Source organism: Moritella dasanensis ArB 0140 (assembly GCF_000276805.1).
Lineage (GTDB): Bacteria > Pseudomonadota > Gammaproteobacteria > Enterobacterales > Moritellaceae > Moritella > Moritella dasanensis.
The window spans coordinates 57,672-173,014 of sequence record NZ_AKXQ01000003.1 but is presented as its reverse complement, the minus strand read 5'-3'; the positions used below and the strand labels follow the sequence as shown (position 1 = coordinate 173,014).

Sequence of the window (115,343 nt, the reverse complement as noted above, 5' to 3'; positions counted from 1 at the left end):
CGCCTTTTAATGATGAAGCTGGCATATAATTGCCGCCATCATTTGATAGCTGTTTAACAATGACATCCGCTAACCCCAGACTGCCGGTCTGGCTCATATCTGCGGCCATCTGTTTATCTTGCATGTCACGATAAAACTGGGTGTAGTTATTGTTCATCGGGCTATCGGTTTCAAATGCAGCATTGGCTTCACGCATACTTTTCATCAGCATGTTGGTAAACAAAGATTCGAATTGCTTTGCGACTTCTTTCAATGCACCTTCATCATTGCCTTGCGCACGCTTACGCAAAGAATCCAGATTATGCGTATCTAAGACGTTACTGTTCACATTTGATTTAAATGAATTATCCATACCCAGCCCGTTACTCTTTTCGGTTGTATTATTTAGATCGTTATTTCAGGTGATTAGTTTAGATCGTTATTTTTCAGTCAGTTATTCTGTTATAAAATGAATAAGTAAATATCACTGCCATTTATCCGGCGCTCATCAAAACAATAAAATCAATAACTTAAGATATAAAAAATGGATTAACGCTAATCGCTATAGATAACAAAGCAATTCTTAGACCAACTAACGGATTAATAAAAAATAGATACAAAAAAAGCGCTAAACCACATTACGGGTTATAGCGCTTTTAAATAGCTAAACATTGAGCTGGCTTGTCTTGAGTTGCATGAAGCTGAACTGAATGAAGCTTAGTTCCGTTGCATTAAATAATAATGAGCTGGCCGTCTAATGCACCCGCATCTTTCAGGGCTTCTAAAATTGACATTAAATCACCCGGCGCAATACCAACCTGATTGACAGCACGGATCAAATCATCGAGTGTCGCCCCAGCATCCAACTTAAACATACGCGCATCTTCCTGCGTGACATTAATGGTCGATTTGTTGGTGACCACGGTTTCGCCATTCGCAAACGCATTCGGCTGCGAGACTTCTTGGGTTTCATTGATGGTGACGGTCAAGCCACCATGGGTGATTGCCGCGGGTTTGAGCTGGACGTTTTGACCAATAACAATGGTACCGGTACGTGAATTAACGATGATTTTTGCGGATTCATCCGCCATTTTTAATTCGAGGTTTTCTAATGTCGCTAAATAAGCCACTCGCTGCGAAATATCACGCGGCGCAAGCACACGCACTGACGTTGCATCCATAGGATAAGCGGTATTAGGGCCAACAAGATTGTTAATTGAGTCCGATAAACGTTTGGCGTTAGAAAAGTCACCACGATGTAAGTTGAATGTCAGATAATCACCATCACCAAACGGGGTCGGGACTTCTTTCTCAACAATAGCACCACTACTAATACGACCAACCGTCGGCGTGTTAATAATTACCTTGGAGCCATCTCGTCCTTCAACGCCAAGACCACCCACAACCAAGCTGCCTTGTGCTAACGCATACACTTGACCATCCGCACCTTTCAGGAAGGTTTGCAGTAGTAGACCACCACGTAAGCTCTTTGCTTCACCAATCGCAGCAACTGTCACGTCGATGGTTTGACCCGGTTTGGTAAATGCGGGCAATATAGCACTCACCGCAACCGGTGCCACATTTTTAATTTTAACTTTCGCGCCTTCTGGCATAGTAATACCAAAATTATTCAACATGGTTTTAAAACTTTGTTCAGAAAAAGCGTTACTCTTTTCACCCGTTCCCGGTAAACCAACAACGAGACCATAACCGATTAGTTGGTTATCTCGGACCCCTTGTACAGAGCTAATATCTTTAATACGCGCAGCATGTGCAGAATTAATCGTGAGCACAAAAAAGCTTAACAAAACAATGCTTATGCCCAGTAATACATTTTGCGGTAACTTAATACGATGTGATAGCTTGATCTGAGTTGATAGTTTCATCTAGATAACCTGTGTTATAAGAATTGTCATTATTTTGGTTGGTAATATTTCACTGCCAAAATTATGACAACCGCTAAATAATGTGCGTTATATAGCTAAAAGCAATTGTCATACCAAGATGTAATTTATACACAGGGTCTGGGCATATCATACCCAGAGGCCATTTAAATGCGCCTTGTTAGAAAGGCCATTTACTGCCGTTAAGGAATTTGGTTGCCCAGCCTTGTACCTGCGCGTCACCTAAATCATCAACAGCACCATATTGAATACGTGCGTTGGCGATCAACGATGAATCGACTTTATTCTCAGCATCCACATCCTGTGGACGTAATAACCCAGTAAGACGGATAAATTCATTACCGTTGTTCAGCATTAACCACTTTTCACCACGAATAACTAAGTTATTATTCGGTAACACCCGCACCACTGTGACGGAAATATTACCCTCAAGGCTGTTACTTTGATCGGCCGAACCATTACCCGAAAAAGAGCTACTTTGTTTTAAGCTACCTTCAATTGTATAACCGCCGATAACGACATCCTCGCCACCGAGATTAACGGGGTCTAGCTCAAATGAGTTGTCTTTCCCTAGGTTAGAACTGGCGTTCTTTTTAGCACTGGTTGACTCTGTTAACGTCACGGTAATAATGTCACCGACGCGACGTGCTTTAATGTCAGAGAAAATATTATTATTGTATTGCGGATTAAATAACGATCCCGTTACTTTCGCCTGAACTGGGTTGTCATCAGGTACAATCGGTGCATAATCCGGCGAATCTTGTTGTGGTTTTTCATCCACATCAGCTGGCTCTTTCGCATCTTCGGTTTTGGTGGCGTCTTCATTTTTAGCGACCACATTTTCTTTTACTTTAGTTAAAGATGAGCAACCAACAAGTTGCATAAAAACAAAAAGAACAAAGATAAAATTACGCATGACAATTCTCGATCATAAGAGTTAACAGTTAAATTAAAGCTGTTGATTGGTGTAACTTAACATTTCATCAACGGCTGATATTACTTTTGAGTTCATTTCGTATACACGCTGACTTTCAATCAGGTTAACTAATTCTTCAGTCACGTTTACGTTCGATGTTTCAATCGCACCCTGCACCAGTTTACCTAGACCTTCGTTACTTGGTAAACCTTGTACCGGATCGCCACTGGCTCCCGTTTGAATATACATGTTTTGTCCAATAGGCTGGAGACCACCTGGATTAACAAAATCTGAAATATTAATCTGACCAACCGTTTGATTGTTGGTTTGACCCGGTAAACTGACCGAGATCTCGCCGTCTTCCGATACCGTCACCGTTTGTGCATCCGCTGGAATTTGGATCTGCGGTTGTAATGGGTAACCCGTACCCGGAGTCACAATAATACCTTCATCGTTTAAGGTAAATTGACCATTACGCGTATATGACGTTGTGCCATCGGGCATTTCAATTTCGAAAAAACCACGACCGCTGACCATTAAATCGAGCGAGTTATCAGTGGTTAACATATTACCTTGCGAGTGATCTTTTTGGGTTGCCACAACACGTGCACCCGAACCAATCATCAAACCTGATGGTAACTTGGTATTTTGTGTTGACTGACCACCCGGTTGATTCACCGCTTGATACAGTAAATCTTCAAAAATGGCGCGTTCTTTCTTAAAACCAACAGTACTGGCATTGGCCAAGTTATTGGAGATGGTTGAGATATTAGTTTGTTGTGCTTCTAAGCCGGTTTTACTTATCCATAATGCAGGATTCATAACGCTTTCCTCGTCAAATTTATGCTAATTGGGACTCATCAATGAAAATTAACTGATCTGTAATAGAGAGTCAGATGCTTTGTCATTTTCTTCTGCTGTTTTCATCATTTTTATCTGCATTTCAAATTGACGTTGCAGATTAATCATTCCGGTGAGTTCACCAACAGCACTTACATTACTTGTTTCTAGCGCGCCACCTGCGACTTGGACATTTAAATCAACCGCAGCTGGTGTGCCATCGGCTTGTCGAAACATACCATCATGGCCTTTCACTAAATTTCGAACATCCGGGTTAACCAGCTTTAATTGGTCCACTTCTTCCAATGCATTTGCGGGCGCGCCTTGTGGACGAACTTCAATACGACCATCAGCGTGGATTTTAATTTGTTCAACGGGTGTAGGAATAACGATAGGACCATTTTCACCAATGACAGGACGACCAGATGACGTCAATAATTCGCCAGTCGGACCCATATGTAAACTCCCGGCTCGAGTGTAACTTTCATTGTTCTGATCATCGAGAACACTTAACCAACCATTACCTTGGATCGCAACATCCAATGCATTACCGGTTTGTTGCAATGCGCCAGGTGTAAAGTCTTGTCCTGGACTTTCGGTAATAGCAAATACGCGTGTTGGTAGACCTTCACCAAAAGCTTGCATTGAACGTGCTTGTTCAAAGTCAGATTTAAAGCCATGTGTATTTACATTGGCAATATTATTGGCACGAACAGCCAATGCATTCATATTTTCTTTGGCACCCGACATCGAGATATAAAGCATATTGTCCATTCGTCAATCCTCTGTCACTTTTCGTTAAAATCGTTAATTACCCGTCTAATACCAGTAATAAAGCAATTTAAGTGCCAAAATGAAAAAGCCACCCTAGATAGGATGGCTTTTTATCAAAAAAGAATTCACTGCGATGGCTTAAAATACGGTTAAGCCCGCTTGTTAGATGGCTTAACAGCCTATTAGATTAACGGATCTGTAATACCGTATCTTGCAGTTTAGAATTCACTTCTAATGTTCTTGAGTTAGCTTGGTAGTTACGCTGTGCCGTAATTAAGTCAACTAGCTCACTGGTCAAGTTTACATTTGATTGCTCGAGTGCCGATGAGTTAATTTTACCAAAGGTACCTGAGTTTGGTTCACCAGCAATCGCACTACCTGACAGTTGAGATGCGCGCCACCCCGTATCACCGGCCTGGCTTAAACCTTGTTCATTGGCAAATTTAGCCATCGCAACCATGCCTAACTTATCATTTCGCCCATTAGTATAACTCGCAGATACCATACCATCCGGACCGATATCGATGCCTGTTAAGCGCCCTACTGTCGCACCATCTTGTTCTAATTTTGTAACTTCAAAAGCTGATGCAAACTGAGTCGGGTTATTAATGTTAACTTTAAGCGTCTGAGTGGTATCAGCACCGTTGGTTAAAATAGCGCCCAATGGCACTGTCTCAGCGATCGCAGGTAGTTGCTGCTGTAATAAACCTGAAGAATCAAACGTCAGACGCAATGCTGCAGGTTTCACAGGTGAGCCCGGCGCTGCGGCAACAGCCTGCCCGCCAACAATATCAAGTGGCTTATCATCAACATAGTTAAGCTCTAACCAGGAATTCGCAGGCGCACCAGCTGAACCATCTTTAATATAATAAGTTGATAAGGTATGCGATTCACCGAGTGAATCATAAATAGAGACTGAAGTCGCAGAAGTAAACGTGCTGCTATCTTGAGGATCAAATTTGGTTGGGTCTAAAACCGGTGACGTAGCTGGTAAATTCATGGTCATATCAACATCACGGGTTGATTCCGGTACACCTGCGGTATCGGGGATTTGCAGTGGTTTGGTTGACGCCATACTCACTGCTTTTGGTGAACCATCGTCATTGACATCATAAACTTGCAGGTAATTACCCGCCGAATTTGTCACAAAACTATTGGCATCAAGCTTAAAAGCGCCGGCACGGGTATAGTTACGGTCCATTGATTCAAGATCATCAGACATAACAAAGAAACCGTTACCGTTAATCGCTAAATCCAGTGAGTTCTCAGTGAAATTCAAACTCCCCTGTTGGAACTGCTGGGCAACATGCGCTGTTGCCACACCGTTACCAACTGATGTTTTAGCATTTGAGAAAATCGATGTAGCATACACATCACCAAACTCAGCGCGAGACTCTTTAAAACCTGTAGTATTAACGTTGGCAATGTTATTCGCCGTTGTATTAAGGTCTTTCTGAGCAGCGTTGATCCCACTCAAGGCGATGTTAAATGACATAAATCTTCCTTTTTATTCAATAAATTTAGTAAGTTTTCGAGGCAACTTCAGTTGCTTGGCTCAGTGGTAAGCTACCCATACCTTTTAAGTTCAGCATAATACCGTTACCGGTATTACCAATGTTAACGCTTTCAACATGCTGGAAACTTGAGATCTTAAGGTCTTGAGCATTACCTTCTATCGACGCAGACGCTTTCAAGCGGTAACTTCCTTCCGCCACTTTATTGCCGTTCATGTCAGTACCATCCCAATCGAAAGGGATCGCACCGCTCTTTTGCTCACCCAGGTCGATAACTTTAACAACTTCACCGACTTGATTAGCAATTTGTAAGCGCATATTCGGCGCACTCTGCGGCAAATCAATACGACCAGATACATTTTCACCATCAGATAAAAATGCTGATGATGCTGGTGCTAGCACCTTGCTACCCACTAAGCTAGACGCTTGCAGTGCTTGGTTCGAGCTCATGATCGTATTTAGCTGTTCAAACTTACTGTCCATATTAGAAATACCATCGGCTGTGGTAAACGACGCCATTTGCGCCACCATTTCCGAGTTTTCTACTGGTTTGAACGGGTCTTGATAAGCCAGCTCTTGTGTTAGTAACGAGAAAAAATCTTCTTGGCCAAGCTCTTTGCGGGTAGTTTCTGCCGCCTGCTCTGCCGCGTCCTTTTTTTCCGTTTTAAACTGACTGCTAAAGTCAGCTATATTATTGCTATTGTTAATTGTCGTCACAACCGGATACCCTCTATTAACCTTGACCTAACGTTAATGTTTTATTTAACATTTTCTTAGCTGAATCAGCTATTTGCACGTTAGTCTGGTATGATCGAGATGCACTAATCATGTTAGCCATCTCTTCCATTACGTTTACATTCGGGCGATATACATAACCATCTTCGTCTGCTAATGGGTGGTTTGGATTAAACTCATTAACTAATGGTGCATCACTCTCTACAATCCCTGCAACATTCACGCCAACTGCATCATTTTGTGCTGCATTAGCTTGATCTAATTGTGCTTGGAAGATTGGATAGCGCGCTTTATAGGTTTCACCAGCACTACTACTCACTGTATTTGCGTTAGCAAGATTACTCGCAGTGGTATTTAAACGCACCGACTGTGCACTCATTGCCGACCCGGCAACGTCAAAGACTCGAAATAAACTCATAATTATTGTCCTTTAATTGCCTTGCGCATAGTTTGAATTTTGCTACTTAGAAATGACAGCGACGCCTGATATTCCATGCTGTTTTGCATAAAACTCGCACGTTCAGTTTGTACGTCAACGGTGTTTCCGTCACCAGTATCGGGTTGGTTCGGCACTCTAAATTGTAAATCAGACGATATACCTCTACCGCCTGATATATGACGTCCACTGGTTTTTGATAAATTAAAACTCGTGCCTTGAGTAGCACTTGCCAGGGCATCTTTAAAGCTTAAATCTTTTGCTTTAAAACCCGGCGTATCCGCATTGGCAATATTACTCGCCAATACTTCTGCACGGCGCTCTCTTACGCCGACTGAATATTGGTGTATACCTAATGCATTATCAAAATTAATAGCCATGAACGCCTCCTAAATATTTATATCGTAATCAATCGCATGATAATTACGATGATATAAATGATAAAGCAACATACATGCCATAATAAAAGTTCATGAGGGTGAATCATTTAGAAATAAAAATACATTCTAAAATAGCAAATAAAAACAAGTAGATATAGTCACTTTAGACGATTGATGAAATCTATAAAAAAGAGATTTAAAAAAAATGAGAAGAGAGGATTGGGAAGGAACGTTGAAAAAACAGTTTTTTGACGCTGTACGAGGTGCTGTCAGCGCCAATAAATGAACATCCATGTTCACACACTAACTCGCCGTAAGATAGACTATTTTAGCTTATATACGATACCAGGATTACAACGGACCATTTCGAACTTATCCGTTAATCCAGTCAGGGATTCTGATGCGCCTAAAAACAAATAACCACCCGGTTTTAATGAGGCGGCAAATTGATTCAGGATCTGACTTTTGATCTTTGGTGAAAAGTAAATAAGGACATTACGGCAAAAAATGATGTCGAACTTACCCAACAACGCATAACTTTCTAACAAGTTAATTTCACGAAATGAAGTTAATTGCTGAACTTCACGATTCACCTTCATTTTTTCATCAGGTAATGTCGTAAAGAACTGACGTTTACGTTCTGGAGATAAGCCACGACCAAGCGCTAAACGATCATAAATCCCATCTTTACAGTGCTTGATCATGGTCGGAGAAATATCCGTACCAACAATTTGCACATTAGGTTTCACTAAACGTTTTAGTCTCTCTTGTGTTTCAATCGCTGACATCGCAATTGAAAACGGTTCTTGGCCAGACGACGATGCCGCTGACCATATTTTAACAGGCTGACCTTTATTGATGAATTCAGGTAAGATCTTAGCTTGTAAATACTCATACGGATACACATCACGAAACCATAACGTTTCATTGGTCGTCATCGCATCAATAACATCATTACGTAAATCACGCGCTAACATGGTCATCGATTTTTGTACTAGCTCAGTTAAACTGGTCATTTTATGTTTTGCCAATAGCGGCAATAAACGACTTTTAACTAAATATTGTTTATTTTGCCCTAATACAATACCGCACTGAATCTCAAGAAATTCACTAAAACGGGTATATACTTCATTTGACAATGTTTGCACTATTTTTACTCAACTTTCTATCTAAAGATATATATTCAATATTACAGCTCACCTAGCTAGGATCCGCTGCTTTTAACGCTTTTAATACTGCACCGGCAAGTTCATCAGGGTTAAATTTAGCAATAAAGTCATTCGCCCCCACTTTAGTCACCATCGCTTGGTTAAACACACCACTTAATGAGGTATGCAAAATAATGTATAAATCATTTAATGATTTATCATTTCTTACTTCAGCAGTCAGAGTATAACCATCCATTTCTGGCATCTCAATATCTGAAATCATTAACGCAACTTGGTCACTAATAGGTCCATTAAGAGCCATTTCACGTAATTGATTTAAACCATCACGACCATCTTTGGCTAATACAATCTTAAAGCCAAGATCTGATACCGCTTTTTTTATCTGATTACGCGCAACACTTGAATCGTCGACAACCAGAATAATTTTTTCGATGGCTTTTTTATCGATATGGACTGCAGTATCGAGTACTTCCTTACTAATTTCCATGCTAACAGGGGCAACTTCATGCAGAATTTTTTCTACATCAAGCACTTCCACTAATTCGTTATCAACTTCAGTCACTGCGGTTAAATAGCTAAAGCGACCAGTGCCTTTTGGCGGTGGTAAAATCGATTCCCAGTTAATATTAATAATACGCTCAACGCTGGATACTAAGAAACCCTGCACAGAACGGTTATATTCAGAAATAATAATAAATGCTTTACTCAGGTCCTCAATCGGACGACCGCCCGTTGCTAAGCTTAAATCAATCACCGAAATAGTCTTGCCACGAATATGTGCAACACCACGTACAACACGATTCAGCTTAGGTAAAATTGTTAATGGCGGGCATTGCAGTACTTCTTTAACTTTAAATACATTGATGCCAAAACGCTGACGCCCGTTCAAGCGGAACATAAGTAGTTCTAGACGGTTTTGACCAACGAGTTGGGTGCGTTGATTGACCGTATCAAGTAATCCTGCCATTATTCATCCTCAGCTAAAGTAGCTATTATTATCAAAGTGGCTTGAATATTGCCTACCACTGTATTATCCATTTATATGGTCATTTACGCTATAGAGTAGTCAAAAACTTGGCTCTTAAATCACTTTATACGTAACCTTTAATCTTATATCGGCTTAGATACCTAAATGCTTAAATATATTTTCTCATTATTACTTTTATTTTGCTTCAGTTTAGTAAGCTATTTGCCACTTGCACACGCAACAGCAGATAAACATCAGGTTATTGAAGAGTTTGCGGAATCTTTTGTCAAAGCGCAACTGTTTAGCACTGAGAATGAAAGAGTAAGCATAGAAGTAACAAAGATTGACCGCAGAATAGCAGTAACTCAGTGTGAAGGTAATATGTCAGCGGAGTTAGTCGGTAATAAAAGTTTACAACGCTCAGCTACAGTGCGGATCCGTTGTGATAATGCTAAAAACTGGCAACTTCACATACCGATAAAGATTATTCGGCTAGTGCCGGTCGTCGTCAGTAATCGACCATTATCAAAAGGTAGCCTATTAACTAAAAACAATACTAAAATAGTATATATGAACCGGGTATTATTACGCTCTGGTTATATTTCTGATTTAACCTTTGTAAATAGGGCTCGCCTAAAAAGACAACTCTCGAGAGAGCAAATGGTCTCAACACGGGATATTTGTCTTGTGTGTAAAGGTGAAAGCGTTACAATTACCAGTTCGGTGGGAAATTTGACCGTAAAAACAGGTGGTGTTGCGTTGTCTAACGGCATTCTGGGTGAAAAAATCAATGTGCGTAACAGTAAATCGAAACGAATCGTTTCAGGCATTGTCCAAGCAGCAGGCGTAATTCAAATAAACTATTAAAATATGCTAAAGTTTTATTATCAAAGGTCGATAATATTTTAGTACACCTGTTTACTATTCAATAGGTAGAGAAATGGCCATAAACTTAACCAATTTAAATAATCGTAGTCTCCAGCTGGATCAAGCGAGAAGTACGCAGCAGAAAACCAACGTCAGTGCTGGTAATTCTACTCAAGCTTCGCCGCAACGTATCGCGCAAGGTGACTCGGTTAACATAACATCACAAGCCAAAAATTTGACCGCTATGGAACATGATTTAGCTCAAGGTACACCCGTTAACGAGTCGAAAGTAGAAAGTTTGAAAAAAGCTATTGCTGATGGAAGCTATCAAGTTGATGCGGCTAAATTAGCAAAGAGCATGTCTAACTTCGAATCTTTACTCGCATAACCAGCGTATTGTAGATAAAGATGACAATAAAAACATTACCTGAATTACTTGGTTTACAAGTATCTTATGTAGAACAGTTATTGGCTCTATTAACAGCTGAAAAATCAGCGTTAGAGTCACGCGATGTCACGGCTTTAGAAAAGCTAAGCCAAGAAAAGCAGCAGAGAATAACGCAAATTGCCGAACTTGATGTCAAGATCAGTCAGCATGCCGATGCCGCCGCGTTACAGTCGACTTATTTATCCGAAAAACAACAAATTGAAACCGAACTCACCCAATGCCAAGAATTAAATGATGTGAATGGCAAGCTGATTGAGCTCAATTTACGTAATACCAAACGACTCACCGATACCATCATCCGCAGTCGCTCACGCAATAATATTACCTATGACAAGTTAGGCCGTACTCGCGGTTCATTCTCAACACTTGGCATGACGTTTAAATCATAACCGCGCCTCGGTCTATGAATACCCCTTAACGAACTCCATCTATACTATCTATTATCTATCACACTCTTGATTAACAGACTGTCACATTAATAGCCAAACCACCTTTCGATGTTTCTTTGTATTTATTCTTCATATCATCGCCAGTGGCTTTCATGGTCTTAATGACTTGATCGAGTGATACTTTATGATCTCCCGTACCCATACGTGCCATACGCGATGCATTAATCGCTTTCACTGCACCAATGGCATTACGTTCAATACACGGGATCTGTACTAATCCTCCTACAGGGTCGCACGTTAAGCCCAAGTTATGCTCCATACCAATCTCGGCAGCATGTTCAACTTGTTCTAGTGTCCCGCCTCTTATCGCGGTCAAACCGGCCGCAGCCATAGAACAAGCAACACCGACCTCACCCTGACAACCCACTTCAGCCCCCGATATAGAGGCATTTTTCTTATATAAGGTACCAATTGCGGCACAGGTAAGCAGGTAAGTTTTAATTTTACTTTCCGTTAACGGGCTGACAAACTGATCATAAAAATACATCACCGCAGGAATAATACCTGCCGCGCCATTAGTTGGCGCAGTTACAACTCGGCCACCCGCGGCATTTTCTTCATTTACTGCCATCGCATACATGTTAACGAAGTCCATGCCATGGAAAGTATCATCCTTGGCATCCGGCGCTTGCAATTTTTCAAACAGATCTGGCGCACGGCGATGGACATTTAAACCACCTGGTAAAATCCCCTTATTGCGGCAACCTCGATGAATACAATCAATCATAATACCGTGGAGTTCTAATAATTTTTCATCAATAACAGCGTCGGTATTTAACTGGCGTTCATTTTCATACATCAATTTTGCGATTGATAATCCCTGTAAACGACACGTAGCAAGCAGTTCATCAGCACTATCAAATTTGTATTTAGCCGGCACAACGGCATTCGCCTCCATCGCGACATCAATATGATCATGATCGAGAATGAAACCGCCACCAATGGAATAATAGGTCTTGCTTAATAGCACATCGTCTTGGCTTAATGCCGTTATCGTCATGCCGTTACTGTGATAAGACAAGGTTTTACGCTGATGCAGTACAATATTCTCTGCACGGGTAAAAGGCACAAAACCAATATCAGCTAAGTTAATACCTTGCTGTGCCTCTATGTTCGTTAAGATAGCGGGGACTTGTTCAGAATCTATTTTATCGGGTTCGTAACCTGCTAACCCGAGAATCACGGCAATATCACTGCCATGACCAACCCCCGTTTGGCCTAACGAGCCAAAGAGTGCGGCGTTAATACTAAGCGTAGAACCTCGATTATCGAGCGCTTTGAGGTGCTGTAAAAAATCAAACGCGGCACGCATAGGGCCAACGGTATGTGAGCTCGATGGTCCAATTCCAATACTAAACATATCAAAGGTACTGATCATAAAATCCTTCCTTACTATCTCGCCAACTTAACCCGTCGCATCATGCAAACACGTAGCGTTGAGTCTCATAATAAAAACAATTTTGTCTACTTTAGGTATAGCATATGATTGTTGATGCAATTTTATTACCATTTCGGAAAAAAATTACAACTATAATTAGTTATAAACCTACATACAGTCTGCCAACAAAGTGGTATTTAACATTGTGTTTGTGCTACTGAAGCCATTTTAAGCGTAATAAAATCACAAAAAGTGGTTAAACCATGCTAAAGATAGGTAAAAAATGTAATAATAGTTCGACTTAGTTCATATTTTTTACATAATTGACGTAATAAATATCCAGTAAGGTTTATAATGCTGCCATAGATTCGCATTTATCTTAATCACTTTCATCATGCGCCCATTGCGGAGCTTGCCAGGAAAATATCATGAGTATGCTCGAAAAAATTATCCAAAATTTAGAAATATTCAGTAAGTCTGAAAAAAAGGTTGCTGATGTTATTCTAGAATCTCCGCAATCTGCTATTCATTCAAGTATTGCGACACTGGCTAAAGTGGCTGATGTAAGTGAACCGACTGTAAACCGTTTTTGTCGTCGTTTAGATACTAAAGGTTACCCTGATTTTAAATTGCATCTAGCACAAAGCTTAGCGAACGGTACGCCGTACGTAAACAGAAATGTAGAAGCGAACGACGGCCCAGAAGTGTATACACAAAAGATCTTTGAAACGACAATCGCTCACTTAGATTCAGCAAAAAATAGCTTAGACCCAGAAGTCATTAATAAAGCGGTTGATCTACTTATTCAATCAAAACAAATTTCGTTCTTTGGTTTAGGTGCTTCCGCATCCGTTGCCCGTGACGCTGAAAATAAATTTTTCCGTTTTAACGTACCGGTTATTTGTTTTGATGACATTATGATGCAGCGCATGAGTGTGATAAACAGCACTGAAGATTCAGTCGTGGTCTTGTTCTCACATACAGGCCGTACTAAGAGTATGGTAGACGTAGCGAAACTAGCCCGTGAAAATGATGCAATCGTTATCGGCATCACGGCTCAAGATTCTCCGTTAGCAGAATATTCGAATTTAGTTATTTCACTGGATGTACTCGAAGATACTGATGTGTACATGCCAATGGCATCACGTGTTGCGCAATTAGTACTGGTCGATGTACTCGCCACCGGTTTCACATTACGCCGCGGTGAAAAATTCCGTGAAAACTTGAAAAAAGTGAAGTCAGCGATTAAAGATTCGCGCTTTAACAAAATAGATTAATCTAACAATGGCCACTTATATGTGGCCATTTTTATATCCCGCTATCAATAAATAAATAAATCATCTCATCATTCATATGGAGTCATTATGTTACGTCGTACTAAAATTGTAACCACTTTAGGTCCAGCAACAGATCGTGATAATAACCTAGAAAAAATTATTCTTGCTGGTGCCAATATGGTACGTATGAACTTTTCTCACGGCAACGCCGAAGACCATATCAAACGTGCAGAAGACGTACGTGCGATTGCCAAAAAACATAACAAGCACGTGGCGATCTTAGGAGACTTACAAGGTCCTAAAATCCGTGTATCTAAATTCGCTGAAGGTAAAATTCATTTAAACATTGGTGATAAATTCTGCCTAGATGCAACATTTGATAAAACAGCTGGTACTAACCAGTGTGTGAGTATCGATTACCCTGAACTAGCAAGCGATGTATTCGCTGGCGATGTACTGCTACTTGACGATGGTCGCGTACAATTAAAAGTAATCGAAATTAAAGGTCAACAGATCCACACTGAAGTAACAGTGGCAGGCCCATTATCAAATAATAAAGGCATTAATAAGCAAGGTGGTGGTTTATCTGCTGAAGCGCTGACAGATAAAGATAAAGCCGACATTATTACGGCGGCAAAAATTGACGTTGATTTTGTTGCGGTCTCTTTCCCACGTAACGGCAGCGATATCAATTATGCCCGTGAACTTGTACGTGCAGCAGGTTCAAATGCAAAGATCTGTGCCAAAGTAGAACGTGCAGAAACAGTAGCAACAAAAGAAACAATGAAAGAAATCATCTTAGCCTCTGATGCAATCATGGTTGCGCGTGGTGACTTAGGTGTTGAGATTGGTGATGCTGCACTTGTGGGTGTTCAGAAATCGCTGATCAACTTATCACGTAAATATAACCGTGTAGTCATTACAGCAACACAGATGATGGAATCCATGATTACCAGCCCAATGCCAACGCGTGCCGAAGTAATGGACGTAGCGAATGCGGTACTTGATGGTACAGATGCGGTAATGCTGTCTGCAGAGACTGCTGCCGGTGAATTCCCTGTCGAGACAGTTAAGGCCATGGCTGAAGTTTGTCTAGGCGCAGAAACGCACCCAAGCGTTAATGTATCAAATCACCGTATTGATTACACATTCGATTCAATTGAAGAAACAATTGCGATGTCGACTATGTATGCAGCGAACCATTTAACAGGCGTTAAAGCGATTGTGGCATTGAGTGAATCAGGTACAACACCATTATTGATGTCTCGCATCAGTTCAGGTTTACCTATCTTCTCACTGTCTCCACATCAGAAGACCCTAAACGCAACGGCATTATACCGTGGTGTAACACCATTACAGTTTAATACTGAAGGGTTAAGCCAAGAAGAAATCGTTGAAGGTACTTACGCGGTACTGAAAGAAACGGGCCAAGTTAAAGCGGGTGACATCATCTTGCTAACACTCGGTGACAAAATGGATACTGTTGGCTCAACCAATACCAGCAAGATCCTAACAGTTAAATAAGTCGTTTTATCTACAAGTTAACGACTTAACTTTTTAAATTGAGTTCATACCGTTAATTTGTATAAAATGAACAGACATAAAAAAACCGAGTCTATTTTAAATAGCCTCGGTTTTTTATGCTTTACGCTTTATTCAAAATCTAACCCGTAAGCTAGATTTTAACGTTGTTGTTAATTGTTAAATTAAGCAACTTTTTCGTTTTTTGTTACTTTTGAAATACCCGCAAACTCTTCTGGTGTGAATGAGTCAACGTTAATCGCAGCAAAACGTAATGCATCAGCAGCTAATAGCTCGTCTGCTTCAACTTGCGTAATGATACCTTTTTCAACAGCAAGTGGCGCAGCAACTTTTGCAGCTAGCTTACGTGGCAATGTACCTTTAGATGCAGCAATCGCGATTTTCTTCTCGATAGGCTGTACTTTATACATAGCTTGGAAGGCAGATTCCATGTCGTAGATAGCTGTGTTGGCATCTTTCTCATCACCGATATAACAAAGGTGCGTTAGACGATCACGCGCTTCACTTGGTTTAAGCAATACTTCACAGATTTCTTTTGAAATATCATCAGCAGGCATTTTGTAGTTAACACCTAATGGGAATACAACCGCTTTCAATGTACCAGCGATAGCTTTGTTACCGAAGTTTTGGAAGAAACCAGTAAATGCTTTACCAATTTCAAACAAGTTACGTTCGATAGCCCAAGATAACATAGGTAGATCTTCAGCTTGACGACCTTGCTCTTCAAAATGTTTCAACGTTGCAGATGCAAGATACAAGTTACTTAGTACATCACCTAAACGTGCAGAAATCATTTCACGACGTTTCAAGTCACCACCAAGTACCAACATAGATACGTCAGCACATAATGCCAGCGCTTTACTCATACGTGTAAGTTGCTTGTAGTATTTCTTCGTTGGACCCGATACTGGTGCAGAGTTTAATACACCGCCAGTAAGACCTTGGCCTAATGCACCAAAGAAGTTTTTAGTACCAAAGCCGATGTGTTTGAATAACAACTCATCAAATTGCGCTAGGCCTTCTTTCTCATCTGGATTTGCAGCAGCTTGTAACTCACCCAGTACATATGGGTGACAACGTGTCGCGCCTTGACCAAAGATCATTAGGTTACGTGTAAGGATGTTTGCACCCTCAACTGTAATCGCAACTGGGATACCCCAATAAGCGTGTGCTAGGTAGTTTTTAGGACCACATTGGATACCACTACCCGCTTGAATATCAAGAGCATCATCAACAACAGTACGTGCCATTTCAGTCATATGATATTTAGAGATAGCCGTTACAATCGCAGGGCTTTGACCTAAATCTAGAGCACCCGTTGTAAATTTACGAGCAGCTTCAAGTTGGTAAGTTAAACCACCGATACGTGCTAGCGACTCTTGAACACCTTCGAATTTACCAATTGATAAACCGAACTGTTTACGTACGAACGAGTAAGCACCCGTCATACGTGCAGTTAAATGACCACATGCTGTACCTAGTGCAGGTAAAGAAATACCACGACCAGCAGATAAACATTCAACCAGCATGCGCCAGCCTTTACCTACTTGATCAACACCACCGATAACCCAATCCATAGGAATGAATACGTCATCACCATAAGTCGTACCATTCATGAATGCTAGACCCATAGGGAAGTGACGGTCACCAATTTCAACACCTTCGTGTGACGTTGGGATCAAGGCACAAGTAATACCGATATCAACTTTATCACCAAGTAGGCCATCAGGATCTTGCAGTTTAAATGCTAGACCAAGTACAGTCGCAACTGGTGCTAACGTAATATAACGCTTGCTCCACGATACGCGGATACCCAGTGTTTCTTTACCTTCGAATTGTTCTTTAACAACGCGACCCATATCTGGAATACCACCAGCATCAGAACCCGCTTCAGGACCAGTCAGTGCGAAACAAGGTACTTCAGTACCGTTTGCTAGACCTGGTAACCAGCGATCTTTCTCTGCTTGTGTACCGTAATGTGCAAGTAACTCGCCAGGTCCTAATGAGTTAGGTACCATAACTGTTACAGCCGTAGATAAACTACGCGTTGCAATCGTTGTTACAATTGTTGAGTTAGCGTAAGCAGAGAATGCTTTGCCGCCGTACTCAGTTGGAATGATAAGCGCAAAGAAACCGTTTGATTTAATGAAATCCCAAACTGGTTTTGGTAAATCACGGTCTTCATGAACGATTTTATAATCATCTAGCATCGACATTAATGTTTTAAGTTCGTTATCAATAAAGCTCTGTTCTGATTTACTTAACTTAGGTGTTGGGTAGCTAAGCATTTTATTCCAATCAGGGCTACCTGCGAATAAATCACCATCCCACCAAACACTACCAGATTCCATTGCTTCCTGCTCTGTTTGCGAAAGCGGTGGCAAGATCTTCTTAAACACTTTAAATAATGGTGCTGTGATGTTATTTTTTCTAAATTCACTCATTGCGCTCATAACGATTTCCTTTTGTTTCACTATTTTGGTGCTGTATTGATTACCTTTAAAGGTATTTAACTGCATCCAAATAGCTGAATTGCATCTACATGCTTGTAGTTTCAGTTGAGGTATTCATTCCCGATGCCAGATAAGGGATCACTTTACGAATTAGTCCCTCGACATCAATATCCTGATTAAAATCTGCTTTAGCAATATCCATCAATGCGCCACTTGAACCCATCGTAAATACAGCCGTACCCAAGGTGAAATGTAATCGCCAGAATAATTCTTGCGATGACAACGCTGGGTTCGCTTTCAATAAAGCCTTAGTTATGTTGGCTAAGACTTCACCGTAATGCGTTGTAATGTACCAACGTAAATGTCCTTGTTGATCGGTATAGCTTCGACCAAGCAGTTGCATAAAGATCACGGTACCATTTTTACTTTGTTGTTCTAACGCTAATAGCGGATCAACAAAACTGTTAAACACATCTAATACCGACGGTTTTTCAGCTTGTGCACATAAGGCTGTTAACTTCTCATTCAGTAGGGGCATGAAGAGTTCGAGATGTCGGGCGATAACGGCCTGAATCAATTCTTTCTTAGAACCAAAATGATAATTAACTGATGCCAAATTCACACTTGCTCGTGTAGTAATCAAGCGTAAAGAAGTATCTGAAAACCCGTGTTCTGCGAACAAGCTTTCGGCTGCATCTAGAATGCGAGTTTTTGTATCCAACTTACTAACCATAATTAACCCTTTTTAAACGAACGTTTTAAAATTACGTTCTGACGGACTAAATGTCAACACAATGTAAACAAATGTTTGAAACAAATGTATTGAACTTGCCCTAGTTCGCATTTTTGTACGATTTCAAAATTAAAAATACCCACTAGTAAGTAGCCAAGATAAGGGCTAAAAGACAAATACGAGCGCCGACATTTATCCTCTACTCCCTTAAATATAGCACTGTTAAAAATGAATAAAGCGCCAACCTAAGTTGCCGCTTTATTTATATTCAAACAGTTTTTAAAACACTAATGAGTCACCGTGTTTATTTATTTAGTTCTATTTATTTAGCTTTATTCATTCAGTTTTATTTTCCAAATCGCTGGACCTTCAACATGCGCAGAGACACCGTTGGTATCAACCGCAACCGTCATTGGCATATCAACAACGTCAAATTCGTAAATCGCTTCCATACCTAAGTCTGCAAATGCAACGACACGAGATTTCTTAATTGCTTTTGATACCAGATAAGCAGCGCCACCAACAGCCATTAAATACACTGCTTTATGCTTCTTAATACTTGCAACCGTTGCAGGTCCACGTTCCGATTTACCGATCATGCCTAATAAACCAGTCTGTTCTAACATAGTATCGGTAAACTTATCCATACGTGTTGCAGTTGTTGGACCAGCAGGGCCTACAACTTCGTCACCCACAGCATCAACAGGACCAACGTAATAAATGAAACGGTTAGTGAAATCAACACCTTCAGGTAAACCTTCACCTTTATCTAACATATCTTTAATACGTTTATGCGCCGCATCACGACCGGTTAAAATTTTACCAGACAAGAGCACAGTTTCGCCTGTTTTCCATTCAAGGATAGATTCTGGTTTGATACCATCAACATTAACACGGCGAACACTATCACTGACTTCCCACGTTACTTCTGGCCAATCTTCTAATTTCGGCACATGCAGTTCTGCAGGACCTGAACCATCAAGGATAAAGTGGGTATGACGTGTTGCAGCGCAGTTCGGGATCATCACTACAGGTTTTGATGCTGCGTGTGTTGGACAAGATTTGATCTTGATATCCAATACAGTTGCCATACCGCCAAGGCCTTGTGCACCAATACCGAGTTTGTTCACTTTATCGAAAATGTCTAAACGCATTTTCTCATCAGTCGTTTCCGCGCCGCGTTCCATCAGCTCGTGGATATCAACGGGTTCCATCAAGGATTCTTTTGCCATGATAGCCGCTTTTTCAGCAGTACCACCAATGCCTATACCGAGCATACCCGGTGGACACCAACCAGCGCCCATCGTCGGGACTGTTTTCTCAACCCAAGCGGCAACATCATCAGATGGGTTTAACATCACCATCTTACTTTTGTTTTCAGAACCGCCGCCCTTAGCTGCGATCATCACTTCCACTTTTGCACCCGGCACCATTTCTACATGCACGACACCCGGGGTATTATCTTTGGTATTTTTACGCGCGCCAGCTGGATCAGCGACTATTGAAGCACGCAGTGGATTACCGGCAAAAGCGTAACCACGACGAATACCTTCATCAACCATTTCTTGTACAGTTTGATCGGTTTCCCACTGCACATTCATCCCAATCTTAACGAAACAAGTCACAATACCAGTATCTTGACAGATTGGACGTTTACCTTCCGCAGACATGCGAGAGTTAATTAGAATTTGCGCAATCGCATCTTTAGCGGCTTGGCTTTTTTCAGCGTTGTAGGCTTTTTCCATCGCTTGGATAAAATCGAGCGGATGGTAATATGAAATGTATTGTAGTGAATCTGCAATACTGTCGATAAAGTCCGCTTTACGGATAACTGTACTCATGGTCAACTCCCTTTTGCTTACTCACTGTGTTAACTGATTATTATATTTATCATGATTAAGACCTTGTAACGGTCTCAAACTAGTTAACAATAGGATATATGGTTCTAAATCTGCCTCTATCATACCTTTGCTGATAACTTCTCTCCACTAAAAACTGTACTTAATCGATACGAAATAACAACAGCAACACAACGTTATAGCAACACAAGTTTCATTTTATATACCATTACAGCCAAGATTAATCCGCTGATTTATGCTAATCTGCGCGCATCAAAATTGAGAGATATGCTGCCGTAATGAAAACACTTGTCATAAAACCAATTGCCTTTCCTAGCAATGGTATCCACCCATTCTTTGCCCCGCTAAGTCAGGCACCTTGGTCCATTTTACTCGAGTCAGGATCGGCCGATCACATTGATAGTCGCTTCCACATTATCGTTGCAGACCCTATCGCCACTATCGTTACAGAAGATAAGCAAACCACCATCCATCAAGCCAGTGGTAAAACAGTGACGAGTGAAGATTCATTCGCCGTGTTGCAACGTCTTAATCAACAGCTCATTGGCGAAGTCTCGGCGCATACAGTGGATATTGAATTACCTTTCATCGCTGGTGCACTGGGGTATTTTGGTTATGACCTTGGCCGTAACATTGAAACGATTGCCAACACAGCCAATAACGATCTGCACTTCCCTGATATGGCTGTCGGTTTATACGATTGGGCGATTGTGGTGGATATTAAATGTCAGCAAGCATGGCAAATACAATTTAGCGACAACGCCGAGCAAGCTTGGCAACAACGTCACGATTGGTTAGCTGAATGTGGCCTTGGCCAAACAGCAGCAAACCCAACGTCCACGTCTACCTTTGAGCTCCAGAGCACTTGGCAGTCGAATATGTCCGAGCAGGCATATCATCAAAAATTTGCCCAGATCCAGCGCTATTTACGCTCTGGTGATTGCTATCAAATTAATTTAGCTCAACGCTTTAACAATCAATACCAAGGTGATGAATGGCAAGCTTACACCACCTTAAGTCAGCATAATAAAACGCCCTTCTCAGCGTTTATGCGCCTTGAAAATAAAGCGGTATTATCTATTTCACCCGAACGTTTTATCCAAGTTAAAGACAGTAATATTGAAACCAAGCCAATTAAAGGCACCCGCCCACGTAGCCAAGATCCGCAAATTGATCTGGCCAACGCACAAGCATTACAAATAGCCGAGAAAGACCGTGCTGAAAACGTCATGATTGTCGATTTGCTGCGAAATGATATTGGTAAAATAGCGGTGCCGGGTTCGGTCAATGTACCGAAACTATTTGACGTCGAAAGTTTCCCCGCAGTACATCATCTTGTCAGTACGATCACGGGTAAGTTACCTGCAGATAAACAACCGAGTGAATTACTACGCGCCTGTTTCCCTGGTGGCTCAATCACGGGAGCACCCAAAATCCGCGCAATGCAAATCATTGAAGAATTAGAACCACATCGTCGCTCGTTATACTGCGGTAGCATTGGCTACTTATCAGCGCATGGGCATATGGACACCAGCATTACTATCCGCACGTTATTGTGTGATCGCGGTGCAATCTACTGCTGGGCTGGCGGCGGTATTGTGGCAGACTCAGTGGTCGAAGAGGAATATCAGGAAACATTTGATAAATTAGCGAAAATATTACCTATACTTTAAATTAGTCATCCAGTACTTTAGTTAATAGGCATAATAACCCAGTGATTAATCAAAAGTACGCTGGATCAACATCATAAGTTGCAGGGACGCATATGGATATTAATTCGTTAACTTCACGTTTTGTACTATCACCTCGTGATCAGTCAATCAGTAAACTAACCAAAGTATTTACCCCTGCAGCCGTGCTCTTTCCGATTGTCGAACGCGATAAAGAGTTAAATCTCATTCTCACGCGCCGCGCATCACATTTACGTCACCACAGTGGTCAAATAGCCTTACCGGGTGGTAAAACAGAAAAAACAGATAGTTCGTCCATTGCCACTGCATTACGTGAAACCCATGAAGAGATTGGCATTCCCGCCAATAAAATTACCGTATTAGGCACACTACCGAGCCGTCCGACGATTAGCCGTTATTATGTCACCCCAGTAGTGGCTTTGGTCGACAGTGATTACCAAGCTAAAATTGATCCAAATGAAGTAGACGAAATTTTTGAAGTTCCGCTGTCTTTTTTACTCGACGACGATAACCATATTATTGAGAAGAGTTTATTTAAAGGTAAATACCGTGAAGTGATGTTCATGCCTTGGGGTAAGTATCCGATATGGGGAACGACGGCAGCCATTATTAAAGATTTTTCAAAACATATTAGATCGCATGAAGCCCAGACCTAAAGACACACCGAAAACATACTCGGTACTATCGGTGTGATGACTAAATGTCTATCTTACGGTACCTATTTTCGACCCCTATCAACCCCCTATCTACTAACCCTATTTCAGCACTAACCAAAGTGCATGCACCATGCCAGGGATAACAAACAGAAAGCAAAGTAAGATATTAATCAGCAAGTCTTTACCTGCGCCATTGTTAAGAAATACAGCGACAGGTGGTAAGAATATAGCCAAGATTATTAACACTATTTTATTCATCTGATTTTCTCCAACGGCCGTGAATCATCACATCAAGTCATTTCATTATAGAAGTCTTATCACCGCCAGTCCAAATTAAGACCGACGGCAATCATTAAATCTAATCTTAACCTAACAATTATTCAGCTGGTTTTTCTACCATATGCAGATGCACGTCTTGTTGTGGGAACGGGATAGACAAACCTTCTTTATCAAAGCGGATCTTCACTTCACGTGTGATATCCCAGTACACATCCCAATAATCTTCTGTTTTCACCCAAGGGCGGACAATAAAATCAACCGAAGAAGTATTGAGTGTATGCAGCTTGATTATCGCTTCTGGGTTCTTCAATACCAGTTCATGAGATTGCACAATATCAGCTAATACCGTTTCAGCTAGGGCGATATCATCGCTATAACCAATACCAAAAACCATATCAACACGACGAACACGTTCATGGGTAATATTTTTAATAATATCGCCCCATATTTTGCTGTTCGGTACGATAATAACTTGGTTATCAAAGGTCTTAATCGTGGTATTCACTAGGCTCATATGGGCAACTTTACCTGATACACCACCCGCTTCAACAAAATCACCTTCATCAAATGGACGGTAAATCAGTAGCATCATGCCAGACGCAAAGTTAGACAAGGTATCTTGCAATGCAAAACCAATCACTAAACCTGCCACACCAAAACCAGTTAAGATTGGCGTTAAATCAACACCTACTTGCGACAATGCAATCAATAAACCAATCGCAAAAATTACATTACCCGACATCGAGATAAAGAAATCTTGTATCAAGCGAGATAATTTCAGGTTAGGCGATGCTACGGCTTTTTTAACCATAGTGCGGGTTAGTTTTTTCAACCAACGAAACCCTAAAATAATAGCAATAAAGATCAGTATTTTGAATAATAATTCAGGCGCATTATTGGCTAACCAATCACCTGCACCCTCACCCCAAGTAGAGATAATCGACAAGATTAAATCCACATTAAGTAATTCGTCAGTCAATGTACCGGTGGCTTGAAACAGCTGTTGTTTATATTGCGTCGTGTCTAAAGACATTTTATCCGCAAGCGTCACCAAAAACTGTAACGTCGTAATATCATTATTTACCTTACGCTGAGCAAGGATATGTTCGATCTGTACTGTGGTTTTCTCACCTTCGGTAGCCGACTTAAGCTGTTTACTTAACAAGGCTTCTTGTTGATTATCAAAAGTCAAAGACGCTGACATGAATCCAAGTCGACGTTCAATATCACCAATTAAGGCTTTTTCTTTTGCTGGTGCAGATTGATCGAGTAACTTCAACCATTGATAATTGGTCCACTGGTCGGCTAATAATCGCGTTGAAAAACGACGCGACTCATCCAATGATTTCTGCGCTAATAATTTACCTTCATTAGTTTCTTCTTCTAATGCTTTTTCAGTTGTTGCGATCTTATTTAATAGATACTTTGACGCATCTGCAATAAACGTCACCTGCTGATTAACTTGCTTTAACAAGATGCCGTGAGTCTCATCGGTACGCTCATCAATAAGCTCTTGAATCACTTCTCGCAGTGCATCATTTTTATTTAATAATTGTAAACGCACGACATCTCTGGCTGTACCAGTCATGTCTTTTGATTCGTTATATAACACCGAGATGTCATTATCGAGCTTATTTAGCTTTTCTATTTGTGGTGAGGTTATTTGTGGGGTCGCTATTTGTGATGAAACAGCTTGTGGCGAAGATACTTGGGCAAAAGAAAGGCTAGGCACCAATAACATCAACAATAAAACTATAATTCTCATTATTACTTCAACTTTATCATTAGGGTTTAACAAGAATAGCAAAGCAAACAGCATTTGCTAGAATGGAAGGCATTAAAAAACCACGCGATTAAGCGTGGTTTGAATCAAATACTATACCCACGCTTGTGGTTGTGAGACCACATCGACTAGCGCTTGCTGCGCAGCGTTCTGCGGTTCTAAATCATCATAGTGCCAACTAGCAAGTGGTGGCATCGACATCAAGATTGATTTTGTGCGGCCTTTACTTTGCAAACCAAAAATAGTGCCACGGTCAACAATCAAATTAAACTCGACATAACGCGTACGACGGAACAATTGGAACTGACGTTCTTGTTCAGTATATGGCTGATTTTTACGTTTAGCGATAATCGGTGCATACGCTTGGGTATACCCGTTAGCAACAGACTCAATAAAGCTTAAGCTTTTCTCGATATCCCATTCATTCAGATCATCATAAATTATACCGCCGATACCACGATATTCTTCACGATGTGGCATATAGAAGTATTCATCTGCGTCTTGTTTGAATTGTTCATACAAGTCTTCACCAAATGGGCTAACCGCATCACGGGCTGCCGTATGGAAGTGACAAGCATCATCGGCATATAAATGAATAGGCGTTAAATCGAATCCACCGCCTAACCACCAATGTTGTTGCCCATCATTATCTGTCACCATGAACATACGCACGTTAGCATGACTTGTTGGTGCATGTGGATTACGTGGGTGCACAACCACTGACACGCCCATCGCTTGATATGACATACCGGTAAATTGTGGACGCTTAGCCGATGCAGCAGCCGGTAATTTATCACCGCTCACCATCGAAAAGTTCACACCCGCACTTTCATATACTTCGCCATCACGTAATACACAACTCGTCCCCTGACCTAAATGGCTAGTCCAATTATCGGCAATAAACTCGCCTTTGGTTTCTTCCGCTTGAAAAGCCGTGATAATCGTTTTTTGGATATTACGAAAAAATGATTCTAAATCATTGATTCTGACAGTCATAAACACCTTACTTACAACTTAAGTGACACCGCCTATACACGGACACCTAAAAAGATTATGAATAAAAAAACCCCATACTGAGTATTAAAGTATAGGGATCTAAAAATAGTTTATTTCGTATTATGCAGAGATCTCAGCGTACAGATCGCAAAATTGCTGCGTCACTTTATGCTTCGGCGCGCAATTGATCAAGGGTTGGGAGATATTATGTGATTCTTTTATTTTCACTGAACTGTGGATCAGGGTATTTAAAATCGGTAGATTTTCAGCCCTTAGTTCTGCAACCAGTTTTCGAGGTAAGCTGGCTTGCCCTTGGTACTGATTCACTACAATCCCTTCGACACGTAATTTATCATTGTGATCTTGTCGTGTTTCTTCAATGTTGGCTAACAAACTGTATAAACCACGACGTGAAAAGTCGTCACAATCAAAAGGAATCAAACAAGTATCCGCGGCGATTAAGGCTGACAAGCTATAAAAGTTAAACGCTGGCGGCGTATCGATATACACTTCATCATAGTCACGCTTTAACTTCACCATCGCATCACGCAATTTATAGATCTTATGGCGTTGCTCTAATTTAACAATCAAGTCACCCAGTAATTCAGATGCGGGCATAATAGATAAATTCGGAAATGCAGTTGGGGTAATAAAATCATGATAAGGCCGGCCTTTCATGATGATATTGAGTGTCTGCTCAAAAAACTCAGCAACACTAAATTCAACCTTATAATCATTACCTAATAAATAAGCGCTGGTATTACATTGGCTATCTAAATCGATAATCAACGTACGCTTACCTTCTGATGCAGCAATGGCCGCTAAATTACTGCAGATCGTAGATTTACCTACGCCACCTTTTTGATTAAACACTACACGGATCACGAGATACTCCCTTCTCTTAATGATTTAATTCGTTAATTTGCTAACTGGCTATTTGATCATGCTTAACTGTCTGAACTTGCTTCGCAGACGATCGATTCCACTTGGTGTAGCTGTAATAATTTCGCTAACTCTTCTGGTGGTTCTTTGTCGGTAAATAATTTATTCACCTGATTTACATTACCAATATTGACCATAGCATTACGACCAAACTTAGTATGATCAAGCGGTAAGAAAACCTCTTGTGAACACTCGATTATCGCTTGCGTTACGCGCACTTCTTGATAATCGAAATCCAGTAATGAACCATCCATATCCAAGCCACTAATAGTGACGATGCCAAAATCCATTCTAAACTGCTTAATAAAATCAACCGTCGCTTCACCAACCACTCCGGCATCTTTATTACGCACTTCACCACCAGCAACAATGACTCTGAAGTCCGGTTTTTGCATCAAAATAGTGGCTACATTAAGGTTGTTGGTAACAACACGTAAATTGGTATGATTAAGTAATGCGCGCGCCAATGCTTCAGACGTGGTACCAATATCAATAAACAGTGATGAACCATCTGGAATTAACTCAGCCATCGCCTGTGCGATTTTCATTTTTTCTTTGGCTGTCTTCTGCTTACGGTTAACGTATGAATCGTTAACAACACTGCTTTCTAATAGTGATGCGCCACCATGATGACGGCGTACTAAATTATTTTCTGCTAATTCATTTAAATCTCGGCGGATAGTTTGCGGGCTTACTGAAAAGTGTTCAACCAACACTTCAGTACTGACAAAGCCTTCTTCTTTAACCAACGAAATTATTTTTTGGTGACGTGTATTTTGTCTCACATCTTTCTCCCTGTTTTCCCTAATGTCATTATTGAAAGGGAGTTAATATTACCCCTTAGTTTATATCATATTTACACCTGTAAACCTGATAAATAGCGTCAATAAACAAAGTTTAACGTTATTTTGAGATATACTCATGCCTGTTCATTCATATACTCATACCTGTTAATCAATAATATCACGCAGTGAACACCAGCTTAATAATGGCAAATAACGACCATTTCAAATAACAGCAACACGACGAGACAATAACAAATGGCTTCAGATCCCGATAAACTCCTCAAAAAGCATCCTGGATTAACCCATTCGGAACACCAAAAGGTGACTTCTCACGTACAGCGAGAAAAAGACGAGTGGTTTCTCAATACCGTGATGATAAAAGGCTACACAGTGCCGTTTAAATTTAAACGTAAAAAAGCCTATAAACCGTTAACCGGTGCAAGTGTTAACATCACCTACTATCCAGAGGTCGAAACGGTTGCGGGATTCAAAATAGAGATCATGCATGTGGTCAGAATTAAAAAATCATAGCCTATTTTATGTGGCCTTGAGCCTGGCTTTTTTTATATAGTGATTAAGCTTGTTGCAAACATTTCAGCGAGTTACACTAGAGTAAATATTACTAACTTAACGATGATTCGAGGGAACGACTAGATGAGTAAATCTAAAATAATTACCGGTATTGCTGCGATCAGCATTATCTTTTATGCCACTTCAGTTTATTGGAGTGTTGAACCAGACAATTTTAGTCCAACACAAGTTACGGAAGAACTGACTAAAAATAATGCCGATATTGCGGTTGGTTCTTACATGACTGCAACGCTAATTAAATCGATTCAAACGTTAGATGGAAAAAATGGCGGTTACCTAAGTAATTCAGTATTACCACCCGCAATTTTGATGGACAACATGCCATCATGGGAATATGGGTTATTAGAACAGTCTCGTGACCTTATGTTGGTATTACGTCGTGATTTAAGCCGTTCACAAACGCAATCAACTGAAAATAAAGACTTACAAAAAGCACACGGTTCATTAAATGTTGAACACACGCGTTTATTCCCAACCAATGCTAACTCTGAATACAAAAAGACAATTGCTGAACTGCAAACATACCTCGACAAATTAAACGATTCGCAATCTAAAAACGCACAATTTTATGCGCGTGCAGATAACCTAGCAGAATGGTTTAAACAAGTTGAGAAACGTCTTGGTTCATTGTCACAACGTTTAAGTGCGTCTGTTGGCCAATACCGTATCAACACGGATTTATCTGGTGATCTTGGTGCTGAGCAATCAACATTCACAGAGTCTGGTTCTAACGTTAAAACACCGTGGTTAGAAATCGATAATGTATTCTGGGAAGCGCGAGGTTCTTCTTGGGCACTGTATCATTACCTAAAAGCAGCTCGTATTGATTTTAAAGGCGTATTACAGAAGAAAAATGCACTAGCAAGTGTTGACCAAATCATCCTTGAATTAGAAGCATCACTTCAGCCTGTCGGCAGCCCGATCATTCTTAATGGTGCTGGTTTTGGTTTTTTTGCTAACCACTCGCTGGTAATGGCAAACTACCTGTCTCGTGCAAACGCGGCTGTTATTGACCTACGTAGATTACTAGAACAAGGTTAATCAACACAGACTTCAAATCTTAAAACCCGTAATGCAATTACGGGTTTCATTATCTCCCTTCTTCATATTACAATCTTCAAGCAACCGCGATCATCTTTCGATATTGTCGAGGTGTCATCTGCATTTGTCTTTTAAAAGCGCGCGTAAAATGTGCCGAATCAGAATAGCCCATTTTACTCGCAATAAGTGTAATCGATAAATCGAATTCGGAGAGCAGCTCTAAAATTTGATCCAAAATAATACCTTCCACCAACTTACTGTAAGTAATCCCTTCCTTATCAAGGCGGCGTTGAATTGTCCTGACGTTAATATTCAATACCTCGGCAGCAAGTTTTATGGGTAATTTACCCATAGATAAATAAGGTTTGATCGCGAGCTTAAACGTTGACGAAAATGTTTTATCTAATACCGAACTAAGGTCTAACGCATTTAGTTTCGGCGCTGTTGGCAGCATAACAGCTGAATGGATTAAATCATCCGAAATTGAAAATGCAGTGACAGGCCGAGCTATATAGAATTGTGCTTGGGATAATTCTGGTAACGCTTGGTAATCTTTAGCATCATGATATTGAATGCCAACATTAACTGGTTGCCACTTGCCTCCGGTTAATGACTTCAACAACTCATTAATAAAAATGACTGAAAACAACTCTGTATATTTGAACCATCGCTCATCGGTAGATGATTTCTCTCTCACTAACCACCATTGTCCATTTGTATATTGTGTACTTAAATTAGCACCACTCGATGCATCCTGTAATTGTTGACAAAATTCATCGAGTGCCGATTTCAACGTGTCTGTTTGCGTTAATTTTGCTACAAACTTGGGGATATAAACTTCTTTACAAGCACTCCATAGGAGTAGCCCAAAGTCTTCTTTCGTGGTTCGGGTTCCGAGGATTTTAACTAGGTTATTTATTGTCGTCTCAGGTAGGTATTGATATTCATTTTTGTGATTATAAATATCCCCTGGAATATTTGCTTCACGTAATAATGTAAACATATTATCATTCATCATTTCAAATATGCCAATAAAAAACTGCACATCTTCCCTTTTTACGACAGCGATAGTATCGGTTTTTTCTGTCATACAAATCCTTTTAAATACTAAATAACCACCCTTGCCCGAATACCAAATACCCAACTACTACTTTCTGTAGAGAATGCAGGGTCTTTAATATACTCAATATCAGGGGTGATCTGAATGAATTCGTTTACCTGCACATTATAGTAGATCTCTGTGGTGAATTGGCTGGAGTCCCCAACCAGATAAGCACCTTCAAGATTGTCATTAACATTACTCCAGTTAACGGCAAAGCCAAGATTATTACCCTCCCCCGCAAGACCAAAATAACCGAATCCAGCAGAAATAGATTGATCATAAAGTGCTATATCGCCTTCAGAAAAACCACCTCTAATAAATGGCATTAACTGAGGTGTGGCAAAATAACTGGCAGAAAAATTAATGCCTTGCCCCCCCTCCGAACTTGTCAGATTATGCTGAGTACCACCGTCAAGATGCCAAGCGGTAAGGTGGAGATTATCGGTATAAATTTGCTCTTGCGATGCTGTCCAACCAAATTCAAACGTCGAGAACAGCTTATGATCATTAAACAATGTATCAAAACCAGCAAGTGGGTCATCCGACTTCCCCTTGCCATCAGCCACTCCGCCAACCATATATAGGTTGTTAGTTAGCATATGAGCAACCGCCAGTCCTAAAATGCCGTCATCAGGCAAGCCCATAGCACCACTTCCGGTACTAAATGCCAAGTTACTAAAACCAGTCCAAGGGCTTGCAAGCGCGTAAGTATCGACATAATCAGTGGTATCAAGATAACCAGCTACAAAAGACGTATTCCCACCGTTAAGTTTTTGCTTCCAGTATAAATTAGTTAGTCGTGCCCCTTGGTCACTGTATGCAGGACCAATCATGCCAGCATAACCCAAGCCACTGCCAATAAAAGTAAATTCCTTAGGGGATAGGTCACTAAAAGCGTGGCGGTGCTCAACCTTCCAAACAATGCCCCCCCGATTACCGGACTCGAGTCCAATAAGGTTCCAAGCACCGTAGAATCGAGCAACACCTGCAGATGCTTGGTCATCACCGCCAGCGGTCGGGTCACTAGCCGAAAGGCCCAGCACTTGATAATCGAGTCCGAAGGTTAAATCCTGTTTTGACGCTAGACTTTCTCGCCAAGATTGCTTTACCCGATTATTATCATTGAGGGTATTATCAACCGTATCAGGACCGCCAAAATTAGTATCGGCCATAACATTGAATGTGATACACGATAACCCTAATAAAACTAAGGAAGTCAATTTATGAAAAATATACATTTTTTCACCAAATATTAATTTGTCTAATAGCGCTATATCGAGAGTAGGGAAGCCCCACCCTCCGGTGTTTCTTATAAGGTATTTTTATAAATCTTGCCATCTTTCATAATCAACTGGAACTTCTCTTCATATTGGTTCAACACTTCGATATCTTCCAACGGGTTACCTTCAATTAAAATCAAGTCTGCATATGCTCCAGCTTCAATTTTACCTAAAGAGCCATACTTATACGGATTCATACCACCACTCCAGCTGAGCACCTCAGCCGCATTGGAAGTGCCCATTTTCATAATTTCAAATGGTGTAAAACCTGCTTTTTGCATATACGTCATGTTCTCAGCTTGGGTTGTATTATAAGCTGGTCCAAACATGTCACCACCAGTCACGATTAAAAGCTCGTGCTTCTTGGCCCATTTGAACATTTGTAACGCGCCTTCATAAACTTTAGAAGCTTTGTCCTGTTGATCAGGGCTAAAGAAAGTAATGGATTCAGGATTAGCAAACGCTTTAAGTGACATGGCGGCTTGAGCAGATAGAGCGACACCTTCTTTTTTCATTCTTTTAATCGTATCTTCTGAGACAAGAAAATTATGCTCAATACTTCGGACTCCGGCATCAATAGCTCTATTCACTGAACGATCATGATAAGCATGCACCGTGACATAAGTACCATAATCTTTAGCAACTTCAACTGCAGCTTCTAATTCTTCAACTGACATTTGGGTCATATGAACGGGATCAAACTCGCTAGCGACACCACCACCTGCCATGACTTTGATTTGTGTCGCACCAGCTCGAAGGTTTTGACGCGCAGCACGGCGAACCTCAGTCTTACCATCCACAATGTAGCCAAAACCATGACGCTCTAAATCGTCAACGCGTCCAGGTTGGTCGTTAAAACTGCCGGTATCTGCATGACCACCCGTTTGACTTAAAAAACCACCAGAAGGATAGATTCTTGGACCATCCATCAACCCCTTATTTATTGCTTTCGCAATACCTAACACATTACACCCCGCATCACGGGCCGTAGTAAAACCTTGATCTAAATATTGCTGTAACGAAACGTAAGTTCTTGCGCCCATCGCCATTTGGTCATAATCATCTCTGCCAACTAACATTCCCTCTTGAAGACACAGGTGAGAATGCATATCAATGAGCCCTGGAATCATCGTCTTACCTTGACCATCAATAACAGTTGCATCAGCTGATTTAATCTCATCCTTAGAAATCTTTGTAATTTTATTATCCACAACTAAAACGTGGTGATCTTCGTAGAGTTTATCTTCTGTACCATTAAAAATATCAACATTAGTGAACAAAGTTGTCGCAGCGTTTGCAGACAAAGCTAATGAGCATGCAAGCGCAAGAGCCGAAAGTTTAATACCTGAGTTTTTCATGATTACACCTATATTTATAAAAATATGGAATCCACTTCCCTTCATAATTCCCTATAAGTTTTCGCTATAAGCATTGAAGCGACGGCATCCAACAAAAATGTCAAACAAACAAAGCTGCAATGATTTAGAGGCAATAATAGTCAAATTAAATAATTTAAAATGGCCATTTGATGACACGTTATATTATGCGAGCAATATCTGTTTTTAATATTATCGAAGTATAGTTGTTATTTTCATTTGTAATTTAGAGTCTTAGAATAAAAAAATAGCGCCAGCACAATGTTGTAAATGAGGCTTTTTTGTCGCTGTAATTCATGACAAACTGCTTAACTCGCAATTTATAAGCAATTATTACGCTTAAAATTATTAACTTAAAAGTGTGCAAAGGAACGACTGAATGAAAACAGTATTAATCACAGGCGCCTCAACAGGGATAGGCTATCACGCTGCAGTGACACTTAAAGCCGCAGGTTATCGTGTCTTTGCAACAGCAAGAAAGTCCGCAGACGTAAGCGCTTTAATTGGCCAAGGTTTTGAAAGTGTACAGCTGGATTTAAGCTCGACAGAATCAATCACTGCGGCAGTTACGCATATATCTAAGCTCACCGAGGGTAAGATTGATGTACTGTTTAATAACGGTGCTTATGGTCAACCCGGTGCGGTCGAAGACTTACCGACTGATGCATTGCGTAAACAGTTTGAAGCGAATGTATTTGGTTGGCACGAATTAACCACCCAAATCATTCCGTTAATGCGCGCCAATGGTCGTGGTCGCATCATCCAAAACAGTTCAGTATTGGGCTTGGTGGCAATGAAATATCGCGGCGCCTATAACGCCAGTAAATTCGCGATAGAAGGTCTCACTGACACGCTACGCTTAGAGCTGCGAGATTCGCCAATCAAGGTATCATTAATTGAACCAGGACCTATTGTGAGTCAGTTCAGAGCCAATGCATTAGCTGCCTTTCAGGAAAACATTGATATCGAAAACAGCGTGCATGCCAAAGACTACCAACAACAAATCAGCCGCTTGGGCAAAAAAGATGTCAGCAATAAATTGACGCTAGGACCTGAAGCCGTCACCAAAGCGCTGATTCATGCGATTGAAAGTAACAGACCCAAGGTGCGTTATTACGTGACCTTTCCGACCTATTTATTTGCCTTGTTAAAACGTATTTTACCCTTTAGAGTATTAGACAACATTTTAGCCAAATCTGGTTAGTATTCTCCCTTCCTCTTATCCTACTTTGGAATGAACATGACAAAAAAATCAGCTTATGATCAGCTATCTAAACATTTTAAAAAGATCCATAACCTAAGCCATTTATCGTCTATCTGTGGTTGGGATCAAGCGGCGATGATGCCTGCGGGCGGTAACGAAGCACGCTCAGAAGCGATGGCTGAACTTGCAGTCATGATCCACCAGCAAAGCACAGCACCACAACTTGCCGATTTAATTAAACAAGCGCAGTCAGACCAATTATCGACAGAACAACAAGCGAGCCTAGCGGAAATAGATCGCAGCTGGCAGCAAGCTAACATCGTGCCTGAAGAATTAGTTTCAGCTCAATCGTTAGCAGGTTCTAAATGTGAACACGCTTGGCGTACCCAACGTAAAGAAAACGACTGGGCTGGTTTTGCTAAAAACTTAAAAACAGTCGTTGAGTTATCACGTGAAGAAGCCAGCATTCGCGCACAAGCTAACAACTGCAGTAATTACGATGCCTTGATGGATTTATACGAACCAGGCATGACGAGCGCACAGCTTGATCCGATCTTTGATGACGTTAAATCATGGTTACCAGAACTAACGCTAGCTGCACAAGAAAAACAAAAATCAGACAAGGTTATTATGCCAACCGGTCACTTTCCGATTGCCGCACAGCAACAGTTAGGTTTGAAAACGATGGGCATTTTAGGCTTTGATTTTAACCACGGCCGTCTTGATGTATCAGCGCACCCATTCTGTGGTGGCGTATCTTCAGACGTACGTATTACTACGCGTTACGAAGAAGATGACTTTACTCAAAGCTTAATGGGCGTTGTCCATGAAACCGGTCATGCACGTTATGAACAAGGCTTACCTACAGCATTGAACCACTTACCTGTTGGCCAAGCGCGTTCAATGGGTATTCATGAAAGCCAAAGTCTGTTATTTGAAATGCAATTGGGTCGTAGTGAAGAGTTTTTAACTTTGCTAACGCCAGAAATTAAACAAGCATTCGGTGGCACAGATACAGCTATTTATAACCCATTAAACTTAAGCCAGTGTTATACCCGCGTAAAACCTGATTTCATCCGTGTTGATGCCGATGAAGTGACTTACCCTGCGCACGTCATGCTACGTTATGAAATTGAACAAGCATTAATGAATGGTGATATCGAAGTAGATGATATTCCAGAGTTATGGGCACTGAAAATGCAGCAATATTTAGGTGTGAATACCAAAGGTAATTACCGAAACGGTTGTATGCAAGACGTGCATTGGACCGACGGTAGCTTTGGTTACTTCCCGTCTTATACATTAGGCGCTATGTATGCAGCGCAGTTTATGACAACGATTAAACAAGAAATGGATGTATCTGCCATTATTACTAGCGGCGACCTATCACCTATCTTCACTTGGCTTAAAACCAATATTTGGCAAAATGCGTCACTACTGAGTACTAACGACTTAGTGAAGCAAGCCACTGGGGAAACATTAAATCCAGCGCACTTTAAAGCGCATTTGCAGGCACGTTATTTATAATTTATTTACAAACGTCGGTTTATAAATATCGGCATATGAATATCTGTATATAAATATTTGTATATAAATAGTATCGTTTAAACGAATAAGCGTAACAACCGACTAATGCAATCCGTCTGTTGTTACCGCCTCTCATTATTTTAGATAATAGCCTTAAGCAACTTTCATCGCAGTTTAGCCAGTTACTTTTTATGATATAAAGCTTGATCCGTTTTATCCTTATCAGACCAAAAATTAATATTGAACTGCGCATCAGGGCTTAATTCAATACGGTGCCAATATTGCGGAGGACTCGTTGCAAATTGTCCCGCTTCAATCACTACTTTTATTTCAGGTTCTGTTGCTTCACTATCGGCAAAACCAAAATAAGTCACCACCCCTTCCATCACACATAACTGCCCGAAAACATCTTCAGCTGTATTGTGATGACTGAGTAACGCCTTCGGTACATTTTCATTAGTGAAAAATGGGGTTGAACGTTGAATTTTCCAGTTTGCTGGAATACGTTGATGGGACATAATATTCTCCTAATCATACAAGTTTTAAGGCCTTATAGACAAAGACCTACTTTGTTTTTTATTAAGTATTTGCAGGCAATGCTCTAAGCAGCGGAAAGGCATTTTTCATATGATCTTGCGTCACCACAAAACCAATTAATTGCTCTGCGCTATCATAAGCCTTTGCCGTCATGCCTGATGCTGTCATATCGATCTGCCAATTTGTATCAGCTGCCGTCGTGCTACCACTTAACTGCATCGGGTATAACGGTGTTTTCACTTTGACTAACATCGCCGGAAACATGACTTCAGTAGCAGTGCCGTTGAGCGTTTTCGCTAACGCGTTAGCACTGAGAATGATTGGTTGTAAAAAGGCTAAATGTTTACCATCAATCTCAGCGCAATCTCCTAGGGCAAAGATTGACGGGTCGTTAGTTTTTAATTGCTTATCAACCACGATACCGCGATTTACTGCTAAACCAGCTTGGCTTGCTAACGCCGTATTGGGTTTCAAACCTGCTGCGCACAACACACTATCCACATTGGCGGTATGGCCGTTCTTAAAGCTAACCGCAACGCCGGTGTCTGTTTTAGTCATACTACTGAGCTCATTACCCAGTTGTAATTCCACCCCTTGTCTTCTCATGGTTTGGTAAAGCTGAGATGACACAAATTCAGGCAGTAAACTCGGTAGTAATGCATCAGCACGGTCGCTTAATATCACCTTATAATCCGCAATGGCTAAGTCCATCGCGATTTCAGTACCCACTAACCCCGCGCCAACAACTAATACAGATTTAGCCTGCGCCAATTTATCTTGTGACAGCTGATACTCATCCAAGCTGTTCAACGTAATAATGTCTTTCGCTGCATCACCCTCTACAAATGGCACAAACGATTGCGCCCCCGTGGCTAGTACCAAATTTTCGTAGGCAATGTCGATACCCTGACAACTCACCGTCTTCTCTAAACGATTAATTTCATCAACACGGGTATGGTTCATCAGGGTAATATTATATTCCGCGGCGAAGTCAGAGCCGCTTTGCTTAACCATATCTTGCGCCGTCAACTTCTTGCTAAACACATGGCTTAATTCTGGTTTGACATAATCATCACCACTACCTGCGGTGATGATAATAATTGCTTGATCTGCACTTGTGCGACGAATTGATTTAACTAATTGATAGGCAGCAAAGCCACTACCTATAATGACAATACATTTTTCATTAGCATCAATCATGCTACCGCCTTCTTGGTTTTTATTTCTTCAAATACATCCTTACCTAAACCACATTCAGGGCAAAGGAAATAATCAGGTACTTCTGACCATGCTGTACCGGGTGCGACATCTTGATTCGGCTCACCTTGGGCAGGATCGTATACCCATTGGCAAACTGTACATAACATCGAAGTATCTGGACTAAACTGCACGACAGCGCCGTCTTGCATTGGCTTTACGACTTCAACGGCTTGCGGCTCTTGTTCTGGTACTGCTTGTTCTAAGACGGCTTGATTTGCAGCAGGTGCAGATACATCAGTAGCAGGGGCGCTTGTTAGTGCCCACTCTCTGGCGATCATGCGTCCATACTCACGGCATTCTAATATTGCTTTACCGTCTGGTCGCCACTTCGTTTTAAGACTCTCGAAGCGTTCAAAACCAGCGTCTTCTAAGCGGCTTTCAATGCGGTCAATAGCACCACCATTCCAACCATAACTGCCAAATGCAGCCGCTTTTTTATTTTTAAAACGTAAACCAGTGATCTCTTCAAGCATGCCAGCGACTTTCGGCATCATCACGTTGTTCATCGTTGACGAACCCACTAACACCCCTTTAGAAATAAAGGCATTGGATAAGATTTCGTTTTTATCATGACGTGCGACATTAAATACTTTCACCGCAACCTGACTATCAACCTCATGGATACCTTGGGCAATCGCATCTGCCATCATCCGAGTATTATTCGACATTGAATCGTAAAAAATAGTAATACGGTCTTCTTGGTATTTATCTGCCCACGTTAGATATTGCTCAATAATCTGAATTGGGTTGTCACGCCATACCACACCGTGCGCTGTTGCAATCATATCAACAGGTACATTCAAGCTTAATACTTCTTTAATCTTAGCGGTAACCAACGCACTGAATGGCGTAAGAATATTGGCATAATAACGTAGACACTGATCCATTAATTCTTTGGTATCGACTTCATCATTAAATAAACGTTCATCACAATAATGCTGACCAAATGCATCGTTACTAAACAGTACGGCATCACCTGTCATATACGTCATCATGCTATCAGGCCAGTGCAACATAGGCGTTTCAATAAACACTAACTGCTTGCCATTACCCAAATCTAAACTATCCCCCGTCTTCACCACATTGAAATTCCAATCTGGCTGGTGATGATGACCGACAATTGAATCGATGGCATTTTCGGTACAATAAATCGGTGTATTGGGAATTTTATTTAACAATGCAGCGAGCGCACCTGCGTGATCTTCTTCTGCGTGGTTAATAACAATGTAATCAATTTTGTTAAGGTCAATTTCTAATTCTAATTGCTGGATAAACTCGTAACAAAACTTGTGGTCAACCGTATCGATTAATACCGTTTTTTCCTCTTGAATCAGATAACTATTATAACTTGTGCCTTTCTCAGTTTTAAATTCAGTGCCGTGAAAATCACGTACTTCCCAATCACGCTGTCCAACCCAAGAGATATTATTTTTCACATGAATAGTCATATTGTATTCCAATTAAAGAGTTAACGAATTTATATACTCTAGTAATTGCATCTACCGTGCCAACTTTTAAGTGGTTGATTTTATTGGGTCCGCATTATAACCACTGTCATAATGACTACCTTTACACATTGTCATTATGACTATACACTGTCGATAAGACAGTATTTTATATGATGATAACAATGCAACATGATACCAAAGACCTTATCCATATTGCCTTGGATTTAACCGCCAATATTTCCAGTCAAGATCGTTTCGAACGCTTGTTAACAACTATGCGCAAGCTATTCAACTGTGACGCATCTGCACTACTAGAATTTAAGGGACAACATTTCAAACCCTTAGCAATTAATGGCTTAAGCGCAGATGTATTAGGCAGGCAGTTTAATATCAATGAACACCCAAGATTAGAAGCGATTGCCAGAGCAGGTGATGTGGTTAGATTCCCAGCGGATAGCGACCTACCCGACCCTTACGACGCGCTGATCACTTCGCATCAAGGTGATTTACATGTACATGCGTGTGTTGGCTTGCCTTTAATGGCAAATCAACGCCTGATTGGTGCACTGACTATCGATGGTTTTAATCCGCACCAGTTTGATAACTTCAGTAATGATGAACTGCGTACCGTTAGCGCGCTTGCTGCTGCAACACTGAATGTGGCGTTATTGATGGATAAATTAGAAAAAGTGGCGGGCGCGATGACCGAGTCAGACCCAGCCAAACATCAACCGCAAAGTAACACTGAAATTATCGGTCAGTCTGCGCAAGTCCAAACTTTAAAAAAAGAAATCAGCGTTGTAGCCAGTACCGACATGACCGCGCTCATATTAGGTGAAACAGGTGTTGGTAAGGAATTAGTCGCCACGGCAATCCACCAGCAATCGTCTCGCGCAGATAAACCCCTGATCTATCTTAACTGCGCCGCTTTACCTGAATCTATCGCTGAAAGTGAATTGTTCGGCCATGTTAAAGGCGCTTTCACGGGGGCCATCAGTAACCGTAGCGGTAAGTTTGAATTAGCTGATAAAGGTACTTTATTTCTTGATGAAATTGGTGAGTTAACCCTGACCTTACAGGCAAAATTACTGCGGGTTCTACAATATGGTGATTTACAACGTATAGGTGATGACCGTAATTTAAAGGTCGATACGCGTATCATAGCTGCAACCAACAAAGACTTAAAAGAAGAGGTACTTGCAGGTCGATTTAGGGCGGATCTTTATCATCGTCTCAGTGTCTTTCCGATTATGGTATCGCCTTTACGTGAACGCGGTGAGGACATTCTATTATTGGCTGGTTTCTTTATGGAACGTTGTCGCAGCAAGTTGCAATTAAGCCATTTGAGTTTAAGTACTGCTTGCCAAAATACACTGATGAGTTATCCCTGGCCTGGGAATATTCGCGAGTTAGAACACAGCATTAATCGCGCTGCAATTCTCGCCAGAGCAGAAGCTAAAGATGAATTAGTGATACTGCAACCTGCACATTTTAGGATTGAGCATTTACCCATTGAAGTAGCAGATACGACGGAGCAAGCGACACACCCCGTCACCACGATACCCGTGGATAATTTACGTGACGCGACCGAACAATTTCAACGACAGTTAATCAGTAACGCACTCAAAGAAAATAATCAGAACTGGGCGGCAACCGCACGCCAGCTTTCTATCGATGTGGGCAACCTGCACCGATTGGCCAAGCGGATTGAATTGAAAAAATAACGATGGAAAGAGTAAAATTGGAAGAGCAAAAGGCCGCCCATTTATATTAATAAAAATGGGCGGCCTTTACTTTAGTGACTATCTAAATGACGATTCAAGTATTACTTCATCGGTAATGATATCTGCCTTAATGAAACAGCACCAGGTACGAGCTCAAGCGTCATTGTTGCACTCCCACCACCAATGCTCACATCAATATCGATATTGTTTTTATTGGATAAACTAATTTCCATACGACCATCATCTAAAAATTCGATTGGCCCTTGCAGGTCCATTGTGATTGGATAACTGTGTAAGTTATGTGATAAGTCTAAGGTTACGTGCATATTTGGCGAGTCCATATACACATCAAGTTCAATAATGAAATTAAGCTGTTCTGTGTCTTCGTTCCAAATAATATAACCCGTTGGTACTACTGTTTTCCCATCAACTATAGGATAGCGCGGACGCATAATCATAGTGCCAGTCGGCGTATCCGAGTCAATAATGCCAATTAATTTAGCTTGTACATAAACATCAGATGAAATCATCTGCTGAGCATGAATCGTTACCGGAATTCGATTATTAATAGCATCGTACTTCCCCACTTCTGTTGGCATAAATGCACTAATAAAAGTCTTCGAATAATTTTCATCACAACTAGAGCCAATGGCACAACCCGTTTGAGCCGCTGTCAGTAAACCTCCAAAACTACCCTCTTTTACTCTTAATTTTGCATAGTTACTGGTTAACGTTTCTTGTCCTTCATTCCAACGGTAATCACGGTTACTGTCCGTCGTTGGCATCATCAGCGGATTAAATACAAATTTGTCTACTGGTGCAGCCCTAAACGGAATGCGAATATCAGGACCGCCTTGGTCTTCAGCACTCGACTCTTTCAGTAATGTCGTCTGCAATGCATAACCCGCATCACTACAGATGGCTGAGCCATTAGTACAATCAACACCTTCTTTAGTTGCATTCTCTTGTGAGATTAATGAGTATTGATAAACATTGTCACCTTGGTCTTGCCAATTATTTGTTGGTGAGAAAGTTAATATTTTATTATCATATTTCATCACACCCGGAACCGTTGATTGACAAACGCCCGCGCTATTTACAATTTCCACACGGAATGAACCAGCATCACAGCTATCACCTAGCACTAAACTTGCTTTATCAATTGGCTGGCTAAAGGCAATAAAAATGTCGCGGTCGGCCTGTAAACTAAAGATATTAAATTTATCATCATCAGCTAATCCACCGTCACAACGTCCGGCAATATCATTAGCATAATTAGCGTCAACTAAGGCACAGGTATAGCCAGGAACAGTGCCTTCAACCATAGGAGATGTTTGTCTTAATGCTTGGGCTTTATAAGGCGTGGTAAATGTTTGCTGCACATATGCAGGGTTACCTGCTAAATCTTTAATACTACCAGTTATGGTGTACTCGGTTGCAGAAGATAAGCTTGCTATAGGATCAATAACGATAGACGAACCATCCTGTGAAATAAACGTCTCAACAGCATCACCGTTTTCATCTTTAAGCACTAAGTTCTGGAGTGACGATAACTCAAGTGGTTCATTATAGGTAACCGTAACATTGTCACCTAAGCTAAAGTGAGTAATGTTCTCTGCCGGATAAGCAGATTGGAATTGAGAAGATTGAACATCAACCGCTGCATCTGGTGTTTCATCCGCTGTATACGATTCCATATGGAATGATACTTGCGCATGGGCATTATCCACGCCCAAAATTTTCACATCAATTTCACTGACGGCATCAATAATCATCTTAGCGCCTTCCGTTCTCACGGTGCCCATCAATTCAAGATGCATAATGTTCTGGCTTAAGCCGCCATTGGCTTTACCGTTAAGCTTACCGTCTTCGTCATAACCATCGGTAGTCATGGCAACATCCATAAACAGATGTAATTGCTTTGGTGCATACTTATGGTCTGAGCTGTTGTTATTAATTAAATAACCTGTGGCATCAGAAATGTTCGTCATACGAATATTACCGGTATCGAAACCAGTTGGGAACTCGCCACCCACTTTCACTGTTAGGCTTGAGCTATTTAAAATAGAGCCTTTACGAATAACCAGTGGTGCAGCATCATCAAAGCTACCTAAATTCGCTAATTCAGTCACTAAGTCTGAATCAACATAAGTGGTATCGTTGCCACCAATCAGTACCGACTTAATCGTTACCGCATTGGTCAATTCACCAGAATAAGGCGATGCCTGGTTATTATCATTCATGGTAACGTTCATTGGTTTAAACGCATGATCACCAGAATCTAATACCGTGAAGGTTTTTTCTAAGCCCGCAAAACGGTTACCCGCCATGTCTTTAACGCCATCACTGACGATAAGCTCATAGCTGGCATTAACATCAAGATCGACCGCGGGATCAAAAGTGACATAACGCCCTTTAGCAATCAAATAACCGCTAATTTGCTCACTTGTGCCTACTTTTTGAAACTTAAACGTATCACCTGCGATTAATGTCTTGGTATCAACATCATTAGTCATGCGTAGACGTAATGTCGTGAATGTTGTAAACGGTAAATCATCGCTCGGGAAAAAACCATTCGCATCCAAAGCAAAATTAGCCGAATCTTTCGCTAACCGAGTAGTGAACGTCAGAGGATCTTGCGCTGTGCGCTCTGCAGTAAGTTCATTATCGCCATCAGCTTCGTTAATCAAACCAACCGCGTAAGTGACAGTGTACAGCTCACCCGCTTTAAGTGCTTGTGCTGGTTTAAATGCTAAACCATTGGCTTGTGGGTTATTAGAGTCTGTGGCAAAACTGCCTTCAGTCACTTCAACCGATGTCACGTCAATAACAGTACCGTCACTGTCTGTTAAAGCAAATTCGTGTGCAACAAACCTATCTAACGGATGCGAGAATGACAACAATACCGAAGTATTAACAGCAACATCTGCTTGGCCGTTTGATGGGAATGAATAAAATTCATGAGCGTCAAATAGGCTTTGTGCTCGACGTTCAGCTAATGCCGCACGACTTTCTTCAGCGGTAAGCGCGACTACTTCAGCTTGTTCATTTTCTTGTAATTCAACACCACAACCAGCAAGTGAAATCGCCGATGCTACTAGACTGTACTTGAAGAAAGTATTTAAACGAGAATTAATTGTCTGCATAAGACCGCCTTAAAACTTAGTCGCGAATGAAAGAGATATCGTTGATACAGTGCCTTCCAATTCAACTGAAGAGTTATTTGCGCTGTCTTGATGAGTAATAGTGTGGTTTGTTGGATCAAGTACTTGTAACTGATACGCTAGATCTATCTGCCAAGGGTAAGCCGTTAAACCCGTGCCTTTATGAAAATATGATATACCTGCACCAACAACCAATTTATCTGCACTTAAGTAGTTCACATCCAATGTTGCTTTTTCTGGGTCTAATGGTGAGACCTCATAACTTGCACCCGCCATCACTTTAACGGTGTCGTTAAAGTTAAGTTCCATACCTGCGCGTGGAATGATGATATCTTCAAAGCCAACACTGGCTTGATCTTTCACCGTGTCGTTTAACATTAATGCATTTAAATCAGACCAGTTTTGTTGTTCTGCACTGAAGGCAAAGCTAACCATCCCCGCTTTAATACGCACACCGGCAGAAATGATATCTGGCTGATATGCATCATACGTTAATAGATTAATCGGTAGGTCCGTCACTGTTTGAGTAATCGTGGCAGCCGCTTTAATGTTTGCTTGACCATAACTTTCACCACGGAAAGCCGCAGCAAAGGTAATACCATTACCAGAACAACTCGCCGCGGTTCCACATAGCATACGGCCTAAATCTAAGGTGATACCCGCGATTGGGGTAATAACAGGTTCAGCCGCGATCGCGACACTTTCATTACCCGCTGCAGTACCATCGAGTTCACTTTCTAAATTCATCGCCGCATCTGCATGTAAAGAAACTTGCGCACCACCACCAATCGTTAAACCAGGTACAATTTGGATAGAACCTGACGCTGCAACAAACAGTGGTTTCTCACCATAATTGGCTAACTGACCCGTTTCTGATGTCGACGAGCTAAATGCCATCATCTCGGTACCGTAATTCTCAATGCCAGCAATCAAACCAAAATATATTGGGTAAGAAAAATTAAACAGATTGGTGACATTAACATTCATGCCAGCAAGTATTGGTTGCGTTGCTTCATCAAATGTTTGCTCACCAGCAGTAATATCAGGCGTTGCTGATAATAAACCGACATACATCTCACCTTTGCCTGCAGTGGCTAGTGCAGATGGATTGTAATACGCTGCTGATGATTGTGAGTTGAATAAAGAGAAAGATTGAGCAGAGGCAATATCAACAGGTGATAAACCAAATGTGGTGCCTAAATTACCCATGCTAGCCTGAGCGGTACCCGCTGTCAGCGCGAAAGCTACCGATGCAGCAAGTAAAGAGATATTATTAGAAAGTGTTTTCTTAGTCATTGGTGCTAACTCCATTTAGCGAAACTAAAATAAGTATTCTCTAGTGGCTCCAGCCACAACAACGGAATACCTTCAAATTGTTGAACTTAATTAAACATACCCAAGTGGACACGTTGTCATTTCTGAGAGTAAACATACCTTAATTGCCATACTCAATGCCGTGCATAAATCTATTTACGCCATCATTCAGACACTAATGAGCTAAAAGCATTAGCCGTAACTTAATACCTAGTTTTAAACTTCCGACACTGACTTAGTTATTCCAATTTACTTAGTGTTTATACTCAAACTAAATGAGTAGCGATGCTAAAAAGCAGAGATCCATGCAAATGGCGCTGGTAATAACGCTGTAGCGCCGTCAGCTTTAACCGCATCAACTCGTTGGATAAAATCACCGATATTGGTCATTCGCACTCCTTTTACAGCGTTTTGTTGATTATCAACACTGCTATTATCAGAAATGTTATTACCAAAAAAATCCTCCCAATGGCCCATAACTATCATACCCGGTTGCGTCTGTTGCAAAATGGCTTCGGGATAATCATCAACCTGATGAAATGCCGCGACACATAATATCGCCATATCAACTGCCTTACTATCTGCCATCACGGGCATTAACCCATCTGGCGAGTTACTAGCTGCATCTTGATAATGAATACGATAAACAGGTTGCTGCTGGTTATCTAAAAAGTCGATAACGTAGGCATATGTCTGCCCTTCTTTCCAACCATAAGCCGTACTTGGTAATTCAGTTAACGCCTGATCATACTTTCCTGACATCACTTTTATGCCCATAAAGTGTGGCGCATGATCGGATTTAATCGGCATAATACGAATAGTGTTATTACGGTTATATAACCACCTGCCCGGCTGTTGACCATCCGCGGCATAATCAGTGATATCCAACAAACGTTTATCATCGATAACCGCGGTAACAATATTTTTCATTGTCGTCGAACCCACGGCTGTTGTCGTTGGCATGTGTTCCTGCATGATATAGGGCACATCCAGTAAATGATCATAATGAGCATGACCCACTAAAATGAATTCGGCCTGCTTTGCCGGTGCCGGTAATAATTTATCAATAAGGTCGTGATCGGCCGCAATTGACAGGGGTAGTGTCACACTCAGCAAGCTCGGATTGGTAAACGAAGGCGCAGTCATAATACTGTCATCACCATATTGAAATAAGTAACCTCCAACACCGAGATATTGAATATTCAACTGTTTTCCATCCCGCAGTAACCCCTGCCCATCCACTTGCTGCAGCGCAAGGTCAGGATTATGATGTACCACTAAATCATCCACAGACGTAGAACAACCCGTTAATAACCCTGCCATCACGCTACAAAACAATACTTTCAATGTATAAGCCTTCATTCATCCCTTCCTATTATCCCTTTCTATCATCAATGTCGATGTCTTTATTGCCCGTATATTAAAATAACAAAAAAACCGATATCGACACTAATTAATCCGCGTTTAATATCACATTGCATTGAAAATAGTACTGACAATGGTACTTTGAATGACTAACACATTAATTTGTTTCGTTACATTTGCTGTTTTCGAACACTGTCATTTTTCGTCATTATTGATACCTAACTTGTCATTTTGTTGGCAGTAAAAAGCCTTTATTGGTTGCTTTAATAGAGTCATAGCTTGTTAAGCAGTCTTACATCAATAAAGGAACTGACCATGAAAAAATCTATCTTCGCAAAAACATTACTTATTACGTCAATGGCGTGTACGAGCATCTCTGCAAATGCAGCAGAACAAGAACCATTAACGGCTTGGGAAAAAGCAGGGGTTTTTTCATCAACCATCATCGTTGGCACCATTGCAGGTGGGCCAATTGGCTTGGTACTCGGTGTTGCAGCCGGCGATTGGATTAATAATACCTGGAATAAATCGATTGAGTCTGACCAGCTAACAGCTGAGAACCAACAGGTAACTGAGAATTTATTGGTAAGTGAATTACAAAATAATCAGTTACAACAAGACGTATTAATTTTAGATAAGCAGTTACAACAAGTATCAGAGACCGAAGAGTTAAACGAACAACTGATCTTAGATGCATTACAGCTAGATCTACTGTTTGCTGTTAATCAAAGTGCAATGGATACAACAAATCAAGCGCGATTAACACAGCTGGCAGATTACTTAATAGATAATTCGACCATCAGTATCGTATTGTCAGGTCATACAGATCCAAGTGGGCAAGCAGAACTAAACATGAATTTGGCACAGCAAAGAGCGGTCGCAGTACAAGACCAACTTATCGCGTTAGGTGTTGACGAACATAATATCCAAGTACAATCATTTGGTGCTGATCTCGCCAGTTCGGAGCTTGGTGAGTTAATTCAATACCCAAGAGATCGTAAAGTCAGTATCGAATTTATCGAAAATTTAAACGATGACAGCACTGACGAAATGGCAATGCAATTCTAAGGCATTAAATATTACGTACTTAAACTTAGGCTAGCGATGGTTCTGTAAAGAACCCCTGTAATTGCTCGTTGGCCTTTGCTATTTCCTTCCTTACTTCCTTTTGTTGGTTTTTATTTTATTTTCTACTATCCTATTTTGTTACCCATCTATACTTCATATTTGCCTATAAAATAATACTTATCTAGCCTTTAGCTCTATTCAAAACTTAAATATCTTTGTTCTATACTAAAATGGGTTCAACAAAATATTTAAATTATATTTTATGATCTAAGTAACAGTTTGTTAGCCCCAAGTGAGTATATTTAATAGTGTATTTACATTATTTCGCGACTATTGAGTTAGTCTCATTTTAACCAGGAGCCTCATCATGACAATTAACAATATCCTTTGCCCAACCGACTTTTCAGATACAGCAAATAAAGCGATAAGCTACGCGGCAGATATGGCATTAAAATATGATGCTACTTTACATTTAGTCAGTGTAATTAATGAGATCCATGGCTTCGATAGCTTTCAAGTACTCGCGATCACGCCAAGTGACATTCACGAGCATATGTTAAAAATAACGCAAGAAAAATTGGATGAATTAACCGGCACGATTAAACCGAGCATACCATTGCATACTGCGGTATTAGAAGGTCATCCATCAACAGAAATAACCCAAGCAGCGATTGATTTTGATTGCGATATGATTATCGTCGCCAGCCATGGGCGCACAGGTTTAGAACATATATTGATAGGTAGTGTGGCAGAATCTGTTACTCGCCATGCCCATTGTCCGGTATTAATCGTCAAATAAATGTATCACCTCATTGGCCTTACACCTTGCATATTAAGGTAAGGTTAATGGGGTAAATTTTCACTCACTATCACTTACCTTGAGCAAACGCATTAAACCACGTTGGGATCCGCTCTTCTAACCAAAATTTTGGCTTTAAGATTGAACCATAGACAAAACCAACATGACCACCGTAACGACTTAACTCAAATACGATATTCGCAGACATGTCTTGTACCTGAGGGATCACTTTTTTAGTTAAAAACGGGTCATCCTCGGCGTGAATAAATAAGGTTGGGGTTTGGATCTTGTGCAAAAACTGCAAACTACTGCATTGGCGATAATAATCTAACGCGTCTTTAAAGCCATGTAATGGCGCCGTCACACGATCGTCAAACTCAACAAAAGTATTGAGCTTTTTGACTTGTTCAGTGGTCATATTTAACGCTGAACGCATGTCTAAATGTTCAAACTTACGTACCACACTGGCTTGTAAACGTTTAATCAAGCGACGTTGGTAGGCTTTTGAAAAACCTTTCTTAATCCGCTCTGCACTTTCCGCTAACAGCAATGGCGCAGAAACAATTGAAGCCGCTAACAGCTGTGATTTTGTACCGGTTTGAGCCAAATAATGCGTGAGTACGCTGCCCCCCAGTGAATAGCCAACCGCAAATAAAGGCGCATTCGGGTAACGTTTGGCAATTAATCCAATCACATAACTGGCATCGCTGGTATCACCGGAATGATAAGCGCGTAATAAACGGTTTGATTCTTCACTGCACCCCCGAAAATGCATCACCAATCCAATCCAACCCGCCGCACTGACCGCCCGCATAATGCCTTTCACATAGGGAGACTCGACAGATCCTTCAAGCCCATGGAAAATAATAACAATCGGCTTATTATTCTCGATACTTGGCTTCGTGGTCCAAGCAAGATCAAGAAAATCACCATCTTCAAGCTCGAGCCTTTCATTAAGTGTCGGTATCTCCAGATTGCGAAGATTAATCGTCGGCAGCATGGTTTGTAAATGCGCATTACGCATCCACCACTGCGGCTGAAATTGACTCGGTTGAAACATCTTTGAATACCTTAAGTTAACCAACTGACCGTTTAAACAACGTCTTACATTTGATTGGATATATTATAATAACACCACTAGTAGATTTTATAATAACACTACAAATATACTTTATAATAACATTACAAATAGTTAAATTACGGCCTGTTGAGTAATTAATACCGCCCAGGTTAATAATGTTGTAAACTGAAAATAATTTTATTTATAGCCAGTAGCATTAATGAATTATATAGAACTTGAATCTTATTCTCGAAAGTGGATTTTCAACCATAAATCCTTGCCTGTTAACAGTGATGATTTAGCTAATATCAAACCATTTAGTAAAGCCAGAGCAGGTCAATTGTGGAGCCAACTGATTAGCTCGCAATGTAACTTTACCGATCAATTCAGTAAAGGCGACTGGCCACACGACCAAAACACCTGGTCACAAGAAGCCGACTGGCAGCAAGCTTGGGATAATGACGATAACACTGAATTACCTGAAGCTGTGCTTGCGCATTTAGCCTGGGATGATAACAGTAAAGTTTATTTTTGCTATGAACGCTTCAATATGATTGAAACGAACTGGGGCACATTTAAACGCAACTGGAAAAACTTTTTGTTCTACGATGATGGTGCATTGTTAATCTCTGCAAAACGCAAAGAAACCCTTTCATTTCGACAGGACGGTACCGTATTAATTGGTACGCGCGCACCTGTTGAAGCAGCAAAATAAAGAACCATTATGCATACAGCTTGTAGCTGTGGTTTAGCAATGCCCTTTAAAGATTGCTGCGGTAAATACATTTATGGTACGGCGGCAGCTGCCACTGCCGAGCAACTAATGCGTTCACGTTACAGTGCTTATGTGCATAACGCGCCCGTGTATTTAATGGCAACCCATCACCCTGATTTTATTGCTGACTTAAATGAAGATTTAATTTCCGACACGGCGAAAAATACGCAATGGCTGCGATTAGAAATAATAATGAGTCAAGGTGATGAAGAAAGCGAAACCGGTATCGTGGAATTCAAAGCATGGTTCCAAGACGGCGAGCAAGAAGCGTGTTTACATGAACGCTCTTACTTCATAGCACAAGATCAGCAATGGTTTTATACCCATGGCGAACTTAACCCTGCGTCATTAAAACAAGGTCGTAATGATCTTTGTTTATGTGGCAGTGGTAAAAAACACAAAAAATGCTGTGGTTAAAACCAACATAAAAAACTTGGGCTAACGCCATAAGCAACACTGCAAATATAGCTAAACGGATACCAGAAGCACATATCCTGTTTAGCTATAGTTCATTACACATCAGATAAAGTAGTAGATATAATCATGGAAAAGAAAATATTACTGGCCGATTGCCCCGATCAAAAAGGTCTAATCTCAAAGATCACTAACATTTGTTACAAGCACCAACTTAACATCACCAACAATACCGAGTTTGTCGATAACACCCATAATCGCTTTTTCATGCGCACCGAGCTCGAAGGTATCTTCAACGATGAAACCTTACTTGCCGACCTTGATGGTGCTCTACCAACAGGGACACACCGTAAACTAGTATCTGCGGGCCGTAAACGCATCGTCATCTTAGTGACCAAAGAAGCACATTGTCTTGGTGATATCTTAATGAAAAATTACTACGGCGGCTTGGATGTTGAGATCGCAGCCGTTGTTGGTAATTATGATAGCCTCGCTGAGTTAGCAGAAAAATTTGATGTACCTTATCACACCGTTTCTCACGTCGGCATTAGCCGTGAAGAACACGAAGAACAGATCATTGAGACAGTAGCTAAATATCAACCAGATTATGTCATTTTAGCAAAATACATGCGTATTCTAACGCCCAATTTTGTTGCTGCATTTGAAAACAAAATCATCAATATCCATCATTCCTTCTTGCCTGCGTTTATTGGTGCACAACCTTATAAGCAAGCATTTGAACGTGGTGTGAAAATTATTGGTGCAACAGCCCACTACGTCACCAACAATCTTGATGAAGGGCCGATTATTTTGCAGGACGTGATCCACGTGGATCATAAATACAATGCCGAAGATATGGCGCGTTCAGGAAAAGATGTCGAAAAATCAGTGCTGAGTAAAGCATTGCGTTTGGTTCTTGAAGAACGTGTATTTATTTATGAAAACCGTACTGTCGTATTTTAAGCGACTTGCGTTTCTTACAATAAGATTGCCGCTGGATTCAATTAATAAGACCAGCGCGATAAATAATACTGGCTTGATACATAAGCGGGGCCCAATAAAGCATTGTGGTCCCACTCCTGTTTCCTCACAGATATACCTTTACACCAGTAACCAAATGGTTAGTATTAAAATTCATTCTTAATTTAATGGTTCATCATGCTAACAATTATCTTTACCGCCTTACTCAGTAGCATCTTTACAGCAGTGGCCTTTCTCTATGTCTTCAATACAGTCATCAAACCTTACCTAGCAACACAAATTGCCTTAGTAAAAACCGAAGCAGAAGCCACCATTAGCCAAGCATCGCCACAAATAAGTAAAGATATAGCCGATGCGATTGAAGCCAAGATAGCCGAACTACAACCCGAATTAGAAGCGCATGTGAAGCAGGAACTGGATCAAATAATTGACGCGTTTTTACCACAGCTCAGCAAAGAAGTAGAAGACGGGGTTGATAATTCCTTTAAAAAGTTTATTCCAACAATAATGGGGTCAGCGGCGACGATGCCTGCTGAAACGTTGATCAAAACCAGTTCGACTTTATTTAATACCGGCATTGGTATTTTACGTAGTGTCACCCCAGATGTAAGAAAATAACCAAACATCGTGACCCAGTCTGCATTTAAAACAATCAGACTTGCAACTGGATCGACCTGCCTATAGGCAAATTTAATGTAAACTGGTGTTTTCATTATCGTAGCTTAATTAAATATGTTTCTAAACGAATTCTATTCTCAAAAAGACAGCTCTTTTCGCTTTACTCAACAACAGTCTAGTCGCTTTGCTAAAACGGTAGCAAACGATTATAACAAGATCCATGATGTGGATAATAAACGTTTTTGTGTACCAGGCGACTTACTTTTTGCTGTGTCTTTGGCTAAATTCGGTTTATCTGAAACAATGAAAATTGACTTTACCGGTATGGTTAAAAACGACACTGACCTCGTGTTTTCCCCGCTACTAGAGAATAAAACCGAAATATTAAATACCGAACAAAAATCCTTTATGGAATTAGAACTTGACGGTCAATCTTCTCACGATGAAAAAATAATCACCAAAATCATCAAAGAATACGTCCAGTTTTCAGGCAAAAATTTTCCAGACATCATGGTGCCACTGATGCGTTCAGAAAATCTGATGTTTAATCCCGCACGTGCTTTAATCATGTATAAATCAATGGAAATAAACATGACTCGCGTACAAGTTAATAGCATTGAGCTTAAATTTGATGAAGCGATTATTGAAGTGCAAGGTAAGCGTGCAACGGTGACGTTTAAGTTCGATTTTTACGAAGGTGATGACAAAGTCGGCACAGGTCAAAAAATAATGTTGTTAAGCGGTTTAATTGCGTACGAAGAATCGGTAATGTCCGGTGTAATTGCTGATTATCAAGCTGCAAAAGAGAAGTATCTTACTGCAGCCAGCTAATTTAGTATTAGGCTTTTGCTATTACAGTTTTTTCTATTGCAGGCTATTTAATATGGTCGAGCGGCAATACCGTTCGGCTTAAAACATTACGCAGCATAAAGCTCGATCTCACACCAGTAACCCCTTTAATACGCGTTAACTTACCAAGCAATAATTCTTGATAATGATCCATATCCGGCACGATAACCTTTAACTGAAAATCGGCATCACTACCGGTGATAATGCAACATTCCATCACGTCTGGAATCGCGGCAATTTCGGCTTCAAAATTATCAAATCGCTCAGGTGTGTGACGATCCATACTGATATGGATATAAGCGGTTAATTTCAGACCGAGCTTGGCTTGATTAAGTAAGGTGACATGTTTATCAATTAAGCCTAACTCTTCCAAATGCTTTACCCGTCGTGAACAAGGTGACGCAGACAGACCAATCTTATCGGCTAATTCTAAATTACTGATCCGGCCATTTTCTTGTATTAGATTTAAAATTAACTTATCTGTACGGTCTAATTTCATGCTTATCACCTCGATTCCCTTTTTTACTTCGTTGCTTAGTTAGTTAGCATTGCCTCTCAGTTGGAAATAGAGACTACAAATAGCGTACAAGAATACACTAAGGGTTAATTATTGCTTATTATGTGAATTACTTCAAATGTAATTGCTATAATCTTCCGAATTAATGCAAACATCGCAACCACATACTCAATCAACCTCGCTATACTAAACCCAGTTAAAGATAACGCCAAAAGCTGATTAGCAGACACCTTAACCCAGGTCGATGTGGTGATAGAAGTACCCTTCTTGCTACCAATCAGACACAACGCCTTACCCAGGTAATTATCGTCATCACAAGTGACAGGCAATATTAACGCAAAGATAGGCATCCTAAACGATGCCTTTTTTGTGTCTCATTTTTAGCACTTTTTGTGTCTACTTTTAGCATAAATAGCGCCACGATTAGAAATTAACTACCTCTTTCAAACACTAACCTCTATAATTGACAAAGTAATTTCAATTTCAATAACCGTCATTTCACTATACAGCGTATAATAAAATACTTAATCACTTCGTATTGCGTACATTTCGCGATTCAATCTGTAATAGCCAGTCACCAAACACAGGTAAATTTTAATGCATTATGCAAATATCACCGGTTGGGGTAAATGCCTACCGCCCGCAACGCTAACAAACCAAGATCTCAGCACTTTTCTTGATACTAATGACGAGTGGATCCAATCTCGTACCGGTATGCAAGAACGTCGTATCTCACATGTAAGTACATCAGAGTTAGCGTATGTAGCAGCGTGCCAAGCTATTGCAGCAGCGGGTATTGATGCATCAGAGCTTGACGGTATTTTCTTTGCGACTTGTACAGCCGATTGCACACTGCCAAGTGCCGCATCAAAAGTACAAGCGAAATTAGGCGCCACTAACGCCGCCGTATTTGATATGAATGCCGCTTGTACTGGTTTTGTATATGGCTTGAGTACCGCGAATGCGTTTATCCAAAGTGGTCAAATGGACAAGGTATTAGTCATCGGCGCAGAACGCATCAGCTATTTCCTTGACTGGACAGAACGTGGTACAGCGGTATTATTCGGCGACGGCGCAGGCGCCGTGATTATCGAATCAAGCACAGAAAAACAAGGTATTTTAAGTAACAAAATAGGCTGTGATGGCGACGCAGGTCATATCCTTTCAGTCCCTAACTTTGGAACAGACAGAGCCCGCTTCAAAAATGTAGATGGTCTGTTTGACTTTAATTTCGAAGGTAAAGAGATCTTTAAACGTGCGGTAACCCGTATGGGCGAAGCATCTACGATTGCGCTAGAAAAAGCCCAGATGACACCTGCAGACATTGATTTCATTATTCCGCATCAAGCGAATTTACGTATCATTGATTTCTTAGCTAAACGCATGGGTGCAAGTAAAGAAAAAGTAATGGTGAACGTCCATAAATATGGTAATACCTCGTCAGCAACAGTGCCAATTGCACTTTGTGAAGCACTCGAAGAAGGCCGTATTAACGCTGGTGATAACGTATTACTTGCTGCATTTGGCGGTGGTTTGACTTGGGGCGCGACGGTAATCAAGTGGGGCCAAAGAACCACGCCTATCGCGACATCTGACGTGACATTACCCGAATACAATGGCACTGCATTAGATTTAATTCAAGATGCGATTAAAGGCTGTCAAGACGCGAAATTGGCGCGCGAATCACAAGCAGATGCATAACGAACTCTAAATAACGAACTCTAAATAAGTCATCGCTTAACCAGTGATAACAAGAGCGACAGCCTATAAAAAAACCAGTGAATCGCTTCACTGGTTTTTTTCTATCTAAGCATGAGTGACTGCTTACGCAGCAGCGACGTCCAGCGAAGGCTACTTACATTCACCTTCAGTGAAACCACGTACCGTTTCATCAGAACAAGCGCCACATGCATTACCGAATGTTTTCATTTCGCCCGACTCTGTCGTACCGCATACTGGACGATAATCCATTGTACACATCTGTGGACGTTCATCTGGGCAGCTATTACCGTAAGTTGGTAATGTCGGTAATGTCAGTGCTGTTTCAGCGGTAGTCTCGGTGTTACTACATGCCGCTAGGCCAAATACAGTTAATGCTAATAAAATTGCTTTTTTCATCTTAATTCCTGATCTTTGTTATAAAGAGTTAGAGTAATGGGTTAAATAAATAAAATACGCTTTCTAAAAATCGCTGTACTCGACCCCGTTGTCGCCATTGAGTCAGACATACTTTGTGCGAGTGGGCGATATAAGATAACTGTAATTGATAAAGTTCAGCGATAAAAGGGGATTGATCAATCAGTAATGTCACTTCGAAATTAAGCCAAAAACTGCGCTTATCCAAATTAACCGTACCCACCAAACATAGTTCATTATCGACAAGAATACTTTTGGTATGCAGCAAGCCATTTTGGTATTGATATATTTCGACACCACAAACCAACAGTTCTTCAAAAAAACCTTTGCAGGCATAATCGACCATACGTGAATCATTCTTCGCTGGCAGAATTATTTGCACCTTCACACCGCGTGCACTGGCTGTTTTAAGCGCCGCTTGCAGTGCTTCATCAGGGACAAAGTAAGGGGTCGTTAAAATCAATGATTTTTGCGCTGAATAAATCGCGGAAACCAATACTTGATGAATATTATCATCATCAACATAAGGCCCAGATGGGATCACTTGCACATGACTGTTTTCATCAAATACAGGGTTTTCTTGGCATTTAGCCATCATATTTTTAACTAAGCTTTCACCGGTTTCCATCTCCCAATCAAACTCCAGTAGTGAACCGGTAATCGGAATGATCGGACCTTGCATGCGGATCATAATATCAACCCATTCACCAACGCCCGCATTTTGTTTAAACACATGCGGGTCAACCAAATTCATACTGCCGGTATAACCGACATGGCTATCAATGGCGATAAGCTTACGGTGCATACGTAAATCTTGACGATGAAAAAATATCCGCATAGGACCAACGGGTAATACTTCAACAAGATGGATACCAGCCTGCTTAAATTGCCATGGCCAAGCGCTTTTAAAAAAGGCCGAACTGCCTACTGAATCAAGCATCACCCGACAATCGACGCCTCGTTTGGCGGCTGCAATTAACCCTAATGCCACCTGATCGGCTTTACCGCCAGCTGCCCATATATAAAATTCAAGGTAGACAACCTGAGTCGCAGCGTCAATATCCGCGACTATCTGCTCGAGAATACAATGAGGACTGGTCAATAACGTCAATTGATTACCAGTCACAGCTGGCATTTGAAAGCGTGCATAAATCAACTCACGCAATGGCGTGACTAAACTTCTGTTATCCTCATCATAAGGCACCAAATACGGCGCCGCACATTGATTAATCCGCTGGGTAAAAGGGTCAAACATCGCTTCAGCTCGCTGTACCCGTTTTTTCCCCAGATACAACTCACCAAAAATGAGATAAATAATCACGCCAGCAAACGGTAACGTGTAAATCACCGATAACCAAGCCAACGAAATACTCGCAGAACGGCGTTTAGTGATGACCCGAAATGAAACTAATATAATGATCACCGCATGCAGAAAAACCAGCAGTAAGGTAATAAAATTAGTAAACGAATCCCATTTATCCATCTTGATTTTCAATCCAGGTCTTCAGACGATTAACATCATGCTGATATTCCGTATTAATTTGCTCTACCCAATCATCAATATTTTCCCACCAGGTAGGTTGATCTGGTGACTGCGCTAATTGTGATACCTGCTGAATGCGTACTAATCCGATCGAACCTGCCGCGCCTTTAATTTTATGGGCTTCATCAACAATAGCATCTTGATCTCGCGCCGTTAAATTCGTATTCAATAAAGTTAAATAATGCGGCATCGTTTGTTCAAATAAAAGCACACTTTGCAGTAATAAATCTTTGCCTAAGGTATCAAGGTATTGTTGTAACAAATCAACATCAAGATATTCATCAAGCATGCTTTGCTCATCATCAAGCTCGTCAGCTATATAAGGTGTAGGTTCATCGCGGCTTGCTACGCGGCTAAATAAACGACTGAGTACGCCCGTGACCGCATTGATCGAGAGTGGTTTACTGATCGCATCATCCATGCCTTTATCAATATACTCTTGGCGATTATTAATCACATTCGCCGTTAACGCGACGACTGGTGGTAACTCCAGCATCTTATTTTCACGCAAGGTTTTGATCACGTCAAACCCAGACATATCCGGTAAATTAATATCTAATAAAATTAAATCATAACGATTAGTCTGTGCCATTTCGATAGCACTGCGACCATCGACAGCAACATCTACACTATGACCAAATTTATTTAAAATAGCCGTACACACAGTGACATTCAGTTCGATATCTTCGACAAGCAGTATCGACAGTTTAGCTTGTTCACTGTCAGCTGCATCACCTTGCTGTAAACTTTCCACACCATCGACGTCAAACTCAATCGTAAAGCAAGACCCTTCGCCTAATTCACTGCTGACCCAGATATCACCGCCCATCGCAGTCATTAAACTTTTAGCAACCGATAAGCCAATACCAGTACCCGTTGCGCGTTTACTGCCTTGTTCCTGATAATACATCGCGAATATCTTGTCTTGCCCTTCCGCTGAAATACCAATACCGGTATCTTCAACTTCAACGGTCAAACCAATCTTATTATCGTCTTCTTCACTGGTGAATATTCGAATACTGACTTCGCCCGAATCGGTAAATTTCACCGCATTAGACACCAAGTTCCATAAAACTTGACGTAATCGAGTACCATCGGCATTAATAAAATCAGGAATATCACCAAATACCTCAAACGCTAATACCAAGCCCTTCTGCTCTGCTTGTAACAGCGCTAGTGTTTTAATATCATTCAAGAAGCTTCTGAATTCAATCGGTTGATTGACGATTTCAAACTTACGACGGTCAAACTTATCCAAATCAATAATATCGTTAAAGATATTACCCATTGTTTGGGCGCTTACATAAATAGTATTCAAGTGCTGACGCTGCTCTTCACTAAGCGAACCATCAAGTAAGATACGGCTTAAACCAACCACACCATTTAACGGTGTGCGCAACTCATGGCTGATTGTCGAAATAAACGTGGTTTTATCACGACTGGCTTTTTCTAATGCATCTTGGTATTTCTTACGTTCGGTAATATCGCGACCATAACCCAAGACCCCGAAATATTCATTTTTTCGCCCAAAGAAGGGGACTTTACGCAATTCAAAGCAGGCTTTATGACCATCAGGATAAGTTAACCATTGCTCATACGTTTCTGGTAGTTTGGTATTGAGGACGGCTTTGTCTGTAGCTGCAAACTTAGCGGCTATATCGGTATCATAAACATCAAAAGGACTCAAACCGATAAGTTCTTTTTCGATTTTCCCCGTTAATGCTTCCATGGCTAAGTTACAACCGGAAAATTGACCTTGTTTATTACTGTAATAAACCAGATCGGGCGAGCTATCAATGAATGAGCGGACTAATGCAGAGCGTTCTTCAACGACTAATTGCGCCTGTTCACGTTGAAAAACTTCATTTTCCAAATCTATAAACGCCTGTTTTCTATCTGCTTCAGCTTTCTTACGCTCTTCAAACTCAGCATTAAGCTCAACCAAGTTAATTTGTAATTCTTGCTGTAGTTGTAAATCACGGGCACGTACTTCTTGCAGTTTGTAGACCATTTTACTGAGTCGTTTTCGTGAGTCTTCGAGCTGCTGGACGACGATAGACAGGAAAAATACTACCCAAGGCGTGACGACAATCGCAAATGAAAGTGCCGCATACAAATCGTCAAGTTTGACCTGGCCACGTAGAATATAATTGATGCTGGCTTGAATGGTAATAGAGAAGAAAATAATCGTAGCGGCAGAGATAATACTAAAGCGTATAACACCCAACTTAGTGAGCATATCAACATAGTATTGAGCCCAAGCTCTGATTTTTATCATGGTGTACCCATATTAATAAAATTATCTAGATAATTAATAATATACGATAGGTTATAAGCAAACCACTGGTAAATTAAGCTTTTAATGAATCTATCATGTTAATAGATCAAAATTTAATTCCACCATGTCTGAATCCGCTTTCTCATCTCGGTAAACACTGTATTGATTACGCCCATTTTCCTTCGCGAGGTATAACGCCTTATCTGCATTTTCAAGTAATTGTGCTTCCGAACTTTCACTTTCTGGGCACATGGTGGCAATACCGATACTTAAGGTGACATTTTTTGACGCCTTAGAATGCGCATGTTCAATGGCCAAATTTTCGACCGCCGCAATGATTTGACTGGCCAGACGAATGGCCCCCTCTTCATCAGTATTGGGTAAAATCACAGCAAACTCTTCGCCACCATAACGCGCCACTAAGTCTGCACCACGATGTACCTGACCATCCATCACTTGCGCAATACTCGCTAAAACCGTATCGCCCATCGGGTGACCGTAATTATCGTTGTATAACTTGAAACTATCAACATCGCAGAACAACAAAGACATCTGATTGACTTCACGATGATGGGTTGACCAATAATGCTGTAATTTACTATCAAAAGTGCGTCGATTGGCGATTTTAGTCAATTCATCGATGGAACTGAGTTCATCAAATTTTTCTATCGCCTGCTCAAGGTCATGCTCAATACGTTTACGTTCGGTTAAATCACGGTAGATAATTAAAATACCATTTTCACCACTAGTATTATTCACATAGCGTTGTTTACATATTTCATACCAGCGCGGCTCTTGATCGGCGAGGTTTATTAACTCTTCATAGCGAACCGATTTACCATCGACTAATAATTGATTTTCTTGTTCCAGTAACCACGATTTTTTATCCGAGCTGAAGAGTTGCTGTCTATCCACGCCAATTAAATCGGCATGTTTAATACCAACAACTTCACAATAGCCTTGGTTAGCACCAACATATTTGCCATTACCATTCATAAACGCAACGGGATCTGGCGTAGCATTAATAACCGAATTTAATAAACTATTATCACGACTTAGCTCTGCTTCAATACGTAAATGCTCGCTATTATCACTCTGCAGGCGTTCATTAAGTTCCATCACTTCTGTTTGATCATTCGATACAGTTAAGATCGCAACAACGGTTTTGTGTTCGTCATACAGCGGATACTTGATAGTTTGTAATAAAATATTGTTGTCATCAACCGTACTCCACTCTTCATATTCCTGAACTTCACCAGTGAGCACCGACGTTTCATAAGACTTGATACGCTCTAACTTCGACGCACTATAAAAATCGTGTTCAAAATGGCCATTCACTTGCGCTACCGATTGGCCAAATTGCGTTGCCCATGATGGTGAACAGCTGAGAATCAAACCATCCAATGTTTTGATATGAATCAATGCCGAGTTGGACGCAAATAAACTATTAATGATTTGTCCGTCCATATCCCAAGGTGAGATAGTGGAAGAGTTAGTATCAATATGATCAATCTGGCATAACCACGCCCGACGTCCTTGATAATTAATGTTCACCGCACTATAACGTAAGGTTTTCTTTAATTGCTTAATGTGAAATACATCATTAGTGACAGTGGTTTTGCCAGTAAGATTGGAGAGTCGTTCAAAACAACATTTAGCGACAATATGGCTGGTATTACTGCCTTGATCAAAAATAGCGGTGACGGCCGAATTAGCATAAAGTATCGAGGCATTTTTGACATCAAGAACCAATGTCGGGGTTGCTGAAAAGGTCAGTAATGACTTATAGGTCGAAAGTTTTCGCGATAGCGTTAAAATAATTAAAATACTCATCAATAAGACAGCAACAGTGAGCCAAAACGTCATTACGATGGGTGTATTGGTTGATAATTCAGTCATACCCTGCCACCAATTTAATATTGGTTGCATAAAAGATTGGTTATTAAAATCCATATTTTCGCCTAAGATCCATCTCACACTCAATCGCCCATAACACACCAAAATCAGAACACTGTAAAGCAGTTATGATGAAAACTACTGCCATGGCCCACTTTTGTTTTACATACTTTAGTACTAGGTAACATAATCTAACTAAATCATAGCATTACGCAGTGTAAAAACATAAATAGTCGACAACTACATGAATAACAGCTGAAACAAAATTTAAAAATCACACAATGTCATATATCCAAAATAAAAAACTATTTTTTAAATAATCCTCAGTATTTATTGTAGTTTATTGTCCAATGTCAAAACAAATGGACCATTTGCTTGAAAAGGTGATAAGTAACTCGGAATACATTTTTAGATTGACCTAAGTGTTAATTCTGGTAAATTTGGCAGGTTAGCCAATTTTCGGCTTTTGGAAACTTTAATGATTTACCTATTTTTATATGTATGTTTTTCCTCTGAGTAGAAGCTCACGAGGTATACATATTCAGTATTTAGTAAATTGGATGCAAGGGAGAAGTGCAATGTCAGTCTATGACCCGTCGCTGGAAAAAGACAACTGTGGTTTTGGTTTAATCGCCCACCAAGAAGGTGAAGCTAGCCATAAGTTAGTTCGCGTCGCTATATCATCATTAGACCGTATGCAACATAGGGGCGGTATCGCAGCAGATGGAAAAACAGGGGATGGCTGTGGTTTACTCATGCAGAAACCTGATAGTTTTTTCCGTGCTATTGCGATAGAACATGATTGGAAGTTAGGCAGTAATTACGCCGTTGGTATGATTTTCTTAAATCAAGATACCGATAAAGCTGCTGCAGCAAAGCAAATCATCAAAGAAGAACTAGAACGCGAAACACTGAATGTAGTGGGTTGGCGTGAAGTGCCTTTAGATACCAGTGTGCTTGGCGAAATTGCGATGTCATCGCTGCCACAAATCCAGCAGGTCTTTATTAATGCACCTGCAGGCTGGGCACCAAAAGATATTGAACGCCGTTTATATTTAACTAAACGTCGTATCGAAAAACGTATTACCGATGATAGTGATTTTTATATTGCCAGCTTATCAAACCTCGTAATGATTTATAAAGGTTTGTGTATGGCAGGTGATTTGCCGAAGTTCTTCCTCGATCTTGCCGATCTGCGTATGCAATCTGCAATTTGCTTGTTCCATCAACGATTCTCAACAAATACGTCGCCAAAATGGCCATTAGCACAACCGTTCCGCTTTATGGCGCACAATGGTGAAATTAATACCATCGAAGGTAATCGAGAATGGGTACGAGCACGTAGCTACAAATTTAGCTCTCCACTACTCCCTGACATGCATGACGCAGCGCCATTTGTTAATACCAAAGGTTCTGATTCATCCGCTATGGACAACATGCTCGAGCTATTCTTAGCCGGTGGCATGGACATTTTCCGTGCTTTCCGTCTGCTCGTTCCGCCAGCATGGCAAAATCATCCAAATATGGATGATGAACTGCGCGCATTCTATGACTTCAACTCAATGCACATGGAACCTTGGGATGGCCCAGCGGGTATCGTCCTTAGTGATGGCCGTTATGCTGCCTGTGGTCTAGATCGTAATGGTTTACGTCCAGCACGTTATGTGCGCACCAAAGATGGTTTAATTACCGTTGCCTCAGAAGTCGGCATCTGGGATTACACCGCCGATGAAGTTATCGAAAAAGGCCGTGTCGGTCCAGGTGAGCTACTTGTTATCGATACGCAAACCGGTAAATTATGGACCTCTTGGGAAATTGACCAAGAATTAAAAGGCCGTAACCCTTACCGTGAATGGCTATCAAACAACTCAACGAAGTTAACGCCGTTCGAAGCATTGCCACCAGAAGCAATTGGCACACGCACGTTTGATGACGAAAAATTAGCAACGTACCAAAAACAATTTGATTGCAGCAAAGAAGAACTTGAACAAATTTTGCGTGTATTAGGTGAAAATGGGCAAGAAGCCACAGGCTCTATGGGTGATGATACACCGATGGCAGTCCTGTCGACTAAAACCCGTTCGCTGTATGACTACTTCCGCCAGAAGTTTGCGCAAGTAACCAATCCGCCGATAGATCCACTACGTGAAAACCATGTAATGTCTCTGGCAACCTGTATTGGTCGTGAGCATAATGTATTCAACGAAACACATGGTCATGCGCACCGCGTACTATTTGATTCGCCCGTATTACTTTATTCTGATTTTAAGCAAGTCACTGACTTAAGTAATGAATATTATAGAACAGCAACAATTAACCTGTGCTTTGATGGCCAAGAAGAAACGTTAGGCCGTGCAGTTGCACGCATTACAGCTGAAGCGGTTGAGCAAGCTGGTGCTGGCGCAGTGTTATTAGTCTTAACAGACCGCACACTCACTAAAAATCATTTACCTATCCCTGCCGCAATGGCTGTCGGTGCGGTACAAACGGCATTGGTTGACGCTAACTTACGTTGCGATACCAATATCGTGGTTGAAACGGCAAGTGCGCGTGACCCGCATCATTTTGCCGTACTAATTGGTTTTGGTGCGACAGCAATCTATCCATACCTCGCTTATGAATCACTGCGTAAATTAGTGGAAGTAGGCACGATCAAGCAAGATACGACAAAAACTTTATTAAACTACCGTAATGGTATTAATAAAGGTCTGTATAAGATCATGTCGAAAATGGGTATCTCAACCATTGCCAGCTATCGTTGTTCACAACTGTTTGAAGCCGTAGGTTTAGCTGATGAAGTTATCGAATTATGCTTTAAAGGCACCAGTAGCCGTATTAAAGGCGCTGACTTTAGCGACTTCCATATTGATCAACAAAAACTAAGCAAACTCGCATGGACAACACGTAAACCAACTGCACAAGGTGGTCTACTTAAATATGTACATGGTGGCGAGTATCACGCTTATAACCCTGATGTGGTTAGCACGCTACAAAAAGCAGTGCAAAGTGGTGACTATGAAGACTACAAACAGTATTCAAAAGAAGTAAATGAACGCCCGGTTTCAAGCCTGCGTGATATGTTACAACTAAAAACATCGGATACACCGATTGCACTTGATGCTGTTGAACATGAAGATAATCTGTTCAAACGCTTTGATACTGCAGCCATGTCAATTGGCGCATTAAGCCCTGAAGCGCATGAGTCACTGGCGATTGCGATGAATACCTTAGGCGGTAACTCAAACTCAGGTGAAGGTGGTGAAGATCCACGCCGTTTCGGTACCCTTAAAGTATCGAAAATTAAACAGATCGCATCCGGTCGTTTCGGTGTTACACCACACTACTTAATGAATGCTGAAATCATTCAAATTAAAGTTGCACAAGGTGCAAAACCCGGTGAAGGTGGACAATTACCAGGTCACAAAGTAACGGCTGAAATTGCCAAACTGCGTAACTCAGTGCAGGGTGTCACCCTGATTTCACCACCGCCGCATCACGATATCTACTCAATTGAAGATTTAGCCCAGCTGATTTTTGATATTAAGCAAATTAACCCGACAGTATTAGTGTCAGTTAAATTAGTATCAGAACCCGGTGTTGGTACGATTGCGACTGGTGTTGCTAAAGCCTATGCCGATTTAATCACTATTTCAGGCTATGACGGCGGTACAGCGGCAAGTCCAATCACATCGGTTAAATATGCCGGTAGCCCTTGGGAACTTGGTCTCGCTGAAACCCAGCAAGCACTGGTTGAAAATGGTTTACGTCACCGTATCCGCTTACAAGTTGATGGCGGTCTAAAAACCGGTTTAGACGTTGTTAAAGGCGCGATTCTGGGTGCCGAAAGCTTTGGTTTTGGTACCGGTCCTATGGTTGCATTAGGGTGTAAATTCCTCCGAATTTGTCACCTGAATAACTGTGCGACAGGTGTAGCAACACAAGATGAAAAATTACGTCAAGATCACTTCCATGGTCTACCAGAAATGGTCATGAACTACTTCAAGTTCATTGCTCAAGAAACCCGTGAAATCATGGCATCACTTGGCGTATCGCAATTAACTGATTTAATCGGCCGTACTGAGTTATTAGTGCAGTTAGAAGGGTTAACAGCGAAACAACGTAAGCTTGATTTGTCTGGCATTACCTATAAACCACAGCCAAAAGAAGGCCTAGGTATATATTGCCAAGCAACTAACGAACCGTTTGATAAAGCCGAAATGAACGAAAAGTTAATTGCCCATTACTTAGAGTCAATCACTGAGCAAACAGGGTTATCAGGTAGCTTCCTGATTAAAAATACCGATCGTTCTGTGGGTGCGCGTTTATCTGGCGAAATCGCTAAACAGCACGGCAACCAAGGCATGGCAGCAGAGCCGATCACCGTTAACTTTACCGGTACTGCGGGTCAAAGTTTCGGTGTTTGGAATGCGGGTGGTTTAAACCTTAACCTCACTGGCGATGCCAACGATTACGTCGGTAAAGGCATGACAGGTGGCCGTATTACTATCCGCCCTGAACCGGGTTCAGCATTTAAATCAAATGAAGCGGTGATTGCTGGTAATACGTGTTTATACGGCGCATCTGGCGGCGAATTATACGCAGCGGGTTTAGCTGGCGAACGTTTTGCAGTACGAAACTCGGGTGCCAATGCGGTTATCGAAGGTATCGGCGATAACGGTTGTGAATACATGACGGGTGGTATTGTCACTGTCCTCGGTAATACTGGCGTTAACTTTGGCGCGGGTATGACGGGTGGTTTTGCTTACATCTATGATCTCGATGGTCAGTTAGCATCAAAAATTAATTATGAACTTGTTGAACAACATGCTGTAACGGATTACCCAATGCACGTTGAACATCTCCGCGGTATTATCATTGAACACCTTGCACAAACATGCAGTCAGCATGCGCAAGAACTGCTTAATGTATTCGATACGGTGGTAAATAAATTCTTTATTATCAAGCCTAAATCAGCTGATATTAACGCATTACTTGGCCACAAATCACGCTCTGCTGCAGAGTTACGTGTCCAGGCTCAATAGGAGGGATCATGAGTAATAATGTATTTCAATTTGTCGATGTACAACGCATTGATCCAGTAAAGAAACCGTTAAAGATCCGTAAAGTGGACTTTATCGAGATTTATAAGCCATTTACGTCGAACCAAGCAAAAATGCAAGCGGGTCGCTGTTTAGAATGTGGTAACCCGTACTGTGAATGGAAATGTCCAGTACACAACTATATTCCAAACTGGCTAAAATTAGTTGAAGAAGGTCGCATTATCGAAGCGGCAGAGCTTTGTCACGAAACCAACAGCTTGCCTGAAGTTTGTGGCCGAGTTTGTCCACAAGATCGCTTATGCGAAGGCTCTTGTACGCTAAATGAAGACTTCGGCGCGGTGACTATTGGTAATGTTGAAAAATACATTACCGATGAAGCCTTTAAACTCGGCTGGCGCCCTGACATGTCGAAAGTTATTCGTAATGATAAAAGAGTGGCGATTATCGGCGCAGGGCCTGCTGGTCTTGCCGCTGCCGATGTCTTAGTCCGTAATGGTGTAACGCCTGTGGTATACGACCGTAATCCAGAAATTGGCGGTCTATTAACCTTTGGTATTCCGGCATTTAAATTAGATAAAGGCGTGATGTCGCATCGCCGTGAAGTATTTGCGGAAATGGGGATCGAGTTTCGCCTAAACACTGAAATTGGTAGAGATATTCAATTCAGTGACCTTGTTGGCGAATACGATGCGGTATTTGTTGGTGTTGGTACGTATAAATACATCAATGGTGGTTTTGATAACGGTGCTGCGCAAGGCGTTTATGATGCCCTGCCTTACCTGATTGCCAATACTAATAATCAACTCGGTTTTGAAAAGAGTGCTGACGATTTTATTAATTTAAAAGGTAAAACCGTGGTTGTCCTTGGTGGTGGTGATACCGCGATGGACTGTGTAAGAACAGCTGTGCGTCAAGGTGCAAAAACTGTTTCTTGTGCTTATCGCCGTGATGAAATTAGCATGCCGGGTTCTAAGCGTGAAGTTAAAAACGCCAAAGAAGAAGGCGTGAAATTCTTATGGAATTTACAGCCACTTGATGTCGAAGTCGTTGGCGATAAAGCTGTCGGTGTTAAAATGGTGAAAACCCATTTAGGTAAACCGGATGCTAATGGTCGTCGTCGTGCCGAGCAAGTGATTGGTTCTGAACACGTACTCAAAGCTGATGCGGTTATTCAAGCGTTTGGTTTCCAACCTGACCCTGCGCAATGGTTATTAGATGAAGGTGTCACTACGAATAGCTGGAATGGTATTATTGCCCCAGCCGAAAGTGACTTCCCTTTCCAAACAGCAAATGCAAAAATATTTGCTGGCGGTGATGCAGTTCGTGGTTCTGATTTGGTGGTAACAGCCATTGATGAAGGTCGTCGCGCTGCCGAAGCGATGTTAGACTATTTAGAAGTTTAATTAATCGCTAAAGCCTGAACTATCTAATTAAAAACGCTAGCATAAATTATGCTAGCGTTTTTTTTGTCCATAAATTATAGCGATAAAAACGATAATATATTTAATTCCCGGTCATTATTTTGTATCATGACCATCAATTTACAAGGCACTATGGCGCAAATACCTGATAACAATGAACTCGTTTAATATCATCACTCCCACTAAATTAACTGTAATTGTTATTAGTATCGCTTTTAGTTTTTTAAGCACGTTATTTAGCGTGCCAAGCTTTGCTGCGCAAGAAATAATTTTAGGTGATTATATTAAAACGCCAGCGCCAACCTCACCGGATGAATCAACCAGTGTTAGCACCAATATTACCGAGAATAACGATGCGGTGACGACCACTGAAAACAGTCAAGAAGTCATACTCGCAGATAGTTTAGGGGTAGACGAAGATTGGTTATGGTTAAAATCAGGTGAATTCTTAATTGGTAACATCGAAGATCTTTATGATGAAAAAATGGCTTTCGATAGTGATGACCTTGGTGATTTGAAAATTAAGTGGAAAGATATCAGTCGTATTAACAGTCGTCAATTATTCACCGTTCGCACCATTGACGGCAAGATCATTACTGGCACCATCGCGCTTGAAGATGGCATATTGATTGTGAGTAATAATCGTCTACATAAAATCCCCCAAGACGACCTCATGACCCTGATAGCGGGGTTAGAAAGCGGCGCTAATATCTGGGAAGGCAAAGTAACCTTCGGCGCCAACTTGAGTTCGGGTAATACCAATAAGCTTGAATATAATACCAATGCAGAGCTTTCTAGGCACACCACCGCATCACGTATCAAAACGTCATATACCGCCATTATCGGTGAGACCAATAATGTGCAAACAGATGAAAACCATCGTTTCTTGGCGACCTATGATGTCTATAGTGACAAAGATTTGTTTTTCCGTCCGCTTGATTTCAGCTTCTATCGCGATCCATTACAGAATATAAACAGCCGGATAAATGTAGGTATGGGTATTGGTTATCAATTTATTGATGACGGTGATCAAGAGCTAGAGATGAACTTAGGTCCCTCTTTTCTGTATACCAAATATGAGTACACAGACGCGCAACTTAACAGCAGTGATGAGAGTCTCGCGGTATCCCTCACTGTTGATTATGAACGTGAAATCCATGATCAAATAGATTTTGAATTAAGTTATAAAATAACCGCGACAGAATCTGAGACCGGTGGATATTTACAAAACGCCAAGCTTAACTTTGATATTGAGTTAACCGACGTACTTGATTTTGATATTTCCTTCTTCTGGGATCGGGTGAATAATCCCCAGCTGGATATCGACGGTATACAGTTAGAGAAAAATGATTTTCGTATTGCCTTTGGCTTAGGGGTTTCTTTTAATTAATACCTTATCAAAACTATGCTAGCATGGCATTTTTCGAAACAGATTAGAGACAACGATGAAAATAGGTATTATTGGTGCAATGGAGCAGGAAGTTGAGATCCTGCGCGAGCAACTAGATAACGTAACAAAATTTACCCAAGCTGGCTGTGAATATTACAGCGGCACACTTGCAGGCCATGACGTTATTTTAGGTAAATCAGGTATTGGTAAAGTAGCTGCAGCCGTAGCAACAACGTTACTACTTGAACATTACAAGCCTGACTACATCATCAATACTGGTTCTGCTGGCGGTTACGATAAAACGCTTAAAGTGGGCGATGTAGTGATCTCGAGTGAAGTACGTCACCACGACGTTGACTTAACTGTATTTGGTTACGAAATGGGCCAATGTGCACAGAAACCTGCTGCATTTATGCCTGATGTTCGTCTTGTGGAAGCAGCTAAAAAAGCCATCTCTGCAGACAGCGAAATCAAAACGATCGAAGGTCTAATTTGTACTGGCGATAGCTTCATGTGTGATCCGAAAAAAGTAGAAGAAGCGCGTGTTAACTTCCCTACAATGGCCGCAGTAGAAATGGAAGCAGCAGCAATTGCCCAAACATGTCACCAGTTTGACGTACCGTTTGTGGTGATCCGTTCATTATCTGATATCGCCGGTAAAGAATCACCAACCTCATTCGAAGAATACCTTGTTGTTGCAGCTAAAAACTCATCAGCAATGGTACTAAACATGTTAAAAGAATTAAAATAACATGAATTTGGCCATGGATTGGACCAGTATGCAGTCAGTATTTATCTTACTGACTGCTATCATCATTGCCCGTTTGCCACTCTGCCCACCGCGCTTTCATCCAACACAACTGTTAAACCACCTTTTCAGCGCCATTGCAGATAAAGTCAATAACGCCAAGCGCAGCCACCAGCAACAAGTCATCGCCGGTAGCCTTGCCACATTCATCATGCTGGGTTTTATCTTAGTCATTGCAGTCGTCATTCAATTTGTGGTTATTGAAGACATCCTCTTTGAATTGCTGCTGTTACTGTGTTTATTACAATGGGAACAAATCAGCTTACCCCAAGTCGATTTAGGTAGCCTCGAAAAACAAACTATCATCACCCAAATACAACCTCGCACATTACGTGATTTAGACCAATTATCGTTACTCGGTTTACATAAAACCAGTATTGAAAGTCTGTGTTTACGTAATAGCTATCAGTGGTTTGCCGTTATATTTTGGTATAGCTGCTTTGGTATCTGGCCAGCACTCATTTATCGTGTGATTCAATTGATGGCCCATAATTGGAACAGCAAGCTAGCGATGAATCATCAATTCGGTCGCCCTGCTGCATCTTTACTGCAATTATTAGCATCTCCAGTTCATCTTATCCTTGCATGCACATTACGCAGCTTACAGCGCACCACAAGTCCATTATCAAATTTAACCAAGCAAGCGAAACAATGGCATCACTTTAGTAGCGGATTTTTATTATCAAGCTTTGCTTACAGCTTGGCTATTCAACTCGGTGGCCCACGCAAGTATCAAGGGTCAATGCAGCGCTATAGCCAACTCGGTCATACCCAACCAGCACAACGTGATGATATTAAGCGAGCACAACAAAAATTAACATTGGCAATGGTGGTTTGGTTATGCTTTATCAGTGCTGTCTATGTGCTTATAGCGCTTAAATAAGCCGGTAATTGATTCAATCTAAGTTCATCTTTCACCTTTCACTACAATGAGTTTTTATGTCTGTTCACGCACGGGTCATTAGCCTGTTCATCATGACGCTAGGATTATCAGTTCAATCACTGCCTGTACTAGCGCAATCAGTACAAGCGCAATCAGTCGCAGTGCAAGCAACCTATCCACAGCGCATAATATCACTGTCACCACATACTACAGAACTGGTCTTTGCAGCAGGTGGCGGCGATAGGCTCATTGGTGTCAGTGCTTATTCTGACTACCCAGAGGCAGCCAAAGCATTACCCATTGTCGCCAGTTCACAACAAATCAATATTGAAACCATACTGGCGCTGGAACCCGACATGATTATTTATTGGCAACAAGGTAACTCGGCGGCAGACATAAACCAACTGAAGAAATTTGGTATTCCGGTTTATGCATCAAAGACAGGTGGGTTAGATGATATAGGCATACAAATACAGCGGCTTGGCAGAATGCTAGGCACAGAATCGATTGCCGAGCCTGTCAGTGAAAAATACCGTCAAGCCTTAGCGGCATTACGCGCTAAATATAAACATAACCCGAAGCAAGACTTATTCTATCAAGTCTGGCCAACGCCCTTAATGACGGTAGCGAACGATCCGTGGTTACAACAACAATTTGAGTTATGTGGTTTTAATAACGTGTTTAATGACAGTCCAGTACCCTACCCCGTGATCAATGTGGAACAAGTACTCGTCAAGCAGCCAGCAGTGATAATCGCGGGCTCAGTGAATGACGCCGAGTTAGCACAATGGCTGACGTGGCAGAGTATTCCGGCAGTCAAAAACGGTAATATATTTAGGGTTAACCCCGATGTATCACACCGTTTTTCACCACGAGTGATTACTGGTATCACAACCTTGTGCGAAATTGCGTTAAAAGCAAAAAAATAAAGCCATGACAAAGTAATAATGTTGCGATAATTCAAACAACTAACTAGAGTTATAATTAACCAAAATTAATAACTAAAGTGAGTGGCTAACTTAATAATTAAAGTTAATCAAAAATCAATAACACTGAACGACGCTGACAAGGATGAAGGCTAATAGATGAAGTTAATGATAAATATTAATAATGAATATCAATAGATGAGCCCGTGGGCGTGGTTATATCGTTGCTACGATATCCTGTGGCGTAAACGCATTTACTTGCTGCTGCCGCTATTAATCATGCCTATCATCGGCTACCAAGTTGGTCGTAGCATTCCACAAAGCTATTATTCTCATACCACTATTTTATTGCAAGAAAGCAGCGTACTAAACCCTATTTTAGCCGAGTTATCGCTGCCGCTTAACCTACAATCCCGTTTTAAAACCATTCATATGTTAGTCAAACGCAAGCAAGTATTATTGCATGCCGCCACACAAGCAGGATTAATCAAACGCGATGCCACAGAGCAACAACAAGATAGAATCATTAACCTGATAAAACAGTCTCTCACGCTCTCTCTCGCCGGTAGCGATCTAATAACCATCGCCCTCAAATGGCCAGACCCAACCCAGTTAACGATTATATTAAATATAATCAGTGAACAATTTATTTTTCGACTTACCAAACCAAATCAAGACCAGGCACTCAACAGTAAGCTATTTCTGGGTCGGCAAGTCAGTCAGCAACACACCCTTTTGCAGCAAGCTGAACAGGCGCTGTTTGATTACCAGTTTAAACATGTGCGCATCATCCCTGAATTATATGAAGCCAGAGAAAAAGCACGATTGAGCATTACCGACGATCTGAAAAATAAAACCCAAATGCTAGCCTCACTGCAATCTAAATTATCGCTATTAACAAAGAAATTAATTCTCACTAACCCAGCAGCTCAATATATTGATAATAAAATAACCCAGCTAGAAACAGTAAAAGTGCAACAGTTAACTCATTACACAGCAGCGCACTCAAAAATTAAAGCAACCAACCTGCAAATAAAACACTTACAGCAGCAGCGCCGCTCATTACAAGCGGCGATAAAAAACCAACAATCACTCGAACTATTATTAAACCGTATAACCAGGCTCAGTGAACAAGCTTCAACAGCACAAGTAAGCCCCTTGTTACTGCATGAACTCGATAAGTATGTGGGCTATCAAAATGCCATAGTTAAGACTGAAATCGAATTGAAAAAACTCAAGGAACAACAAATATACTTTAATAAAAATCAAACTAAATATGTGAAAATAGAACAAGAACTACTGCGGCTTAACCGTGATTTGACCAATAAAAACACGTTTTATTTAGCGCTATTAACCCGTTATGAAATGGTATCGATCAGTTATGACTTGGGTGAATTCGAGGCAACGACTAATGTAAAAATCATCACCCCACCGTTTGTTCCTGAACAAGCAATTAACTTACCTATTTTCATCTACATATTACTGGGATTGTTATTAGGATTAATCCAAGGCATCGCCATTAGCTTCACCCTGTCTATAACACAAGATACGCTATGGGATGAGCGTAAAATTGCTTATGTCACTGGTTTAAGAACTATCGCCCGCATCCCGTTGATCCCATCAGCATCAGGCCGATAAATAATCTGTAAGATCGTTTTGCCTTTGCCTAGCGGATCTGCTGAAATAACAATGTGTGGTATCGCCATATACTCCAGACTATAACCTTCAAATGGCGGTTTACCTTGTACCAGCACCACAAAATGACCAAACTTGATACGTTCATAATCAGGATACAAAGATTGATAAAAATTAAGTACCGACGCTGCGCTTGCATCCACGCTATAACTAGCTAGCGGTAAGCTGGCGATACGATTAAGATGCAGGCCTTCTGGGACAAAGTTTTGCAGTTTTGCACCAAGATAAATAGGCAGGTAATGGTCGGGGAGCTGAACTTGACCAACTTTATTTTTTAATTGGCGCAGCCAAGGTTGCCCACTCACCCCAGCATTTTGTTCACTCGCGACTGTATTTGGTTCACTAACAGCGGCACTTTGTTCACTAACCCTATTGAGCTCACTTTTGTTGGCGACAAATGACGGAGCCAGCGGGGGGTTAATCTCCAACTTATAGAGATTCAATAATACGGGTTGAAATTGCTGCTTAATAACATCAAGCATAATTGCGTTGGGATCCTTGGCGATGATGGCATCCATCTCAGCTGCGATACCTTTAACTGTGGTTGAATTCACAAACCGGCGATAGTGCGCGAGATCATTACATTGACGACAAAAATTAGTCAGTAAATCTGCCGTTGTAATGGTAACTACGGCACGCTGAAAATATTCAGGAAAAATAAGCAAGGAATCGAAACTTAACCCATTATCTGAAAATAACTCTAAATAATAAGGTTCGGTGTTATTCACCATGTCATTGCTATTAAGACATAACTGATTATTAATGACGGGTTGTGATAATATTTCATCAAGGTAAATAGTCTTATTTTGTAAATAAGCAGATTCTAATTTTACCACGCTCGTACAATTATTAGCGTTCGTGAATGACGGTAACAATACCGTGATCATGGCGATTATTTTAACTAACTGCATTTGATATCCTTATCTAGCAATTATTTCGATGTAATCAAATTAGTGTAAAGGCTCCGCCCTAAACTAGTGTGATGTTGTTGTGAAGTCAGGCTTAATTTAACAGCAATTTACATGTATCGTAACGATCTACATCACTAAGTCAACAATCCTCAAAAATAAACCCATAAAAATACGATATCAACAGTTGCATATAAAAAATAATACGCTATATTTAAATTAGAAACCGAAACAGCCGACCACTTTATTGGTCAAGCAGATGGTATACATCGTATTTGAACTTTCAATGCCGGCGTGCTTGGTTATCTCACTCTAACTTCGGGTTAGCGCTTTGGAAAAAAGACAGCATTCAGAATTACAAAAAAGCTCACAACTATTGGTGAGCTTTTTTGTGCCTGAAAAATAAAAATAGCTAGCAGGCTAGCGATGACTTAATGGCTGTTTACGATTGTCACTAGGCGCGTCGACATCGCGTTAAGGTCATCACTGACTTGCAACAACTCACCAATACTTTGATTCATAGCCTGGGCACTTAATTCATTGGCCTTCGTCACTGACGTTACCTGTTTACTCGCAGAGAGTACGCCACTGATATTATTATTGGTCGAGACCACATCGGTAGTCACACTCGTTATCTGACCACTCATATTCGTTACCGCATCAATAATTTCGGCAAATGTCTCGGCGTTCGTTTCCACAGCTTCATAACCATTGCTCACATCGGCTGAACTTTTTTCAATTAACAGCTTAATCTCATTGGCAGATTCAGTACTGCGTTTTGACAGATTACGCACTTCGTCGGCCACTACCGCAAATCCACGTCCCATTTCGCCTGCTCGCGCCGCTTCAATCGCCGCGTTAAGTGCTAATAAATTAGTTTGATTGGCAATATCGGTAATCACTTTAATGGCTTTTTCAATCGCATCATTACTGTCTTTAATATCCGACATAGACGTGATCGTCGCCGTCATCGCAATCGAACTGTTATCAGCCTGCTCTTCTGCACGCAGAGAGTCATGACCCATGGCTTGAATAATATCACTGGCATTGCCCACCAACGTCGCCGTATCTTGCAGCAAATCGTTAATATGGCTGGTTGCCGACACTTGTTCACCGACACCGTCATCGATGTCTTTGGCATATTGCGACATAACCGTTAACTGCGCTGTCAGGTCGCTAGAGGTTTGCATTAGGTGCGTAACCGTATCACCGACTTGATTAAACAATACTTGTAGCGCTTCACGACTTTGTTCCGCAGCCTGTGACGCTGATTCCGCAGCCAATAGTGCCGCTTGATTGCTGGCCATCGCTTTACTGCGTAAGCTGTTGTTGTAATGATTTGAGAACCAAATAGCGAGAGGGGGTAATAGCAGTGCTGAATAATGTTCAACTTTGGCATCTTTTGCAGATAACACTAATTGCGGTAATTCATAATCGCGATAATCCATGATGATCATCACCACGTAAGTAATTACCATCACCACTGACCAAAAAAAGCCAGAGCGCGCATTCATTAATAAATAAGCAAACACCGTCATTGCCGCGATCCACATAATCGAATGTGAACTCGCCCCGCCCGTCTGCAGCATTAAATTGGTCAAGTGGATCATGCCGCCAAGTTGCATCACATTACCGGCAATAATCGGATTAACTGCCGCTTTAATTAACCCTAAGCTACAGATAAAACCGATGAGCATTATCATGGAGCTGTTCACTAGCGCTGTCACATCGAGGTTATGCCATTTCAGCGCGCTATAACCCCCGACAAGAATCCCAACAAGGGCAAAAGTAATGATCCCACGACCTTTAATTTTATCCTCGTCACTTTTCTGATCGTGTAGCAGATACTGATATAACGGGTTTCCAAGTGATGACATCCATAATCCTTTATTTTAATAACATAAATCTTGTTATCAGAATCTAGCATGCTTCAAGTATTAACTCTATAAACCTATCACTAAAGTATTACCTAGCGCGGCACTTTAGCTAAAACACATTGCAGCCGACAGTAATGCTTGGGTATACGCTTGCTGTGGTTGATTAAACACCGCTTCTGTTTCGCCCTCTTCAACCACTTTACCGGCTTTAAGCACTAAAATACGGTGACTTACCGCACGTACAACACTTAAATCGTGGGTAATAAAAATATAACTCAGTTGGTGCTGCTGCTGTAGCTGACACAATAAATCGAGGATCTGTTTTTGTACCGTGCGATCGAGGGCTGATGTGGGTTCATCTAAAATAAGGATCTTCGGTTTTAATACTAACGCACGCGCGATGGCAATACGCTGGCGCTGACCACCTGAAAACTGATGTGGATAGCGTGCTAACGATGACACCGGCAAGGCAACATCAATCAAGGCTTGCTGAATAGCGACTTCAATCTCGGCATCGCTATGCTTACCCTGCACCTCTAAACCTTCACTAATGATCTGACGCACAGACATACGCGGGCTTAAACTACCAAACGGATCTTGAAATACAATTTGCAGTGACTGACGATATTCACGCATGGCAGTCAAATTTAGCCCTTGCAAATTAATACCATTAAAATAAATATCACCTTCACTATTAATCAACCGCAGTAATCCGCGCACCAAAGTACTTTTACCAGAACCACTCTCCCCGACAATACCTAGGGTTTCACCTTGATGTAATTGCAGTGATACGCCGTCAACCGCTTTCACGTGGTCATAGGTACGTTGTAATAGCCCTTTCTTTAACGGGAACCACACCTTAAAATCGTTTACCTGTAATAACGGCTGTGTACGTATCAACGCAGGCATGTCACGTTGTGGCTCTGCATCCAACAGGGTTTTGGTATACGCATGCTGTGGATCAGAAAAAATACATTCAACGCTGCCGGTCTCGACTATTTTACCTTGTTGCATCACTGCAACATCATCGGCTAAATGCTTCACAATATTAAGATCATGCGTGATCATTAATATCGCCATCCCCAGCTTAGTCTGTAATGATTTTAACAGTTCTAAAATTTGTAATTGTACGGTTACATCGAGTGCAGTGGTCGGTTCATCGGCGATCAATAAATCGGGTTCATTGGCTAACGCCATCGCAATCATCACACGTTGACGCTGACCACCAGATAATTCATGCGGATAAGAACCTAAACGCGTTTTCGGTTCTGGAATAGCAACTAATTCTAACAATTCTAGACAACGGGACTGCGCTGCTTTTTTATTTAAGCCCTGATGTAAATACAGTATTTCAGATATTTGTTTTTCAATGGTATGCAGGGGGTTTAAAGACGTCATCGGTTCTTGAAAGATCATACTGGCTTTGTTGCCACGTAACGCTTGCATCACCGAATGGTCTTTGCCTATCACTTCTTTACCCATTAGCTTAATACTGCCAGCAGGGTAGTTTGCCGCGGGAAAAGGCAATAGCTGTAAAATAGATAACGCCGTCACTGATTTACCCGAGCCACTTTCGCCAACCAATGCAAACGTTTTACCTTGTTCAATACTAAACGACACACCTTCAACAACTTGCTGCTGTCCAAAATTAACCGATAGGTCATTAATCTCCAGTACCCTCGATTTTGTCTCTGAGGCAGGTACCGCTTTAAGCTTAAATTCAGCGTTATTCATTATGCTCCCTTACGCGGATCAAACGCGTCACGTGCAGCTTCGCCAATAAACACCAGTAGTACCAAGAGTATCGCCATCGACACAAACGCGGTAATACCCAGCCAAGGCGCTTGCAGATTATTTTTACCCTGCTTGATTAATTCCCCTAACGACGGTGATCCGACTTCTAAGCCAAAACCGAGAAAATCTAACGAGGTTAATGTGGTCAGCGCACCAGTAAAAATAAACGGCATGAACGTCATTGTCGCCACCATGGCATTGGGTAAAATATGTTTAAACATAATAGCGCGGTGAGATTGCCCCAACGCTTTCGCTGCAATCACATACTCGAGGTGACGGCCACGTAGAAACTCTGCGCGTACGACATCCACCAGTGCCATCCAGCTAAATAACAACATGATGCCCAGTAACCACCAAAAATTAGGCTGCACTAAACTGGCTAAAATAATCAATAAAAATAACATTGGTAAGCCAGACCATATTTCGATGAAGCGCTGACCATACAAATCAATACGGCCACCAAAATAACCTTGTGTCGCGCCGACTGCCACCCCGATAATCGAGCTAAAGATAGTCAAGGTTAACGCGAACAATACCGAAATACGGAAACCATAAATAAGCCGCGCCAACACATCACGGCTTTGATCATCCGTGCCTAATAAATTATGTCGGTCTGGCGCTGAAGGGGCTGGTACGGTTAAATCATAATTAAAAGTATCGTAACTGAAAGGGATCAAAGGCCACCATATCTCACCTTGTTCTGAAATCAGTTCCTGAATATATTCATCACGATAATCCGCGAGAATATCGAGCTCACCACCAAATTCCAGCTCGTTATAATCATATAACACAGGTAAATAATAACTGTCGTTGTAACGTACTAATAGCGGCTTATCATTAGCAATAAACTCGGCTCCGAGACTAAATAGAAATAATCCCGTAAACAGCCATAACGACCAATAACCGCGTTTATTGTGTTTAAAGGTTTGCCAACGATTGAGGTTCATCGGATTTTGTTTAATCCGCTGCCAAGTGGTGATCCAGCCCATTATGATTGCGCCTCAAAATTAATACGTGGGTCAATCAACATATAGGTGACATCACTGATTAACTTAATAACCAGTCCCATTAAAGTAAAGATATACAAGGTGCCAAACACCACAGGATAATCGCGATTGATCACCGATTCAAAGCCTAATAAACCGAGTCCATCTAACGAGAAAATAATTTCAATCATCAAGGAACCAGTAAAGAAAATACTGATCAATGCAGCCGGTAATCCGGCAATCACCAATAACATCGCATTACGAAATACATGCCCGTATAACACTTGGTTTTCGGTCAAGCCTTTAGCTCTGGCGGTGGTCACATATTGTTTATTAATCTCATCTAAAAAGGTATTTTTAGTCAACAAGGTTAACGTAGCAAAACTGCTGATCACTGAGGCCATAATAGGTAAGGTTAAATGCCAGAAATAATCTTTAATTTGCTCGAAGGTAGATAATTCGTCGAAATTAGCCGACGTTAATCCACGTAATGGAAACCAATCAAAATAACTGCCGCCAGCAAATACCACAATCAGTAATAACGCGAATAAAAAGTTCGGAATAGCGAAACCAATCACCACCGCACTGGAACTCCAAACATCAAATGCAGAACCATGTGAAATGGCTTTTTTAATGCCCAAGGGTATGGAAATAAGATACACCAAGATCGTCGTCCACAAACCTAATGAAATAGACACGGGTAACTTATCGAGTACCAAATCAATCACCGAACTATCACGGAAAAAACTATCTCCAAAATCGAACTGTAAATAGCTCTTTAACATTAACCAATAACGTTCATACAAGGGTTTATCAAAGCCATATAACCGTTCTAACTCTTTAATATATTCAGGGTCAATACCTTGCGCACCGCGGTACTGTCCACTACCAGCCTGATCTAAATTCACTTTCACTTCGCCCTGACTATTACCATCGACACGACTGGTCGCAGAGGATTCAATACCTTGCAATTTAGCCAACGATTGTTCAACAGGGCCACCCGGCGCGGCTTGAATAATAATAAAATTAAGGGTGATAATGCCCAACAACGTCGGGATCATCAACAAACAACGGCGTAATATATAACTCCACATTTAGCTGATTTCCTTACTTGCTAGCGGTATCTTTGTGCCACCAACTGTCGATGGCTAAACCGTATTTAGGCAATTTTTCGGGACGCTGTATTTGCTGCCAGTACGCTACGCGATAACTGCTAATATGCCATTGTGGAATCATCAGATTTTTCCACAATAATACTCGGTCTAAAGCTTTCGTCGCCGTGATCAAGCTGTCTCGATCTTCAGCCTTAATGACTTGCATGACCAAGGCATCAACCACCGGATCTTGTAAGCCAATACGGTTGAGCGTACCCGGTACATTGGCAAATTCACTACCCCACATACTCAACTGCTCATTACCCGGCGACAAGCTTTGCGCTTGAGTCAGGGTGTAGATATCAAAATCAAAATTATTTAAGCGGTTTATGTATTGTGATACATCGACAATACGGATCTCAGAAGCAATGCCGATACGCTGTAAATTTTTACGAAATGGTTGAATAATACGTTCAAACGATGGGTCATAAACTAAAAATTCTAAACTGAGTTGCTTGCCATTAGTATCCAGCATTTTGCCCGACTTGAGTGTCCAGCCCGCTTGTTTTAATAACGTAATGGCTTGGCGCTGCTGCTTACGTACGCGGCCATCGCCTTTGGTTTTATCTAAAGTATAAACTTGGGTAAAAAGTTCAGCGGGGAGCTGTGCTTTAAAAGGGTTCAGCAGGGCTAACTCATCGCCTTGTGGAATACCGCTTGCTGCCAGTTCAGAATTGCTAAAGAAACTGTCCGAACGCTTGTACGCCCCATAAAATAATGTCTTATTGGTCCATTCAAAATCAAACAGCAACCCCAATGCTTTACGCACATTGGGATCTTTAAATTTATCTTTACGTAGGTTGAACCAAAATGCCTGCATCCCTTGCGGGTTCTGGTGTTGGATCTCTTCTTTAATGATATTACCGGACGTAAACTGTTTACCCTGATAACCAGTCGCCCACTGTTTGGAAATATTTTCAGCGCGGAAATCAACGTCACCGGCTTTGAACGCTTCAAAGGCAATACTGCCATCTTTGTAATAATCAAAAATAACATTTTTAAAATTATAACGACCACGGTTTACTGGTAAGTCTTTAGCCCAATAGTCATCATTGCGCTGATAATCAATACTCCGTCCGGCATCAAATTTCTTGATCGTATATGGCCCTGAACCCAGCGGTATGTTTAAGGTAGCCTTGGCAAAATCCTTGCCTTGCCAATCTTTTTCTGAAAACACCGGCAGCTGTGCCAATATCAAGGCTAATTCTTTATTTTTGTTATCTTTAAAACTAAATTTAATCACTGATTTACTTTCTACTTCAACCTTGGTGACCTCTTTGTACTGCGCGCGTAACTGCGGTACGCCTTTTTCCATTAAGACATTAAACGTAAACTCAACATCACTGGCAGTTAACGCTGAACCATCAGAAAAACGCGCTTTAGGGTTTAAGTGAAAACGTACCCAGCTGCGATCGTCAGGCACTTCAATAAATTCTGCAACTAAGCCATACAAGGAAAATGCTTCATCACTACTTTGTTGCATCAAGGTATCAAACAAATAACCGGTGCCATCAGCAGTAACACCTTTGACGATATAAGCATTAAAATTATCAAAACTGCCCATCGCCGCGCGGCGTAATGAGCCAGATCGAGGTGCGTTTAAATTAACATAATCAAAATGGGTAAAGTTTTTATCGTAGACGGGTTGGCCATGCATCGCAATAGCATAACGTAGCGGTTCACTCGTGTTCGACGTAGCGAAGACAGGTAAAGTAAATAGCAGTGAACTAAAAGATAATAATGCAGCACGAAGCAGTTTGTTCATGGCGAGGTTCCTTTGGCCGATGAAGATGGTAATTTAATGGGTAACTAAAATAATAGCATTTAACTTTTGTTTCATTCTTATTTAACACTGATTTACAATGATATAGATACTAAAGTGACATAAATGTTCCCCTTATCAGTAACATTTATTCCCTTTGGGTTATAACAAATAACCTAGATTTACTGCGGATTACACCAATAACATCATCAATAACGTCGGACTATCCTTGTCGACGTTTGATGTAAAGTGCTAAGTGTTCTGCCGACAAGGGTTTACTGGCATAAAAACCTTGATAGAAACTACATTGTTGACGCTGTAAAAATTCTAGCTGCTGGCGACTTTCAACACCTTCAGCAGTGACATTAAAGCCCATGTGTTTCGCCATTGCCAGTACCGCTTCAACAATCGCCATATCAGAGACATTATGCGGAATACTCTGAATAAATGAACGATCAATTTTCAATTCATTGGCAGGTAAGCGTTTTAAATAACTTAACGATGAATAACCCGCACCAAAGTCATCGACAGCAAAACTGACACCAACATTCTTCAAATCGGTCATTTTACGAATGGCGTCCTCGGCATGCTCAATCACCACAGATTCGGTAATTTCTAAGTTTAACGCCATCGGATCCATCCCCGTTTCATCTAATACCATAAGTATCGAATCAACAAAGTTTTGATCATGAAACTGTCGAGTACTGACATTGACCGACATCTGCGGCACATCGATACCTTGCGATTTCCACGCCATAAACTGGCGACACGCGGCTTGTAACACCCAAATACCAATATCGATAATCAGATCAGTTTCTTCGGCAATAGGGATAAACTCGGCAGGTGAAATGAGTTGTTTACCCTCTAAGTGCCAACGCACCAAGGCTTCAACACCAATGAATTCACCGCTTTGGACCATATGCTGAGGTTGGTAATGCAAGAACAACTCATTTTTCGCAATCGCACTTTTCAAGCAATTATAAATATGTAACCGCTTATCCGCTTTACGTTGCATGGATATATCAAAGAAGGACACTTTTTTACGGCCATTCGATTTAGCTTGATACATGGCTGTATCGGCTTGTTGTAATAAATCGTCGGCTTGCTGATCTTTACTTGGAAACAAGGTAACGCCAATACTGGCGCCAATATACAAGGCTTGTCCCTGGTATAAATAAGGCTGAGAAATACGGGCAATTAATTGCTCAGCCAATAAATTTGCATGCTGTTCGGCATGCATTGGATTGTCAGATAAATCAGACAATAAAATCACAAATTCATCACCACCAAGGCGAGCAATAAAATCTTCTGCTTGGGGTATTTCTTTTAATCGTTCTGCTACCTCAACCAATATGCCATCACCCACAGCATGTCCCAATGAATCATTAATGGCTTTAAAAAAATCCAAGTCGATAAATAATAGCGCCCCGATCACCTGATTACTTTTGGCTAACTGATATTGGGTTTCAATGGTTTGTGTTAATAAACGTCGATTAGCAAGACCCGTTAACGAATCAAAAAATGCCAAACGATGGTATTCTTCTTGCGATTGACTTGCGGTAAACATAGACAAACCATAACGTAATTCATTATCCATTAAGCGGAAATTACGTTGGATCAGCGCCCCAATAGCAGTACAAAAAGACAGAGTGATGCTTGAGGGAACATGGCTGTCGATGACACCATTAAAGTTAATCACACCAACACAATCATTTTGATTAAATAACGGAATGGCTAAATTTATCGTCTTTAAAAAATCATCTTTTTCAATTATTTGGACGACTTCACTGCGTGAGTGCAACTGTGATAGTTCAGTGACATTAAAGGCGTAATTTGGATTTACACTAACAAGGTGTCGTGGCAATAACGGAATAAGATCGCCGAACGTATCACTAAACAACTGAATCGTTACATCCACAAGGTTTAATGATTTTTGAGTTTCTTTAACGATAGCATCGACAAAACCAACAAATTCATCATTACCACACCAATCTATACTCGTTAATTGCAATAACACATGGTTAAGCCGTGCAGACTTGGCAACTGATTCATCATGTGAGGGCGTTATATTACATTTATCAGACATATTATTCGGTTCAGTCATCATTTGATTTTATCCACTATGGTTTAGGCATAATGCCTAAGCAACAGGTATAAAACAACGGATTTAACATAAACACCCATAAATGATTAGCTGATCACACTTTTTAGGCGTTAAAAAAACTAAATTTACAAACGTGATCCAGATCACTTTTTTTTAACCTAAAAGTCGTATTCTGAAGTTGTACCAAACAATGCAATCACCCAAGGAGATGTCTATGACATTTGAAATAACCAGTAAAGAAATCAAAGTTACGGCTCCTATGCAGGAAAAGCTTGCGATGAAATATGCGAAGCTAGAACGCTTCAATATTCCAATGATTAATCCGCACGTAACGATTAGTAAAGACAAGAATAACATTAAAAAAATTGAGGCTAGCATTCATCTTCCTCAAGGCCAACTACTCGCAGTTTCTGAAGGAGAAGATCTTTACGCTGCAATTACGATTTTAGGCCAAAAGCTAGAGCGTCAATTAAATAAATACAGCGAAAAACACTCAGCGCATAAAAGCGGTAAAGAGCAGTGTCGAGCAGGTGTCATTAGTGGTGAAGAACTGCCTGTTGAAAAGATTTCTGACGATGAGTTAGAACTCCAAGAGTATTAATAAACAGTACTCATATAAAGACTAAAAAATCTTGTTTCTCTATTTAATAGAGGAACAACAAATAAGCGCAGCATAGGACTGCGCTTTTTTATTTCCGCAGTTTGCCTCTGATACCTTGACTTTGCCTCCCTAGATAAATAAATTAAACCATCAACTAAAAATAAACGATCAATTTAAAATAAATGCGCACTATTAAGCATATATATCGAATAACCTTATAGAGTACGCACAAGGATTTTATTTCATGGCAGACCTGAACGATATTAGAACTCGCATCACCACACTTGATAACAACTTATTACAATTACTAGCCGAACGCCGAGAATTAGCCATTGAAGTGGCAAAGAGCAAGCAATCGACAAGTAAACCTGTACGCGATCAAGACCGTGAACAACAATTACTAGTGCGTCTAATCAATCAAGGTCGTGAACTTGGCCTTGATAGCAATTACATAATGAACATTTACCACACGGTGTTGGAAGATTCAGTGTTGCTGCAACAAGCCTTTTTACAACAAATTAAAAACCCTAACGCGGCTGTATCCGTGGCGCGAGTGGCATTCTTAGGCGATAAAGGTTCTTACTCTAACCTTGCTTGTAAGAAATACTTTGCGCGTCAAGACGACAGCTTAGTGGAATTAGGCTTCCCTACTTTCCAACAAATCATCACTGCGGTCGAAAAAGGCCAAGCTGATTACGGTATGTTACCGATTGAAAATACCTCTTCTGGCAGCATCAATGATGTTTACGACTTATTACAGCACACCAGCTTATCGATTGTGGGTGAATTAACGCAACCAATCGAACACAGTTTAATCACCACGTGTGATACTGACTTATCAAAAATTGAAACTATCTATGCGCATCCACAGCCGTTTGCTCAATGCTCATTGTTTTTAAGTGCTCATCCCCACATTAAAATTGAATTTGTCGACAGCTCATCAGCGGCAATGGCGAAAGTAAAAGAATTAAACAACGAAACTGTTGCTGCAATTGGCAGTATTACGGGTGGCGAACTGTATGGTTTGAAACCAATTCGTACCGGTCTTGCCAACCAAACAGAAAACTACAGCCGCTTTATTGTCGTGGCGCGTAAGCCCGTTGATGTTGCGGTACAAATCCCAGCTAAAACCACGTTTACTATGTCGACAGGTCAACAAGCAGGTTGTTTGGTTGAAGCGTTATTAGTATTGCGCGAGCAAGGCGTTAATATGACTAAATTAGAATCACGCCCTATTCAAGGTAACCCTTGGGAAGAGATGTTCTATATTGATGTTGCGGCTAATTTACAATCATCAAACATGCAGACAGTGATTAAACAGCTAACGCGTATTACCAATCAACTGAAAGTATTGGGTTGTTACCCGAGTGAAGACGTTGCTGCAACGGATGTACCTGAAGATTTACTGTAAACACTAGCGATAACGTTACAATCATTTAAATCGGATCCGATGTTAACTCAACATCGGATTTTTTATATCTATCAGCATTGCTGCTCGTACACTTTATTTCCTTTATAAACCTTATTAACTTAACACTATAGACTTTAATTTTGGTGATACATTTATATATCACATGTCACTAAAAGAGCTGAATGTATGCAATTATTTGGTAGTATTACTTATGATAGCAACAACCACTTACGCTAGTTTTTTTCTAAGCATGCGCAATTCAAAACCGTAATAGAACAAGATATTGAAGAAAGGCTCCCCACTTTACTACACACCAATAGCTACAAAATTAAATTTGCTCACAAGCTCACTCATCAAGGTAAAAAGATCGAAGAGTATAAAATTGTGCTTACCCCACAGTTAAGTTGTCGCGTGGCATTTGTCCATTACAACAGTGATATTAAAATTATTTATATCAGCGATAACATCACCAAAAGAATATATTGCAGCTTGTTAGAAAAAACAGATCTAGTTGATTGATAGATAGTTGATAGTCGAGGGACATAATGAAACGAATTGATTTTAAGAAACTATTGAAAGAAATAGACCATTATCTGAAATGTTTACATGTCGATGAATCAGTGGTCTTTAAAACCTATAAACGCGACAGATACATACTGATTCAAGCAGCAGAAAATGACATATTTGAAGTCACAGAGCATGGGTTTAACAATCAAACTTACCAAGGTAACTACGTTGAAGTAAAAAAATTATTACACACGTCAGTACAAGTCGAGTTCCCTCGCAGTAACATGGCTTGGATGCAACATTATAAAAATACGGTGAAAAATAAACCGGATGAGGAACAGTTGAAATAGCTTTTCTAAAAAGACATGAATACTATCTACGGCTATGACAAAAAAATACCTACCAACTTTTAATTGGTAGGTATGCCATAATCACGATGCTTTTTTATCAGTGATTAGTTATCGTCACCAAAGCACTAGCTTTCAACTCCGAAGAATTGTCGATTATCATTAGCTTGTAGCAGCAAGTTGCGGCTTTCTTGCAAGAACTGAGTTGAATAATCACCAAACCAATCTGATACCATTTCAAACGAACGAATAAAGCCATCTTTATCATTACGCTCTAACATGTCGGCGGCTTGCATAAAGCGTTCGGCATAACGGCGGATCATGGCGATGTTATTGTCTGACGCTAAAATAATATCAGCATACAAGGTTGGGTCCTGTGCAAACAGACGCCCGACCATGGCGAGTTCTAAGCGATAAATTGGTGAGCTCAGATCCAGCAATTGCTGAATATCTGGATTCTCTTCCGCTAAATGCGCGCCATATACAAAGGTAGTAAAGTGACGTAATGCTTGGATCAGCGTCATCGCTTCATCGTGTTGCTTAGCGTCAACGTCATAAATACGCGCGCCCCAGATCTGCATTTGCTCTAACAACCACTGGTACTGGTCTTTACCACGGCCATCACAACAAACAATCACTTGCTTAGCCAAGTTACCCACATCAGGACCAAACATCGGGTGTAACCCAACCACAGGACCTTGGTGCGTATTAAGCATGGCTTGTAAGGGTTTATTCTTGATACTGGTAATGTCGGCCAATACGCAATCTTTTGGTAAACGGCCTAACTTAGCGATAATGGTTTCGGTTAGGTTAATCGGTACAGACACAACCACCAGCCCAGCATTGGCAAATAACGCATCCGCCTTATCCCAATCACCTTGCTCTAGAATATCAACCTCATAACCAGACAGACGGAACATGCGTACAAACAACATACCCAATTTACCCGCACCACCGATTACCACGATACGACCAAGGTCTGGTTTCACTGTTTTGAAACCAGAATCTTTTTCAGAGGCATACGATTCACGCATAACACGGCGTAATACATCTTCAATCAAGTCGCCTGGAACGCCTTTGCTTTCAGCTTCTGCGCGTCTTTTTTCCAACATCGCAGTTTCACGTTCAGGCACATAAATCGGCAAGCCATGCTCACTTTTGATGTCCCCGACTTCGGCTACTAATGCGATTCTTTGTGCGAGTAAATCAACCAGCTGTTGGTCAACATCATCGATTTTATCTCTTAATTTACCTAACGGATCCAGTATCACTAACCATTCACCTTATAACGTACTTCATCTATCGACCTAAGCCCTGTGTATTTCGACCAAAACGATGTATTCCGACCTAAAACTAGGCTCTTTTAGTTAAACAACTGCTTAACTCAATCGCTGTTTCACGTAATAACGTCTCAGTCGTTGCCCAATCAATACACGCATCCGTCACAGACACGCCGTATGCCATATCAGCAATAGGTTGTTCTGACGATTGATTACCACCATTAAGGTGACTTTCAATCATCACACCCATAATAGAGTTATTACCTTCTTGGATCTGGTGAATGACGTTTTTCGCCACTAATGGCTGTAGTTCATGGTTTTTATTTGAATTAGCATGACTGCAATCAACCATCAAGCTTGGACGTAGGCCCGCTTTAATCATGTCTTGCTCGGCTAATGCCACAGCCACTGAATCGTAGTTAGGTTGCTTACCACCACGTAAAATAACGTGACCGTCGGGATTACCTTGGGTTTGCAATAATGCCACCTGGCCTTCTTGGTTAATACCCATGAAGCGATGTGAGTGCGACGCAGATTTCATCGCATTGATTGCCGTTGATAAGCTGCCATCGGTACCGTTTTTAAAGCCAACAGGCATAGAAAGACCAGAAGCCATTTCACGGTGAGTTTGTGATTCGGTAGTACGCGCGCCAATCGCCGACCAAGCAAATAACTCGGCAAGGTATTGTGGGCTAATCGGATCAAGAGCTTCCGTTGCGGTTGGAATTTCCATCTCAGCAAGGGTAATTAATAATTTACGCGCATTAATTAAACCGGTTTCAACATCAAATGAACCATCCATATGTGGGTCATTAATTGCGCCTTTCCAGCCAACTGTTGTCCGTGGTTTTTCAAAATACACGCGCATAACAATATAAAGCTGGTCGCCTAACTCGTCATGCAGTGCTTTTAATTTGTGGGCATATTCTAACGCCGCTTTTTCATCATGGATCGAGCAAGGACCGCACACCACTAACAAGCGCTTATCTGTGCCAGCGATAATATTAGCAATCGTTTCACGTGCAGCGTGTATATATCCAAGTGCATGATCTGAAATAGGTAATTTCGATTTTAATTCGGCAGGTGTCATCAATACTTGTTCAGAACAAATATGTACATTATTTAAGGTATCTTTTTCCATTGCGTTGCTCATATATCCTATTTATTTTATATAAACAACATACCGCAGCAGAATGTGATTGCAAGCACTATTTTATCAACAAAGTTTGTCCGAAAAACGTGATGAAAGCCTACATACTTTCGAATGAAACCTATGATAAGATACTACTCAGCAATTACCGTTATTTCCTTAACACTAAGATTCCGAAAAAGTCTGGTTTTATGGTATTGACATTATAGTCAATATTATTGATAGTGACGGTAAGCCCTTACACCGAACAATACTATAATTGTGGACATAAAATAATGAGTAATCAGTTAGAACAGCTAAGTAAATTAACCACTATTGTTGCAGATACAGGCGATGTGGATGCAATTAAATTATACCAGCCTCAAGATGCGACGACGAATCCATCACTTATCCTAAAGGCAGCTGCATTACCGACTTACCAACCACTAGTAGCACAAGCAATTGCTTACGCTAAAGAAAATGCAGCGCCAGAAGCACAAGTTGCATTAGCTTGTGACAAACTAGCTGTATTGATTGGTAAAGAGATCTTAACGACTATTCCAGGTCGCATCTCTACAGAAGTTGACGCGCGTCTTTCTTACAACACTGAAGCAAGTGTTAAACAAGCGTTACTACTAATCGAATTATATAAAGAAGTGGGTATTGAGAAAGAAAACATTCTGATCAAACTGGCTTCTACTTGGGAAGGTATCCGCGCTGCAGAACAACTTGAAGCAATGGGCATCAACTGTAACCTAACGTTACTATTCTCTTTCGCTCAAGCGCAAGCATGTGCTGAAGCAGGCGTATTCCTAATCTCTCCTTTCGTTGGCCGCATCATGGATTGGCATAAAGCGAAAACGGGCGAAACTTATGTTGGCGCTAACGATCCAGGCGTTATCTCGGTAAGCACTATCTACAACTACTACAAAGCAGCGGGTTATAACACGGTTGTTATGGGCGCAAGCTTCCGTAACACAGGTGAAATCCTTGCACTTGCTGGTTGTGACCGTCTAACAATTGCACCTCAGTTATTAGAAGAACTACAAAACTCTTCAGAACCTGTTGTACAAGCGCTATTCTCTGAAGCAGTAGCAGTAGCACCAAAAGAAAAACTAACTGAAGCGGCATTCCGTTGGGATCACAGCCAAGATCCAATGGCTGTTGAGAAACTAGCTGAAGGTATCCGTAACTTCGCTATCGACCAAAACAAACTAGAAACGATGATTGCTGACTTGTTTTAATTGGAATAAATAGTTCTAATTTGAATAAGACTAATTTGTTCTTGTTTGAATAAATAGAATCTTTGTTAACAAAAACGCCCAACGCATTACTCGAAAGAGTCCTACGTTGGGCGTTTTTTTATGCATTATTTAACCAAGCTACCTCGCAGTAACTTAGGTTATATAACAACTATACTTTTGGCCAAGCCAAAGTCTCTGGCTGTGCATAAGCAACTAATGCTTCTTTACATGCAGCAGTTTCAAACTCTTTACCGTTTAACTCTTCAGCGACAAAGCTAAAGTCTTCGCCACCTAAAGTAAACTGTAGGCAATACGCGTGTAAGTAAGCACGATCGTATTTCCAAGCATCAGCACTTTGATACAGCGGATCACCACAGATAGGGCTACCTAGGCTGTTTAATGCTACGCGTAACTGGTGTGTCTTACCTGTTAATGGTTTTAATACCACTAAACGCTTGCCATCACCGATGCTTTGCGTGAAGAACTGGGTAACAGCAGGGTTAGTTAACGTTTTTGTTAAACGCCACATGCTGCGACGTGAACGTTCCATATCGCCTTTTACTAAACCTTGTTTTTTCTTTGGCTTGCTATCGATAACACCCAAGTAATATTTTTGGATCTCGTGCAATTCAAATAACTTCGCTAATTTAGCAGCCGCTTCTGATGATTTAGCTAATAACAACAATCCTGATGTCACTTTGTCTAAACGGTGTACTGGAAATACTAATCTGCCAATATCCTTTCTGACAATAGAACAAATACCATCAACGCCGTCTTCATCGTGAAAACCAATACCCGCTGCCTTGTTGATAACCAAGAAATCATTATTTTGAAATAGAATGCTATACATTAAAAAAACCGATGCTGAAAATGAGGCGGAATTGTACCCTAAATAAGCGACAAAATCATATACCCAAGTCAATAATAACGCTAGGATGAGTAATCCTACGTTAGAATAAGTCATAAAAAGAGGGCCTTGACGTGTCAGAGATTAAAGCTGAAATTGATATTTACTATTGCCGACAGTGTAACTGGATGTTGCGCTCGACCTGGCTAATGCAAGAACTCCTGCATACCTTTGCTGAAGATATCAGTAAAATCAGTCTGCACCCAGACACCGGTGGTCGCTTTGAGATCCATTGTAACCAACAACTGATTTGGGAACGCAAGCAAGACGGTGGTTTTCCTGAAGCAAAAGTATTAAAGCAACGCGTCCGTGATATTATCGCCCCAGCGCGCGACCTTGGCCACTGCGACCGCACGGTATCACCTGATGCCAGCTAACACATTACTCACAACAGGCGCTTTAACAGGGCAAGCACAAAGCCATGTGATAGCCTTATCTGCACCGCCTCAACCTACCCAGCAGCAACATCTCATCCACAAACACGCACAGCCTGCATTTGCGCAATTACAAACGCGCGCCAAACAAGCCGGCTTTAATCTTGATGTTGTCTCTTGTTTTCGCTCTTTTGAACAACAGTTGCGTATTTGGAATAATAAATTTAATGGTCTCAGACCCATCTTGGATCATGACAGCCAACCCTTAGACTCCGCTATACTTAGTGAAGAACAAAAGGTATTTGCCATATTACGTTGGTCCATGCTACCGGGGGCGAGTCGCCATCATTGGGGTTGTGAAATAGACGTTTGTGACTACAGCGCGCTACCTACTGGTTATCAGTTACAACTGATCCCACAAGAGTATGATGAAGGTGGCTATTTAGCGGCGCTATCGACTTGGTTAGACGATAATATTGCCGACTGTGGTTTCTATCGCCCTTATCGTCAAGACCTTGGTGGGGTATCACGCGAACCGTGGCACTTAAGTTATTTACCTGTCGCCGTGCCAGCACAACACGCATGCACCTTAGCATTAATTACCGAGACTATTCGTAACGCAGATATTCAAGGTAAAGCGACGATTTTAGCGAATATAGAACAAATTTATACTCAGTATATCTGCAACGTAGCAGCGGCAAGTTAAGAGTACATAACGACGACGATTATTATCAATAACAACTTACAATTAATCGCAATTAATTGTAATTATCAACAGGAGGATTTATGGTTTGGCTTATTATTCTGGTTGCCCTCGGTTTTATTCTAGGGTCGATCATGACGTTGAAGTACACCGCAAACATGAAAATGAAGATACCCAAAGAAATTGAACACCAATACAACAAAGCCTTTCATCTTGATGCCGGTGAACACGCGAAACCACTACCAGATCATGATGACGATGAGCAGAAAGAATATCACAATGAATACCAGAACGAATACGGTAAGAACCCAATGCCAGATGAAGAAGATGTTAAAAAAGACCAAGAGAAATAACCGTTAACAAAGCGCGATCTATATACAGAAACAATACACAGTAGCTATACCCATTATCTCTGTATACTTTCTATAAACAGCAGCGATAAAAAAGGCCTATGTATCACTACATAGGCCTTTTTTTGTCACATGATTAACACCTAAGGTGTATCACATTACTTTTCGCTTGCGGCTTTCTCATCGTTTGCCGCTTTTTCGGCACGTAATGTCGCAGCAGCGTCTTTCAAACTAATGAACAACTGACTCATTACTTCTGCTGACAATGGCTGTTTCTTCTCGGTAAAGAACGCAATTGAAGTATGGCCTTTAATTTCACCAACTTGAATACGGTAATCATCTTCTTCTAATGTCACCGGCGTTACTTTATTATCAGCCCAGAAATAATCTGGTTGTTCGTCAAAGCTAACTAACATCGTGGCAGCCAATTTATCTTCGTCTTGAACTGTCATGCCCACTTTGCCTAATACCATTGGCATTAACTTCCAAGCATCATCAAACGGGATATTTAAGGTGATCACTGGATTTTGCTGATCGACAAAATCAATTTTCAGTTTCGACGCTTTTTGTTCTGCTGTTTCTTTGTTGTTACCTTCAATACGGTCAACTTCGTAGTAAATGCTCAATAAGTTTAACATTTTCACTGCGAAACGACGGCGATCGCCTTTACTTAACTCATTATCAACCTTAGTGCCTTCTAAGCGCTCTTCGTGTTCAATCAAGTCCACTTGCAGGCCGACAGTACGTTTACTGGCTGCTGTTAATAAGGTGAATTTATAACGCTGTTTAAGTTCGTATTCCGATTCTTCTTTAAACTCATCAAACGTTTCTTCGTTAATTAACCAATCAGTTTCTAAGACATGATTAGTTTCATCAAGCTTGGCAATAGCCACTTTCTTATCGGCCAAAAAGTTAGCTAACAACGACCATACCTGTGAAGAAACATCATCTTGTGCACTACGGCTGTTAAACCAAATAGTCACGTTTTCGCTGCCTTCTTCCACACGAACTAAGGGTGATAACGCTAAAATTTGTACTGGCGAACGTACATCAACAGCAGCACCAAGGGGGCGATTCTCAGTCCCTTCGACTAATTCAGGCACGTCATAACGTTGTGTGTATAACGGTGTATCAAGCCCTTCTGCAATCACCAAATCTGGTTTGATTGGTTGATTTAAATATTCAAAGTCTTGATTGGCCTGACGTCTTGTATCTGATCCTGAACAAGCACTGACTAAAATAGCACACGCTAATACGCTATAACGTTTCGCGTTAGTCAAGCGGTGACCTGTTGATGACATAGTCATAGTATTAATATTCCCTAATTCAAAAATTTATGCATCCACTGCAAGTGCGAGTGCCGCACTCACTTGAGCATGATATTGCTGATCTAATTCAATTAATGGTAACCGTAAATTTGCCGTTGCAGTCAACGATAACTGCTTGCACGCCCATTTTACCGGGATTGGGTTTGCTTCGACAAATAAATTTTGGTGTAAACCCATTAATTTGTTATTAATTTCAGTCGCTTCTTGGCGCTGTCCTGCTAATGCAAACGTACACATACGGCTCATTGCATCGGCAGCAACATTACTGGTAACAGAGATAACCCCATTACCACCTTGCAACATAAACTCACAACCTGTTGCATCATCACCACTATATAGTAAAAAATCATCCGGTAGGAAGGGTTTAAGCTGAGTTAAACGCGTTAAATCACCGGTAGCGTCTTTGATGCCTATGATAGCATTAAGTTCCGCTAATCTAACTACGATCTCATCGCTAATGTCACAACCTGTACGACTCGGTACATTATACAAAATCTGAGGTAAATCACAGGCTTCTGTAATGGCTTTATAATGCTGATATAAGCCTTCTTGGGTTGGTTTATTGTAATAAGGCGTGACACAAAGTCCGGCAGTCACACCCAACAGGTGTAATGCTTGACTGAGTTTAATGGCATTACGAGTGCTGTTTGATCCTGTACCGGCAATAATCGCGATACGACCTTGTGCCATTTCCAGTACTTTTTTGATGACGTCTACATGCTCATCTTGATTAAACGTACAAGATTCACCTGTTGTGCCTAATACCGCGAGTGCAGTGGTATTGCTCTGAATATGATATTCAACTAAACCTTGTAAAGAGCAAAGATCGACGTCTCCGTTGTCGAGCATAGGAGTGATAAGTGCGACGATATTACCTGTTAACATATGGGCCTTGTTATAACTGACTATAAAACACGTGGCATAGTAATAGTAGGAGTCAGTTGTCGCAAGCATATTCTGGGTATATACCTACCAACATCAATATGCTGGTTGATAAGTTTACGGATTGTTGCATCTTGAAGTTGCTTGGGTATATCATGCACTATTGTTTGTTTACTTACCTTAATTAACACGGAATAGTTTACTTACTTTAATTGACCCGGAATAAAAGGACTTGGAACAAAATGACGCAGAATTTAGTTATCACCGCCCTTGGCAGCAACAGTCCAGGTATCGTTCACAAGCTCATTGGTCACGTCAGTAACTGCGGTTGTAATATCGTGGATAGTAAACTGGCTATTTTTGGTAATGAGTTTACCTTGATCATGCTATTGTCTGGCGAATGGAATGCGATGATCCAACTGGAATCTAGCTTGCCATTAAAGAGTCAAGAGCTTGATTTAATCACCATGATGAAGCGTACCGAACGTCACGAACCAATCAGTTATGATCATACCATTGAAGTCGACATCACCATTCCTGATGCCACCGGTATTATTGAGAAGTTCACGTTATTCTTTACCAACAACAATCTTAATTTAGCCGGTCTACGCTCAGAAATAATAGCCGAGACAGACAGCTCAGATATACTCAAAGCACACTTCACGCTAAACACCACCTCTGACTGTGATTTATCTATTTTAGAATCAGAGCTTTCCGGTCTGTGTACAATTTTGCATGCTGAATATCAATTTATGGTTGATAACAAGCTACTCACAGCTTAATCTCATCCTTTAATCAGTGTTGCGGTTATCAACTCGATTAACCGCAACTGGTTTATTATTCTAAATACCTCATGCTATTTCATGTTATCTCACCTTAGATACACTCACTCGCACGTCCTGATAAGTTTGCGCTGCTGCTAACGTTAAATACACCCAACCTTTACTGGCTTGCACCGTCATTTCCTCACGGTTACCGCTATTGATCGAAGATTGTTGGAAGCTGTCTTTCGAAGCCCAAGTTACGTCACTATAATAAAGGTCCACATCACCATCACCGCCCTGTGTACTGAAAGACAACGTAGCATCCTGCTCCACATAATAACCTAAGTATTCCATATGATCAGACGAGACACAGACAGCTTGCCCTTGCGTTAAATTACCTCCGGCTTCCGCACTCGAAATACAGCTATTATTCGGGTGTTGTGGTTCGATATTACTGACCAGCAGTTTTACCTGATCAAAATCGGTATCGCTTTTAACCGTCAAGTAAATCCAGCCTTCAGTTACATCCGTCTTGATCAACTCATTATTACCTTGTCGAGTTGACGATAAAGTATAATCGGTATCCATAGCCCACGTACTGTCATTGAAGTAAAGGTCAGCATTACCACTGCCACCCTCGGTCGAAAAATACAAAGTGCTGGCCTTTTCGACATAATAATAGTAATAAACAATACCAGTACCTGAAAGACCGCAGACTGGGCGATTAAGCGTTAGAGCGCCATTCGCCTCTTCGGGAGTCATGCACTCGCCTATCGTGGTATTACCGTTATCTCCACCACTATTATCACCGCCGTTATCATTGCCATCACTCTTGTCCAGCGCCGTTAACCAATAACTGAAATCAGCATTATAAATATCCCCTATAGACACCATATAACTCGCGTAGCGACTGAAGTTACCTTGACGTAATTGATTCAGAATATTGTCCACCTCTGCAACATGCTTTTCAAACATATAACGCACCGCAAGATAACCACCATGGTAAACCTTGTCATTACCACTGGCGTAACTATTCATCCACAAATCACTTAATTGATAGTTATTGTTCTGACCAACTTCAATCGCGTGGCTGTTGTCATCACCGTGCGCGATATATTCAGCAAGGCCTTCTATCCACCACGTTATCGACTCGGCGCTTGAATCGCTAAAATTACCTTTAATATTGTAACGCGCATCAAGGTAGTGCACATATTCATGTTGCAGATTCCAAACCTGAAACTCATCTGTTATCCAATCCGCTTCATAAGCAATAAAGCGGGCCTGATTACCCAATACAGCAGGATCGCCCTCTAGATACATGCCACCGTTATCCGTGCTGATACCAAAGAAAGTACCGGCATACTGTTTATAACTGGCTGTACCATTGAAGATAACCACCTCGAGCACTGCATTATGATCATCCGCCACAGGTTGATAGCCGGTATTAAGCTTGGTGTGGAAGTAAACTTCTTCCTCAGCCATTTGCTCACATGACTGTGCTAACTCTGCCGATGTCATCGACTGCGCACGGATCTTAATTGTCGGGCTACATGTATAATTGATAGCAAGAATTTGCTGCTCTAATTGTTGCTTGTAACCACAGATATTATATTCGTTACAATCTCCGTAATAATCCACCATTTCAGCAACTGCCAACCAGACACCACTACCACGGCCGCTCATGCTATAGCGATTTAATAATTGAGCTAAATAAGGCTTTACCTTGTTTTGTACCGCAGGTGCGTAATGGAGCATACGCCCGAGTTCTTTCGCGGCATTATTAATTAAGTACTCATTACCGGTACCGATGAGATAATCTTGCTGGTCGATGAAAACCTTAAGATCATCGACAATACTATTATCGATTGCCAAGTGCTCAGCAAAACCGTCAGCCCATTGCCCACGCCATAGAATGGTAAAAATGGAATTAACCGACAGGCTCATACTACGAGAATCACTCCAGCTATTATTAAAACGCCCTAGCATATCTTTAACGATATAAATAAAATGAGTATTATGACCAGCGCTGTCCACCAGCGTTAATACCTCAGAAAGCACTTGGCCGTGCTCCTCACTGACATCGGTAAAATGCGCATTGCTAAAGAATGCCGTTAACGCCAACAAGGATGATTGTTTGATTGCATCCGAGTATTCACCCACCGCTTCTTTTTGATAATGCTGAATATAGTAACCTGCTCTTAAAAACAGCACTAAATTAAGTATGCCATCTTCATCGCGGCCTTTGTAAAGCGCGCTGGCAGAACGAAATTCATTAAGGATAGTGAGCATATTATTTTCATTAAAAATAGCGCTCGCATCAGCATCGCTAACAGTAAATTGTTTATTAATACAATCACTGGAAACCTGAGTTACATAACTAATCAAATCTTTGCCTGTGCGACTCGAAAACTCAGTCACAGAACACGATGGAGCTATCGCGGGGGCGACATCAGCGAACATCGTCATCCTCGCCATGCGCGGCGTTATAGTCAATGTCGGCGGTTCGATAGGTGGCCGTTCGGTAACATCCTGCATCTGTGATAGCGTGGGATGTTGATGGTTGACGATAGATACTGGGCTTGTGACGCTTATATCGGTTGCCTGAGCAGAACCGAACGTCATCAAACCAAAAGTCATTAGCAAGAAATGTCCTTTCATTTAAACCTCTTTAAAATGCTGTTAATTAAAAACAAAAAGCCACATAAGCAAATATATTTATTATTAATATTTTGTTTTTTGTTTATATGACAGCATTAATATAAGCTTCAAAATAAAATAACTCACCACTTTAGGGGTGTTTTTGCCGCCATGTGGAATAATTCTCATTACTATGTGAAGTAGCAGGTAGTTTCGTGATCAGTGGGGAATATATTGCCGTTACTAGGAGGGGGTTTTAGAGTGTTAACTCGTTATTTTTCAATCTATTTATTTCATATTAAGATTCTCCACACCGCAAAAGTGTGAAGATGAAAGAGTCGTTCAGGCAAGCTATAGCGAATAAATATAATCTAAGACTTCGTGTTTTTTCGGCCCTTGAATACGCCATTGCATATCAAGACTGTCAGCGTGTAGCACAAATGAAGCGTCGTAATTATCTGCTGCGCATTGGTGGGACTGACGGGTGACTAACTGCCCTTGCTTATTTTCGATAATATCAAACAAAAATACCGGTTTATCCCAGCCAAAGCGTAAATGGGTTAAGCGAATATGGTCGCCTTGGAACTGCCACAAATATTGATTATGCATAGGTACTTTGCGATCGGCTGATACGTGATAGTCACCACGTTCAATGGTTTCGACTATCGACCCTAATTCTGGTTCAACAGACTCATCGGTTACGCTGCCACGGCGTTTAATTAAGCCCTGCCCTTCGCCCTGCCAACCGGTCACGGATTCATTGTCACTATTCACTTTAAAACTAAATCTGTTTAAGCGATTAAGCAGAAACCATAATTGCGTTAATGTTTGCACTGTCATCTCCTTAAATACTTTTTCATATAAACTAAATTCTTTTTCATATAAGCCAAATACTATTTATCACTATTTTACGCATGCGTTATGCTGCGTTATATCGATTACCAATAGTCCCTTGTCGATAGACAAAAACTCCCGCACAATAGTCACATACGGTTTATCCACCATTTATTAGACATCTATTAACAGTTAGGACTATACACATGCAAACTTTAAAGTCTGGTGATAAAGCACCATCGTTTACTCTACTCAATCAACATAATGAAAGTGTTTCGCTTGATTCATTCGCTGGCAAAAAAGTCCTAGCTTATTTCTATCCAAAAGCAATGACACCGGGTTGCACGACACAAGCGCAAAACTTACGTGATCATATCACAGCATTAGCTGCGCTAAATGTAGACGTCGTTGGCATCAGCCCTGATGAAGTGGTTCGCCTGACTAAATTCAGCGACCGTGATGAATTAAATTTTAGCCTACTTTCAGACCCAGATCACGCAGTCGCAGATGCTTTTGGCATTTGGGGACTTAAAAAATTCATGGGTAAAGAATATGACGGCATCCACCGCCTGTCTTTTTTAATCGACGAGCACGGTGTCGTTGAACACGTATTTACTTCAGCATCGCTAAAAGTTGTGCCACTAGAAGGCGAATACAGCAAGTTTAAGACGAAAGATCATCACCAAGTAGTATTGGATTATTTAACTAATAAATAATCGTTTCTTAATTTATTGTTAGAACAGAAAAAGCAGAACAAAAAAAGCCAACAGGATTTGAGGGTTTAAATGACTCAGGATTGTTGGCTTTTTTGATCTAATGAAATAGTCATTAGGGTCAGACGGATGGCGACCTCGAAATAACCAGTAACGCTGTACTTGGCAAGCAATCAATAGATGCTATCTTAAGTAAATTCGTTACGAGCCATGAGCAGGCAGGCACACGCTTTTATATTTTTGGCGTTACAAATGGTAGGTTGTTCATTATCAGCCAATTATCAATACCCAGCATAGTGATAGCGATTAATAACTGCCCATCTTCTGCTTTTTTTAACTGGATGGTATATGAACTCAAACCGACTAGTTTTATCTTTTCAAGGTCAATATATTCAGGGGTACAAGGGCAACGATGACACACAAAGCGACAAACGCTTCGGACTTCACAAGTCGCCGCTTCTTTAATATCGTTAATTAAATTGTGAGAGCATAAATACTTAAAATTTATAACTCTTGTTGGTAATGATTTATCCATGCTCATCCCCTTTATAACACCGAGAACAGTTAAGAATATATTCATTCATACGATTAGAGAAAGAAAAATAGCCTTCGAGATCTGTTCATCATAGTTACCTGATTATTGACTTATTTTGTCACCACGCACCAGCTCAATCTATACACCTAAAGCTAATGAGGCGCTGCACTACAACTCACCAACACTACCACTAAGTGGGTACCACCCGCGCTGACACTAAGGTGATAAATCATACTTTTGCGTGTTACATGGCATAATGTATATTGCGAAATGCGACACTTGTCGCATTTATAGTGCATGAATATACCAAATATCTCAGCACCTCTCATCGCCGCTATACACCGCGAAATAAATGATCCCTACACCGTCATATAAAATTAAATCAACGACTCATGATTAAGTCACCTCATATTTAATCACTTTTTATAAGTTGTATATAAAATACAACTTATGTAATATGCACCTCATATTCAGTATGAATAATAGAAGCTTGCCTAACAAATCAAATATAGTTCTGCCAGCTGCGAAAGTGAATAAGCAAAGTTTGTTGCATGACACACCGCCGAAATTATGATCACTGTCCCCTATCACGCACTTATAACGGAATTTATTATGCACTCACTTTTTCTAAGAATGAGACTGATTCATTGGCTAGGCGCTATTTCACTATTCATTAATGCCCTCTTTTTTACTGAGCAACTGTATTCACAGATATTACAATATGTTGTTGTTTTCTTACTTATCATTCATGATCTTGATGAAAAATTCTGGGGGGTAGATTCCCTGCATAAAATTACTGATTACATGCGCGCATTTGAGCAAAAAGATCTGTCGGTCGAATGTCAGGTCAACAGTGACTACAACAGTGAAATGGGTAAAGTATTAAATGTTATTAATTCATTTAGACTCAATGTAAAAGGTGCATTAATTGATATTCAAACTCAAGCCATTACATCTGATGAAATTGCAAATACGTTGACGTCAAAAACCAGCGATATAGCGCAGCGTATTCAAACTCAAGACCAACGCGTTGATAATATTGCCCAACAGTTTGAAATTTTAGATGAACATTCTTTAACGTTACAAACCAAAGCAGAACAAACTCAGATACAGGTTCGTCATACCAGAGAAGGATTACAGCTATCAAATGAAGCCATGAGCAATATGGCTAATATGATAGAAACCTATGTCAGCAGCAGTGAAAACCTGAGCGGTAAGTTTGAATTACTATCAGAGCAAGTAAACTCTATTGGTGGCGTTGTATCAGTGATTAACAATTTGGCTGATCAGACTAACCTGCTGGCATTAAACGCAGCCATTGAAGCAGCGAGGGCCGGAGAACACGGTCGTGGTTTTGCCGTCGTGGCAGACGAAGTGAGACAGCTTGCGATGTCAACTCAAAGCAGTTTAGATCAAATCAATCAGATTATTGACGGTATTTCGACTGCTGTACTGCAAGCGGGCGAGCAGATAGAGGTGCAATCAAACAACCTGAGTAATCTTTCATCTCACTCAAAAAACAGTCAGGCAGAAATCAATACAGCCTGTGATAATATTGACAGCATATTGAATTTAATTGGCCAAAAAGAAAGCCAAGGTCAGGTCACAGAGAATGTAGATATCCGTTATATTCACAAACTTGTGGTTGATGTTTCTCATGAAATACAGACATTAAAAACCTTGTCCAACTCAAATGCCGATGATTGTAACGAGCTACAAACACAAAGTAAGCGTCTTAATGAAGTATCTGATAATATTGTCAATCAACTAGCTGCGTTTAAAACCCAATAAGGATAATCACCATGAGGCTTACTACCTTTACAGACCTAGGCTTGCGCACTCTGATGTATCTTGCCGATTTACCACCAGGTCAACTGAGTAGTGTGCCGGAAATATCGAAGTTACATAATATTTCCCAGAATCATATGGTAAAAGTCTCGGCTAAATTAAAACAACACGGGTATATAATCGCGATTAGGGGAAAGAATGGTGGTATTGCACTTTCCCGACCACAAGATGAAATTAATATAGGACAGGTGATCAGAGATTTAGAAAATCACCTCGATGGCATAGACTGCAATACATCTAATTGCCGACTGCTGCCATCTTGTGAATTAAAGAAAGCATTATCAAAATCGATGGATGCTTTTTTAAGTGTGATGGATAGTTATCATCTAAATGATTTAGTTGCTAACAAACAAAGTTTTATCGACATTGTAGAAGCTTAATGTGGCTCGTTATTGTTGGCAACGAGCCAATATCGAGTCTGCTATGGTTTCAACAGCGATGACGCTCTTACTTAGTTAAATTAAGCGTATGGGTAATCATCGATTGATCATGTCCAATCTTGCCATGCCCAGGTATGACCAATTTAATGTCCGCGTATTTATTTTTAACATTAAGTACAGATTGATGCCATTGCTCTAGATCTGCATCACCGATCCAACCTAACCCTTCAGCTTCGTTTGCTCTAAGCATACAACCGCCAAATAATATTTTTTCCTTTGGCAGCCACACCACTAAATTATCTATCGCGTGCCCGGGACCTGAATAATAAATTTCAATTTCCCCTTTTATCAGATCAAATGTATCACCTTCAAAGGTATTGGTGGCTACTGGCTTGTGCTCGGCCTTTAGTAAGCTATTCGTTAATGCTGATGCGTATGTACTAAAGCCATGTTCTGACAAGTAGCCTAGTCCAGCACTACGATCTTCATGAGAATGCGTTATCACGGTATCTTTTAATGTTAATCCTTTGTCCTCTATCCAATCCATCAATTGAGGCATGTCAGCAACATTCCATGGGGTATCAATTAAATATGCATCTTTCCCACTAATATAAAGTAGCGCATTGGCATCAATGATTTTGGGCGTATCACTTTCATACACATTTAATATGGTTTTATACGATGTAACCAAATATACCTTAGATGAAAGCGCCTCTATTTTTAATGGTACGTTTTTACTTACTTCCGGCTCTGACTTAGCCGCAACGGTAAAGCTAAAGAGAAGTGCAGATAAATAAACAATAATGGATTTTTTAAACATGAAATTTCTCTAGTCATAATGTGTGGATATTGGATTTACTAAATTCGATTCTGTTTGTAGGACATTATCTAGAATAGATAATTCCTCTGATAAAGCTTTTTACAATGAATCAACTCAAATTGAAAATGAAATTACTGATAACTGACTTGGTGAAAGTAAGTAATGGGCGAATACAGCAAGTTTAAGACGAAAGACCGCCACCAAGTAGTATTGGATTATTTAGCCGCTAAATAAGCGTTTCTTAATTTATTTTAAGAACACAAAAAAACTAACATAATTGTTTTATTGTTTATTACTCAATTCTATTACTGTAGGTCAAATAATGGCATTATTTATCTTGAAGTAAATTAAATTAGTAATAGAATCATCGATATATTTAGCATTTTAATCACTGATAGCGATTAACAATGTTTGATCAAATCATTGTTCAGCATATCAAAAAGGATTATAAAAGTGATTTTGAAGAAACTAACAAACAAGTCCACTCTACTTTTAATGGTAGGTCTACTGCTAACGGGTTGTGTTTATAAGTCAGATGTTAATTATGGAAATCAATTTACTTCTGAGCAAGTAAATCAAATTGAAAAGAAAGTAACAACTACATCTGACCTTTTGAAAATATTTGATCAGCCAAGTATTAAAAGTGTAATAAGTGAAACACAGGAAAAGTGGGTATATAGCTATACTGGCGGAACCGCTACGGCACAAGCATTTACAATGAAAACAACATCAAATATATCGACGCATATGCTTGATATTTTGATTGAAAATAATGTTGTGCTTAACTTTGCTGAAACCAATAATGTAAATAATATGAATCTAAACACATCTGTGCAGTAAACGCTTAGTTAAAGCTGGTTTGTCGCTACGCTGCAGCCATTATTTTGCAATTTTCATGGGGAGCTATTTAATTTTTTAACCTTTTATCTATTGGGTAAAAGGGTATATCAACCGCGTGAAAGGGGTTTGCAGCCCCCGAAATATACTTATCGATAAACACAGGGATTACTGATTAATATCGGTCCCTCGCCATTCATCATCAAACAACTCGTAACGTATGGCATTACACATAGCTCATTTGGTCTGTAGACAAATACCCCATATATCATCAAGTCCCAGCCTGTCATAATAAGTCTCGATTATCACGAGGCACCGCGCACTACTTTATCGTGCCTGACAGAGACTTTTAAAAATGAAACTCAACACGAAAATCCACTTTATACTTGCCGCTATAGCTTGCTTATTAACCCTATCGACGCAAGTTCAAGCTGGCGAACTCCTGTATGCAAAAGGCTTCACGCCATCCCAGAAAGCCCAAGTTAAAACATGCTACAAACAAGACAAAACCTTTCCCCAGCAAGTTCGTAAACTTACAACCAATGGCTATATAGCGGTTAAAAGTATGCACAAGCAGCGTGACGGTTACCAGTTTATGACCATCGCCAAGACTCACGGTAAATGGATTAATCACACCCCGCTTAAATGTGACCTTCGCAGCGACGCAAAGAAAAAATCAGACCACGAACTAAAACTAAATCAAGAGGAAAAGCGAGCGCTTAAGATCCAACAAGAACAGAAAATAAAGCAGGATACGGCCAACAAAAAATCCCTTGAAGCGAAGCAGTTAGCCGACAGCAAAGCGCAAACAAATAAACAATACCAAGAAGCACAAGCGCAGAAAGCCAAGAGAATTGCCTATCGACAAGCGGATGTGAGAAAACAAGCCGTTAACTGTAAAAACCAGTTACTCGCGACAATTAATATTCCGAATAATCCAGCTTATAAAACCACAGGCAATATGCAGGTTTCAAGCAACCATATCGTTGCCACTGTGGAAGTCGCTAAATATAGCGGTAGCGTGAAGCGTTCTATTAAAAATCATACTAAAAAATGCAAGGTAAAGCCGACGGTATATCCGCGCAATATCAAAGGTATGTAACCCGTGAACCACCAAGGTGATTTGGCCCTATCTTGGTGAATATTTATTTCAATAAAAATAATACCAAAATTCAAATATCCCACCGCACAAGTATCATCTATACCACTAGAACATTAGCTCGCAAAAGGCTGTTAACCCTAACATTAAACTAAGTATATTATTGAATATTATCATGCTTTATGTATGCAAATGATTTGCACTATTTATAAACAATCAGCCACATTTTCCTTGTCGTCCATGCAAAATGAAATAAGATAAATCCTATTAATGAGGTAATTGTTGCAGGGATTTATGTCAAAAAATACACATGCCAATAGCAGCTATGCAAAGAGCAGCGGCTTTACCCTGATTGAATTAGTCATCGTGATTGTGGTACTTGGCATATTAGCCGCAACGGCAATACCAAAGTTCATCAATCTAAAAACGGATACCAAAGCAAGAAATTTAGAATCTATCGCAGGTTCGATGCGCAGCGCCTTGCAGTTAGTGCATGCTCAAGCTGTGATCAAAGGCCAAGATGGTAGTACAGGTTCTATCGACATTAACGGCACTACTGTTCCCTTAATCAACGGCTACCCTTCTTTAAGCTATGGTACTTTTATCGTCATGAATAAACAGCTTAAAGCTTGGTTAGAGATAAATGCTGTCGATAGAAATACCGCATACAAGAATCGTGACGCTGCGCCTTTTTTCAGTGACAGAGCAAACGGTAAATATTTATATATATTCTTCACTGCAGACTATGCCCAAAAAAGCACAAGCTTTAATTGCCAGGTTCGCTATGAGAACTCAGCGACAATGACAGCTCCCGAGATTCGCGTGTTAACGGATGCTTGTTGACGGACTCTTGTTTACGAATATTGTTAATCAACCAGTCCATTACGTTTCAAGCCGCGTCGTACATTTTTACACAGCTTACCAACGCGGTTTAATTCATCAAACGTTGGCGCAGTGCCCTGCTTGACCTGGTCTTCCCAATAACACAGTTCAGAGTCGACTAATTCTAATAATTTCTTCGGGCAACCTTCACACGAATCACCACAAATACTCGACTCCGGTTCGTAGAACGGAAACACACCGCGTACTTCGGTAATTAGATTGGTCATCGCGTTAGCAAGATTCGGTTTTTGAGTCATGGCTTTTACTCGTCATTTTTATTAATAAACAGCCCACCTAAGTACGATAGAAACGCGTAACTTGAGAATGGAATGACTTTGGAGGTAGGATTATAACGCCCCTCCCCCTCATGAAAATTGATATGAGTCATTTACAAGTGTGATATATGTCACATTAAATATAGCCCTTACTGCCCCACCAATTTAGTCACCGAGCTAATCAACCAGCTATTTAATCAACGATCTATTTAATCAACAAGCCACTCGCGATAGCGGCTAATGTTTGAATACTGCCCTGAATATCAATTTTAGGGTCGCAAGCACAGTTAATACGGATACAGTGATCAAACTTATTGGTGGCACTGCTTAACTGCCCCGGAATAATGCCAATGCCCATGTCAATCGCCTTAAGGTGCAGTTCATGACCATCAATCCCTTGGGGTAATACCACCCACAAAATACAGCCACCTTGCGGATTAGAGACTTGCGTACCCTCGGGAAAATGCTGACGAATTAACGATTGGATCTGATACACCTGTTTGGCAATTTTAGCCGTTAATTGGCGAAGATGACGTTCATACTTACCGCTATTATAAAACTGCGCCACGACAATCTGTGAAAACTGTGGTGCACTAATATTAGTGAACGTCTTAAAATAAGACACTTCTTTGTAATAAGTCCCCGGTGCTATCCACCCTACTCGTAATCCCGAGGCAATGGTTTTAGATACCGACGAGCAATACAGCACCATGCCTTTTTTATCGAATGCCTTACACGGTTTTAACCGCGAGCCATCAAACGATAAGTCCCCTAATAAGTCATCTTCAATCAACGGAATATCTTTCGTTGCTAACAGATCCACCAGCTGTTTACGATTCGTTTCCGGCATACACGAACCCAATGGATTACTGTAACTAGGCACCACTAATACCGCCGATATCTGCCATTGCTCTAACGCTAATTCCAGCGCTTCAAGACTCATGCCCGTAACCGGATGACAGGGGATCTCCAACGCTTTATAACCTAACGATTCAATCAATTGCAGTGAGCCAACAAAACCCGGCGACTCCAAGGCAATCGTCGCGCCCGGTTTAGCCACGGCACGTAAACACACCGACAAGGCTTCTAAACAGCCATTAGTGACAATGACATCACTTGCTGATACCTGACAACCCGATTCATTCATGCGCTTGGCCAGCACATCACGTAATAATGTATTACCCGCCGAAAACTGCACTTCAACAATGTCGTGCATGTGATGCTTAATCACTTGGTTGGATATCTTTTGTAATGCGGGCGTCGGCATAAAATCACTCGACGGATACGAGGTGCCCATGTTGATTACATCAGGCTCACCACATTGATGAAATATCTGACTCGCAAGTTCATGGATCTTCACCGACTTGGGTTTCATGGTCATACTCATGCCCATATTAGGCAGTTCAATCACCGCGTCAGTGCTATTATTAAAGCATACGTAATAACCCGATTTTGGCCGTGCTTCAACTAGCCCGATGATCTCAAGTTCTTCAAGCGCCCGTTGGATAGTGGCAATACTCATTTTTCGTTTTATCGATAAGGCTCTAAGCGAGGGTAACTTATCACCCGGTAAATATACGCCCTGATTAATAAGATCGCGTAGGTCGTCGGCTATTTGCTGATATAACAATACTTTTGTTATTACTCTAGTCATTACTCTCGTCATTGATGTTAGCTACTTTTATGATTGGATTTATAAGCATGAATAATCGACATGACATAAACCAGTACAGTTTATTAAATTATTCACCAGTACAGTGACAGATTAACATAACTGTACTGCTTTAATTATCGTTTTCCTGAATCTGTACCGCAAATTGAATTAAGGTTAATCTAATATCAATTGAATAACACAGCACTAGGACGTAATTATGAACTCATCTTCAGCTATTGAACCGAAATTAGAAATCGACCCGAAACAAAAATATGTTTCACGCCAGCCAGACCAAAACGGGTTCATCAATTATAGCGATGAGGAGCACAGTACGTGGTCAACTTTATATAACCGCCAAACTGAGATTATTAAAGACCGTGCCTGTGATGAATTTATTGCCGGTATTGATCTGTTGAAAATGAGCGCAGATAAAATTCCGCAGCTACCAGATATCAACCGTAAACTAAAACAGTTAACCGGTTGGCAAGTAGAAAACGTGCCTGCTTTAATTGGTTTTGAACGCTTTTTTGAATTGTTGGCATCGAAACGTTTTCCAGCTGCCACTTTCATTCGTACCAAAGCAGACATAGACTACATTCAAGAACCGGATATTTTTCATGAATTGTTTGGTCATTGCCCACTACTCACCAATCAAGCTTACGCTGACTTTTCTCAGCACTACGGTGAAATAGGATTAAAAGCCGACAAAGCCGATCGCCCTATGCTGGCACGTTTGTACTGGTATACCATTGAGTTTGGGTTAATACAGAGTCAGCAAGGCATGAAGGTATATGGCGGTGGTATTTTGTCGTCGAAACAAGAAACCTGCTACAGCTTAGAAAGTGATATTCCCAATCGCCAGCCACTGCAAGTCATCGAAGCATTTCGCACCCACTATCGTATTGATGAACTGCAAAAGAATTACTTTGTGATTAACCAGCTATCAGACTTACAACAATTAGTTAAGCTCGATTTAATTACCTTAATCAAAGAAGCTAAAATATTAGGCATGAAACCATCGGCCTATGTGCCGAAAGAAGATAAGGCTTGTTAACATCTAATTAGATCAAAACAGAACTTCATTTTAAACACTATTTTAAACACTAATTGAAACATAAGACGAGAACAAAACATGACCGAATTAAATCAACAAAGTTGCCAAGCCTGTCGCGCCGACGCCCCACAAGTGAGTGATGCAGAACTAGCTGTATTAGTTAATCAAATTCCCGATTGGGCGGTAGTAGTACGTGACAATATTATGCAGTTAGAGCGTGAATTTAAGTTTAAAAATTTCAAACAAGCTATCGCTTTTACTAACCGCGTAGCAGACATGGCAGAAGCAGAAGGCCATCACCCAGCACTATTAACAGAATGGGGCAAAGTGACGATCACTTGGTGGTCGCACAGCATTAAAGGCTTACATAAGAATGATTTTGTCTGCGCAGCAAAGACAGATACATTACTGATTGAATAAACAAAAAATGGCGCTAATCATGACCCTCAGTCACAATTAGCGCCTACTTTACTCGCTGATAAATAGCCTATTCACTTTTCCATAATCTTAAAAGTGACAGCTAGCGTTTCGTCATGTATTAAATTACGACTCACCAATAAGGTTAGATAGCAGGCGCAGTCAGAGTGTTGTTACTTACAACTACAGTTGCGTTACCTGCAGATGCTGAAACAGCATAACTGACCAACTGAGTTTGCATCTCCACCGTCACATCTATGCTTGCTGTCGGATCAATCAAAGAACCATGAGAACCTTGATTAAAGCGAACGACTTTACTGCCCGTAGCCGTGGTAGCAGTACCTTCTAATCCAAGCGTGGCGATTAATGCTTCAGTCCCGATTAACGGTTTATTAGCAACCGTGTTTGGAATCGTTTGATCGCTCGAACCTTCACTGCCGTCACCCACAACTTCGTGCAATATGGTTGGTACAGTAAAACCGTACTTGGCGGCATAACTTAACGGATCGGCACCATCAACGACTGTCTGCGCTATTGAACCAAACACTTCAGCAAAAGCGGGATAGTTCAAGTCAATCGCCAGCTTCGCAGCAACAGGCTCAGCAATTTGATAAGCTGCAAATTTTTCTAATGCTGTACTGCCGTTTCCATCTTTAAAACCTAATCCAGCCGCAATGAGTCCTACATAACCTGCATTAGTTTTCAAACCAGCTTCTACCGAAGGGCCAAAGCTTGGTGAATATTGGAATACCCCAGCTAAACCGGCACCAGGCACGTTTAGCGCTGAACTTATTAAGCTATAATCGATAGGGACACCAATATTGACTTGACCAGCTAATGCGGTGAACGGCACACCAACAATTGACCCTAAAGACTGACCAGCAAAGTGAACTTTATTACCATCTAGCTCAGCAGGTGCAGTATTGACTTGTGGTGCACCATTGGCTTGCAAAGCAGCGCGTAAAGAAAATAAATCAGCGGTGGCTTGACGTAAGTTTTCACGAATACTCAAGAAGCTGCCTAAGTTAGCAAACACTTGTGCGTCGGCATTTGCATAAGGTGCTGCGGATTTAAAACTGTCACTGGCACTCAAGCCATAAACACCATCAGCATTTTTTAACAAACCTCGAGTACCATGATAAGGTAAATCAATGGCTACCACTGCAAAACCTTGCGATACATAACCCGCAGCAACCGCAGCTGCCGTTTCTTTTAATGTCGTAATACCATGTTGAAAAATAACCACAGGCCAACCAGCCGGAGGCATAGTCAAGCCTGTTAAGCCTGTATCAGGTAAATACACATCCACTTCTAAGGTTGCCGTGCTTAAGATTTTAGGAATCGGGTTAAACGCCGTGAGGTGGTGTGCTGAATCCACTTGTTTAGTTTCACCGTTAACCTGATAAGTTAACCCCGTTAAACCTGAATTAGCTAGCAATACTGCTGTCTCAGTAGTATTAGCGCCAAAAAGAGCCGATGGGTCAGCAACTTGAAGTGACGCTTGTTGATAGAAACCTGTTGGACTAGCATTATTCGCAAAATCAGCGTTATGATGAGTACTAGTGGGATCTAATAACTGTAATATGGCAATCGGGCTATCTGATTTCGCTTGTGCCCAGCCGTTCATATCTCCCGCAGTCTGGGTTAAGAGATCTGACAGATAATAAGGTGCATTGATGCTTGTCTTATAATACTTTGCCGCAGCGAAACTTGGTTGACTCCCGCCTAAATAGGCGTCAGCAATATCTGCAGCGGTAGCGCCTGTCGCTTGCAATGCTTCCATTTTTAGCGCGCCAGCAGCAGCCATTCCACCATGGATTTTTTGCAATGTAGTCAATACATTACCAACTGACTGTGTAGTAAACACCGCAGAGTAAATCGGTGTATCAGTCATACCTTCGTTAGCTAGCAAGAAGTGATTAAATTGCGTAAGTCCTTTTAAGCCTTGCACTGTCTGACTATCGCCAGCTGCGATTGGAGAACTTAATAACTGATAACCAGTACTAGTCGCTACTCCACGTCCTTGCACATCTTTAAGTTGATCGGTAACCACCACCATGTACGACGTTGCAGGTGAGAAAGGTTTTAGTGGTGTTACTACGATAGCGCCGTTTGAAAATGTGGCGGTATAATCGCGATCAAAGAGTAATTTCCCTTCGATACTACAAGTTTGTCCAGCTTTAAAAGAACCGCCGGTTGGAGGAGCGGGAAGATCGCCACAATTATCCGCGAATCCACTCGCGCGGACTTTATATATTAATACGCCTTCAGGCATGCTATTAACGTCTAATTTGATGTCGTTAATCGCATGATAACTGGCATTTTTATCACCGTAGACAAGGGGAATGCTAAACGGTACCGATAATTGCCAGCCGTCCAATGCGCCTTGCACTAAGCTAATATCTCGATATTGCGCAGTTGCAACGATATCAGCTTCATCAGGTAAGTTAATCGTTCCATCAAGGCTGCCACTAAATAACAAATTATTCGGCGTTGAAACATTTTTTTTCAATGGATCAAAGCTAATTTTAGCCGTTCTTGCTTCGCTGTTATTAAAATCAGAATCACTATCACAGCCCACTAAGGAGAGGGAGGTAGACATAATAATCGCTGTTGCTATGATGGACAAGCGCATACTTTTAAATTCCTTTTTATTAGTTTGCTACTTAAGAAAGCCTTAAGTATGTGACATATTGTTACAGTAATTAGGTGGTAATACCAAAGCATTAGTTACGCAAACGTTACTCATTTGTGAATCAGCGCACATATTGGTTGCTAATATGTACTAAAGCGTTATAAAAATGTGGATGTCGACGCCTGTTAAGCCACGAAATGGCGACGAAATATTAAGAGTAAAGTATTAAGAGTTGAATATATTAAGATAGGATTTAAGGTGGAAAAAATTAAAAACAGCCCAATTACCGAACGTGAATAACGAGGGAATACAGGCTGCTTTATCAAGTTAAAAGTTAAAACTGAAGTTAAATTTAAACTTCAGTTGGTATATCGCCGCGTTTAGGCCAAGCATTCAATACCGCTTTCACCAAGGTTGCTAATGGGATCGCAAAGAACACGCCCCAGAACCCCCACATGCCACCAAATACTAATACCGACATAATAATCGCCACGGGATGTAAGTTCACCGCTTCCGAGAACAACAACGGCACTAACAAGTTACCATCCAGTGCTTGTACGATACCGTACGCGATCATCATGTAAGTAAATTCTGGCGTTAATCCCCACTGGAACAAACCAACCAGCATCACTGGCACTGTGACTGCTGCCGCACCGATATAAGGGATCAATACCGAGAAACCCACTAATACCGCAAGCAGTGCTGCGTATTGTAAATCAGTAAAGAAAAACACCAACCAAGTACAAAAACCAACGATGATAATTTCAAATACTTTACCGCGAATATAGTTGGCAATTTGGCCGTTCATTTCAGTCCACACTTCCATCGCCAGACGACGATTTTGCGGCAAGATACTCACCAAGGCTTTGACCAAAATACGCTTGTCTTTGAGCATGAAGAACACTAACAAAGGCACTAGAATTGAATAAATCAGGATCGCAGCTAAATCAAATAAAGACGAGAACGAAGCACTTACTATCATTTCACCTGAGTTAACAACGTGATCTTGAACCGCAATGGATGCAGTTTTAATTAACTCTGCATTAAACAGATCCGGATTTTCTTGTGGCAACATCAACAAAAATTCTTGACCCTGTTTAAGCATCGCAGGCATGGCTTTAACCAAGGTGACCCCTTGATGCCATACGGTAGGCACTAAACCTAACATCAACATCACCATCGAGGTGACAAACAGCAGTAAAATAATGACCGTTGCCCAGGTTCTAGACATCCCTAACCGCATAAATTGTATTAATGGCCAATCCAATAAATAAGCTAATACTACCGCCACTAAGAAAGGCGTAATTAGGCTACCAGCGAAATAAATAACCGAAAAACCAAATACTAGAAGTAAGAATAAAGTGACTGCATGTGGGTCAGAAAAGCGTTCCTGATACCAACGAGATACGACAGAGATCATAAATTTTGATTGCCTTAAGATTGTATGACTTATTAAGTGTTAAGTGTTAAGTACTGAGCTGTGTCAGTGATAAGTGCTGGGTTAGTTTGGTGATCTGAATGCGTAATATCAACGCACTATTTTCTAACTCAACAACTGTTTGACCGAGACTGGTTAAAAATTTAGGTATATCTTGACGAGAACCTGGATCGGTCAGTAATACGATAATTTCAGTGCCTAGCTCAGCTTGCTTTAACCAGAGTTTTACTTTGATCAGCGGTAAAGGGCAAGTGTAGGCACTTAGGTCTAATTGCTGCATTCTCTTTAACTACCTTGTTAAGCTAAAAATAAGCGAAAAGGCCCATATATAAATTCGCTGCCATTATCAACTGTTTTCAATCGATACACAACTAGGTTACGGTTTGAATATGAAGTAGCGACAAAGGGGAAGGATTGTAATGTGCGCCCACTATTAAACGACAATACACGTGCGGGTTTTCATCGTTATAAATAGCTAATACCTAAAAACAACAAAGCGGTGAATCCGAAGATTAACCGCTTTGCTTATATCTGCAATGACTGCAGGTAATTCAACTATGGCATTCTTTATGCGATAGTGCTTATTTATGCGATAGCCACGCTTTAGAAGCTGTAACGCGCCGCTAGGTGGAAGTCGTCATCTGCACCGTCAACACCATTGATGCGGTATTCAGCAATGGTACGGAATTTTTTGTTAAAGTCATAACGTACGCCGAATACTAATTCATCAACAGAGTCTGTTGTTACTGAAGATGTAGTATCTTCAATTTCTTGGGCGTTATATAAGATTTGCGCACGAAGTTGCTTAGTGATCTTGTATTCAGCTGTTAACTCATAACCTGTGTGATCCATGTTTTGACCTTCAAACTCTGAACCTTGTGCAAATGTAGCCGCGACTCTTATCGGTCCTGTTTTGTAACTCGCGCCAACTAAGAAGATAGATGCATCATAATCATCAGTCGGTGAACTAGCATTAAAACCTGCCGCCAGTGTGAGACCAAAATCAAGTGCATAAGCCGCTGCTAAACCATAAGCGGCATCACTTTCTAGATCACTTTGGTTGTCATCAAG

At 40.9% G+C, this 115,343-nt stretch carries 100 protein-coding genes (2 of these 100 cut by a window edge); 43 read left to right on the top strand and 57 right to left on the bottom strand.

Annotation, left to right across the window (positions count from 1 at the left end; all coding sequences use genetic code 11):
* The 11 genes from flgJ to A923_RS0103645 form a co-directional block, all read right to left on the bottom strand.
* Positions 1-352 carry the 5' portion of a flagellar assembly peptidoglycan hydrolase FlgJ gene (gene flgJ, locus A923_RS0103695; RefSeq protein WP_017220303.1) on the bottom strand. 626 nt of this gene lie to the left of the window's left edge, so 352 of the gene's 978 nt are visible here — the first part of the coding sequence; its start codon is at positions 350-352; its stop codon lies off the left edge, out of view.
* 358 nt (positions 353-710) lie between these two features.
* On the bottom strand, positions 711-1,865 hold the full coding sequence (locus A923_RS0103690; protein WP_017220302.1) for a flagellar basal body P-ring protein FlgI: 1,155 nt from the start codon (positions 1,863-1,865) through the stop codon (positions 711-713).
* A gap of 178 nt (positions 1,866-2,043) precedes the next feature.
* Positions 2,044-2,799, bottom strand: coding sequence for a flagellar basal body L-ring protein FlgH (locus tag A923_RS0103685; RefSeq protein ID WP_017220301.1), 756 nt, complete (start codon positions 2,797-2,799; stop codon positions 2,044-2,046).
* A gap of 33 nt (positions 2,800-2,832) precedes the next feature.
* Positions 2,833-3,621, bottom strand: a complete 789-nt coding sequence (gene flgG, locus A923_RS0103680) for a flagellar basal-body rod protein FlgG (RefSeq protein WP_017220300.1) — start codon at positions 3,619-3,621, stop codon at positions 2,833-2,835.
* Positions 3,622-3,669: 48 nt separating this feature from the next.
* Entirely contained in the window at positions 3,670-4,413 is a 744-nt protein-coding gene (flgF, locus tag A923_RS0103675) for a flagellar basal-body rod protein FlgF (RefSeq protein WP_017220299.1), read from the bottom strand.
* 187 nt (positions 4,414-4,600) lie between these two features.
* Positions 4,601-5,908 carry a flagellar hook protein FlgE gene (gene flgE / locus A923_RS0103670; protein ID WP_017220298.1) on the bottom strand — a complete coding sequence of 436 codons (1,308 nt, stop codon included), beginning with the start codon at positions 5,906-5,908 and terminating at the stop codon, positions 4,601-4,603.
* A gap of 25 nt (positions 5,909-5,933) precedes the next feature.
* On the bottom strand, positions 5,934-6,644 hold the full coding sequence (locus A923_RS0103665; RefSeq protein WP_017220297.1) for a flagellar hook assembly protein FlgD: 711 nt from the start codon (positions 6,642-6,644) through the stop codon (positions 5,934-5,936).
* Positions 6,645-6,660: 16 nt separating this feature from the next.
* A complete protein-coding gene (gene flgC, locus A923_RS0103660; RefSeq protein ID WP_017220296.1) occupies positions 6,661-7,080 on the bottom strand; it encodes a flagellar basal body rod protein FlgC in 420 nt (139 codons plus the stop codon).
* A gap of 2 nt (positions 7,081-7,082) precedes the next feature.
* Entirely contained in the window at positions 7,083-7,478 is a 396-nt protein-coding gene (gene flgB, locus A923_RS0103655; RefSeq protein WP_017220295.1) for a flagellar basal body rod protein FlgB, read from the bottom strand.
* A 323-nt stretch (positions 7,479-7,801) separates the two neighbouring features.
* A complete protein-coding gene (locus tag A923_RS0103650) occupies positions 7,802-8,626 on the bottom strand; it encodes a CheR family methyltransferase (RefSeq protein ID WP_017220294.1) in 825 nt (274 codons plus the stop codon).
* A 52-nt stretch (positions 8,627-8,678) separates the two neighbouring features.
* The gene (locus tag A923_RS0103645) at positions 8,679-9,614 is read right to left on the bottom strand and encodes a chemotaxis protein CheV (RefSeq protein WP_017220293.1); all 936 of its coding nucleotides are present in this window, start codon (positions 9,612-9,614) and stop codon (positions 8,679-8,681) included.
* 165 nt (positions 9,615-9,779) lie between these two features.
* Here A923_RS0103645 and flgA point away from each other — a divergent pair, with 165 nt between their 5' ends.
* The 3 genes from flgA to A923_RS0103630 all read left to right on the top strand — a co-directional run bounded on the left by flgA (position 9,780) and on the right by A923_RS0103630 (position 11,318).
* Positions 9,780-10,481: a flagellar basal body P-ring formation chaperone FlgA gene (flgA, locus tag A923_RS0103640; RefSeq protein ID WP_017220292.1), complete on the top strand. Its 702-nt coding sequence runs from the start codon at positions 9,780-9,782 to the stop codon at positions 10,479-10,481.
* 73 nt (positions 10,482-10,554) lie between these two features.
* Entirely contained in the window at positions 10,555-10,869 is a 315-nt protein-coding gene (gene flgM / locus A923_RS0103635) for a flagellar biosynthesis anti-sigma factor FlgM (RefSeq protein ID WP_017220291.1), read from the top strand.
* A gap of 20 nt (positions 10,870-10,889) precedes the next feature.
* Entirely contained in the window at positions 10,890-11,318 is a 429-nt protein-coding gene (locus A923_RS0103630) for a flagella synthesis protein FlgN (protein ID WP_017220290.1), read from the top strand.
* A 70-nt stretch (positions 11,319-11,388) separates the two neighbouring features.
* Here A923_RS0103630 and A923_RS0103625 read toward each other — a convergent pair whose 3' ends face one another.
* On the bottom strand, positions 11,389-12,756 hold the full coding sequence (locus A923_RS0103625) for an L-serine ammonia-lyase (RefSeq protein ID WP_017220289.1): 1,368 nt from the start codon (positions 12,754-12,756) through the stop codon (positions 11,389-11,391).
* Between the two features lie 428 nt (positions 12,757-13,184).
* On the opposite strand from A923_RS0103625, the gene A923_RS0103620 reads away from it, so the two are divergent.
* Both A923_RS0103620 and pyk read left to right on the top strand, forming a co-directional pair.
* The gene (locus tag A923_RS0103620; protein WP_017220288.1) at positions 13,185-14,033 is read left to right on the top strand and encodes a MurR/RpiR family transcriptional regulator; all 849 of its coding nucleotides are present in this window, start codon (positions 13,185-13,187) and stop codon (positions 14,031-14,033) included.
* 87 nt (positions 14,034-14,120) lie between these two features.
* Positions 14,121-15,557, top strand: a complete 1,437-nt coding sequence (gene pyk / locus A923_RS0103615; RefSeq protein WP_017220287.1) for a pyruvate kinase — start codon at positions 14,121-14,123, stop codon at positions 15,555-15,557.
* 182 nt (positions 15,558-15,739) lie between these two features.
* Here the strand turns inward: pyk and A923_RS0103610 are convergent, their stop codons facing one another.
* The 3 genes from A923_RS0103610 to A923_RS0103600 form a co-directional block, all read right to left on the bottom strand.
* The gene (locus A923_RS0103610) at positions 15,740-18,028 is read right to left on the bottom strand and encodes an acyl-CoA dehydrogenase (RefSeq protein ID WP_017220286.1); all 2,289 of its coding nucleotides are present in this window, start codon (positions 18,026-18,028) and stop codon (positions 15,740-15,742) included.
* An 85-nt stretch (positions 18,029-18,113) separates the two neighbouring features.
* Complete coding sequence (gene psrA, locus A923_RS0103605) at positions 18,114-18,761, bottom strand: TetR family transcriptional repressor PsrA (RefSeq protein ID WP_017220285.1); 648 nt, start codon at positions 18,759-18,761, stop codon at positions 18,114-18,116.
* Between the two features lie 332 nt (positions 18,762-19,093).
* On the bottom strand, positions 19,094-20,602 hold the full coding sequence (locus A923_RS0103600) for a fumarate hydratase (RefSeq protein WP_017220284.1): 1,509 nt from the start codon (positions 20,600-20,602) through the stop codon (positions 19,094-19,096).
* A gap of 296 nt (positions 20,603-20,898) precedes the next feature.
* Here A923_RS0103600 and pabB point away from each other — a divergent pair, with 296 nt between their 5' ends.
* Positions 20,899-22,293, top strand: a complete 1,395-nt coding sequence (pabB, locus tag A923_RS0103595) for an aminodeoxychorismate synthase component I (protein WP_017220283.1) — start codon at positions 20,899-20,901, stop codon at positions 22,291-22,293.
* A gap of 92 nt (positions 22,294-22,385) precedes the next feature.
* Positions 22,386-22,967, top strand: a complete 582-nt coding sequence (locus tag A923_RS0103590) for a CoA pyrophosphatase (protein WP_017220282.1) — start codon at positions 22,386-22,388, stop codon at positions 22,965-22,967.
* 99 nt (positions 22,968-23,066) lie between these two features.
* Here the strand turns inward: A923_RS0103590 and A923_RS22715 are convergent, their stop codons facing one another.
* The 5 genes from A923_RS22715 to A923_RS0103565 all read right to left on the bottom strand — a co-directional run bounded on the left by A923_RS22715 (position 23,067) and on the right by A923_RS0103565 (position 27,752).
* Positions 23,067-23,225 carry a YqaE/Pmp3 family membrane protein gene (locus tag A923_RS22715; RefSeq protein ID WP_017220281.1) on the bottom strand — a complete coding sequence of 53 codons (159 nt, stop codon included), beginning with the start codon at positions 23,223-23,225 and terminating at the stop codon, positions 23,067-23,069.
* A 118-nt stretch (positions 23,226-23,343) separates the two neighbouring features.
* The gene (locus tag A923_RS0103580; RefSeq protein WP_026006048.1) at positions 23,344-25,011 is read right to left on the bottom strand and encodes a mechanosensitive ion channel family protein; all 1,668 of its coding nucleotides are present in this window, start codon (positions 25,009-25,011) and stop codon (positions 23,344-23,346) included.
* Positions 25,012-25,122: 111 nt separating this feature from the next.
* Entirely contained in the window at positions 25,123-26,025 is a 903-nt protein-coding gene (gene hemF / locus A923_RS0103575) for an oxygen-dependent coproporphyrinogen oxidase (protein WP_017220279.1), read from the bottom strand.
* A gap of 120 nt (positions 26,026-26,145) precedes the next feature.
* Positions 26,146-26,910, bottom strand: a complete 765-nt coding sequence (locus A923_RS0103570) for a ParA family protein (RefSeq protein ID WP_017220278.1) — start codon at positions 26,908-26,910, stop codon at positions 26,146-26,148.
* 62 nt (positions 26,911-26,972) lie between these two features.
* Positions 26,973-27,752, bottom strand: a complete 780-nt coding sequence (locus A923_RS0103565; RefSeq protein ID WP_017220277.1) for a DeoR/GlpR family transcriptional regulator — start codon at positions 27,750-27,752, stop codon at positions 26,973-26,975.
* Positions 27,753-28,007: 255 nt separating this feature from the next.
* On the opposite strand from A923_RS0103565, the gene A923_RS0103560 reads away from it, so the two are divergent.
* Together A923_RS0103560 and A923_RS0103555 are read left to right on the top strand one after the other, a co-directional pair.
* Positions 28,008-28,283 (top strand): hypothetical protein, encoded by a 276-nt coding sequence (locus tag A923_RS0103560; protein WP_017220276.1) that lies wholly within the window; start codon positions 28,008-28,010, stop codon positions 28,281-28,283.
* Between the two features lie 123 nt (positions 28,284-28,406).
* Positions 28,407-29,384, top strand: coding sequence for a DUF2333 family protein (locus tag A923_RS0103555; RefSeq protein ID WP_017220275.1), 978 nt, complete (start codon positions 28,407-28,409; stop codon positions 29,382-29,384).
* 76 nt (positions 29,385-29,460) lie between these two features.
* On the opposite strand, the gene A923_RS0103550 is transcribed toward A923_RS0103555, so the two are convergent.
* From A923_RS0103550 to A923_RS0103540, 3 genes are all read right to left on the bottom strand, one after another.
* On the bottom strand, positions 29,461-30,474 hold the full coding sequence (locus tag A923_RS0103550; protein ID WP_017220274.1) for a helix-turn-helix domain-containing protein: 1,014 nt from the start codon (positions 30,472-30,474) through the stop codon (positions 29,461-29,463).
* A gap of 17 nt (positions 30,475-30,491) precedes the next feature.
* A complete protein-coding gene (locus tag A923_RS0103545) occupies positions 30,492-31,658 on the bottom strand; it encodes a carbohydrate porin (protein ID WP_157532752.1) in 1,167 nt (388 codons plus the stop codon).
* Positions 31,659-31,795: 137 nt separating this feature from the next.
* The gene (locus A923_RS0103540; RefSeq protein WP_017220272.1) at positions 31,796-33,124 is read right to left on the bottom strand and encodes a metal-dependent hydrolase family protein; all 1,329 of its coding nucleotides are present in this window, start codon (positions 33,122-33,124) and stop codon (positions 31,796-31,798) included.
* 397 nt (positions 33,125-33,521) lie between these two features.
* Between A923_RS0103540 and A923_RS0103535 the strand changes: the two genes are divergently transcribed.
* Positions 33,522-34,346 (top strand): SDR family oxidoreductase, encoded by an 825-nt coding sequence (locus tag A923_RS0103535; protein ID WP_017220271.1) that lies wholly within the window; start codon positions 33,522-33,524, stop codon positions 34,344-34,346.
* Between the two features lie 36 nt (positions 34,347-34,382).
* Entirely contained in the window at positions 34,383-35,873 is a 1,491-nt protein-coding gene (locus tag A923_RS0103530; protein ID WP_017220270.1) for a carboxypeptidase M32, read from the top strand.
* Positions 35,874-36,055: 182 nt separating this feature from the next.
* Here the strand turns inward: A923_RS0103530 and A923_RS0103525 are convergent, their stop codons facing one another.
* From A923_RS0103525 to norV, 3 genes are all read right to left on the bottom strand, one after another.
* A complete protein-coding gene (locus A923_RS0103525; RefSeq protein WP_017220269.1) occupies positions 36,056-36,391 on the bottom strand; it encodes a TehB family protein in 336 nt (111 codons plus the stop codon).
* 61 nt (positions 36,392-36,452) lie between these two features.
* Positions 36,453-37,610: an NADH:flavorubredoxin reductase NorW gene (gene norW / locus A923_RS0103520; protein WP_017220268.1), complete on the bottom strand. Its 1,158-nt coding sequence runs from the start codon at positions 37,608-37,610 to the stop codon at positions 36,453-36,455.
* Positions 37,607-39,118 carry an anaerobic nitric oxide reductase flavorubredoxin gene (gene norV, locus A923_RS0103515; protein WP_017220267.1) on the bottom strand — a complete coding sequence of 504 codons (1,512 nt, stop codon included), beginning with the start codon at positions 39,116-39,118 and terminating at the stop codon, positions 37,607-37,609. Before norV ends, norW begins: the two co-directional genes overlap by 4 nt.
* 170 nt (positions 39,119-39,288) lie before the next feature.
* On the opposite strand from norV, the gene norR reads away from it, so the two are divergent.
* The gene (gene norR, locus A923_RS0103510) at positions 39,289-40,842 is read left to right on the top strand and encodes a nitric oxide reductase transcriptional regulator NorR (protein ID WP_033197535.1); all 1,554 of its coding nucleotides are present in this window, start codon (positions 39,289-39,291) and stop codon (positions 40,840-40,842) included.
* Positions 40,843-40,943: 101 nt separating this feature from the next.
* Here the strand turns inward: norR and A923_RS0103505 are convergent, their stop codons facing one another.
* The 3 genes from A923_RS0103505 to A923_RS0103495 all read right to left on the bottom strand — a co-directional run bounded on the left by A923_RS0103505 (position 40,944) and on the right by A923_RS0103495 (position 46,682).
* Positions 40,944-43,988, bottom strand: a complete 3,045-nt coding sequence (locus tag A923_RS0103505; RefSeq protein ID WP_017220265.1) for an Ig-like domain-containing domain — start codon at positions 43,986-43,988, stop codon at positions 40,944-40,946.
* A 9-nt stretch (positions 43,989-43,997) separates the two neighbouring features.
* Positions 43,998-45,302: an OmpP1/FadL family transporter gene (locus A923_RS0103500; RefSeq protein ID WP_017220264.1), complete on the bottom strand. Its 1,305-nt coding sequence runs from the start codon at positions 45,300-45,302 to the stop codon at positions 43,998-44,000.
* Positions 45,303-45,608: 306 nt separating this feature from the next.
* Positions 45,609-46,682: an MBL fold metallo-hydrolase gene (locus tag A923_RS0103495; protein WP_017220263.1), complete on the bottom strand. Its 1,074-nt coding sequence runs from the start codon at positions 46,680-46,682 to the stop codon at positions 45,609-45,611.
* A gap of 318 nt (positions 46,683-47,000) precedes the next feature.
* Between A923_RS0103495 and A923_RS0103490 the strand changes: the two genes are divergently transcribed.
* Positions 47,001-47,753, top strand: a complete 753-nt coding sequence (locus tag A923_RS0103490; protein ID WP_017220262.1) for an OmpA family protein — start codon at positions 47,001-47,003, stop codon at positions 47,751-47,753.
* A 367-nt stretch (positions 47,754-48,120) separates the two neighbouring features.
* The gene (locus A923_RS0103485; RefSeq protein WP_017220261.1) at positions 48,121-48,552 is read left to right on the top strand and encodes a universal stress protein; all 432 of its coding nucleotides are present in this window, start codon (positions 48,121-48,123) and stop codon (positions 48,550-48,552) included.
* A gap of 70 nt (positions 48,553-48,622) precedes the next feature.
* Here A923_RS0103485 and A923_RS0103480 read toward each other — a convergent pair whose 3' ends face one another.
* Positions 48,623-49,612, bottom strand: coding sequence for a hydrolase (locus A923_RS0103480; RefSeq protein ID WP_017220260.1), 990 nt, complete (start codon positions 49,610-49,612; stop codon positions 48,623-48,625).
* A 220-nt stretch (positions 49,613-49,832) separates the two neighbouring features.
* On the opposite strand from A923_RS0103480, the gene A923_RS0103475 reads away from it, so the two are divergent.
* From A923_RS0103475 to A923_RS0103455, 5 genes are all read left to right on the top strand, one after another.
* On the top strand, positions 49,833-50,327 hold the full coding sequence (locus A923_RS0103475; RefSeq protein ID WP_026006045.1) for a DUF2947 domain-containing protein: 495 nt from the start codon (positions 49,833-49,835) through the stop codon (positions 50,325-50,327).
* Positions 50,328-50,336: 9 nt separating this feature from the next.
* Positions 50,337-50,804 carry a YchJ family protein gene (locus A923_RS0103470; RefSeq protein ID WP_017220258.1) on the top strand — a complete coding sequence of 156 codons (468 nt, stop codon included), beginning with the start codon at positions 50,337-50,339 and terminating at the stop codon, positions 50,802-50,804.
* A gap of 126 nt (positions 50,805-50,930) precedes the next feature.
* Positions 50,931-51,764, top strand: coding sequence for a formyltetrahydrofolate deformylase (purU, locus tag A923_RS0103465; RefSeq protein WP_017220257.1), 834 nt, complete (start codon positions 50,931-50,933; stop codon positions 51,762-51,764).
* Between the two features lie 195 nt (positions 51,765-51,959).
* Positions 51,960-52,400, top strand: coding sequence for a hypothetical protein (locus A923_RS0103460; RefSeq protein ID WP_017220256.1), 441 nt, complete (start codon positions 51,960-51,962; stop codon positions 52,398-52,400).
* Between the two features lie 114 nt (positions 52,401-52,514).
* Positions 52,515-53,231 (top strand): DUF3581 family protein, encoded by a 717-nt coding sequence (locus A923_RS0103455; protein ID WP_017220255.1) that lies wholly within the window; start codon positions 52,515-52,517, stop codon positions 53,229-53,231.
* 43 nt (positions 53,232-53,274) lie between these two features.
* Here the strand turns inward: A923_RS0103455 and A923_RS0103450 are convergent, their stop codons facing one another.
* Positions 53,275-53,748 (bottom strand): Lrp/AsnC family transcriptional regulator, encoded by a 474-nt coding sequence (locus A923_RS0103450; protein WP_017220254.1) that lies wholly within the window; start codon positions 53,746-53,748, stop codon positions 53,275-53,277.
* A gap of 615 nt (positions 53,749-54,363) precedes the next feature.
* Here A923_RS0103450 and A923_RS0103440 point away from each other — a divergent pair.
* Positions 54,364-55,467, top strand: a complete 1,104-nt coding sequence (locus A923_RS0103440) for a ketoacyl-ACP synthase III (protein ID WP_017220252.1) — start codon at positions 54,364-54,366, stop codon at positions 55,465-55,467.
* Positions 55,468-55,617: 150 nt separating this feature from the next.
* Here A923_RS0103440 and A923_RS0103435 read toward each other — a convergent pair whose 3' ends face one another.
* From A923_RS0103435 to A923_RS0103420, 4 genes are all read right to left on the bottom strand, one after another.
* Entirely contained in the window at positions 55,618-55,884 is a 267-nt protein-coding gene (locus A923_RS0103435) for a Kazal-type serine protease inhibitor family protein (RefSeq protein WP_017220251.1), read from the bottom strand.
* Between the two features lie 28 nt (positions 55,885-55,912).
* Positions 55,913-57,385, bottom strand: a complete 1,473-nt coding sequence (cls, locus tag A923_RS0103430) for a cardiolipin synthase (protein WP_017220250.1) — start codon at positions 57,383-57,385, stop codon at positions 55,913-55,915.
* Positions 57,378-59,723 (bottom strand): aerobic respiration two-component sensor histidine kinase ArcB, encoded by a 2,346-nt coding sequence (gene arcB / locus A923_RS0103425; RefSeq protein ID WP_017220249.1) that lies wholly within the window; start codon positions 59,721-59,723, stop codon positions 57,378-57,380. The genes cls and arcB overlap by 8 nt, the downstream gene beginning before the upstream one ends.
* Positions 59,724-59,816: 93 nt before the next feature.
* Positions 59,817-61,676, bottom strand: coding sequence for a sensor domain-containing diguanylate cyclase (locus A923_RS0103420; protein ID WP_017220248.1), 1,860 nt, complete (start codon positions 61,674-61,676; stop codon positions 59,817-59,819).
* A gap of 521 nt (positions 61,677-62,197) precedes the next feature.
* Here A923_RS0103420 and gltB point away from each other — a divergent pair.
* From gltB to A923_RS0103385, 7 genes are all read left to right on the top strand, one after another.
* On the top strand, positions 62,198-66,661 hold the full coding sequence (gene gltB / locus A923_RS0103415; protein ID WP_017220247.1) for a glutamate synthase large subunit: 4,464 nt from the start codon (positions 62,198-62,200) through the stop codon (positions 66,659-66,661).
* An 8-nt stretch (positions 66,662-66,669) separates the two neighbouring features.
* On the top strand, positions 66,670-68,082 hold the full coding sequence (locus tag A923_RS0103410) for an FAD-dependent oxidoreductase (RefSeq protein WP_017220246.1): 1,413 nt from the start codon (positions 66,670-66,672) through the stop codon (positions 68,080-68,082).
* A gap of 172 nt (positions 68,083-68,254) precedes the next feature.
* Complete coding sequence (locus A923_RS0103405; protein WP_017220245.1) at positions 68,255-69,490, top strand: DUF481 domain-containing protein; 1,236 nt, start codon at positions 68,255-68,257, stop codon at positions 69,488-69,490.
* Positions 69,491-69,545: 55 nt separating this feature from the next.
* Positions 69,546-70,241 carry a 5'-methylthioadenosine/S-adenosylhomocysteine nucleosidase gene (gene mtnN, locus A923_RS0103400; protein ID WP_017220244.1) on the top strand — a complete coding sequence of 232 codons (696 nt, stop codon included), beginning with the start codon at positions 69,546-69,548 and terminating at the stop codon, positions 70,239-70,241.
* Between the two features lie 13 nt (positions 70,242-70,254).
* Positions 70,255-71,181 (top strand): cobalamin biosynthesis protein CobD/CbiB, encoded by a 927-nt coding sequence (locus A923_RS0103395; protein WP_237716165.1) that lies wholly within the window; start codon positions 70,255-70,257, stop codon positions 71,179-71,181.
* A gap of 56 nt (positions 71,182-71,237) precedes the next feature.
* Positions 71,238-72,110: a cobalamin-binding protein gene (locus A923_RS0103390; protein ID WP_017220242.1), complete on the top strand. Its 873-nt coding sequence runs from the start codon at positions 71,238-71,240 to the stop codon at positions 72,108-72,110.
* 195 nt (positions 72,111-72,305) lie between these two features.
* Positions 72,306-73,745 (top strand): GNVR domain-containing protein, encoded by a 1,440-nt coding sequence (locus A923_RS0103385; protein ID WP_017220241.1) that lies wholly within the window; start codon positions 72,306-72,308, stop codon positions 73,743-73,745.
* On the opposite strand, the gene A923_RS0103380 is transcribed toward A923_RS0103385, so the two are convergent.
* From A923_RS0103380 to A923_RS0103350, 7 genes are all read right to left on the bottom strand, one after another.
* On the bottom strand, positions 73,682-74,713 hold the full coding sequence (locus tag A923_RS0103380) for a hypothetical protein (RefSeq protein ID WP_017220240.1): 1,032 nt from the start codon (positions 74,711-74,713) through the stop codon (positions 73,682-73,684). The genes A923_RS0103385 and A923_RS0103380 overlap by 64 nt on opposite strands.
* Before the next feature lie 428 nt (positions 74,714-75,141).
* Positions 75,142-76,587 carry a methyl-accepting chemotaxis protein gene (locus A923_RS0103375; protein ID WP_017220239.1) on the bottom strand — a complete coding sequence of 482 codons (1,446 nt, stop codon included), beginning with the start codon at positions 76,585-76,587 and terminating at the stop codon, positions 75,142-75,144.
* Positions 76,588-76,692: 105 nt separating this feature from the next.
* A complete protein-coding gene (locus tag A923_RS0103370; protein WP_017220238.1) occupies positions 76,693-78,321 on the bottom strand; it encodes an ABC transporter ATP-binding protein in 1,629 nt (542 codons plus the stop codon).
* On the bottom strand, positions 78,321-79,370 hold the full coding sequence (locus A923_RS0103365) for an ABC transporter permease (RefSeq protein WP_017220237.1): 1,050 nt from the start codon (positions 79,368-79,370) through the stop codon (positions 78,321-78,323). The genes A923_RS0103370 and A923_RS0103365 overlap by 1 nt, the downstream gene beginning before the upstream one ends.
* A complete protein-coding gene (locus A923_RS0103360; protein ID WP_017220236.1) occupies positions 79,370-80,461 on the bottom strand; it encodes a microcin C ABC transporter permease YejB in 1,092 nt (363 codons plus the stop codon). Before A923_RS0103360 ends, A923_RS0103365 begins: the two co-directional genes overlap by 1 nt.
* A 13-nt stretch (positions 80,462-80,474) precedes the next feature.
* The gene (locus A923_RS0103355) at positions 80,475-82,286 is read right to left on the bottom strand and encodes an extracellular solute-binding protein (RefSeq protein WP_017220235.1); all 1,812 of its coding nucleotides are present in this window, start codon (positions 82,284-82,286) and stop codon (positions 80,475-80,477) included.
* Positions 82,287-82,506: 220 nt separating this feature from the next.
* Positions 82,507-84,390 carry a putative bifunctional diguanylate cyclase/phosphodiesterase gene (locus A923_RS0103350; RefSeq protein ID WP_017220234.1) on the bottom strand — a complete coding sequence of 628 codons (1,884 nt, stop codon included), beginning with the start codon at positions 84,388-84,390 and terminating at the stop codon, positions 82,507-82,509.
* A gap of 211 nt (positions 84,391-84,601) precedes the next feature.
* On the opposite strand from A923_RS0103350, the gene hpf reads away from it, so the two are divergent.
* From hpf to A923_RS21980, 3 genes are all read left to right on the top strand, one after another.
* Positions 84,602-84,988 (top strand): ribosome hibernation-promoting factor, HPF/YfiA family, encoded by a 387-nt coding sequence (gene hpf, locus A923_RS0103345; protein ID WP_017220233.1) that lies wholly within the window; start codon positions 84,602-84,604, stop codon positions 84,986-84,988.
* A gap of 244 nt (positions 84,989-85,232) precedes the next feature.
* A complete protein-coding gene (locus tag A923_RS0103340; RefSeq protein ID WP_017220232.1) occupies positions 85,233-86,399 on the top strand; it encodes a chorismate mutase in 1,167 nt (388 codons plus the stop codon).
* A gap of 545 nt (positions 86,400-86,944) precedes the next feature.
* Positions 86,945-87,256, top strand: coding sequence for a hypothetical protein (locus tag A923_RS21980; protein ID WP_017220231.1), 312 nt, complete (start codon positions 86,945-86,947; stop codon positions 87,254-87,256).
* Positions 87,257-87,381: 125 nt separating this feature from the next.
* Here the strand turns inward: A923_RS21980 and tyrA are convergent, their stop codons facing one another.
* Together tyrA and A923_RS0103325 are read right to left on the bottom strand one after the other, a co-directional pair.
* Positions 87,382-88,524 carry a bifunctional chorismate mutase/prephenate dehydrogenase gene (gene tyrA / locus A923_RS0103330; protein ID WP_017220230.1) on the bottom strand — a complete coding sequence of 381 codons (1,143 nt, stop codon included), beginning with the start codon at positions 88,522-88,524 and terminating at the stop codon, positions 87,382-87,384.
* An 82-nt stretch (positions 88,525-88,606) separates the two neighbouring features.
* Positions 88,607-89,674 carry a 3-deoxy-7-phosphoheptulonate synthase gene (locus A923_RS0103325; protein ID WP_026006042.1) on the bottom strand — a complete coding sequence of 356 codons (1,068 nt, stop codon included), beginning with the start codon at positions 89,672-89,674 and terminating at the stop codon, positions 88,607-88,609.
* 284 nt (positions 89,675-89,958) lie between these two features.
* On the opposite strand from A923_RS0103325, the gene tal reads away from it, so the two are divergent.
* Positions 89,959-90,906, top strand: coding sequence for a transaldolase (gene tal / locus A923_RS0103320; RefSeq protein ID WP_017220228.1), 948 nt, complete (start codon positions 89,959-89,961; stop codon positions 90,904-90,906).
* A 169-nt stretch (positions 90,907-91,075) separates the two neighbouring features.
* Here the strand turns inward: tal and A923_RS0103315 are convergent, their stop codons facing one another.
* Positions 91,076-91,756, bottom strand: coding sequence for a TIGR01621 family pseudouridine synthase (locus A923_RS0103315; protein ID WP_026006041.1), 681 nt, complete (start codon positions 91,754-91,756; stop codon positions 91,076-91,078).
* A 131-nt stretch (positions 91,757-91,887) separates the two neighbouring features.
* On the opposite strand from A923_RS0103315, the gene A923_RS0103310 reads away from it, so the two are divergent.
* The 3 genes from A923_RS0103310 (at position 91,888) to A923_RS0103300 (ending at position 93,243) form a co-directional block, all read left to right on the top strand.
* Positions 91,888-92,190 (top strand): Rdx family protein, encoded by a 303-nt coding sequence (locus A923_RS0103310; protein ID WP_017220226.1) that lies wholly within the window; start codon positions 91,888-91,890, stop codon positions 92,188-92,190.
* A complete protein-coding gene (locus tag A923_RS0103305; RefSeq protein WP_017220225.1) occupies positions 92,180-92,893 on the top strand; it encodes a M15 family metallopeptidase in 714 nt (237 codons plus the stop codon). Before A923_RS0103310 ends, A923_RS0103305 begins: the two co-directional genes overlap by 11 nt.
* Positions 92,894-92,973: 80 nt before the next feature.
* The gene (locus A923_RS0103300) at positions 92,974-93,243 is read left to right on the top strand and encodes a DUF2897 family protein (protein WP_017220224.1); all 270 of its coding nucleotides are present in this window, start codon (positions 92,974-92,976) and stop codon (positions 93,241-93,243) included.
* A gap of 155 nt (positions 93,244-93,398) precedes the next feature.
* Here A923_RS0103300 and bamC read toward each other — a convergent pair whose 3' ends face one another.
* Complete coding sequence (gene bamC, locus A923_RS0103295; protein WP_017220223.1) at positions 93,399-94,547, bottom strand: outer membrane protein assembly factor BamC; 1,149 nt, start codon at positions 94,545-94,547, stop codon at positions 93,399-93,401.
* A 27-nt stretch (positions 94,548-94,574) separates the two neighbouring features.
* On the bottom strand, positions 94,575-95,453 hold the full coding sequence (gene dapA, locus A923_RS0103290) for a 4-hydroxy-tetrahydrodipicolinate synthase (RefSeq protein WP_017220222.1): 879 nt from the start codon (positions 95,451-95,453) through the stop codon (positions 94,575-94,577).
* Between the two features lie 239 nt (positions 95,454-95,692).
* Here dapA and A923_RS0103285 point away from each other — a divergent pair, with 239 nt between their 5' ends.
* A complete protein-coding gene (locus tag A923_RS0103285; RefSeq protein WP_017220221.1) occupies positions 95,693-96,232 on the top strand; it encodes an ACT domain-containing protein in 540 nt (179 codons plus the stop codon).
* An 84-nt stretch (positions 96,233-96,316) separates the two neighbouring features.
* Here A923_RS0103285 and A923_RS0103280 read toward each other — a convergent pair whose 3' ends face one another.
* Positions 96,317-98,872, bottom strand: coding sequence for a M9 family metallopeptidase (locus A923_RS0103280; RefSeq protein WP_017220220.1), 2,556 nt, complete (start codon positions 98,870-98,872; stop codon positions 96,317-96,319).
* A 330-nt stretch (positions 98,873-99,202) separates the two neighbouring features.
* Positions 99,203-99,691, bottom strand: a complete 489-nt coding sequence (locus A923_RS0103275) for a DUF6314 family protein (RefSeq protein WP_033197534.1) — start codon at positions 99,689-99,691, stop codon at positions 99,203-99,205.
* A gap of 200 nt (positions 99,692-99,891) precedes the next feature.
* Here A923_RS0103275 and bcp point away from each other — a divergent pair, with 200 nt between their 5' ends.
* Entirely contained in the window at positions 99,892-100,401 is a 510-nt protein-coding gene (bcp, locus tag A923_RS0103270) for a thioredoxin-dependent thiol peroxidase (RefSeq protein WP_017220218.1), read from the top strand.
* A gap of 229 nt (positions 100,402-100,630) precedes the next feature.
* Here the strand turns inward: bcp and A923_RS0103265 are convergent, their stop codons facing one another.
* The gene (locus tag A923_RS0103265) at positions 100,631-100,933 is read right to left on the bottom strand and encodes a hypothetical protein (RefSeq protein ID WP_017220217.1); all 303 of its coding nucleotides are present in this window, start codon (positions 100,931-100,933) and stop codon (positions 100,631-100,633) included.
* 612 nt (positions 100,934-101,545) lie between these two features.
* On the opposite strand from A923_RS0103265, the gene A923_RS0103260 reads away from it, so the two are divergent.
* Together A923_RS0103260 and A923_RS0103255 are read left to right on the top strand one after the other, a co-directional pair.
* Positions 101,546-102,724 (top strand): methyl-accepting chemotaxis protein, encoded by a 1,179-nt coding sequence (locus tag A923_RS0103260; protein ID WP_026006040.1) that lies wholly within the window; start codon positions 101,546-101,548, stop codon positions 102,722-102,724.
* Between the two features lie 11 nt (positions 102,725-102,735).
* Positions 102,736-103,161 (top strand): Rrf2 family transcriptional regulator, encoded by a 426-nt coding sequence (locus A923_RS0103255; protein ID WP_017220215.1) that lies wholly within the window; start codon positions 102,736-102,738, stop codon positions 103,159-103,161.
* Between the two features lie 67 nt (positions 103,162-103,228).
* Here A923_RS0103255 and bla read toward each other — a convergent pair whose 3' ends face one another.
* Positions 103,229-103,981, bottom strand: coding sequence for a subclass B1 metallo-beta-lactamase (gene bla, locus A923_RS0103250; protein ID WP_017220214.1), 753 nt, complete (start codon positions 103,979-103,981; stop codon positions 103,229-103,231).
* Positions 103,982-104,434: 453 nt separating this feature from the next.
* On the opposite strand from bla, the gene A923_RS0103245 reads away from it, so the two are divergent.
* The 3 genes from A923_RS0103245 (at position 104,435) to A923_RS0103235 (ending at position 106,760) form a co-directional block, all read left to right on the top strand.
* Positions 104,435-104,821 (top strand): hypothetical protein, encoded by a 387-nt coding sequence (locus A923_RS0103245; RefSeq protein WP_017220213.1) that lies wholly within the window; start codon positions 104,435-104,437, stop codon positions 104,819-104,821.
* Positions 104,822-105,173: 352 nt separating this feature from the next.
* Entirely contained in the window at positions 105,174-105,920 is a 747-nt protein-coding gene (locus tag A923_RS21975; RefSeq protein WP_017220212.1) for a hypothetical protein, read from the top strand.
* Positions 105,921-106,211: 291 nt separating this feature from the next.
* A complete protein-coding gene (locus A923_RS0103235) occupies positions 106,212-106,760 on the top strand; it encodes a pilus assembly FimT family protein (RefSeq protein ID WP_017220211.1) in 549 nt (182 codons plus the stop codon).
* Between the two features lie 23 nt (positions 106,761-106,783).
* On the opposite strand, the gene A923_RS0103230 is transcribed toward A923_RS0103235, so the two are convergent.
* Both A923_RS0103230 and A923_RS0103225 read right to left on the bottom strand, forming a co-directional pair.
* Positions 106,784-107,056: a hypothetical protein gene (locus tag A923_RS0103230; protein ID WP_017220210.1), complete on the bottom strand. Its 273-nt coding sequence runs from the start codon at positions 107,054-107,056 to the stop codon at positions 106,784-106,786.
* Positions 107,057-107,279: 223 nt separating this feature from the next.
* Positions 107,280-108,728 (bottom strand): aminotransferase-like domain-containing protein, encoded by a 1,449-nt coding sequence (locus A923_RS0103225; RefSeq protein WP_017220209.1) that lies wholly within the window; start codon positions 108,726-108,728, stop codon positions 107,280-107,282.
* Positions 108,729-108,945: 217 nt separating this feature from the next.
* Between A923_RS0103225 and phhA the strand changes: the two genes are divergently transcribed.
* Both phhA and A923_RS0103215 read left to right on the top strand, forming a co-directional pair.
* Positions 108,946-109,782 (top strand): phenylalanine 4-monooxygenase, encoded by an 837-nt coding sequence (gene phhA, locus A923_RS0103220; protein ID WP_017220208.1) that lies wholly within the window; start codon positions 108,946-108,948, stop codon positions 109,780-109,782.
* 78 nt (positions 109,783-109,860) lie between these two features.
* Positions 109,861-110,202, top strand: a complete 342-nt coding sequence (locus A923_RS0103215; protein ID WP_017220207.1) for a 4a-hydroxytetrahydrobiopterin dehydratase — start codon at positions 109,861-109,863, stop codon at positions 110,200-110,202.
* 142 nt (positions 110,203-110,344) lie between these two features.
* On the opposite strand, the gene A923_RS0103210 is transcribed toward A923_RS0103215, so the two are convergent.
* The 4 genes from A923_RS0103210 to A923_RS0103195 form a co-directional block, all read right to left on the bottom strand.
* Complete coding sequence (locus tag A923_RS0103210) at positions 110,345-112,834, bottom strand: VolA/Pla-1 family phospholipase (protein ID WP_017220206.1); 2,490 nt, start codon at positions 112,832-112,834, stop codon at positions 110,345-110,347.
* A 352-nt stretch (positions 112,835-113,186) separates the two neighbouring features.
* Positions 113,187-114,254, bottom strand: coding sequence for an AI-2E family transporter (locus tag A923_RS0103205; protein ID WP_017220205.1), 1,068 nt, complete (start codon positions 114,252-114,254; stop codon positions 113,187-113,189).
* A 46-nt stretch (positions 114,255-114,300) separates the two neighbouring features.
* Positions 114,301-114,552 (bottom strand): sulfurtransferase TusA family protein, encoded by a 252-nt coding sequence (locus A923_RS0103200; RefSeq protein ID WP_017220204.1) that lies wholly within the window; start codon positions 114,550-114,552, stop codon positions 114,301-114,303.
* Between the two features lie 323 nt (positions 114,553-114,875).
* Positions 114,876-115,343, bottom strand: the end of a protein-coding gene (locus tag A923_RS0103195) for a porin (RefSeq protein WP_017220203.1). 510 nt of this gene lie beyond the right edge of the window; 468 of the gene's 978 nt are visible here — the last part of the coding sequence; the start codon falls outside the window, past its right edge; it ends in the stop codon at positions 114,876-114,878.

Excerpts from the sequence above, each read along its gene's own strand:
- A923_RS0103690 (WP_017220302.1), bottom strand. The coding sequence starts at position 1,865 with ATGAAACTATCAACTCAGATCAAGCTATCACATCGTATTAAGTTACCG.
- A923_RS0103685 (WP_017220301.1), bottom strand. The coding sequence starts at position 2,799 with ATGCGTAATTTTATCTTTGTTCTTTTTGTTTTTATGCAACTTGTTGGT.
- flgG (WP_017220300.1), bottom strand. The coding sequence starts at position 3,621 with ATGAATCCTGCATTATGGATAAGTAAAACCGGCTTAGAAGCACAACAA.
- flgF (WP_017220299.1), bottom strand. The coding sequence starts at position 4,413 with ATGGACAATATGCTTTATATCTCGATGTCGGGTGCCAAAGAAAATATG.
- flgE (WP_017220298.1), bottom strand. The coding sequence starts at position 5,908 with ATGTCATTTAACATCGCCTTGAGTGGGATCAACGCTGCTCAGAAAGAC.
- flgC (WP_017220296.1), bottom strand. The coding sequence starts at position 7,080 with ATGAGTTTATTTCGAGTCTTTGACGTTGCCGGGTCGGCAATGAGTGCA.
- flgB (WP_017220295.1), bottom strand. The coding sequence starts at position 7,478 with ATGGCTATTAATTTTGATAATGCATTAGGTATACACCAATATTCAGTC.
- A923_RS0103645 (WP_017220293.1), bottom strand. The coding sequence starts at position 9,614 with ATGGCAGGATTACTTGATACGGTCAATCAACGCACCCAACTCGTTGGT.
- flgA (WP_017220292.1), top strand. The coding sequence starts at position 9,780 with ATGCTTAAATATATTTTCTCATTATTACTTTTATTTTGCTTCAGTTTA.
- flgM (WP_017220291.1), top strand. The coding sequence starts at position 10,555 with ATGGCCATAAACTTAACCAATTTAAATAATCGTAGTCTCCAGCTGGAT.
- A923_RS0103630 (WP_017220290.1), top strand. The coding sequence starts at position 10,890 with ATGACAATAAAAACATTACCTGAATTACTTGGTTTACAAGTATCTTAT.
- A923_RS0103625 (WP_017220289.1), bottom strand. The coding sequence starts at position 12,756 with ATGATCAGTACCTTTGATATGTTTAGTATTGGAATTGGACCATCGAGC.
- A923_RS0103620 (WP_017220288.1), top strand. The coding sequence starts at position 13,185 with ATGAGTATGCTCGAAAAAATTATCCAAAATTTAGAAATATTCAGTAAG.
- pyk (WP_017220287.1), top strand. The coding sequence starts at position 14,121 with ATGTTACGTCGTACTAAAATTGTAACCACTTTAGGTCCAGCAACAGAT.
- A923_RS0103610 (WP_017220286.1), bottom strand. The coding sequence starts at position 18,028 with ATGAGCGCAATGAGTGAATTTAGAAAAAATAACATCACAGCACCATTA.
- psrA (WP_017220285.1), bottom strand. The coding sequence starts at position 18,761 with ATGGTTAGTAAGTTGGATACAAAAACTCGCATTCTAGATGCAGCCGAA.
- A923_RS0103600 (WP_017220284.1), bottom strand. The coding sequence starts at position 20,602 with ATGAGTACAGTTATCCGTAAAGCGGACTTTATCGACAGTATTGCAGAT.
- pabB (WP_017220283.1), top strand. The coding sequence starts at position 20,899 with ATGAAAACACTTGTCATAAAACCAATTGCCTTTCCTAGCAATGGTATC.
- A923_RS0103590 (WP_017220282.1), top strand. The coding sequence starts at position 22,386 with ATGGATATTAATTCGTTAACTTCACGTTTTGTACTATCACCTCGTGAT.
- A923_RS22715 (WP_017220281.1), bottom strand. The coding sequence starts at position 23,225 with ATGAATAAAATAGTGTTAATAATCTTGGCTATATTCTTACCACCTGTC.
- A923_RS0103580 (WP_026006048.1), bottom strand. The coding sequence starts at position 25,011 with ATGAGAATTATAGTTTTATTGTTGATGTTATTGGTGCCTAGCCTTTCT.
- hemF (WP_017220279.1), bottom strand. The coding sequence starts at position 26,025 with ATGACTGTCAGAATCAATGATTTAGAATCATTTTTTCGTAATATCCAA.
- A923_RS0103560 (WP_017220276.1), top strand. The coding sequence starts at position 28,008 with ATGGCTTCAGATCCCGATAAACTCCTCAAAAAGCATCCTGGATTAACC.
- A923_RS0103555 (WP_017220275.1), top strand. The coding sequence starts at position 28,407 with ATGAGTAAATCTAAAATAATTACCGGTATTGCTGCGATCAGCATTATC.
- A923_RS0103550 (WP_017220274.1), bottom strand. The coding sequence starts at position 30,474 with ATGACAGAAAAAACCGATACTATCGCTGTCGTAAAAAGGGAAGATGTG.
- A923_RS0103545 (WP_157532752.1), bottom strand. The coding sequence starts at position 31,658 with ATGGCCGATACTAATTTTGGCGGTCCTGATACGGTTGATAATACCCTC.
- A923_RS0103540 (WP_017220272.1), bottom strand. The coding sequence starts at position 33,124 with ATGAAAAACTCAGGTATTAAACTTTCGGCTCTTGCGCTTGCATGCTCA.
- A923_RS0103535 (WP_017220271.1), top strand. The coding sequence starts at position 33,522 with ATGAAAACAGTATTAATCACAGGCGCCTCAACAGGGATAGGCTATCAC.
- A923_RS0103530 (WP_017220270.1), top strand. The coding sequence starts at position 34,383 with ATGACAAAAAAATCAGCTTATGATCAGCTATCTAAACATTTTAAAAAG.
- A923_RS0103525 (WP_017220269.1), bottom strand. The coding sequence starts at position 36,391 with ATGTCCCATCAACGTATTCCAGCAAACTGGAAAATTCAACGTTCAACC.
- norW (WP_017220268.1), bottom strand. The coding sequence starts at position 37,610 with ATGATTGATGCTAATGAAAAATGTATTGTCATTATAGGTAGTGGCTTT.
- norV (WP_017220267.1), bottom strand. The coding sequence starts at position 39,118 with ATGACTATTCATGTGAAAAATAATATCTCTTGGGTTGGACAGCGTGAT.
- norR (WP_033197535.1), top strand. The coding sequence starts at position 39,289 with ATGATGATAACAATGCAACATGATACCAAAGACCTTATCCATATTGCC.
- A923_RS0103505 (WP_017220265.1), bottom strand. The coding sequence starts at position 43,988 with ATGCAGACAATTAATTCTCGTTTAAATACTTTCTTCAAGTACAGTCTA.
- A923_RS0103500 (WP_017220264.1), bottom strand. The coding sequence starts at position 45,302 with ATGACTAAGAAAACACTTTCTAATAATATCTCTTTACTTGCTGCATCG.
- A923_RS0103495 (WP_017220263.1), bottom strand. The coding sequence starts at position 46,682 with ATGAAGGCTTATACATTGAAAGTATTGTTTTGTAGCGTGATGGCAGGG.
- A923_RS0103490 (WP_017220262.1), top strand. The coding sequence starts at position 47,001 with ATGAAAAAATCTATCTTCGCAAAAACATTACTTATTACGTCAATGGCG.
- A923_RS0103485 (WP_017220261.1), top strand. The coding sequence starts at position 48,121 with ATGACAATTAACAATATCCTTTGCCCAACCGACTTTTCAGATACAGCA.
- A923_RS0103480 (WP_017220260.1), bottom strand. The coding sequence starts at position 49,612 with ATGTTTCAACCGAGTCAATTTCAGCCGCAGTGGTGGATGCGTAATGCG.
- A923_RS0103475 (WP_026006045.1), top strand. The coding sequence starts at position 49,833 with ATGAATTATATAGAACTTGAATCTTATTCTCGAAAGTGGATTTTCAAC.
- A923_RS0103470 (WP_017220258.1), top strand. The coding sequence starts at position 50,337 with ATGCATACAGCTTGTAGCTGTGGTTTAGCAATGCCCTTTAAAGATTGC.
- purU (WP_017220257.1), top strand. The coding sequence starts at position 50,931 with ATGGAAAAGAAAATATTACTGGCCGATTGCCCCGATCAAAAAGGTCTA.
- A923_RS0103460 (WP_017220256.1), top strand. The coding sequence starts at position 51,960 with ATGCTAACAATTATCTTTACCGCCTTACTCAGTAGCATCTTTACAGCA.
- A923_RS0103455 (WP_017220255.1), top strand. The coding sequence starts at position 52,515 with ATGTTTCTAAACGAATTCTATTCTCAAAAAGACAGCTCTTTTCGCTTT.
- A923_RS0103450 (WP_017220254.1), bottom strand. The coding sequence starts at position 53,748 with ATGAAATTAGACCGTACAGATAAGTTAATTTTAAATCTAATACAAGAA.
- A923_RS0103440 (WP_017220252.1), top strand. The coding sequence starts at position 54,364 with ATGCATTATGCAAATATCACCGGTTGGGGTAAATGCCTACCGCCCGCA.
- A923_RS0103435 (WP_017220251.1), bottom strand. The coding sequence starts at position 55,884 with ATGAAAAAAGCAATTTTATTAGCATTAACTGTATTTGGCCTAGCGGCA.
- cls (WP_017220250.1), bottom strand. The coding sequence starts at position 57,385 with ATGGATAAATGGGATTCGTTTACTAATTTTATTACCTTACTGCTGGTT.
- arcB (WP_017220249.1), bottom strand. The coding sequence starts at position 59,723 with ATGATAAAAATCAGAGCTTGGGCTCAATACTATGTTGATATGCTCACT.
- A923_RS0103420 (WP_017220248.1), bottom strand. The coding sequence starts at position 61,676 with ATGGATTTTAATAACCAATCTTTTATGCAACCAATATTAAATTGGTGG.
- gltB (WP_017220247.1), top strand. The coding sequence starts at position 62,198 with ATGTCAGTCTATGACCCGTCGCTGGAAAAAGACAACTGTGGTTTTGGT.
- A923_RS0103410 (WP_017220246.1), top strand. The coding sequence starts at position 66,670 with ATGAGTAATAATGTATTTCAATTTGTCGATGTACAACGCATTGATCCA.
- A923_RS0103405 (WP_017220245.1), top strand. The coding sequence starts at position 68,255 with ATGAACTCGTTTAATATCATCACTCCCACTAAATTAACTGTAATTGTT.
- mtnN (WP_017220244.1), top strand. The coding sequence starts at position 69,546 with ATGAAAATAGGTATTATTGGTGCAATGGAGCAGGAAGTTGAGATCCTG.
- A923_RS0103395 (WP_237716165.1), top strand. The coding sequence starts at position 70,255 with ATGGATTGGACCAGTATGCAGTCAGTATTTATCTTACTGACTGCTATC.
- A923_RS0103390 (WP_017220242.1), top strand. The coding sequence starts at position 71,238 with ATGTCTGTTCACGCACGGGTCATTAGCCTGTTCATCATGACGCTAGGA.
- A923_RS0103385 (WP_017220241.1), top strand. The coding sequence starts at position 72,306 with ATGAGCCCGTGGGCGTGGTTATATCGTTGCTACGATATCCTGTGGCGT.
- A923_RS0103380 (WP_017220240.1), bottom strand. The coding sequence starts at position 74,713 with ATGCAGTTAGTTAAAATAATCGCCATGATCACGGTATTGTTACCGTCA.
- A923_RS0103375 (WP_017220239.1), bottom strand. The coding sequence starts at position 76,587 with ATGTCATCACTTGGAAACCCGTTATATCAGTATCTGCTACACGATCAG.
- A923_RS0103370 (WP_017220238.1), bottom strand. The coding sequence starts at position 78,321 with ATGAATAACGCTGAATTTAAGCTTAAAGCGGTACCTGCCTCAGAGACA.
- A923_RS0103365 (WP_017220237.1), bottom strand. The coding sequence starts at position 79,370 with ATGGGCTGGATCACCACTTGGCAGCGGATTAAACAAAATCCGATGAAC.
- A923_RS0103360 (WP_017220236.1), bottom strand. The coding sequence starts at position 80,461 with ATGTGGAGTTATATATTACGCCGTTGTTTGTTGATGATCCCGACGTTG.
- A923_RS0103355 (WP_017220235.1), bottom strand. The coding sequence starts at position 82,286 with ATGAACAAACTGCTTCGTGCTGCATTATTATCTTTTAGTTCACTGCTA.
- A923_RS0103350 (WP_017220234.1), bottom strand. The coding sequence starts at position 84,390 with ATGATGACTGAACCGAATAATATGTCTGATAAATGTAATATAACGCCC.
- hpf (WP_017220233.1), top strand. The coding sequence starts at position 84,602 with ATGACATTTGAAATAACCAGTAAAGAAATCAAAGTTACGGCTCCTATG.
- A923_RS0103340 (WP_017220232.1), top strand. The coding sequence starts at position 85,233 with ATGGCAGACCTGAACGATATTAGAACTCGCATCACCACACTTGATAAC.
- A923_RS21980 (WP_017220231.1), top strand. The coding sequence starts at position 86,945 with ATGAAACGAATTGATTTTAAGAAACTATTGAAAGAAATAGACCATTAT.
- A923_RS0103325 (WP_026006042.1), bottom strand. The coding sequence starts at position 89,674 with ATGGAAAAAGATACCTTAAATAATGTACATATTTGTTCTGAACAAGTA.
- tal (WP_017220228.1), top strand. The coding sequence starts at position 89,959 with ATGAGTAATCAGTTAGAACAGCTAAGTAAATTAACCACTATTGTTGCA.
- A923_RS0103315 (WP_026006041.1), bottom strand. The coding sequence starts at position 91,756 with ATGTATAGCATTCTATTTCAAAATAATGATTTCTTGGTTATCAACAAG.
- A923_RS0103305 (WP_017220225.1), top strand. The coding sequence starts at position 92,180 with ATGCCAGCTAACACATTACTCACAACAGGCGCTTTAACAGGGCAAGCA.
- A923_RS0103300 (WP_017220224.1), top strand. The coding sequence starts at position 92,974 with ATGGTTTGGCTTATTATTCTGGTTGCCCTCGGTTTTATTCTAGGGTCG.
- bamC (WP_017220223.1), bottom strand. The coding sequence starts at position 94,547 with ATGACTATGTCATCAACAGGTCACCGCTTGACTAACGCGAAACGTTAT.
- dapA (WP_017220222.1), bottom strand. The coding sequence starts at position 95,453 with ATGTTAACAGGTAATATCGTCGCACTTATCACTCCTATGCTCGACAAC.
- A923_RS0103285 (WP_017220221.1), top strand. The coding sequence starts at position 95,693 with ATGACGCAGAATTTAGTTATCACCGCCCTTGGCAGCAACAGTCCAGGT.
- A923_RS0103280 (WP_017220220.1), bottom strand. The coding sequence starts at position 98,872 with ATGAAAGGACATTTCTTGCTAATGACTTTTGGTTTGATGACGTTCGGT.
- A923_RS0103275 (WP_033197534.1), bottom strand. The coding sequence starts at position 99,691 with ATGACAGTGCAAACATTAACGCAATTATGGTTTCTGCTTAATCGCTTA.
- bcp (WP_017220218.1), top strand. The coding sequence starts at position 99,892 with ATGCAAACTTTAAAGTCTGGTGATAAAGCACCATCGTTTACTCTACTC.
- A923_RS0103265 (WP_017220217.1), bottom strand. The coding sequence starts at position 100,933 with ATGGATAAATCATTACCAACAAGAGTTATAAATTTTAAGTATTTATGC.
- A923_RS0103260 (WP_026006040.1), top strand. The coding sequence starts at position 101,546 with ATGCACTCACTTTTTCTAAGAATGAGACTGATTCATTGGCTAGGCGCT.
- A923_RS0103255 (WP_017220215.1), top strand. The coding sequence starts at position 102,736 with ATGAGGCTTACTACCTTTACAGACCTAGGCTTGCGCACTCTGATGTAT.
- bla (WP_017220214.1), bottom strand. The coding sequence starts at position 103,981 with ATGTTTAAAAAATCCATTATTGTTTATTTATCTGCACTTCTCTTTAGC.
- A923_RS21975 (WP_017220212.1), top strand. The coding sequence starts at position 105,174 with ATGAAACTCAACACGAAAATCCACTTTATACTTGCCGCTATAGCTTGC.
- A923_RS0103235 (WP_017220211.1), top strand. The coding sequence starts at position 106,212 with ATGTCAAAAAATACACATGCCAATAGCAGCTATGCAAAGAGCAGCGGC.
- A923_RS0103230 (WP_017220210.1), bottom strand. The coding sequence starts at position 107,056 with ATGACTCAAAAACCGAATCTTGCTAACGCGATGACCAATCTAATTACC.
- A923_RS0103225 (WP_017220209.1), bottom strand. The coding sequence starts at position 108,728 with ATGACTAGAGTAATAACAAAAGTATTGTTATATCAGCAAATAGCCGAC.
- phhA (WP_017220208.1), top strand. The coding sequence starts at position 108,946 with ATGAACTCATCTTCAGCTATTGAACCGAAATTAGAAATCGACCCGAAA.
- A923_RS0103215 (WP_017220207.1), top strand. The coding sequence starts at position 109,861 with ATGACCGAATTAAATCAACAAAGTTGCCAAGCCTGTCGCGCCGACGCC.
- A923_RS0103210 (WP_017220206.1), bottom strand. The coding sequence starts at position 112,834 with ATGCGCTTGTCCATCATAGCAACAGCGATTATTATGTCTACCTCCCTC.
- A923_RS0103205 (WP_017220205.1), bottom strand. The coding sequence starts at position 114,254 with ATGATCTCTGTCGTATCTCGTTGGTATCAGGAACGCTTTTCTGACCCA.
- A923_RS0103200 (WP_017220204.1), bottom strand. The coding sequence starts at position 114,552 with ATGCAGCAATTAGACCTAAGTGCCTACACTTGCCCTTTACCGCTGATC.